This is a genomic window from Micromonospora sp. NPDC048907, assembly GCF_055586885.1.
In genome coordinates this window covers 170,187-285,529 of the sequence record NZ_JBVJHI010000005.1, presented here as the reverse complement: position 1 = coordinate 285,529, position 115,343 = coordinate 170,187, and the positions used below count along the sequence as shown (strand labels likewise).

Below are 115,343 nucleotides of genomic sequence, written 5' to 3'. Positions count from 1 at the left end.
GGCCGTTGTTTGATGCTGTCTGCGATGCGGCGCAGCAGCGCCGGCACGCTGTCCTGGCCGGGGCCCACCGGGTTGGCTTGCGAGAAGTGCTTGATGGTCCATGACTCCGGCTCAGACGGCATGGCGGCAGTCTGCCAGGGTTCAGACGGTGGCCGACTCCCGGTGGTGTAGGGCACTCGCGGGGCACAAGACCACCGTCAAACGTCGTCAACCAGCCATCAACGTTGGCAGCCCGAGACGGCGTGTGAGCAGGCGCCCGGGCGCTGTTCCCGATGGTGATGGGACAGCGGCTCTAAGTTCCGCTTCAACTCACCTGCGTCGAACCGTCGCCGGGTGTTTGTGCCGTGCCCGGTTCGTCAGGTGGGGAGCAGTTAGCTTCTAAGTTGCGAAGACGACGCGTTGGCTGCGGGCGTTGCTGGATGGGGGTACTACGAAGCGTCCTGAGGAGTCCTCTGACGTCGAACCCTTCGCACCGGAGTGCATGTCGCTGCTTGAGTTGGCCCGGCTGCTCGCTGGTCGGAGGTACAGCGAGAGAGTTGCCAGTGCGTATGTCGAGGTGGTGACCTTCGCATCGGCTGACGAGATCCTGGTGATGCTGGAGGAGGTCTGGATAGGTCTTCCGGTCTGGGCGCGAAACCCGCATTCCGGCTGGCCTGCCTCCAACGGCCGGAGGATGTCGAGCTGTTGCGTGTGGCGGCCAACGACCTACATGCCTTCGGTCCCGACTGGGACCATAGCTGCGGAACTTCACCGTCGAGCAGACCGGTTGGAGGCCGGCCAGGAAGAGCGCCGTCCCTGACACCTCTGCTCCTGAGCAGTTGTCCTGGTGCTGTCGACAGCAACGGGGACAGACGGGGATGGGTGCGGCTGGACGGCTGCGGATTGCCGCCCGAGCTCAGAGACAGACGCGGACCGGCCCGGACGGAGCGCCCAGAACTTACAAGCGAGGGGTCGCAGGTTCGAAACCTGCCCCGCCCACCGCCACTTGAACAGGACAATCCCGCCCGTGGCCGGCGATGGCCTGGGCGATGTGGGGCGGGGTGCCTGTCCCATCACCACCGATGCAACCACGAGCGCGCCAGAGCTGGCGGTCGGAGACCAACCAGATCCACGTGATGCGTGACGGACTCATGCCGGACGTTGAGTGTCAGGAGTGGGAGGGCGAGGGCACCGGCGAGGACAGCAGGCGCATGGTGCGGTCGTCGACCGCGTTCTTCATTGCCGGGTCGGGTGCGGCGTTGAACGCAGCCTCCTGCAGGGGTTTGGGAAAGATCCGCCGGATGCTGTCCGCGTACACCCCTTCTCCTTCTTCCGGCTCCTGATGGGTGACCGGCGGTCCCAGGTGCAGGGCTATCGGCATCGACACGCCGCCGAGCACGCCGAGGTCGACACCAGGTCCCTTCCCGATGTCGGCACTGGGGAGGTACTGGCAGAACGCCAGCGTGTAGATCGTGCGGACCTCGTTGAAGGTGTCAGCCGAGTCCGGCGCCACCCCGAACACCGAGGCGGCGCAGACCGGCCGTACATCGGGATCGTGCCCCCCGTCGAAGGTCGAGTCGTGCTCGATCATGTCCACCACGCGCGCTGCCAGCTGCTCCCGGAACGTCTCGGGCAGCTTCGGCGGGTCGGGCACCGACAGCCACCGCAGCACGAAGACGCCGGGCGCCACCAGGACCAGAGGGAAAAGCACCGCCAGCGCCCACCGTCGGGCCCGCCTTCCATGCACGAGCGTGACACTAAACCACGACGGGACCTTCGGGAGCCCTCTCGGTCGCCTACCGGCCACCGGCTGCCGGCGAAGTCGACGCTCCTATTTCTGTCCACTGCCCGCTCCGGCAGGCGGTCATCGACGTGGCGGTAGAGTCCGGGCGTGGCCCGGCCGGTGGTAAGGGCGAGAGAGGCGGGCGGGGAGGCTCGGTCACGCACGGCTGATCTATAGGGTCAGGGTCAGCAGCTCCAGTCGCCCCAGCGCCAGACTTTCCACATGGCCCTTGGCCGACCGTGATACTCGCAGCCGGCGCCGCCGAGGTGGCCATTCCGAATACTCAGTTCGATGTATTGAACCGTTACCCAAGATCGCTGGTTGAGTGATGAGCATGCATGGACCGCGAGAAGCCGAACTGCACCTCATCGGTGCGCTGGTTTCCCTGATCGTGACTGTGCCTGCTGGCTAGCTGGGCTGGGTGTCCCACCAGCGTGGAAGATCGATGTCTGGCGTTTCCGGGCTGGTGAAGTGGAACGGCACGCCGACGTGCCGGGCGACAGCCCGGCCCTGCTCGGTCGCCTGCCGTGCCTCTGTCCACGGCGGCGCTTGGCCGTTGAACAGGCGGATGTCACCGCCGTGCCGCAGCACCGTCAACAGCACCTCGTCGAAGCGCTCGTGATGCCGGCCCGGCCGCTGCGCGATTGCCACCAGGTCGACGCACCAGCCCTGCGTGTCGCCGTCCCACAGCGCTTCGACGGCGACGACCGGTGCGGTGATAGCGGCCACCCTCTCGATCAGGTGTGCGACCGTCGGCGGTGGTGGCTCCGGCTCGACAAGACCCCGCCGGTCCAGTTCGGCGCTGCGCTCGGTCAGCAGATCCTGCGCCTGGTACAGCCCGGGCGGCGGCTGCAGCCCGCCGTCCTGGCGTAGGAGGGCGATAGCCGCGATCAGCCGACGAGAGCACAGCAGCTCGTCGATCCGGTCCCGGACTTGCGGGCTCAGCGCGTTCCACGAGGCGTCGTACGCATGCACCCAGCCATTGTCGCCGACACCTCCGCGCAAGGTACGTCCACGTGCTGCGGCCGAGCCCACCACACCGAGCCGGCACCGATCGCCGCTTAGCATCAGGCCGGATCCCGCGATGGCCGCCTCTTAGACCACCAGCGCGGACGTGACCCTGCGCGGACTCCGGATCAAACAGACGACTCGTCCTCAGCCGTGGCCGCTGTCCCTCAGGTCCTGCCCGCCAACGCGCGAGGGGACTCACGATGGATTGTCCGGCGATGTTTTTCCGGTGCCTGACGAACTACCGATCAACCCCCCCAGAGTCCACGATGAGAACAACGAACAACCTCAGTGCATCCGCTCTCAACGCCGAGATTCACGACAGGTCGGTCGGCCCCCCGCGGACGTAGGGATGCAGCGACGGACGGGTTAATCGCAAAGTTGTCACGACGGTCCACACAGCAGTTGTGCGTCCACCGGCCATGCGGCCGCAATGCATTTGCCGGAACCCGCGTTTCCTCGCGGTGCTACCCGCTTCATGCTGCGAAGGGAGTTCCAGTAAGAAGTCGGCGCTGCGCCGAACGGCGGCCATTGCCGCTGTGCTTTCGAATATTCAGGAGTAAACGACAATTGGACGGAGCGCAATGATCACAAGCATGCCGAGACGCTTGCTGCGTAGAATGCTTCATCTGTTGGGAGTGGTTGCTTTCGTCACCTCGGCCACGCTGGTTGCCGGTGTGGCCCCAGCTCATGCCGCCACGTCCGGCTACTTCGTATTTGACAAGAACTGGACTGATCCGACCAACTCCACGCTCACGTGGTACGTCTCCTCCGACAATGGCGGCGCCGCATACACCTGGCGAGCCGGATCGGGCCTTGGGAGCACGGACGAGTGCTACAAGGACCACGGCTGGTTGCCCAATGGGTGGTACTCGGTCAAATTGCATTACCAGTACGATGGCAGCCTGATCAAGGGCGTCGCTTCCCAGCTCAGCGACAAGACTTGCTCGAACGGGAGTGCCCAACGCACCGAGCTTTTCATCCACAGCGAGATGAACAAGGACGGCACACAGGGTTCCACCGAGCCGCGCCGTTGGGACGGCGACAGTGACTTCAAGTCGGGCGGCTGCATCAAGCTGAGACCAGACGCCGTCAAGGAAGCGGCCAACCTGTTCGACAAGATCTACAGCCCCGGCACGACGTACAGCAACAAGCTTCAAGTCGTCAGCTAACGCGTCGGATCAGTTGGTGCCGCGGCGGTGGGAACTGTCCCACCGCCGCGGTGAGCTTTCATGTCGGGCTCCTTGAAGCATTGCTGCCACTCAGCTTCCTGAAGCCGGGCTGATGACTTGGAGGCCCGTCGTTTCTGCCAGCACCGGCGCAGCGGAGGACAACTCGGCTAGGGACGCGGCGATGAGGGCAGGATGGGCATCCGCCGCTCCCCATCTGCAAGTCGCCAACAAAGGGAAAGTCAGCAGCACGCGTAAGCCGCGCCGAGCAGGAGCCGGCGGCTCGGCTGTGCGGCACCAGCGTGAACGCTCCATGCCGCGGCACAAGCCGGCCACGCTGGGCGTCGCCACGTCGGCGCACATAAGACCTGCAACTATGGGTTGCGCATTTGGGCTTTGCCTGGATATCGTCATGTGCAACCGTAGGTTGCGGAATCGGTGGCTGTCGGACCTGACCGCGGGTTTGCCTGCGGGGTGCGACATCCGGTCGCGGCCGAGGTCCTTCGACCGCCAGCGTGCGGTCTCCGACCGCCCGATCACCGTCAGCATCTACAGGTGTCCACTCACTAGGAGGCAGGTATGGACAGCCAGAGCTACGCCACCTCGTTCACGGTCGATCAGACCCCCGACGAGGTCTACGCGGCCATCACCGACGTCGCCAGGTGGTGGACCGGAGACGTGACCGGCCCGGTCAGCCGGCTGGGGGACGAGTTCACCTACGTGTATCCCGACCTCCACTACTCCAAGCAGCGTGTGACGGAACTCGTGCCGGGGGAGCGCGTCGTGTGGCGGGTGGTCGACTCGAAGCTCGCCTTCGCCGGCGACCCCAGCGAGTGGACCGGCACGGACATCAGCTTCGACATCGCTGTACAGGGCGAGCGGACCGTCGTCCGGTTCGCTCACGTAGGTCTCGTGCCTCAATTCGAATGCTTCGACAACTGCTCCAACGCCTGGAGCTTCTACATCAACGGCAGCCTGCGCCGTCTCATCACCACGGGGGAGGGGCCGACCCCGCCTCCCTGGGCCTGACACCACACCACAGACGTCCAACATGACAAGCGGGATGGTGCACGTGAGCACCCGGCAGATGACTCGCCCAGCCAGGGCCAACCGAGCCCTGGCCACCCTTGGCGCGGTGGTCACCCTGGTCGGGGCCGTGGCACTGAATCCGACCGTACGCCCGCAGACGCCGAGATCGGCCCCCGGGCCACACACGCGTCCGCCCTCGGGTGCTCGCCGTGCTGTTCCTGAACTTCATGGTGTTCTCGGCGCTGACTCGCGTCAGCCGGTGGTCGACCGGTCGTCGCCACCCACCGTCCTGGCCCGAACCGCGCGCCAGGCCGCCAACCCGGTCCGCCATGGCTAGACGACGGTGGGTCCTCGCGCTATTTGGCACCGCCGCCCTGATGAACCTGGTCATGGCGATGGTCAGCCCGGTAGCCACGATCGCCGCCGCTGAGGCACTGGGTCCGGCCTGGGGCGGCGTACCGAACACGGCGGCGGTGGTGGGGACCGGCGTCGGTGCGATCGTGTTGAGTCGTACCGCGGCGGCGCGGGGTTGGCGGTTCGCGCTCGTCGCCGGGTACGGGGCGGCGACGGCCGGTGGGGTGTTCGGGGTGGCCGCGCTGGCCAGTGGTGACGTCGCCGGTCTCAGCCTGGCCATGTGGCTGCTCGGGCTGGGCAACGCTGGCGCGCTGCTGTCTCGCTACGCCGCCGCCGAGCGGTACCCGGCGCACCGGCGTGGGTTCGTCATCGGGGCTGTGGTGTGGGCCGGTGCGCTCGGCGCCGTGGGTGGGCCGCTGCTGCTCGGCCCGCTGGACGCCCTGGGTCGGCACTGGGCGGCCACCGCGCTGACCGGTCCGTTTCTCGGTGCGACGGTGGTCGCGGCGACGGCTTGGGCGGCGGCGTCCGCGCTGCCCGGTCGGCCCGGGATGGTGCCGCGGGTCGGCGTGCCGCTGGGAGTTCTGGTGCGAGCGAGGACGGCACGGTCCGCGGTGGCGGTGATGGGCACTGCCCAGGTGGTGATGGCGGCGGTGATGACCGCCGCGCCGCTGGACATGCATCTGCACCATCGGGGTCTGGTGTCGGTGGGCGCGGTCCTGGCGGGACACACACTGGGCATGTTCGGGCTCGCGCCGCTGAGCGGATGGCTGCTCGATCGGTACGGCGCTCGCCCGGTGATGCTCGTCGGGCTCCTCGTTCTGGCCGTCTCCGCGTTGTTCGCCGCGGCTACCGTTGGCGTCGGGTTGCGCGCGGTGGCGCTGTTCCTGCTCGGGTACGGCTGGAATCTGTGCTTCGTGGGGGGCAGCGGCCATCTGGCCCGGGACCTGTCGGTGGTCGACCACACGCAGGTGGAGGGGGCGGTCGACGCGGTGGTGTGGATCCTCGCCGCTGCGGCGAGCCTGGCGTCCACGGTGGTGCTCGCCGGGCTGGGCTACCCGCTGCTCGCGTTGCTGTCCGCCGGGCTCGTGCTGCCCGCCGCCGTCGGGCTGTTGCTTCCAGCCCCCGGGCGGTCTCAACGAATTCCGCACCAGCCGGCCGGGGTTCGACTAGAGGAGATTACTGAGGTTCCCCCGGGGGACCGGAAGCCCTGAACCAGGCAGCGGTGCCGTCCGACGAGCCGCAACCACGCGTTGCATTCACCGGTGCTGACGGGCTACCGTCATTGCGCAACCATGTATTGCGGAAGGTGATGGCTGTGGAGTACGGCTCGATCGAGCGGAGTATCCGGATCGGCGCGGCGCCGGAGATCGTCTTCGACGTGGTGAGCAACCCGGAGCACGTCCGGCAGTGGTGGTCCGACGAGGCGAATTACGAGTCCGTGTCGGGCCGGCCCGGCGAGCTCGTGTTCGTGTCCGACGACGGGGACCGGTTCTCGGTGGGCATCCAGGTGGTCGACGCGATCCCGTACCGACTCTTCTCGTTCCGCTGGATCCAGCCGCTGGGCGAGCCGGCCCGGAGGGACAACTCTCTGCTCGTGACGTTCGAGCTCGAGCCGGACGGCGACGGCACTCTTCTGCGCGTGACCGAGACCGGCTTCCGGGAGCAGGGCTGGGAGATCGCGGTTCTCGAGGAGACCTACCGCGACCACGAGCGGGGCTGGGACCACCACCTGTCGCGGCTGGCGTCCTACGTCGCGACGAACCGGACGGGTCGCCGATGACCACGGCCGGCCGGCCGTCGGAAGCCGGGAGCGCGCCGGGCGTCGACGACACGTTGTGGTCGGCGGTGGGAGACCCCACCCGGCGGCGGATGCTCGACCTGATGCTCGCCCAGGATGGGGGGACCGCCACCGGCCTGAGCGCCCAGCTCCCCGTGACCCGCCAGGCGGTGGCCAAACACCTCATGGTGCTCGACCGGGCCGGCCTGGTGCACGGCGTCACGGTCGGGCGGGAAAAGCGGTACCGGGTCAGTTCCGCTCAGTTGGCCCGGGCGGTGGCACAGCTTGCCCACGTCGGCGCCACCTGGGACCGGCGGCTGCGGCGTATCAAGGATCTCGCCGAGGCGATCCAGGAGAAGGCCCGTGAACAGGCCTGAGCTGCGGCAACAGAAGCCGGCATGCCGACGCTGCACGGCCGTCCGAACCGCCGGCAGATGGCCGTGTACCGCCTGACGCCCCGTCGGCCGGGCCGCCGGTACCTGTGGTAGTGCCCACGGACACCAGGCGGCCGGCCGGTCGAGCACGGTCGTCTCCGCACCGACCGGCCTGTCCGAAACGCGTCATCGCTGGGCTCCACCGCAGCAACCGAGGACCATCGCGCCGTACGACTGCGACGGCGGGGCCATCGTGCAGTCGAGAACCCCAGGACGGGTTTCATCCATGTGTGCAGCACGCCGTCGACTCTCCCCCTGCCTCGGCGCAGTGAGTGTGAACAGGGCGGCTATCTGTTCGGCGCCGCTGTAGGCGACTAACCGGCCGGCCACGGCGAAATCCGCACTCCATCGCCATCGCGACGCTGTACGTAGAGGCGCGTCACCGTCCGGGCGGACTGAGCCGGCAACGTCCAGCCCGGGCAAGCATCGCCTCGGCGGTGCTGACCGTCATGATGCAGTGCGTAATCAGGCAAGCCGCAAGTCCACGAACGCGACCGTGTGCCCCGGCAGGACGTAGCGCTCAATCTCCACGAAGCCGTGACGACGCGCGAAACGTACGCCGTCCTCGTTGGATGCCAGCACGACGGTCTCGATGACCTGCGCACCGAGCTGCCGTGCGATTGCCAGCCCGCGCTGGTAGATCTGCTCGCCCAGCCCTCGGCGTCGATATTCGGGCAGCACGCGGGCGATCACTGTCGCGGTCGCCGTGTCACCGGTCGGCGGTCGTACCGTGGAGCAGCCGACGGCCACCTCGTCGAGGTAGGCGACTTCCAGGTGGTTGCGTGCCGCCCGCGCCTGGACGGCGGCGACCGACAGCGGATCCGTGTGGATGATCCGGTTGTGGATGTGCTGCCAGTCAAGCAGGGCCGGCTCCGCGCCGACCGACTGGACCTGTTCGAAGCGGGTCATCCCGGGGCTCCGCTGCGGTAGCCGAGGACCGTCGCACCGTACAAGTGCGGCGGCGATATCACGTCACCCGTGCGTCGAGGACCCCGAGGACGAGCCCTACGCCACGATCGGGTTGTCATTCCGGTCAAGCTGGGTCCAGTGGTAACTGCCGCGGCCCGCACCGTTGACGGTACTCGCGCGGTTCCACAACCTGATCGCCTCGCCGACCTGCTTCCCATCGTCGGAGCCGCCGTCGGGAAGCAGGTGCGGTTCGAACACCGGCGTGATCCACTCCGGGTTGCGGCAGCAGGCGTTGAGGCTCTTCTGCAGGATCTTCGCGGCCGCGTCGTCACGCCCGGTGTCGGCCGGTGCAGACTGCCGGCGCCGGCGGGTTCCGGCCCCGGGACAAGCGCGGTGACCGGTAGACCTGCCTCGACCTCCACCGAACATGCTCCGGTCGCCGGCGGATTGCCCCGTGGCGCCACGGCGGCGGTCGCGCCCACCGTCGTCGCCGTTACCGAAGAGCATCGCCGTAGCTCGTTTCAAGGCGGCCAGCGTGGCGGCCGTGACTACCGGCAGGCACAGGCGACCAGTCATCGACGCATCCCCCTCTCTGCGTTGCGGTCGGCTGTGCCTACCGTGCACTGCCGCCGCCTTGACCGACAGGTCCGCGGTTCCCGGACAAACAACGCCGGACAACACGGCTGGGCAGCGCCACCTGGCACGTCAACTTCTCTGAGCTGCGATACAGGGCGTGGGACACCCCATGCCCCGCACGGACATGACACAGGGGCCTCAAAGCAGTCTGGGCTCGTCGGACGGCAAGGCGGCGGGCGGTCGAAGGCCAGCCCAGACGAGCACGATGCTGACCCAGGTGACGATCACATTCACTGTCAGTGCCAGATGAATACCGCCGAGTTCTGAGGGTCGGGTGGCGGCGATCGCGCCCAGGACGGGGATGCCGACCGTGATGGCGATCTGCTGGGTCATCGAGGTGAAGCCGGTGGCCAGTCCCTGCTCGCCGTCCGGCAGCCCCGCGGTGCCGGTAACCGTGTAGGCAACGATGGACGTCACGTGCCCGAAGAAGCTGATCAACAAAGCGGGTACCAGGACCATCAGGCTCACGCGGGTGAAGCCCGTGAAGATCAGCGGTACTGTGGCGAGACTCTGCGTGGCCATGCCGGCGACCAGCACGGTGCGGTAGTCGTAGCGGCCGATCAGGCGACTGGCCGTGGGGCCCGCGAGCACCGCTGCCAGGCCCGGCACGCCGAAGACCAGGCCGGTCACGAACGGGCTGAGGCTGAGGATCTTCTGGAGGTACAGCGTCATCAGGAAGATCATCGCCGTCTCCATGCTGAACACGACGAGCCCGGCGTAGTTGCCCCACCTGACGGTCGGGCGCTTGAGGATGCGGACCGGAACGAGCGGCGCCGCCGTACGCAGCTCGACGAGCCAGAACGCGGTCAGGAGCGCGATCCCGATCAGGCTCGCGAGGATGCTCCGCTCCACGATGGCGTAGACGACGGCCAGCAGGCCACCGGTCACGGTGACCGCACCCGGCACGTCCAGCTCGGGACGGTCGGGCACCGTGCTCTCGGCGATCACGCGCGGCGTGAGGGAGACGATGATCACGGCCACGGGTACGTTGATGAAGAAGGCCGCACGCCAGCCCGACAGACCGACCAGGGTGCCTCCGAGAAGCGCGCCGACGGTGAAGCCGCCGGACAGCAGCGCACCGTTGAGGCCCAGGACACGGTCACGGGCCGCGCCCTCCTTGAACGTCGTGGTGAGCAGGGACAGCGCCGCCGGGATGGACATGGCGGTGGACAGGCCCTGGAGTGCACGAGCGGTAAGCAGTGCCTCCGGACTGGTGGCGAGACCACCGAGTAGGGAGGCGCCGGCGAGCAGGAGCATTCCGGCGAGGAAAAGCCGGCGGCGACCGAGGAGATCGGCCATACGTCCGAACAGGAGCGTGAAGCCGGCCGCGGGCAGGGCGTAGGCGGAGGCGATCCAGGGCAGTGCCGACCGGCTCAGGCCAACCCCCTCGCCGACCTCCGGCAGTGCGACGTTCAGGATGGAGAAGTCGACGGACAGCATGAATCCGGCGCCGAGCAGGATCATCAGGATCGTGCGCTGTCGCCTGGTGAATCGGGGCGGCGAGATGGTGTCGCTGGTCACGGAAGGGTCCTTTCACAGGTTCCTGTTGGGTGCCGTCGGCACGTCGTGGGACTGACGCGCACGGGCCGACGACGCATCCCAGGTACGTCGTCGTGGATTCGTGGTGACGGTCCGCTCGCGGTCGCCTGGCCTGACGGCAGCCCGGCAACATGGCGCTGGCGGCCGCCGACGTCGGGCACCGACGGGTTGCACCGGCGGCCCGCATCGCCGACGCGAAGCCGCTCCTGCAAGGTCAGCTCTTGCGCAACCAATCGTTGCATGAGTGCCGTCGAGATGCAACCGCTGGTTGCATCTCAGGCTGAGCTGGTTCTGTGGAAGAGCAGACCCGCCACACCAGACCCGTCGTCCATCGAGGACCCCGCCGGCGATGATCGTCGGCTGTGGCGTTCTGAAAGACGGTCCGGGGACGTGGACTCACCCAGCTGACCGCGCCCGGTCACCTCTCGCAGGTGAGCCGCAGGTCGGGCGGTACGGAGCGGACAGGAGGTGAGTGACCCATTCCTGCCGGGCGAGGGACCGGCCGGCGCAGATCTGCGCCTCGGCCGCGGTGCGGTCGAGCGACCAGCTGATGATCCGGCCGTCCTCGGCGCCGGAGACGAGGGCTCCGGTCGAGGTGAAGCCCAGCCCGCGGATCCGGCCGGTGTGGCCGGTGAGCGTGGCGATGTGCTGTCGGGTCGCGGTGTCCCACAGCCTGATCGTGTGGTCGTCGCCGGCGGTGGCGAGCCGGCGGCCATCCCGGCTGAAGGCGAGGACCTGCACCGGAGCGGTGTGGCCGGGCAGGACCGCGATCTCCTGGCCGGTCGAGGCGTCCCAGAGCTTGATGGTCCGGCTGTCACCGGCCGTGGCGAGCAGGCGCCCGTCGGGGCTGACGGCGATGTCCTGGATGGCTTTCTGCCCGGTGTTGACCCGGCTGAGCAGCTTGCCGGTGGCGGTGTCCCAGGTGTTGAGGTAGCCGCCGACGCTCGCGCCGAGGAGGCGACGGCCGTCAGGGCTGAAGGCCAGCGAGGTGACGATGCGGGCATCGAACGTCCCCCTGATGCCGATGGGGTGGCCGACGCTGCGCACGTCCCAGAGAGTCGGGTTCATGGTGGCCGCGGCGAGCACCCCTCCCCGCGGGTCGAAGGCGATGTCGGTGGAGGCCCCCATTCCCTCTGCGGACAACTGGGGCGCGGCGTGTCGTCGTGTCCGGGTGTCCCAGATGGTGACCACGTTGTTCCGGGTCACCGTGGCGAGCATGCGCCCGTCGGGGCTGAACGCGACCGCCTGCACCTCGTCCGGATGACCCGCCAGGGTGGCGGTCAACCTCCCATCGGTGTCCCAGAGCCGGACCGCGCCGTCACTGCCGGCCGAGGCGACGGTGGCGCCGTCCGGGCTGACCTTGACGTCCCTTATCTGCGCGATGAAGCCGCCGAACGGGACGGCGTGGAGGTCGTGGAGCACGATGGCGCCGTTGAAGCCGGCGGAGGCCAGCAGCGTGGCGTCTCGGCTGAGTGCGACCGAGGCGGTCTCCGTGCGGCCGCGGTCCTGAAAGGTCTGCAACGGTTGGTGTCGTTTGAGGTCCCAGATAATGATCGCGCCGTTCTCGTCAGCGACGGCCAGGGTGTTACGGGCCGGTGCCGAGATCGTCCACGCGTAGCCCTCCGACGGGATCGCGCCCAGCTGAACGGGGTGGTGGCCGCCGACCTCCCACAGGTGGACACCCCGGTCGTCAGCACTGGCGGCGAGGACGTGCCCGGAGTCGCCGAACGCCACCTGGGAGACATGCTCGGCGGGCAGTTCGACGAAGGTGCGCGCGGCCACGTCCCACACCCTGGGCCGGTCGTGGCCGTCGGCGGAGGCGAGCAGCGTGCCGTCGGAGGCGAAGCTCAGTGACCTGGGGGAGCTGCGTACGGGCAGCAGCGTACGGGCTCCGGTGCGCAGGTCGTAAAGGGCGATCCCGGCGGATGACTTCGCGGTCCCTCCCACGCCTGCTGGACCGGGTGTGCTGGAGAGGCCGACGGCGAGCATGGTCCCGTCCGGGCTGAGGGACATGCCGTCGGACATGTTGTCCCCCGCCAGCCGGATGAGCGGCTGCCACGTCCTGGTGTCCCAGACGATGATGGACCCCTTCTCGCCGTTGAGACCGATGGACGCGAGGCGGGACCCGTCGGCGCTGAAGGCGAGCGCCGCGGCTCGGCCGGTGTGGCCGGTCAGGGTCGCGACCGGTGTGCCGCGCGCGGTGTCCCACAGCATGACCGATCCGTTGCCGGCCGCAGCCGCGAGCAGGGAATGATCCGGGCTGAACGCGACGGCGGAGATCGGGGGACCACCGGCGTTCAGTTCCCTGCGCCGGGGTGCCGCGGCAGCGCTGAGTACGCCTCCGACTGTCTCCGGGTCGGCGTGCAGGTGTACTGCCTCGACGGCCAGCAGCCCGGCCAGTTCGGGATCGGTGGCCACGAGTGACCGGGCCCGCAGCGACAGCTCGTTGGCCAGCGCGACGCGCCTCTGCCGGAGGGCGTCCTGGCGGTGCCGGACGGCGACGGCGGCGCCCGTCACCGCCAGCACCAGCAGGACGGACATGGCCGCCACGAGGCGTTTGAGAAGGCGTGCCCGGTTCCGGGCCGCGGCCCCCTCCGCCTCGGTCAGCGCCGTGCTCGCGCGGAGGAAGGCGCGCTCCAGGTCGTTGAGGTCGACGCGGCGCTCCTCGGCCAAGCTCCGGACGGTGGCGAGCTGCGTGCCGCGATACAGCGCTCCGGGATCGCGGTCCAGCGCTGCCCAGGTCTGCGCCGCCTCGGTCAGCCGGCGGTGGACGGACAGATCGGCGCGGCCGTCGGTGAGCCAGCGGTGCAGTCGTGGCCAGGCCCTGATCAACGCCTCGTGGGCGACCTCCACCGCGCCGTCGCTCACCACCACCAATCGGGCCTCGACCAGGTCGTGGAGGACAGTGGTCGTGACGATGTCCTCCGCCACACCGTCGAGTTCCGTCCGCGCGATGCGCCGTCGGGTGTCCTCCGTGCCGTCGCCGAGGGCGGCCAGGCGCAGGAAGATCCGCCGGGCAGCCTGCTGTTCCGCCGCGCCGAAACCTCCGTAGACGCGCTCGGCGGTCTGTGCGATCGCTCCACGGACACCACCACTGGCCTGGTAGGCGGACAAGGTGAGGCTCGCTCCAGCCCTTCGCCGCTGCCAGGTCTCGAGCAGTGCGTGTGACACCAGCGGCAGTGCACCCGGTTCGTCGGTCGCATCGGCAAGCACCGTGGTGAGCAGCTGAGGTTCCACGCTCAGCCCGGCCTTCGCCGCCGGCAGCGTGATGATTTCCCGCAGATCGGCCCCCGTCATGGGACCGACCAGCAGGTGCGCCTCGTCGCTCAACGCCTCGAGAAGCTGCGGGTGCTGCCCCAGGTGCCCGAGGAAATCGGAGCGGATACCCAGCACCACCGTGATCCGACCATCCCGGCCCTGTGCCGAGTCGAGCAGCGCGTCGAGGAACCGCCGGCGCTCAACCCGGTCCTCGCACAGGGTGAACAGCTCTTCGAACTGGTCCACCACCACCAGCGCCCGGGCATCCGGCGCGTCGGGTGCCAGCGCACCGCGCACCACGACATCCAGGGCGGACGGGTCCTCCAGCAGGTCGTCGTACATCTGTGGCGGACAGGCGCCGGACCACTTGGCCACCTCGTCGGACAATGCCTCGAGTGGACGATCGGTGGGCGTCATCAGCATCGTCCGCCATCGGTGTGCCAGCCGTTCGTCAGCGGCGATCGCCCCCAGCAACCCCGCACGCAGGAGCGAGGACTTGCCGCTGCCGGAGGCTCCGATCACACCGACGAGCGGCAGCCGCTCGACCCGGGTGAGCAGTCGGTCGACCAGCGCCGACCGGCCGAAGAACCAGTCGGCCTCCTCGGGTTGGTACGGCATCAGGCCCCGGTATGGACCGTGCCCGTCGATGCCCGACGTCTCCGACGGCTGCGGACCGGCGGCCGCGACCGCCGCGGCGACCGCCGACCATCGAATCCGCCATTCGGTGAGATCACCGCCGCAGGCCGCGACGTAGGCCAGCGTCACCTCCTCGGAGGGAAGCCGACCGCCCTTCGCGGCCTCCGCCAGAGTGCTGACCGAGTAGTGCGCACGACGGGCCATGGCCCGGTAGCTCGGGCTGCCGGCAGCCTCCCGCAACTGGCGTAGCTGCCACGCGAGTCGTTGGGTGGGACCTGCCTCGGGATCAACCGGCTTTTCCGGACGGCCCACGGCTGCACCCCCATAGAACGGCTGGCCCGACCCGGACGGCTCCATGCGGCCGCAGGTCACCTCGATCAGGCAAGTATCAGGAACCTCGCGCGTCGGCTCCATACCGAAAACGGGCCCTCGGCGGACCAGTTGTACGGCGTTGATTGTCCGGCGCCCGACGGTCTTCCAGACAACGCCTGCGCCCTCGAGCGTTGGCGGCGAACACGGGACGCATCCTCGCCCCGCGTACTGCGAAGGGACTCATGCGTGAAGAGTTGGCATCGACTCAGATGGACGGTCGCCGCTGCCTTGTCGGCGCTGGTCACGGCCGGCTGGATCACCCTGCCGGCGGGCCCTGCTGCGGCCGTGTCCGCGCCCTACGAGGGCCTGAGCTACTACATCCAGACCAACAGTCCAGCCAAGCTGTACGAGCTCGGCTGCCAGATGGGTGACCTCGACTACTCGCGGGCGGGTACGCAGCACACCCTGGTGGTGCTCCAGTTCGGCGGGCCGACCCTCGTCAACGGCGTCCAGGGCGCGACGCTGTACGCCGGGCCGAACAGCACGACCAGTCAGATCCTCGCCGCGGTCAAGGAGTACGCGCACGGCTACTACTACTGCGCCGGCAGCGACACGTCGTCGGTCGTCGAGGTCGGGATCGGCACGAACAACAACACCGGAACCAGCTACGTGACCAACGCGTCCGGCAAGGCGTGGGCGCAGATGGTCTCGTCCTTCGGCACGTGGCTCGGCACGGTGCCCTACGGCAACCAGGTGCTCGCCGCGGGTGCCAACGACATCGAGCCCGGGTTCGGCGCCCCCGCCAACGCCCGCGCCTGGGTCGACGGGTACGCATCCGCGTACACCCGCAGGCTGCTCAACAACGGCTCGGCGGACGGTTGCCCGTCCGGTCACCTACCCGGCTCGACCGAATGCGGCGGGTCGGACCACCCGGAGTGGGGTCCCGAGGACATTTACCACGTCTCGTGGGGCAGTGCGCCGAGCTATCCGCTGCCGCAGATCTACCTGACCAACGGCGTGCAGGCCCAGCAGTGGTACTGGCTGTCGCGCTACGCGGTCAGCTCGCACGGTTCCAAGATGCTGTTCGCCGGATCCGCCACACAGCGCCGCGACTGCGCCGACGAGGCCTGTCCCGGCACCAACAACGTTCCCTCCGCCGGCTACACCCAGCTCTACAACGCGCTCGCCCAGAACTCCGCGACCGCCATGACGCCACCCGGCGCAACGGACTTCTCCGGCTACTACACCCCTTGATGAACGAAGGAGCAGACGACATGGGTCGAGTACGCAACAGCATCCCTTCATCCGCTCGCCGGCGCCGGCAGGTCGGGCTCACCGCGGCGGTCATCGCGGTTGTCGGGCCGGGCGCGGCGCTGTCGATGGGGGCGGCCGGCTGGGCCGACCGAGCCCCGTCCGCGGCGGAGCGGAAGGCTCAGGTCATCCATGACCTGGACCAGGCCAACGCCGACCAGCGCGCCCGCGCACCGAAGGCGGCGAAGGGGCCGCGCCCCGCCGTGGTCGGCCGGCTGGCGGCATCTCCGATCGCATGGGACGAGGGTGTCTTCGACACCCACGAGGCGCCCATCCCGTCCGGAACCATCAAGGTCACCAGCATGTGGGGCCAGACCGACGGGGACCTCTACTACAGCGTGTACGCCGGAACCTCGGGCGTCGACCCGGAACAGGGCCTGCTCGTGGTCCGCACGTACGCCGTCACCGGCGAGTTCCGCGGCACCGCCAGCTATCCGGCACCCGCGGGGACAGGTCCGCTCCGGATCGTCGCCGCGACGGGCCATCGCCTGCGGATGACCACCGGTGCCGGAGCGGCCCTCGCCTTCGACGTCGACACCCGTCGGTTCGGCTGAACCGGACACCGTGCCGGCGCACCAACAGTGGCGGGCCTCTCGCGCCACTTCATCAACTGTCAAGGAGATCAGGTGATACAGAGTTCGACCCCGGCCCGGCTGGGAATGGCATTTCTCCTCGTGGCGACGGCCGTCGGGGCGCCGTCCAGCGCCTCCGCCAGCCCGGCGACAACCATGGCGACGATCATGGCGGCGGCGCCGAGCGACACCCGACTCGCCGGAGCCACCGACGCCGACCTGGTGCGGCTGGCCGTCCGCTGCCTGCCCATCGACGGCATGACCTACTGCCTGCACTGGGGCTGGGACCCGCAGGGCCTGGGCTCTCCGGCCTTGCAGCGCCGGGCGACCGGCGCGGCGGACGCGACCAGCCGCGCCGGCAGTACCGGTGACGCGCCGCTGACGGCGGGTCTGCGTGCCTGGGCCGCGAAATCGCGAGCTGAGCGCGACGCGGCCGAACGGGCCGAGCTCGCCGAGGCCCGCGCGGCGGTCGGGAAGGTCGTCTACGTCGACGCCATCGCGAAGGCCAAGCCGTTGCCGGCGGACTTCGCCACCCGGTACCCCCAACTGGCGTCCTGGACTGGACAGGCAGGCTCCCGCGCAGCGGCCGACGTGGGGGCCCTGGCGGAGACGTTTTACCAGACGATCCGCTATGACCGCGCGAAGAAGCAGGAGACCCCCAACTACTGCGGGCCCACTTCGATGCAGGCCTTCGCCTGGAACGATCCCAAGGCGTCGCTCTACAAGTCGCAGACCTACTGGGCCGGCGTCCTACACACCGACACCAATGGCTCGACCTGGGTCAACGACCTGAAGGACGCCATCAACAAGTACACGCACTGGGACGACAGCGACTACGCCGGGACGTACGTGGTCGGTTCCATCTCGACGTGGACGAACGCCGACTGGACCCGGGTCCTTCAGTGGCACCTCGTCACGCGGCGTGCACCGGTGCAGCTGCACCCCAAGCTGAGCCCCAGCGTCTCGTCGTACTACCCGGGCACCACCTCGGGCCACTTCGACGTCGGTGAGGGCTGGTACGTCAACGGCGGCACCGTGAGCATCTTCGAACCCGCCGGCGGGCCGGCGCAGAAGAACATCTACACCTACTTGTTCGCCACCGAGACGATCAACAACATCCGGCTGGCGAATCTGGCCAACACCGACCAGCGCAACATCGCCTACTGACACGGCGTTCGGAGAGGACGGCGATGATCCGGCGACGAGGCGCGGTGACGAGTTGCACGGCGGCCCTGCTCCTCGGACTGCTGGCATCCAGCGGATGCACGGCAGATCGGCCATCGGTCGTCGGGGGGTCACCGCGGGGCAGTGCCCCCGCGGTGACGTCCGCCGCCGGGAGCACCCGAGTCGGTGTCTGGCCCAGCCAGGACTTCAGCGGTGTCTTCGCCGTGAGCGCCCGCTACGTCGTGCGCCCCGATTCCCGGCAGCTGCGGTCGGTAGCGGTGGAACGACGGGCCACGGGGGCCGTCGTCGTCCGCCACCACCTCACCGACGAGCGCTTCCAGACCGATTTTGCGGGCATACACGGCGACAAGGCCGTGCTGGTGGACGAGGACGTCATTTCGCCCGATGCCACCAAGGGCAACGCGCGGGGCTGGATCTATGACCTGGCAACCGGACACGCCACCGCGGTCACCGACGTTCCCGGAGCGCCGCCGCTGTCCAGGTACGGGCCGCAGGCGGCGATGAGCACGGACGGGAAGTACTACTACAGCGCCAGCGTCGACGGCGGTTTCAGCAACTGTGTCGGCGAGATCGACCTGGCGACGATGCGCGGGCGGGTGGTGGACTGCGCCAACAAAGGCGGAAGCATCCTGTACGTCAACAGCGGTGACGCCGGCGCGACCTGGACCCACTTCACGAGCGGGGGCTTCGACGGCTGCCGGGTGGGTCGGGGCATCCGCATGGGCAGGCCCGTCACGATCGCACCGGATGCCTGCGACACCTTCGACACCGCCACACTCGGGACGTGGCAGTTGCGCACCACGCAGACGCCGGGCCAACCGATGCGGCCCGCCCTCCCGCTCGTGGCCACCGATGGGACCGCCCGGATCGACCTCGGCGAGGCCCGAGGGCAGAGCTTGATCGTGTGCGGCGGCTACGCCTACTGGAAACATGACGTCGGAGGGCCGACGCCCGCGCAGGATCTCCTGCGCTGGCGCCCGGGGTGGCCGCCGGAGGTGGTGTTCCGGCAGCCGGAACCACCCTCCGACAGCGCCGAAGCGATGCTGCTGACCCCCAAGGCGTGCACCGACGGCAGCGTCCTGACCGTGGCCGTCACGCGTACCACCGGAGGGCCCTTCACCGCGACGGTGTTCTCCCTGCCCTGACAGCGCAGGTGCAGCGCAGGGGGATCTCCCACCTGATTGTCCGGCGTTGTTTGTTCGGAGTCGGCAGGGCTGTCGACCAATGGGAACGCCGGCGAATGTGGTCGCCGAGAGGATTCACCACTGCTACCAACAGCAGCTCGAATTCTACCAGCAGCAGCTTGGAGGATAGTCAGATGCACAACAGATTACGCCGACGTGCGGATGTTCTGCTCGTCGGCATCCTGGTCGGCGTCGCGGCAATTGTGAACAGCGCATCACCGGCAGCAGCCGTGACCACGCGACTGACAATTGGCGCAGGCTTGGTCAACTGCCCTGCCGGCTACGTCTGCCTCTGGCCGCGTGACAACTTCCAGGGCACCGGATATGCGTTCTACAGCGACGAGACGGATTATCACGCCCTGCCGTCCCCGTTCTACATCATCGACAACTATTCGCTGTCCTTCTACAATCACGCCAACACCTACGACATCCGTTTCTACCGGTACCCGGCGAAGACCGGAGACACGTTCGTGCTCTGCAAGGGTGACTCGATCGCGTCCCTGCCGCCGGTGGCCGACACGGACACGACGCCGGGCGCCTGGTACCGGACGGGCAAGGGTTGGCGCGGCCAGGTCTCGGGTCACGACTTCGGGGCGTGGTGCTGATGAGGACGCTGTTGTCCGCGCGGGCCAAGGGCCGTGGCGCCCGGATCGCTGTGACCGCCACGCTCGTCCTGAGCGTTGCCGCCGCCCTGGCCGGGTATCCGGCACGGGCGGAGCCGGCCCCTACGTCGGCTGGCGCGGCGTCCGGCCGTTCGGCCAACGGTTCGACGGAGCCTCGGCTCTACGAGTCGCTCGAGTATCTGAAGACCACCTACAAGCTCGACGAGGCCGAGGCGCGGCGACGCCTCGAACTCCAGTCCCGCGCCGCGGGGCTGGCGGACCGGGCGCGGGCGGCCGTCGGCGAGGAACTGCTCGACGTGTGGATGGACCAGGGGGGCGGCGGGAAGCTCACGCTACTCACCAGCGAGCCGGAGAAGGCCAGGACGGCACTCGGTGCGAGCGCCGACGCCCAGGTCAGACTGGTGAAGAGCAGATTCACGGCAGCACAGCTCGAAACGGCCCGGCGCGACGTGGCCGCTCGCCTGGCGGGCGTCAAGGGTGTGACGGTGAGTCTGGACCCGCGGACGGAAAGCATCCGGGTGCGGTACCTCACGGGGCCTCGTCGCGCCGACACCGGCAACGTCCGTCGCAGGTCCGGTTCGCAGGCGGCGGGAGGGGTGCCCGTCCAGGTGGACATCCGGCCCAGCCCTCCGGCCGGTGAACAGCGGTCGTGCGACATCATGGCGTGCGACACCCCGATGCGCGGGGGCGTGCGGCTGCACATCAAGCGGGACGCCGGTGATTGGGGCTCCTGCACCTCCGGATTCAACCTCCGCGGCAGCAGCGGCAGCGGCAACGGTTGGGTCTATCTCCTCACGGCCGGACACTGCGCGCTGACGCCGGGCCCTAAACGCCAATGCTTCTACCACAACGGACTTCCCGTGGTCTGGGAAAAGGCCGCCAGCGGGAGCGAAATCGGTTGCCTGACCGGGGAGGGGAACACCAACTACGCCAAGAACCTGATCAATGGACAGCTGATCGACTACGCGATCCTTCCCTACTACACGGAAGGCGCGAACTGGAATGGCTACTGGCTCAACGGCAGGAGCCGGCACAATCTCGTGCAGTCGCAGTGCGTGTCGCCGACCGCCAAGTCGTGCACAAGCGGCACCCACGCGATCAGTGGGCTCTACACGTGGGGGCAGATCCAGACCGGCTGGATTGTCTGCTCAACCGGGACCGGCACACACGAGGTGTACTCGAAGGTTCCGACGGGGTACGTGCCGGGGACCAAGTGCGGGGAGATCAGCAGCAAGACGTGCTCCGACTACTACAACTGCAACCCGAGCGGCTACGGACAGGGTATCGCCGTGAACATCTGCACCAGGGCCGGCGACAGTGGCAGCCCACTCTTCAGTCAACTCGATTCCAAGGCGTACGGCATACTCTCCGGTGGGCCGCCCCGGGACGGGCTGCCCTGCGACTTGTCGAGCTACCTGGAATATTCTGTTTTCTCCCCACTGATGGGTGACGGCACCAGCAACCACCCGGGCATTCTCGACTACGCGTCGCGGGTCACCGGTGTCACGATGAACCTCATCACCACCGCGGGTGGATGAGGCAGGCTCATGAGACCGGTGGCCCACGTCGACGACAGGGCCGAGCGTGCCGGTTAGCGACAGGCGGTGAGGTCTCCGGTGGCTGGCTCCGCACCCCAGCGGAACGTGACGCCGGAGACCTCCGTCCTGCCGTCGGCTGTGCTTGCCACGCAAGGGAACGATCTCACCAGCGATGCGGAGCTGCACCGCTCCCAAGAGCCGAAACTCAGCCCAGCCGGAACCCTGCGCCGCCACCGCTTCCATAACTCTGATCACCCCACCCTGTGACGCCCGCTGCCCTACGGGTAAGCAGGCCATGTTGTCGGCGTTCTCGGTGCGCGCGGTCAGCGCCGCCGCGCATCGGCCGAGCGGGTCAGTGCCGGTGAGCTGCCGGTAGCCCAGCCACCCCTGAATGAAGGTCCGCAGACCCATCCCGGGGTACCTCCTCCTGCACCGAGTCGACCCTTCAGGACCTGAGGGCCAGTCACCGGAATGCCGAGCTTGAGTGGAAATCTCCCCTGCGCGGTGGAAACGGTGGCGGCTGAGCCGCTCAGCTGGTGACGGCCACGTCAAGCAGAATCTTCGCCAACTCCTCCGGCGTGTCGCGCATGAGGTTGTGTCCCCCGGGCAGGGCGTGGGTGGTCCAGCCGGGGCTCGCGCTCAACCTCTGGTAGGTCGCAGTGAATGGGGATTGGTCGGCCCAGCCGGCGGCGTACACGTACTCTCGACGCCTGATGTGCCCCAGTTCGCCGATGAGTCGGAGTGGCTGGAGCAACGAGGCGATCGGGTGGGGCGTCGCCCGGGCGTCGAAGAACGGCAGGGGCCGGGACGCGCAGCCGGTCTCGTCCACGTCCAGGTACCACCTCCGCTCCTGCTCCGACACCAGCGACCAGCAGGAGTCGCCATCGGCCGGTACCACGGCGTCCAGGTAGACCAGGGAGTCGACCCGGTCGGGTGCCCGGTCCGCGGCCCCGGTGATCACCATCCCGCCGTAGCTGTGCCCGACCAGCACGGCGTCCCGCAGATCCTCGACCTCGAGAGCCGCTACCACGTCCTGGATGTGCGTGTCGAGGTTCACCGTGCCCTGCAGCAGGTGACTGCGTTCACTCACACCGCTCAACGTCAGCGGGTGGACGCTGTGCCCGAGGCCGCGCAACCGTCGGGTGAGGTGTTCGAAGCACCATCCGCCGTGGCACATCCCGGGAACGAGTACGAAGTTGGTCATGGTCCATTTCCTTCGGTCGGTCGTGAGTGGTGGGGGTCAGGCGCGTCGGGGCACGGACGAGGGCGATCAGTGCGGCAGCGGTGCCCAGGACGGCGGTCCACGCGAGGGTGGCCGTGGTCGAGGTGCGGTCGGCGATCAGGCCGGCGAGCCATGGACCGGCCGTCTGGCCGGCGGCGAACACCGCGGTGAAGTGGGCGAGTGTGGCGGTCCAGTCGGCGGCCGGCGTGCGGGCCCTGATGAGGGCGGTGACCGCGGCCGGCACGCCCATGAAGGTCGCGCCGTACAGGAGCGCGGAGGCCAGCACGACCGGTGTCGCGGACGACACCAGCATCAGCGCCGCACCGCCGCTCAGAACGGCGAGGAGCGTGGCCAGCGCCCGGTTGCCGGGCCACCGGGCGATCGGGCGAGTCCACACCGCCGGTGCCGCCGCGACAGCTGAGCCCAGCACGGTCCAGGTGAGGACGACCTGCCCGAGGGAGGTGTCGTGGTCGGCCAGGTAGGCGGAGAGGAAGGTGATGTAGGTGATGTAGCCGGCGGCGAACAGCAGGTAGGCTAGAGCGGGCGCCAGCAGTGACCCGAGCCGTGCTCGGCCGTTCACGGGCGCTCCGGCTTCGCCGCGGGCAGCGGTCCAGCTCACCGCGGTAGCCAGTGCGGCAGCGGCGCCCAGGGCCACCCAGGCCAGCCGCCAGTGCTCGCCGAGCAGGGGTACGGCCACGCCGCTGAGCACGATGCCCAGCCCGGCGCCGGCGAAGTACACCGTGATGGGCGTGGCTGACGCGGCGCCGGCCGCGAGGCGGGACGCGAGCACACCGCCTGCGATGAACACCACCGCGCCCGTGGCCCCGGACAGGGTACGGAGGACCACGAGCGCCAGGTAGTCGCCGCTGACCGCGGTGATGGCCAGCGACGCGGCGGTCAGCGCCATGGCAAGGCGGAACGCGGTGGCCGCGCCGAGGCGGCGTACCAGCCACCGGGTCAGCAGCGCGCCGAGCAGATAACCGAAGCCGTTGGCTGCGCTCATGGCGCCTGCGGCTGTCAGCGTCCAGCTCAGGTCGTCTCGCATCGCCGGCAACAGCAGTCCGTAGGCGAAGCGTGCGAAGCCGAGAGCGGACGCGGTGCCCAGGGCGAGCCGCAGGGCCGGCCACAACCGCGCGGTCGACGTCATCAGCCCTCCCGGTGATCGAACTGATCGGTACGAACTCGGGAGATGCTAGCAGTAGAAGGAACCGCTCGGTACCATCTATCCCGTGCCAGTTCCCAAGGGATCAACGATCGACCCGGAGCGCACCCGCTCGGGCATCATCGACGCGGCGTCCCCGCTGCTGTACGAGCGGGGCCTCGACGGCATCGGCGTCGCCGAACTGTGCTCCCGCATCGGCGTGTCCAAGGAGACTCTCTACCGGCACTTCGGGACCAAGGACGGCCTGATCCGAGCGGTGCTGGAGGCGCGCAGCGACCGGGTGACGTCCTGGATCGCCGCGGCTGCGGCCACCGCCGGGGACGATCCCCGCGACCAGCTCGCCGCCGTGTTCGACGAGCTTCAGCGGTGGTACGAGGAGCCGACGTTCCGTGGCTGCGCCATGCACAACGCCGCAGCCCAACACCCGGCCCAGCCCGTCATGGACATCACCGCGCGCCACCTGGACCGCCGCCTCGACCTCCTGACCGCCATCGCCCGGCGCGCCGGCGCAGCCGACCCGGACACGCTAGGGCGACAATTGCTCCTCCTGGTCGAGGGGGCCACCCTGGTCGCCGCGCACCACGACGGGACCAGCGCCGCCAGGCACGCCAAGCGGGCCGCCCTCGCCCTGCTGGCCGCCGCAACGCCTGGCGGCGCCTGACTCCTGCCGCACGTCACCCGGTTCGGTGCGCCTCGGGCACGGCACTAGAGCGGCCGCCATGCAGGCAGGACCGCAGTCAAGCCGAGACTGCGGAATCACCGCGCTGGTGGAGGGATTCTTCGCGGCGAGCTGGTTCGGGTGGGGGCACGCGGACCCGCCGGCCTGGCTGACGCCGTGGCTGACCGTCGGTAGCGTCGCGGCGCTGCTCGTCGCAGCAGTGGGCGCGGTGGTCGGCTTCACCAGCCCGGCCTCGACCGCCGCGATCAACAGCCATGCCGCCGGCCGGCGCTACGGGATCATCGTGGGCATCGAGTTCACGCTGGCCGGCCTCGGCGCAGCGCTCCTGGGCGCGCTCGGCCTGCCGGCGTACATCCCGGTATGGATCTGCGCCGTGGTCGGGGTACATTTCCTGCCGCTGACGGCAGTGCTGCGGGATCGTAACCTCGTCGCGCTCGGCGTTCTGCTCACCGGGACAGCGGTCGCGGCCCTGATCGTCGGCGTCACCACCGCGGTCGCGCCGGGCACTGTCACCGGAGTCGGCGCCGGACTGTTCCTGTCGGTGTTCGGGGCCATCGCGCTCGTCGGGGCGCTGCATCAGCCGCGCCCCGGTCCGCAGCCGGTCTGACCCGGATACGCGGTGGTCTTAGCCGCCGCGCACAGAGCCTCGCCGCGCTTGGTCGAGGCATGGGCCTCCCGGTTCGCCGTCGTGGGGCCGACAGTGCGTCAGGTACGAGGACCAAGCCATCCGCGGGACGGGAACGCCCGATGGGTCAGGCCGGAAACACCAACTTGTTGAATTGGCAGCGGAGGTCAGGGTCTGCAGGCATGATGGCTCTTCACAACGTGGGGTGTAGTTGGGGACCGAAATGCGCCGGGGCGCCCGTCAGGGATCGGCGCCGGCTCGATGCTGGCGGCGGCGCGTGATGCCGGATGGGCCGTCGGCGACAATGCCGGCGTGGAGTATGTGTCCAGGGTGCCCGGTACGCCGCTGGACGGGCTGATCGACGACCTCTACTACCTGGAGGGCGTCCCGCCGTACTCCCGGTTGATGCTGCCGGCGGCGCCCGCGCCATTGCTCATCGTCAACCTCGGGGCGCCGTTTCTCATCCGCGCAGGCACCGACGTAGACGCCGTGGAGTACGCCGACGGCTGCGCGGTTACCACGCCCACGCGTGCGTGGGAGTTCAGCTACCCAACCCCGACCCGGTCCGTGGGCGTCCACTTCAGGCCGTGGGGCCTGGCACCGTTCCTTCCGATGCCCGCGGCCGAGTTGTGCGACCGACCTGCGACGGTGGAGCAGATCTGGGGCCAGCCCGCTACCACTGAATTGCGACACCGACTGACCGTGGCGGACGCACCGCACGAAATGCTGATGTTGCTCGAGGAGGAACTGGTGCGACGGCTGCGGGTGATCGACGGTCTTGACCTGGTCCGCCAAATGAGCAGCGCCGTCGCGGCGACAGGCGGGACAGTGCCGATCAGCGACATCGGTGTGGCGGCCCGCGCCAGCAGCACGTACTTGGCGAAGCGGTTCAAGGCCGTAGTCGGTGTCACGCCAAAACGGCTGGCTCGCAGCTACCGCTTCAGCTCCACCGTGTTGGCGCTCGACGTCGCTGCACCGATCGACTGGGGAAACGTTGCCGCTGGCGCGGGCTACTTCGACCAGGCCCACTTCGTGCGCGAGTTCCGGGAGTTCACCGGGCTCACGCCGACCCGGTACGCCGAAGTCCGGCGGCGATTCCTGCGCGATCATCCCGACCACGTCCTGGACGGCTGGCCGCTCCCAGCCGATTGATTTCGTACAAGAGCGACAGCTCACGCCGCACAAGACTTGGGACTCCAAACAGAGGAGGAACCCATGGGGAAAGTGGTCATGAACGCGTCGGTTTCGGTGGATGGGTTCATCGCGGCTGAGAACGACGATCCCGGTCCGATCTTCGAGTGGCTGGTCAGCGGCGACGTGCCGTTGGACGACAGTGGCGTTCTGAAGGTGTCGCAGGCTTCGTTCGACTACGTCCGGCCGTACTGGAACGAGGTCGGGGTGACCATTGCCGGCCGTCACGCCTTCGACATCACCGACGGCTGGGATGGGACGCCTCCGAGTGGGATCGACCATGTGGTAGTGGTGAGTCACCGTGGTGCGCCCGAAGGCTGGGACCTTCAGGCGCCGTTCCACTTTGTCGACGGCATCGAGGCGGCCGTGGCCAAGGCGCGGGAGCTGGCGGGTGACCGCACTGTCGAGTTCGCTGCTGGCGATGTCGGCGGCCAGGCGCTCGCGGCAGGCTGGGTCGACGAGGTACGCATGGACGTCGCACCCGTCGTGCTCGGGTCCGGCAAGCGTTACTTCGGCTCCGTCGACGCGCAACACCTGCTGGAAGGCCCAGACGTAGTCATTCAGGGCAACCGGGTGCTTCACCTGCGCTATCGGGTGCGCCGTTGACCGATCTGAGTGGGTTCGCGAAGAAGGCCGCTGCGACGGTGACACGAGATCGGGCGTCCGGCTGCGTTTGTGCATCGCTGTCCCGGGACGGAAGTCGTGGTCTTCAAGCTGGCGCGTTGACAGGAAACGCTGTTCGGCGGCGTCGGAACAGCGAACGAGCCGGCGCGGCGGTAGTCGGATCGATTGAGGTCGCCACGAACCGCCTACCGACGATGCGGAGCGATCTATAAGCAAGCGTGACCAACGCGATCCGCGCCGCCGTCGACATGGCCGACCGCCGCTGCCGGTGCTCCTGCTGGCCGAACCCCAGGTTGCTCGCTCAGCAGCCGACAACACAACGACGGTGCGGGCCGCCTGAGGAAGACGGCCCGCACCGTTACCGAACGCCGGGCGCGTTACGCCCGTATGCCGGAATGCTGGTGGGTGGGAGTTGCCGGCCTAGAGGTGGGCCGTCGTCACCCGGGAGGATTCGTACGTCGTGGAGGCCTGGGGCAGGCCCGGCACGGTGGACACGTCCTTGACGGGCATGCCGGTCTTGGCGTCAATGGTCAGCACCTCGCCGCCCTCGCCGCCGAACAGCTGGGGGCCAGCGGTGACCGTCAGCGTGGCCTTGCCGTTGGTGGTCGAGTTCTTGACGCTGACCGCAGAGATGGTGGACAGCAGACGCAGCACGCCGGCCCGGACCTGCGTGTTGCCGCTGCCGGCGGACAGCGCTTCGGTGCTGTACGTCCACAGGGCGTTGTCGAAGTGCTGCTGGACGGCCTCGGGGGTGTAAGGCTTCGGCGTGGCGTTGCCGCCCTTCTGCTCGATGATCGCCTGGGCGGCCGCCTGCTCCTTGTCCCACTCCGCCTTCTGTGCCGCGGGGTCGAGGCCGACCAGCGGGTCCTTGGCTGCCGTGAGCATCTGGGTGCGGCCGTCGGCCGGGCTGCTGTCCGCCGCGGCGACGGCCGCCTTGAGGAGCGGAGCGTAGCCGCCGGCCTTCATCTGGTCCTGGTGGCGGGTGATCGCACGCTTGATGTCCTTCACGCTGTTGCCCGTGTAGATCGAGCGACCGTCGGTGTACAGCGTGTAGACGACCTGCATGGTCTTGGTGCCGTGGACCTGAGTCGCTTTCACCAGCCACGCGTCGCCCGCCGACGGGGTGGCCGTCTTGATGGACCCGGCCAGAGTCATCAGCGGCGCACGGTCGGCGGACCCGTCGACGGTGGCCGACTCTGAGGCGGAGGCCGACGAATCCTTGCCGACCACTGCACCCCCGGTCGCCGACGAGTTGAGCACCAGAGCGACGACCGCCGCCGCCGCGGCAACCCCCACCCCGGCGCCGATGCCGAACCGGCCCGCAATACTGATCCCGCGGCGGCGCTGAATCCCCGGGCTGGATTCGTGTTCCCGCGTGGTGGTCGTCGTTTCCATGGTCGAAGTCGTCTCCATAGTCGTGTCCTCCGCTGATATCGCGCCCAGCAACCGCACGGTTCCGGGGTCGGCCATCGCCGCCCGCAGCACCGCCCGCGCCCGCTGATACGCCTCCGGGCGCAGTGGTTCTGCGCGGCCCAACTCACCGATCAGATCGAGTTCGTCGGTCATCGGTGTCTCTCCTTCGCGCTGTTGCGATCCTCCAGAAGCGCGGACACCCCCGGCGCGTCGCGCAATGCCGTCCTGGCCTGGCTCAGCAGCCGCCGCGTGGTGCCGGCCGGCATGCCGAGCGCCCGCGCGGCGTCGGCTGCGGTCAGGTCCTCCCAGGCGACGAGCCTCAGGACCTCCCGCTCTTCGGGTTTGAGCCGCATCAGAGCCGACCGGAGTACCGCCCGGGTGTCCACGCCGAGGTCCACCGCAGACCACGGATCCCATCCAGTAGCCAGGTCCGTCACGTCTGCGACCAAGTCCTCCGCCGGCCGGGACCGCCAGTAGCGACGCAAGCGATTCAACGCCACCCCGTACAGCCACGGCCGCGCATCGCCGTACGACTGGTCGTACGTTCGCCGCGACTCGAACGCCGCAACCCAAACCTCGCCCAGCAGGTCCTCAGCCGCATCGCGCCCTGCCCGGCGAGCGAGGTATGAACCGACGGCGGCCTCGTGACGCTCGACCACCTCCACGAAGGCGTCGACATCGCCATCCAGCGACCGGCCTATCAACTCCGCGTCCGAAGCCATAGCCCTCCTCTGCAAACTCCGCGCTTCCAACCTGACATTGCCAATCAGCCGGGGAAGTGTTCAGGCGCCAAGGCGCCGAGGTCCGAGGACAGCCGGCCGTGGCCGGTCGACCGGATGTTGGCGGACAAGATGTGCCCCGTGCTGCCGACGCGGGCGGACGTATGCACGGCGGGGACGCCTTGTGCCTGATACATGTCGGTGGCGGGCTGTCGCGCCTGCCTGCCGGGGTGCGGACGGTGCACCTGGCGGAGATTCTGGCGAGCACGGAGGACGAGGACCGGGCGGGGAAGCAGACCCACCGGGAGGTGCGGTCATGACGCGGACGTTCCTGGGCATGCCGACGGCCCTCAGGGGGGGCCACCTGCGTGAAGGCGAGCCGGTTCCGGCCGCCGCGCGCCGTGGCCTCGCCGACCCGCAACTGCGCCGCAACCTGCGGCACGCCCCGACCACGATCCGGGCCAACTCCGATGCGGTCATCGCCGAGGTGCCGGACCGGCAACAGCTGCTGTGGTAACCGCCGTGCGCCTTGATCTCCTGCTGGGAACGCCGTGGCGGCCGGGAAGGCGGTCAGGGGCGTTCGATGCGCACCGGATCGCCCCGCACCAACTCGTCGTGGACGCGCCATCGGGCGGCGACGACCGCCCGCCCGGCCGCCTCGTCACCGGCCGCGAGCCGCTGCCGCAGGAGTCGCAGCGCGATGCCCCGGTTGAGGCCGAACTGCCGCTCGGTGTCGACCACCACGACCGTGCCGGTCGGGCGGTGGGTGGCCCGCACGGCGGTGCTGGCCTTGTTGCGGTGCTGGCCGCCCGGCCCGCCGGTGCGTACGGCCACCACCTCCACGTCCGCCTCGGTGAACGGGGTCACCGGGGCGTCGACCTCGCACCGCCGGGCGGTGACGTACCAGTTCTTCCGGCCATGGCCGGCACGGTAGGGGCTGGGCGCCTGCCAGCACAACGTGCCGGTCCAGCCGGCGGCGAACGTCTCCGCACCCGCGCCGGTGAGCCGGATGAGCACCGACCGGTAGGTGCCGGGCCGGTCGCCGGTGACGCTTTCCAGCCGTACTATGCCCACATTGTGCCGTGCGGCGTCGGCGTCCAGCCGGCGCAGCAGCCGGGCCAGCGCCCACGCGCACTCCTGCGGGCCCCGGCCGGCCGACAGCAGCAGGTGTGGGCTCACGGCCGCCCCCGCCGCCGGTGCTCGGCCTGCCGGCGCTCGGGGCGCCGGTCGCCGCGGGCCGCCACCCCCACGTCCGGCGTCTTGTAGGTGACCAGTGGAACCGTGGTCGCCACCGGGGTCGCCAGCCCGTGGCTGACCAGGTCGGCGACGACCTGCTCGATCCGCTTGTACGCGGTCGGCGCCTCCTCGAACAGCAGCTGCCGGTCGCCGCAGACCACCAGCGAACCCACCGGGGTGCGGCGCAGCTCCTGGACCGTGTGCTTGGCCCGGCCCCGGCGCAACGCGTCGGCCCGGGACATCTTGCGGCCTGCCCCGTGTGCCACGGAGTGGTTGGCCTTCGCGCCCGCGTGCGCGGCTACCAGGTACGACGGGGTGCCGCGGGTGCCGGCGACGAGCACGTCCCGGTCGTCGCCCGGCGCCGCGCCCTTGCGGTGCAGGTAGTGCCCGTCTCGTACCTCGACCAGGTTGTGGCACTGGTCCACGACCGGCGCCGTCGGCTCGGCACCCAGCGCGATCGCGGTCCGGGCGGCCAGCAGCCGCCGGTTGAGCGAACCCCAGCGCACAGCGTCGTCGTGCCGCGCCAGGTACGCGGCCGGGTCGCCGGCGGGCCCGGCGCCTCGTAGCTCAGTGTGCTCACGCAGGATCCGCTCGCCGAGGCCGCGCGAACCGCTGTGCACGACGAGAACCGTGTCGCCGGCGGCGAGCTGGAGCCGCGCGGCGTGGCCCGGGTCGAGGATCTCGCCGACGCGGGCCAGCTCAACGAAGTGGTTGCCCCGCCCGACGGTACCGAGACCGTCGAGGTGGCCGGCGGGGACGTCGCCGTCCAGCACGGACCAGGCCGGGTCGTCGGCGTCCCGATCCGGGTCGAGCGGGCGGTCCAGGTCGGGGAAGCGGGCGGCGAGCCGCTCCGGCACGACCCGCTTCAGCGCGATCGGGAAGACGGCGATGCCGCAGCCGATGTCCGAGCCGACCAGGTGCGGGTAGAGCACGGTCGAGGTCATCGCGGCGCCGATCGGGGCGCCCTTGCCGGGGTGCAGGTCCGGCATGCCGGCGACATGGACCATGCCGTCGAGGGTGGCGACCTGGTGGCACTGGTCGACGGCATCGGACTCGACCCAGCTGGTCGGGGAGGCGAAGACGGTGACGGTGGCAGGGGTGGGTGCCGGCAGGTGCTCCTGCCGGAGAGGCTGAACGGACAAGGACGCTCACTTCTCGCCAGAGGTGGGATGGCCGGCCGCCGATCGCGATGGCGTGGCGGCGACGAAGGTGCTGCCCTCAGAACGTCATGCCACCCAGCGTCCCGGAGTTCACCGTCGCCGGCAACCGACTTTCGGGTCCGCCGTCCAGGGCCACCCCGCCGCCCGAGAGCGGGAGATGAGTGACCGATCACCGACTCGCACCGCGTACCGGATCGTTGTGCACCGGCTACAGCGGCCTCCACCTGGCCGACAAGCTGCTGTTCGGCGGTCGGCTCGCCTGGTACGCCGAGGCCCGACCGGCACGCCCGCACCGTCCGCGCCCACCATTGGCGCGGCATGCCCGACCTCGGCGACATTCGCACCATCGACTCGACCGACGTGAAGTCGGCGGCACCGTCGGTCTCGGCGCGTACGCCGGGCACGGCCTCGGGTGGGGCCTCCCAGTCCCATCGCCGTCGTCCGGATGGATTGCCTTCACGCGGTCATCCTCGCGGGTATGCCGAGCCGTCGCAGTCCATCGCAGAGGATGCGCGATGTCAGGATGCCCGCGGTGGCAGGAATGAGCTTGCGCGAGGCGATTTTGAACCTGCGCCGGGGCCGGGCGCATCACCTGAGGTGGAGCCCATCTGAGGGAGGCGGCTGTTGCATACAAAGCAGGAGCGAGAGTACGTCGAGTATGTCCAGTCTCGGTTGCCGGCGCTGCGGCGTACCGCGTACCTGGTGCTGGGCGACGGCGACCGGGCTGACGACGCGGTCCAGGATGCGTTGACCGTGCTGTATCGGCGGTGGGGACGGCTCGCCGAGGTGGCGAGTCTCGACGCGTACGTGCACACCATCGTGGTGAGGGCCTGTCTGACGTACCGGCGGCGCAGTTGGTCCCGGGTCCTGCTCCGCGGTGACCCGCCGGACTCGGCGGTCGAGTCTGGCAGCGGCCACGTCGACGATCGGCTGACGCTGCGGGCAGCGCTACACCGTCTACCGGTGCGGCAGAGGATCGTGGTGACCCTGCGGTACCTGTGCGACCTGCCGGTCGCCGACGTCGCCCGGGTGCTGGGCTGCTCCGAGGGGACCGTCAAGAGCCGCACGCACCACGGGCTGCGGGCCTTGCGGGCCGCCCTCGGCGAGCGTGCATTCCCACCGGCTCCGACCACCGTCATCGCGCACCGAAGGGGGCAGGCATGATCGAGGACGCTCTGCAGCGATACGCCCGCCAGGACGTACCCCCGTCCCGGCTTCAGGCAGCGGACGTGCTGGCCGAGGCTCGGCGTCGGACTCGACGCAAAACCCGGCTCGCCGTTGCTGCGGCGGGCACGGCGGTCGTGCTGGCCGCCTTCGGCGTGGCCGCGGTGGTGCGCACCGCCGCCAATGCGCCGATCGCGGCCGCCGGATCCGGCTGCGCGGTCGAACAACTGGACCTCCCGGCCGGCACCAACGGTGGTGCGGTGGCCAGCGGAATCGACCCGTCCGGTCGGTACGTGATCGGGAAGACCGGTGCCCGTGACGCGCCACGGGCGGTGCTGTGGACCGGTGGTACGGCGACCGTACTGCCGGCGGCGTTCACTCCTCTGGCGGTCAACGCGGCCGGGATGATCGTAGGTTTCACCGGCCCGGATCGACATGGCGAGGAGACGCAGCAGGATCCTGTCGCGTACGACGGCACCCGGCTCGTCCCGCTGCCGCTACCGGTCGGGGGAGTCGGCGGCGCCGCATACGCGGTGAACACCCACGGCGATGTGCTCGGCACGGTCGTCCGCGCGGACGGGTCGCCGACGGCGGTTCGCTGGCGCACCGCCGGAACCGTTGCGATCGTCACGACCGTCGTGGGGGCTTCCGGACTGGGTCTCAACGACGACGGTGTGGCGGTCGGATTCGACCAGCCGGACTCCGACCCGCACGCGGTGCGCTGGGCCGCGGACGGCGTGACCACCGCGCTGCCGGTACCCCACGGAGCGGTGTCCGCCACCGCGGTGGCCGCCGCGGGCGACTGGGCGGTTGGCGACGCGTCGCGGCCCTCGACCGGGAGCAAGGAGGACCTGACGGCACAGACGGCACGGTGGAACCTGCGGACCGGTGCCGCCGAACTGATCTCCGGCTTCAGCGGACGCAAGGCCAGTGCCTCCGGAACCGTCGGCGGCACCACGAGCACAGGTGTGCCAGCGCTGTGGCGCGACGGCCGGGTCTTCACGCTGCCCCTGCCGCCGGATGGCACCCCGCTCGGTAGCACGCTGTCCGGCATCACCGCGGACGGGCACACCCTGGTCGGCGGCGTCGAAGTAGCGGCCGGTGCCAACGCCACCTCGGGGCCGGCCGGTGACCCGGTGGTCAGCGACCGTACCGTGCCGGTCGTCTGGCGTGGCTGCTGACCGGCGGCGGCGGTGGCGCTGCTCGGGCCGCCGCTTCCGGTACCGCTGCGCCGGTCCGCACCTGATGGCGGGCCGCTCATCGCGGGCCCTCCGATCGCGTCGGGCCGACAGGTGTGCACACGCGCTGCGGAGGTGTCCTTGTAGGTCGCGTTCGAGGTAAAGAAGGTTCGGCCAAAGGGTCCCCGCAGCGTGATGTGCACCGTGCTGCGGGGATCCGCTTCGGTGGCCTGCGGCCCGGGCTGCTCCACCTACAGGAGTGCCGACACGGACAAGGCGCTGGTCGTGATGATCTCCGTCGCTATGAGCGCGTTGAGATGGGGTTGATGAGGTCCAGGTGACGCACGGCGGGCATGACGGCGTGCCGGTTTGCCGCGGCTGGTGCCGGAGAGTCTCCACGCCGCACACCCGAAAGACGCGGTACACGACCTCCGCCCGGCTATCAAGGCTGCCGGGATCCCCGATACGGATGTCCATCGATGTGGACGTCCCCACCACTGGCGTCGTCGTTGTGACCTACAGGAGGCCATCGCTTGGATACCAGGATCCGGAACGTCCGACTGGACGCCACGTCGAACAAGCAACTCATGGCTCTGGCAGACGCCGGGGCCGCAGCATTCGGCCACACCGCCACACTCCAGGTGGACCGGGCGCTGGCCCAGCTTCTGCGGTTACGCGTTGCACAGATCAACAATTGCAGCTACTGCCTTCTGGTGCACCACGCCGCCGCCCGCGACGCCGGCATCCCGCCGGCCAAGGTCGAGACCCTCACCGCGTGGTGGGAGACGCACCTGTTCACCGAGAAGGAGCGGGCCGCGCTGGCCTACGCCGAGGTGTTGACCCGAGCCGCCGACGCCACCGTCAACAACCGGTTCCAAGAGGCACACGACAGGATGGCCACGCACTTCACGGAGGACGAGATCCTGGAAATCGTGGCCGTGGTGATCAACATGAACATCTGGACGCGACTCAAGCTCGCCGAGGGTGCCATGCCCACGACGGCGCCTCCCGTGAGTTGATACCCGGCCCTGTCATCGGAGCACGCCGGCAGCCGTCCTGCTGGCGCCCCCGAACTCCTCGCTCAGGGGCTCAAGCGTTGCCCGAGCTCGCCCTCCTCAGCCCGCAGGTGTGCGGCCCAGGGATCGGCAGCCGGCAGAAGCACGTGCCAGCGTCCGAGGCGGGCAGACGATGCACCAGCTGGGATCGACGTGGGCACGGGCGGCGGGCTCAGCCGCGGGCTTGCCGCTCGTTCACCGCTCCTGTCCCGCCCGTGGGCCACCGCCTCGGTGATCGGCGCGCCGTTGCGCTGTCGGCAGCAGCGGGGGAGCGGTGAGGGCCTGAGCCATGTGGTGGCGCCGGCGTCGATGGGCACGGCGATTGCCGTGCCGTCACCGGTCGCTTGGGGTAACAGGAAGCCGGTGCCGCAGCCGTTCCTTCGCTAGGGCCCGGATGTCCGCAACCTCTGTGCTCGTCGAGAAGTCCTCGCCGATCCCCAGCCGGCGGTAGAGCGTGGGCAGGTCTGCACCGTCGTTGATTTCTGCCTCGATGAGCGCGCCGACCGCCGCGGCAGCGGCCCGATACGCCTGCCAGCACTGACCGACGACCTCCGTCGTGGTCAGGTCCGCGGCCCGCGCCATCGTCAGATGATCGAGGCACTGGTCCACCTCGAGACCCGCGGTTACGCGCCAGTCCTGCGCGGTGATCTTCATGTCGTCACCTCTCTGCCGGCCGGTGCCGGGCTGGCGAGCTGTCGATGAAGTCGGCGGGGCTCGCAGGCGGGCGGGATCGCCGTTGGCCGGCGCACCGGAGGAATAGCGGCCGGTGCGCCGGCGCTGGCAACTAGTAGACCTCGATCTTGCCGGTGGATCGCGGGCTGGCCGGATCGTTGAAGAAGTACTCACCCCTGATGCCGAAGGTGTGCTGGTAGGACTCGCCTGGGTTGAGTCGGACGTTGAACAGTCCTTCGAAGAACTGGGTGACGCCCCGCTGTGCGGCGTTGCCAGGGTGGTTGGTGAAGGTGACCGTGGTGCCGACCGGGACCCGCAGGTGGGTGGGCGCCATCCCATTGACCCCGAACGACTCCGTCGCACCGACCGTGCCCGCACTGTAGGTGCGGCCGATGATGACGGTGTTGTTGACCGCGCTGCCCTCGACCGGGCCGCCGGAGACCGGGCGGCGGATGACCGGCGGGGGCGGTGCCGGGACCGGATCGAGGTCGCCGTCGAGCTTGAAAGCCCAGAGGTAGTCGCCGCGGGGCGCGGAGTTGCCGTACGGGATGCTGGTTCCGCCGGCGTAGACGGCCAGGTACTCGTCGTCACCGACCCGGTACATGATGGGACTCGAGCTGATCGCGGCCCCGGTCTGGAAGCGCCACAGCTCACGGCCGGTGCGTGCGTCCAGTGCCAGCAGGTTGCCGTCGGGCTGGCCGATGAACAGCAGATCGGAGCCGGTGGTGAGGATGCCGTTGCCGTGGGCGAGTGAGTAGGGCATCCGCTTCTTCCACTGCACCTCATTGGTGCTGGCGTCGACGGCGACGATGCCGCCGGTCTGGTACTCGCCCGGCGGCCGCAGGCCGTTGCTGGCCTCGGTGAGGGAGTGGGCGGCGGCGACGTAGCCGAAGCCGGTGTAGACGAGGCCGGTGCGGTGGCTGAACGACATGTGGCTCCAGTCCGCGCCGCCGCCATGGCCGGGAATGGTCAGGATGGGGATGTCCCAGTGCGGGGTGTAGAGGCCGCCCTGCGTGTAGTTGGGCACCGCGCGGTTCGGGTCGCCGGGGACCGCGGTGCCCAAGGGCTGGTCGACGACGCGCTGCTCGGTCCAGCCGCCCTGTCGCGGGAACGGCTGCGTTGGCCAGGTCTTCTGCCGGGGCTCCTGCGGCACCGGCAGCTCGTCGATGCCCAGCGGCGCGGAGCCGTCGACACGGTCGAGGATGAAGAACATCCCGGACTTGCTGCCGTAGATGACGACCTTTCGCATACGGCCGTGGATCCGGACGTCGGCCAGCACCGGGGCATTGACGTTGTCCATGTCCCAGATGTCGTGGTGGATGGACTGGAAGTGCCAGCGATACGCGCCGGTGCGCATGTCGAGGGCGACGAGTGAGTTGGCGAACAGGTTTTGACCGCCACGCTGCGAACCGTCCTGCGACGACTGGTTCCCGCGGGCGTTGCCGAAGGTCCAGTAGGTGAGGCCCAGCTCGGGGTCGACCGCCGCATGCATCCAGGGGGTGGCCCCGCCCTCCATCCAGGAGTCGCCCTCCCATGTCTCGTTGCCGAATTCCCCGGGACCCGGGGTGCCCCAGAAGTGCCAGAGAAGGTCTCCGTTGCTGGCGTCGAAGGCGAGGGCGGCGCCACGGGGGCCGTCGTTGGTGCCGCAGAAGAGCATGCCGGAGTGGTAGACCACAGCAACCTTCTCGAGGTTGCCGTAGCCCTCGACCTGGCGCTCCCAGACCACCTGGCCGGTTTCCTGGTCGAGCGCGATCAGGTAGTTGTCGTTGGACTTGGTGTAGACGCGGCCGCCGCCGACCGCGACGCCGCGACGGGTCAGCGTTCCCCGGGTCTGTTCGAAGCGCCACTTCGTGCGGCCGGTCGCTCCGTCGACGGCGATGACGTTGCCGAAGGCGGACTCGATGTACAGGACGCCGTCCACGGCCACGGTGGAACTCTCGTTGTTGCCGACGTTGATGCCGCCCTCGATGCGGTTGAGCCACGCGCCCCGCAACTGCCGCACGTTGCCGCGGTTGATGCGTCGCAGTGCGGTGTAGTTCTGGTTGCCGAGGTTGCCGCCGACCTTGGGGAAGTCCTTGTCGCCGGGGGTGTCGAAGCGGGCGAGGGCGGCCGCCGGCGGCAGGTCCTTTCCGGATTGGGCACTGGCCGCCGATGGGAGGGCGGGGCCGGCCGCGGCGGCCATGGCTGTCGCAGCAGCTCCCTTGAGGAGGCTGCGCCGGTCGATCTGCGCCATGTGTGTCACCTCTTCCTGGCCGTCATCACGGCCATGGGGGTCCAGGGACGGTTGTGACGTGAATGCGGGGAGGCTCCTCGGTGCGGAGGAGAGGCAGTGGATGGTCCATCTGGCGGACCGATTGGTTCGCTAGACGGACTTACCATAGGCCGACTTCTCTGCCCGTCACAAGCCCCGATTCATGCTGGAGAAATTGCGTGATGAACCGCGGGTGGCGATCTGCGGGCACGGTTCTGCCGGCGGCCGCGGTGCGTTGCCGCGGCCGCCGGCAAGGGGTCCAGGCGGCGAGCCGGGAGGTCAGAGCCCCAGGTAGATCTTCCGAACCCGGGGATTCTTACGAAGTGCTTCCGAGGTGTCGGTCATCGCCACGACGCCGTTTTCCATGACCAGGCATTCGCTGGTGACCTCGAATGTCAATTGCGCGTTCTGTTCCACCAGCAGCATGCTCAGTCCGCGCTCATTGAGTGTTCGCAGCACACGCACGATGTCGCCGACGAGCTTCGGCGACAGCCCCATCGACGGTTCGTCCAGCAGCATGAGTTGGGGATCCGACATCAGGGCCCGGCCTATCGCGAGCATCTGTTGCTGGCCTCCGGACAGCGCGCCGGCAAGCCGGTGGCGCATGTCCCGCAGGACCGGGAAGAGTTCGTAGACCTCGTCGAGTTTGTCCAAGGTCGGCCCCCGCCAGTGCCGGGTGTAGGCGCCCAGCAGCAGGTTCTTCTCCACCGGCAGGCCGGAGAAGACGTGGCGGCCCTCCGGGACGTAGCCGATGCCGTGGCGAACCATCTTCCGGCCGGGCACGCGGGTGAGGTCCTCCGTGCCGAAGCGGATGGAGCGGACGGTTCGTGGAACCAGGCCCATGAGTGCCTTGAGGACGGATGTCTTGCCGGCGCCGTTGGCGCCGATGATGCCCACCGACTGGCCCGGCCGGATGGTCAATGAGATGTCCCGCGCCGCTGTGACGCCGCCGTAGCGGACGGTAAGGCCGTCGACGACCAACTCTCGTCCCTGCCGAACCGGGGCTTCGCCGGTGCGCTGGCCCAGCACGCTCATCAGGTCACCTCCGATACGGTCGGTTCGGGTATGGCCGAGGACTCGCCCAGGTATGCCTCGATGACCTCGCGGTTCGTGGCGACGGTGTGGGGATCGCCGTCGGCGATGATGGTGCCGTTGGCGAACACGGTGACTGTGTCACAGAGCGACATCACCATGCCCATGTTGTGCTCGATGACGATGACCGTCACACCCGAGTCCCGGATGGAGCGGATGATCTCGCAGAGTTCCCGGACCTCGTCGCCGTTGAGGCCCGCTGCCGGTTCGTCGAGCAGGAGCAGCCGTGGCTGAGCAGCCATCGCTCGGGCGATCTCCACGCGACGTTGGATGCCGTACGGCAAGGCGCCCGGCAGACTGTCGGCGAAGTTGGTCAGCCCGTACCGCTCCAGGATGCGGTCAGCGTCCTGGCGCAGCGCCCGCTCCTGCCGCCAGACCCCGAGCTGCCAGATCACGTACCGCCACGCGGCACCGGTCCGGGTGCGGTCCAACGGCACGAGCACGTTGTCGCGCACCGTCAATGCCGCAAACAGCCGCAGGTTCTGAAACGTGCGGGCGATCCCGGACCGAGCCAGTTGGTAGGGCCGTGCCGCGGTCACGTTTCGACCGGCGAGCAGCACCCGCCCCCTGGTCGGCCGGTAGAGCCCGCTCACCACGTTGAACAGCGTCGTCTTGCCCGAGCCGTTCGGTCCCACGATGCCCCTGATCTCACCCGCCGCGACCGAGAAGGAGACGTCGTTGATGGCCTTGACGCCGCGGAAGTGCATGGACAGCCGCTCGACTTCCAGCATGGTGTTCGCGGCAGTTGTGGAGGTCGGCTCGGGCGCGTAAGGCTGGAACGGCAGGAGACCGCCGGCCGGTGCGCGACGCCGTGACGGCCACCCGGCGCGGCTGGCCAGCCCCCGGAGTCGGCGCGGCAGGCCGACCAGGCCGGTGGGGGCGAAGACGACGGTCAGCACCACGACCGAGCCGTACGCCACCTGGGCGTAGGTGGGATAGTCGATGAGCAGCTCGCGAAGGAGGGCCAGGCCGACCGCTCCGATGACGCAGCCCGCCAGGCTCTGCCGCCCGCCGATGATCACCATGGCGAGCAGGAGGAACATGTTGGCGATGCTGAAGGTCTCGGGCGCGACGTACCCGATCAGGCCTGAGTACAGCACCCCGGCGACCCCACCGTAGATGCTTGACAGCAGGAACGCCGTCAATCGCAGCATCGGCACCTCGACGCCGACGGCGCCGGCCGCCAACGAGTCGTCCCGCATGGCCCGCATCCGCCGGCCGAGTGACGTGTGGACGACGAAGAGCCCGAACCCGAGCGTGACGGCGAACAGCACCAGTTCCAGGTAGTAGTAGAGGTAGGCGCTGGACAGGTCGACGCCGGGCAGGGTGGGCCTTGGGATGCCGGAAATGCCCTCGGCGCCGCCTGCCAAATCGGAGTTGGTGACCCAGTTGGTGAAGGCCAGTGCCAGGCCCAGCGTGACGATGCCCAGGTAGTGCGACTGCACCCGCAGGGCGGGCGTGCCGACGACGAGGCCGACCGCGACGGCGGCCAGCATGGCCAGGACCGCCGACACCCAGAAACCGAGTCCGAACTTGGCGGTGAGAATTGCGGTGGTGTACGCGCCGACGCCGAAGAACGCCACCTGGGCCAGATTGATCTGACCACCGATTCCCATCGCCAGGCCGAGGCCCACGGCGAGGATGGCGTACAGCAGCGTCACGTTGACGACGTGCATCGCGTAGGAGTTGAGCTGGTAGGGCAGCAGCCACGCGACGACGCCGAGCAGGGCCACGCCGCCGAGACGGTATCTCATGCCCGGTTCACCGTCCTCTCGCCGAAGATGCCGGTCGGCCGGACCATGATGATCACCGTGAAGATGAGGAACGTGACCAGTTCGGAGTAGCCCTGGAAGTGCCCCGCGGCGAAGGCGTCGATGACGCCGATCCCGAGCCCGCCCAGGATCGCGCCGGGGATGCTGCCGAATCCGCCGAGGATCGCCCCGGCGAATCCCTTGATGCCGAGGGACCCGCCCATGGCGGGGCTGACGTACAGCAGCGGGCCGACGAGGGCGCCGGCCAGCGCGGCCAGCCCGGCGCCGACCATGAAGGCGATGGCGTTGCTGCGCCCGACGTGGATGCCGACGGCGGTGGCGGCCTGGTGGTCCATGGCGACGGCCTGCATAGCGGCGCCGCGCTTGGTGCGCTGCAGGAAGAATACGAGCAGCACCGTGGCGGTTGCCGCGATGGCCAGCACCACCAGGTCATAGGTCCGGATGCGCAGGCCGAAGACGTCGAGCGGCGCGGCCGGCACGGGTGACGGCACGGCTCGGCCGGTGGCACCCCAGAAGATGATGGCGAGAGCCTCGAGCACGATGCCGAATCCGATCGTGCCGATCAGCATCAGGTCGAAGTCCTTGTTCTCCAGGGGCCGGAGCACGAACTCGATGAGGATGCCGATCAGGCCGGTTACCGCGATGGCGACCAGTGTCGCGAGGGCGAACGGCAGCTTGACCGACAGGTAGAAGGTCGATGCCAGGTAGGCGCCGATCATGACGACGTTGCCGTGCGCGAAGTTGACCAGGCCCATCGTTCGGTAGACGAGGGAGAACCCCAGGGCGACGAGGGCGTAGATCGCGCCGAGACTCATCCCGCCGATGAACGTCTGTAGAAAGACTTGCATGTTTCTCCCCTGCCCCGGGCCGATGGGCCGGTCCCGGGGCGGCCGTGACCGCCCCGGGACCTCGCCGTCAGCTGCTGGCTGCGACCAGCTTGCCGCCGTTGATGGTGCCGATGGAGGTGGCGCGGATGCCGACGCCGGTCTCGTCGTACGCGAACTCGCCGAGCAGGCCGGAGCGCTTGGTCGCCCGGATGGCGTCGGCGAGGTCCCTGCCGGTGGCGCCGTTGCTGTTCTTCAGGGCGGTGAGCAGGATCTGCGCCCCGTCGTACGCCTTCGCGCCGTGCAACTCCGCGTCCTCGCCGTACGCCGCCTTGTAGGCCGCGGCGAACTTGCCGGCGGCGTCGCTGGTCTCGTTGCTCAGGTAGGGCGAGCTCACGATCGTGCCCTCGGCGTTGGCCGCGCCGGCAGTGTCGATGAACACCGGCGTGCCCTGCGGTGCGGCACCGGCGAACGGCATCTTGAGGCCCAGGTCCCGCGCTTGCTTGACGATCAGCCCGGACTGCACCTCCTCGGCCCCGAGGAAGATCAGTTCCGGATTCTGCTGCCGGATGTTGGTCAGCGCGGCGCTGAAGTCCTTCTGATCGGTGGTGACCACCTGGTCGGCCACCGGCTTCAGCCCGCGGCCGGCGAGCGCCTTGGTGAACGCGTCGTGTTCGCCCTTGCCGTAGGAACCGTTGTTCGTGATCAGAGCGATCTTCTTGATGCCCTTGGTGTCCACGACATGCTTCGCCAGCGTCTCGTCGTAGGTGACGCTCGTCGGCCCGTTCAGGAACAGGAAGGGGCTCTTGACGGCGACGAGGCCCGGCGACTGGCCGGAGGTGATGTTGGGGATCTCCTCCTGCCGGAGGATCGGTGCCATCGCGATGGTCACCGCGCTCTCGGCCGTGCCGAGCATCGCGACGTAGCCCTCGCTGGCGATCTTGCGCGCGACGTTGGTACCGACCGTCGGGTCGCCCTGGTCGTCGAACACCGCCATCTCGATCTTGCGGCCGTTGACACCGCCTTCCTTGTTCCACTCCTCGATCGCGAGCTTCGCGCCCTTGAGCTCCCACGCGCCCAGGGAGCTGAGTTGGCCGCTCTGCGCGTTCACGACCGCGATCTTGATGGGGCCCTTGTCGTCGCTCCCCCCGGTGGACGTCTCGCCCGGCGGGGAGCAGGCGGCGAGGGCGGTGGTGACGATGCCGGCGAGGACGACGATGGCGAGGCGTCGTCGGGATGTTCGAATCATGGCGGGTTCACCTCGTTCGGTCGGGTGAGGTATCAGGGAGGGTTGCGTGCGGTGCGTAGGCGAAGACAAGCGCCCGAGCGCTTCTCGTCCGCCGGTGATGTGCTGATGCGGCACACCCCTTGGGAATGCCGCATCATCGCCGGTCAGTCGAAGACACCGTGATAGATGTCCTTGATGTTCCAGTGCCCCGGCGTGGGCACCGGCTCATTGACCATCGGTACGTCCAGCACCGCCGGCCGTCGGGCCGCGATGGCGGCTCGTAGCGCAGCGGTGAAGTCCTCGACGCTGGACACGGCGTAGCCGTCGGCGCCACACGCCCGGCCGTACGCGGCGAAGTCCGGGCTGTACGGCATGCCGTCGGGCCCGGTGAAGTCGCAGCCGTAGCTACGGCCGAAGTTCGCCGCCTGGAGGTCGGAGATGGTGCCGTGGGATCGGTTGTTCATGACGACGAAGATGACGGGGGCGTCCTGTTCGACTGCCATCGGCACGGCGGGCAGTTGGGCGCTCATCCCGCCGTCCCCTATCAGCGCGACGACCGTGCGGTCCGGCTGCGCGATCTGCACGCCCACCGCGGCGGCCGGGCCGAAGCCCATCGTGGACGCTCCGCCGGGCGTGATGAACCGGCCGTCGTCAGGCAACTCGTAGCATTGCGCCACGCCGTTCTTGTTCCATCCCACATCGGTGACGAGGACGGCGTCCGACGGCAGGGCGGCCCGCAGGTCCGTCAGGATGCGCTCCGGGCGCAGGGGAAACTGGTCGCTGCGGCCACGTTCCCGGCTGTCGGTGAAGAGCGCACGGCGGGTGGTGGTGATCTGCTCGCGCAGCCCGTCCCGCCTTCTCGGGTTCGGCCGGCGCGCATGGACGGCAGCAGCGATTGCCGACACGGCGTGGCCGACGTCGGCGACCGCTCCGATCTCGACCGGGAAGTTGCGGCCGATCTCCGCCGGGTCGATATCGATCTGGATGAGTCGGGCGGGTGGGAACTGCCAGGTGTAGCGGCGATCCCAGGAGCTGGCGTCGGTCTCGGCGAACCGGGTCGCCAGCGCCAGGACCACATCGGCCTCGCGGGTGTACCGGTTCGTCAGCTCCAGACCCCAGAAGCCCGGCATACCGAGCAGCAGCGGGTGGCTGTCCGGCAGGGTTCCCTTCGCCATCAGCGAGTGGGCCACGGGGATGTCGAGGTGCTCGACGAGCGAGCGCAGCGCGTCGAGTGCGGGACGGCCGCGCAGGCCGCCGCCGAGGTAGACCAGCGGACGTTCGGCGTGCACCAGCATGTCGGCGATCCGGTCGGCGGCATCGGCCGACAACGCCGGCGCCTCCTCCCGCACCACCAGGGGGTACGCGGTGCCGCTGGCCCGTGGCACCGGGCGGGAGAAGTGGTCCATCGGGACACTGAGCAGTACGGCCCCCGGCCGCCCGGACGTGGCGGTCCAGAACGCCCGCTCGGTGAACCGGGGCAGGTCCGCGGTCCGGTGGACCTGCCAGGCCCGCTTGACGAAGGGACGGTAGACCGCTGCCTGGTCAGCGTCGGAGTGCAGGTTGACCTCCTGATGGGGGTGCCTGCCGTAGTAGTACGACGGGATGTCACCGGTGATGGCGACCAGTGGTACGGAGTCCATCGCCGCCGTCATCACGCCGGTGACCGCGTTGGTCATGCCCGGCCCGACGTGCAGCAGCAGGACGCCCGGCTTGCCGCTGGCTCGGGCGTACCCATCGGCCGCGTGGGCCGCCGCCTGCTCGTGACGACCCATGATGAAGGAGATCGAGCTGCGACCGATGGCATCCAGCAGCGCGATGTTGGTGTGGCCGCAGGTGCCGAAGATGTACTCGACGCCGTACGACTCCAACTGAGTCACGAGGGCCTCCGCGGCGGAGACCGTGTCCTGCTCGTCGCTCACGGCGCGGCGGTCGGCAGCGTCGGGCAGATGGTCGATGCTCATCACTGTCCTTCCTGATCGCCGTGGAGCGAGATGCCCCGCAGCATCAATGTCTTGACGATGGTGTAGTCGTCGATCATCCAGCGGGGAGACTCCCGGCCGAAACCCGAGTCCTTCACCCCGCCGAAGGGCACGTGATCCAGCCGGAAGTTCGACGAGCCGTTCACGATCAGCCCGCCGACCTCCAGCTCGCGCCACGCCGTGATGATCCGGCGCATGTCATTGGTGAACAGGCCGGCCTGCAGCCCGTACCGGCTGCCGTTGCAGACGGCGAGCACCTGGTCGAAGTCGTCGTAGGGCAGGACGCTCACCGCGGCTCCGAAGACCTCGTCGGTGATCAGGCGTGCGTCGGCTGGCGGCGCGGCCACGACCGTGGGCATGACCGTGGCACCTTCGCGGCGACCCCCGGTGGTGATCGTCGCGCCCCTCGCGGCCGCCTCGGCAGCCCAGGACACCACCCGCTCGGCGGCGGCGTCGTCGACCATCGCGCCGACGTCGGTCGCCGAGTCCAGCGGGTCGCCGACCGTCAGCTTCTCCACCTCGGCGGTGAAGGTTTCCAGGAACTCCTCGTAGCGCCGGCTGTCCACGTACACCCGCTGCACCGAGATGCAGCTCTGACCGGAGTTGCTGTAGCCGGTGGCGGCGCAGATGCGGGCTGCCGCAGCGGTGTCGGCGTCCTCGCAGACGATCGTGGCGGCGTTGCCGCCGAGCTCGAGGACCATGCGTTTGCCGCCGGCGGCCCGGGCGACGGCCGTGCCGGTCGCCACGCTGCCGGTGAAGCTGATGACGCCGACCTCCCGCGCCGAGCAGAGCGCGGCACCGACCTGGCCGTCGCCGTGCAGCACCTGCACCGCCTCGGCCGGCATGCCGCACTCGAGCAGCAGGGAGACCAGTGCCGTCGACACCGCCGGCGCCTGCGGCGGCGGTTTCACGATGGTGGTGTTGCCCGCGGCGAAGGCAGCGGCCAGCTTGTGGGCCAGGAGGTTCGCGGGCGCGTTGAACGGCGTGATCGCCAATGCCACCCCGACCGGAGCCCGGTACGTCACCGCCGTGTTGCCCACCCCGCGCGGCCAGCCCGCCACCGGCAGCACCTCGCCGCCGATCCGGCGAGCCTCCGCCGCCGACACCAGGAAAGTGTCGGCGACCCGATCCATCTCGCCCCGCCCGTCCTTGACCGGCTTACCAAGTTCGAGGGCGAGGAGGCGGGCGAACTCCTCCCGCCGGGCGGTGACCGCGTGGGCGGCCCGCTCCAGGATCTCGGCGCGGACGGCGGGCGCGAGTCGGGCGACCGTCCGTGCCGCCGAACGCGCGTAGTCCACCGCGGCGCGCACATCGGACTCGTTCGCCTGTCGGGCGCTGCTGACCGCACGTCGCGTCCATGGGCCGGTCCGATCCACCCTGCGTCCCGCGTCGAGCCACTCGCCGGCGATCAGACATCCGACTTCCACCGTGGCGGGCGGTCCGCTGGTCACTTCGTCGTTCATCGCCCCTCCCGATCCGTTAAGTGGTCCTTCTGGACCGCTCTGCGGACTAGGTGTAACGTACGGGCGGCGGGACGCTCTGGCAATAGCGGTTCCGAAACAGTTACGGCGATGTGAAGCGATCCGCGGAAGGCACGAGAGCATGGACGCCATGGCCAAAGAACACACCACTGTGCAGCGCACGTCGGTCGACGGGTCGGAGACAGGAGGCGTGCGCAGTGTCCAGCGCGCCATGGAGATCCTGTCTCTGCTCACGGAGGCTCGGCCGGCGGTGACCATCCGTGAAATCGTGGAGGAGACCGGGCTGGCTAAGACGACCGTCATCCGCCTGGTGCAGACGCTGGAACAGAACGGGCTGCTGTGGGCGACGAGCCGCGGTTACACCGCGGGGCCGGGCCTGTGGCGCTGGGCGCACCTCGCCCGTCAAGCGTGGGAGCTGCCGCCCGAGACGCAACAGCTGATGCGCGACCTCGCGGCCCGGCAACGGGAAACCGTCAACCTGTACGTGGCGCGGGACGTCTACCGGGTTTGTGTGGCCCAGCAGGAGAGTCCGCAGCCGTTGCGCCACGTGGTCCGCGTCGGCGACGAACTGCCGCTGTGGGCCGGGGCCTCCTCCAAGGTGCTCCTGCGTGAGGCAACCCCGTCCCTGCTCACCCGGGTCGCGCTGAGTTCGCCCTATGGGGAGTCGCATCGGGCGACTCTCCAGGGCTGGATCCAGGAGGTTGCCCGTACCGGCTACGCGACCAGCGCAGGAGAACGCGAGGAAGGCCTCTCGGCCGTCGCTGTTCCGGTCACCGGCCGGTCGGTCTCGGTCGTGGCCGCACTGTCGCTCAGCGGCCCCACCGTGCGGTTCACCCCGGACCGGATCGCCGAATTCGTCGAGGACCTGAAGCGGGTGGCGGCCCGGATGTCGGAGCGCGGCTTCGATCACCCGCTCGCCGGTCCTGCCTGACCATCGCCTCGACGCTCCAGCCGCCCCCTCGACCAAGGAGCATGCGTATGCACGACCGACCGCTGCAGGGTGTGCGAGTTCTTGACCTGACCAACGTGTTGGCCGGCCCCTACTGCAGTTATCACCTGATGCTCCTGGGCGCCGAGGTCGTCAAGGTCGAGAAGCCGCAGCACGGCGACCTGGCCCGCGCGCTCGGGCCGGAGCCGGCCCTCAACCGTGCCGGGATCGGCGCGTCCTTCCTCGCCCAGAATGCCGGAAAGAAGTCCGTCGAGCTGGACCTCAAAGACCCGCACGACCGCGACGCGTTCGAGGAACTGCTTGCCGACAGCGACGTTCTGCTGGAGAACTTCCGCGCCGGCGTCCTGGAGCGAATGGGCTACGGCTGGGACGTCCTGCACCGGACGAACCCTCGCCTGGTGTACTGCGCGATCTCGGGCTTCGGGCAGACCGGACCGATGAGCCAGGCACCGGCCTACGACCAGATCATCCAGGGTCTGTCCGGCATGATGAGCGTCACCGGAACACCCGACACCGCGCCGCTGCGAGTCGGCTTTCCCGTTTGCGACACCATCGGCGGCCTCGTGGCAGCGATGGCCATCTCCGCCGCGCTGGTGGGCAGGGCCCGCACCGGAGAAGGCGTCTTCCTGGACGTGTCGATGTTGGAGGCGTCCCTGTCCGCGATGGGCTGGGCCGCGTCCAACTACCTTGTCAGCGGTGTGCCTCCGGAACCGATGGGGGACCAGAACGCCACCGCGGCCCCGTCCGGCACGTTCGACACCGCCGACGGCCCGCTCAACATCGCGGCCAACCGGCAGGAGCAGTTTGAGGTGCTGTGTCGCCTCATCGGCAGAGAGGACCTGGTGGTCGACGGCAGGTTCGCCGACCGCGAGGCACGCAAGGCAAACCGAGAGGCCCTGAACCAGGAGATCAATTCGGCCCTGCGGTCCCGACCGGCGACGGAGTGGGAGAGCCTGCTGTCGACGGCGGGCGTGCCCGCTGCCCGGATCCTCACGGTTCCTCAGGCGGTGAAGTTGGAACAACTTCGGCACCGCGGCTTCTTCACCGAGCTTCCCTTTCCGGGCGACAGCGGGCGCACGCTACGGGTGAGCGGCAATGGAGTACTGGTCGACGGGCGGCCGTTGCGGCCGGGTTCGACGCCGCCACTGCTCGGTCAGCACAACGATGAGTTTGTCGGGACGCCTGGTCATGACGGCGCCCAGGTCGACCTGACCGTCGCGCAGGCCCGAGGGTCACGAGCCGGGGAGGTGACCGCGCCGTGAAACCGGACGCGGCCGCTGCCGGCCCCAGGCCTGGAGGCAACGGCAGGGCGGGAAGCGATGAACCGTCCGTGCAGGACGTCGCCGACTGGTGGGCCACCGGAGTATCGCGGATCGAGCCTGGCGTGATCGAGCTGCGTGGCAGACCGATCCAGGAACTCATCGGTGGCACCACGTTCGTCGGCATGATCTGGCTGATGCTGCGCGGGCAGCCGCCGACTCCCGGGCAGGCCGAGCTGCTGGAGGCGGCTCTCGTGGCCTCGGTGGACCATGGACCGCACGCCCCTTCGATCGCCGTGGCCCGCATGGCGGCAACCTGCGGTGTCGGGCTCAACAACGCGGTGGCGACCGGGGTGAACCTGCTGGGCGACGTGCACGGCGGCGCGGGGGAGCAGTGCCTCGAGATGCTCAACGAGGTGATCGACCGGCACCGCGGCGGTGGGTCCCTCGACCGCTCGGCGGCGGCCGTCGTCGCGGACCGGCGCGCCCGCTCCCGGTACCTGCCCGGGTTCGGTCACCGCTTCCATCCGCGAGATCCCCGCCGGGACCCCCTTCTGTCCCTGACCGAGGCGGCTGTCGCCGACGGTGTCGTAGACGGCGCTCACCTGCGTGCCGCCATCGCGATCGAGGGGGCCCTCAATGCGGGCCGGTCACGGCCGATCCCGATCAATATCGACGGATGCACCGCCGTCATCTACGGCGAACTCGGCTTCGCGCCGGCACTGGCCCGTGGCCTGTTCGTGCTGAGTCGCAGCGTCGGCATCCTGGCGCATGCGTGGGAGGAGAGCGGGCAGGGCCGGCGCAACAAGGGCCCCATGCCGCCGTCGATCCTGCCTGGTTATCTCGCCCCCCTCTGACGGTCCACTTTCTGCCCCCTGGTGGCTGTTCCACGCGGAGCGGGCCAGGGGTCATTGCGCCCCAATCCCTCAGCAGGCCGAGGTGTCGACAAATTGGTGAGGCCCTTGCTGTACCGCATCGGCCGTCGGTATATTCGCCTAAACCTCTAGACGGTACGTTTGGTCCACCTAGCGGACCACGTTCCTCGGCTCTCCGGTGAGGGCCCGTTCCTCGGGTCCGGTCCCGCCTACGGCGCACACCGCCTCCTACCAGGACGCACCACCATTCCGTCTACACAAGGGAGCTGACCATGCACCTACGGCGTTCCACGTTCGTCAGCGCAGGACTCGGTGCCGTGTTGACCGCGGCGGTGATGCTCCTCGGCACATCGATCCCCAGCTCCGCCGAGAATCCGGCCGCGAAACCGGACGACGGCGCTGCGAAGAATCTCGGTGACGTCGACTACGGCGTCTGTCGCGGTATCAGCCCCACCTGCTATCACGACTGGGGCAACTTCGACCCCGCCGACGGCTACCGGGTGCTGGTCTACAGCCGCACAGCCGGCCCCCGACACGCCCACCTCGGGCCGGCCCTCCCGCCCGGCCTCAACCCGCCGTTGTCCGACGCCAACGCCGCCCAGAAGGGCATCGTCAAACTCGGCGCCGAGCACAACTTCGGCGTCGACTGGACCGAGGACGTCACCCAGCTCTCGTCGCCCGCCCGACTGTTCCGCTACAACGCCGTGATCTTCCTGAGCACCACCCGCGACACGCTCGACGACCCCGCACAGACCGCGCTGCGCCAGTACATCCGCGGCGGCGGCGGATTCGTCGGCATCCACAACGCCTTCGGCACCGAGTACAACTGGGAGTGGTACGAGGGCCTGCTCGGCGGCGCCAACTACTACGACCACGGACGCAACCAGGCCGGGACCGTCGTCGTCGCGGATCACCATGACGTCTCGACGGCCGACCTTCCGCCGCGCTGGGACTTCACCGACGAGTGGTACAACCTCGTCCCATTCCCCTCGAAGGTGCGAATCCTGGCAAAGGTCGATGAGTCCACCCTGCCCAACGGCGCCCGCGGCGGCAGCGGACACCCCGGACACGGGAACAATCACCCCGTGTCGTGGTGCCAGTACTACGACGGTGGACGCTCCTGGGTGACCACCCTCGGCCACGGTGTTGACGACTGGACCGACACACCGACCGTGGGCGACGAGTACTTCCTGACGCACATCCTCGGCGGCATCGAGTCGGCCATGGGCCGCAGCCCCTTCTGCCAGTAAGAGCCGAAGAACGGGTCAAGGCGTGGTGCGGGAGACTCGACGATGTGGTCCCGCACCACGCCCCCGGGGACGCGAGAGGAAGCCCATGGCGACAGCGCACCCCCGTCGCATCGCGAGGAAGGCGCTTCCTGCGGCGACGAGCCGGGCAAGCGGGAGTGACTCCGGAAGGAGCAATGTTGGCTCGGTCTGAGGCCGCCCCTGTCCTGGTCGGACTCGTCGGCGAGGGTATCCAGCAATCACACGCGCCGCTGCTTCACCAGCGAGAAGCCGAGCGGCAGGGCATACGACTGATGTACAAGCTCATCGACGCCGCCGAGCACCGCCTCACCGCCGGCGATCTCCCGGACGTCCTGCGTTGGGCGCGGACTCTCGGATACCGCGGGCTCAACATCACGCACCCGTTCAAGCAGAAGGTTGTCCGGTACCTCGACGACCTTTCCGACGAGGCTCGCCTGCTCGGCGCCGTCAACACCCTGGTATTCGACGATGGCAAGGCGTGCGGGTACAACACGGACGCGTCCGGGTTCGCGCGCAGCTTCGCCCGGGAGTTCGCGGAGGCCCCGAGGGAGCGGGTCGTCCAGCTCGGCGCCGGGGGAGCGGGGGCCGCTGTCGCGCATGCGCTACTGAGCCACGGCGTGGGACAGCTGACGCTCGCCGACCTCGACATCGCAAAGGTCGCGCGGCTGTCGGAGACGCTCGCCGCCCGGTTCGGCGCCGATCGCGTCGCGATCTGCGCGATGGAGGAACTGACCGCCACGCTCGGGAAGGCCGACGGCCTGGTCAACACGACACCGGTCGGCATGGCTCACCATCCCGGTTCACCGGTGCCCAGCTCCGATCTTCGGCAGGACATGTGGGTCGCCGACATCGTCTATCGGCCGGTCGACACGGCGCTCCTCCAGGCTGCCCGATCGGTAGGCGCGCCCACCTTGCACGGTGGCGGCATGAGTGCCTACCAGGCCGCCGCGGCGTACGAGCACTTCACCGGCCGGCCGGCCGACGCGGAGGCGATGCTCGCCGACTCCGCCGACCTGCTGAGAGCGGGCCTGTGACACCGGTGCAGGCACGTTCGGACATCGCTCGCCGGCGCCGTCGCCGTCAACGAGCGGTCAGGTAGTCCAGGACCACGTCGCCCAGCATCCGCCGGTAGTGGTCACGGCGCTCGGGGTCGAGCATGTCCCGCTCGAAGATCGCTTTGACGGTGAACCGGTTGGCGATCCGGAAGACGCAGAAGGCGCTGATCAACATGTGGATGTCGAGCGGGTCGACACCCGTGCGGAACCGGCCGTCGGCTTGGCCTCTCTCCAGGATGCGCGCCAGCACGTCCAGTGTCGGGCTCGCCAGGCGACCCAGCTTCGCCGAACCCGCGATGTGCTCAGCCCGGTGGATGTTCTCCATGCTGACGAGCCGGATGAAATCGGGGTGGGCCTCGTGGTGGTCGAAGGTCAGCGCCGTCAACTGGAGGATCGCCTCGTCCGGGTCGAGGTGATCGACGTCGAGTTGCTGCTCGATCGCTCGGATGCGCAGGTAGGCGCTCTCGAGGGCGGCGACGTAGAGCTGCTCCTTCCCGCCGTAGTAGTAGTAGATCATTCGCTTCGTCGTACGGGTCTTCGCCGCGATCTCGTCGACGCGGGCACCCGTGTATCCCTTGTCGGCGAACTCCTGCGTGGCGACCTTGAGGATCTCGGCGCGGGTGGTGGCGGCATCTCGCGTCGCTGTCTTCAGCACGACGGCCTGGGACGGCTGCCCGCCCACCGCACCTCCTTCTCGCATCGCAACACTGTAGGTCATCGTCCGGGCCTTCCCCGCGAACGTCCATGCGGAGTATAAGTAACTATCTAGTACGTCCATATGTTGCCCTCGATCGCTGCGCGTCCTCGGGGGCTCGACTTCTCAAACCCTGACCAGCTCGACGCCAACAGGGGGAACGTCGCATGGGTACCGCTGAGACCGCCACCGCAACGGTGTTGAGCGACCACGCGCCGGCAAGTCCTCGCCACTGCATCGCCACCGTCTGTCTCTCGGGCACCCTCGAAGACAAGCTGGCGGCCGCTGCCGCGGCCCGGTTCCACGCCGTCGAGGTCTTCGAGAACGACCTCCTCGCGTCGTCGTGGTCGCCGGGGCGGGTCCGGCAGGAGTGCGCCCGGCGTGGGTTGACGATCGACGCCTACCAACCGTTTCGAGACTTCGAGTCGGTACCGCCGGACGTCTTCGCGGCCAACCTGCGCCGGGCCGAGCGGACCTTCGACGTGCTGGAGCAACTCGGTGCCACGACGATCCTGCTCTCGTCATCGGTCTCACCGGATGCGGTCGACGACGACGACCTGGCCGCCGAGCAACTGAACGTGCTCGCGGCGCGCGCGGCGCAGCGCGGCATCCGCGTCGCCTACGAGGCGGTGAGCTGGGGTCGGTTCGTCAAGACCTACACGCACGCCTGGCGGATCGTCCGGCGCGCCGACCACCCCGCCCTCGGCCTGTGCGTGGACAGCTTCCACATCCTGTCCCGCGGTGCGGACCCGGCGGCGATCAGGGTGGTGCCCGGCTCGAAGATATTTCACCTGCAACTGGCGGACGCCCCGCGGCTCACCATGGACGTCGTCGAGTGGAGCCGCCACCATCGGCTGTTTCCCGGTATGGGGTCGTTCGATCTGGCCGGTCTCGTCGGGCACGTCCTGGCCACCGGTTACGACGGGCCCCTCTCACTCGAGGTGTTCAACGACGTCTACCGTCAGTCAGATCCACGACATGCCGCCATCGACGGCATGCGCTCACTTCTGGCGCTCCAGGAAACAGTGGCGACCGCCGCTCCCCCCAACGTCCGGGAGCGACTCCGGCTCTCCAGCCTTCCCCGCGCGCCTCAACTCGACGGGCACGCCTTCACCGAACTCGCCGTGGACGACGTCTCCGGGCCGGTCGTCGCGCGGGCGCTGACCGCACTCGGCTTCGCCCAGGCTGGCCAACACCGATCCAAACCGGTCCAGCTCTGGCAACAAAGCACGGCCCGGATCCTCCTGAACTTCGGCGCGCAGCAAACCGTCGCTGCCGGGACCGCGTCGATCTGTGCCCTCGGGATCGAGAGCACGGACCCCACCGACGCGGCCCGGCGCGCCCAAGCCCTGCTCGCCCCGGTGCTGCCGCGCCTCCATGAGCCGGGAGAGGCGGAGCTGACGTCGGTGGCCGCGCCCGACGGAACCGCCGTCTTCCTCGTGCAGACGGCCCCGGAGGGCGGATGCTGGCTCGACGACTTCGCGGCCACCGGCCAGGCGGGCCGCGACCACGGGCTGGTGACCGGGACCGACCATGTCTCCCTCACCGAGACGCTCGACGACTTCGACGAAGCCGCCGTCTTCTACCGCACCGTGCTCGGACTGCAGACGGAGGAGACCACGGAGATCGCCGCACCGTTCGGCCTCATCCGCAGCCGCGTTGCCACCGACCCCACCGGTCAGGTGCGCATCGCGCTCAACACGGCGCCGTTGCGCCGCGGCGACTGGGCGCCGGCCATCCCCAGCCCGCAGCACATAGCGTTCCGCACCGACGACATCATTGCCAGCGCCAGAGCGATGCGCGCGCTCGGCGCTCCGGTGCTGAAGATGCCCGACAACTACTACGCCGACCTCGACGCTCGCCTCGCACTCCCACCAGACCGGCTGGCGGCAATGCGGGAACACTCGATCCTCTACGACCGAAATGAGCACGGTGAGTATCTGCACTTCTACACCGAGATACTCGGGTCCCGCGTCTTCTTCGCCGTAGTCCAGCGCATCGGCGGGTACGTCGGCTACGGCGACCTCAACAGCGTTCCGGTCCGAATGGCGGCGCATCGCGAGCGCCGTCTGGCCACCATTCGCGACGTGCCGGCGCAGAGGGCGGACCAGCGGCACGACTATTCGCTGGCGCACCTGACCGCGCTGAGCCTTTCCCCGCCCGAACTGGTGGAAGCTGCCGCCTACGCCGGCTACCGCTTCGTGGGCCTGCGACTGACGCGGGTCACCCCGCAGGAGCCGCACTATCCACTGGCCACCGACCCGGCCCTGATGCGGAGCACCAAAGCCCGTCTGGCGGCCACCGGAATCGATGTTCTCGACATCGAACTCGCACGACTCAGTCCGGACAAGGCACCCCGGGACTACCTGCGGTTCCTCGAGGCAGGTGCCGAGCTTGGGGCACGACACGTCATCACGCAACTGCCGGACCCAGATCGAGCCCGCAAGACCGATCGTTTCGCTGAGTTGTGTGAACTGGCGCATCCCCTCGGGCTCACCATCGACCTTGAGTTCCCGTCGTGGACAGAAACGCCCGACTTACGTGAGGCGACCCGAGTCCTGCACGCCGCGGACCAGCCAAACTCAGGCATCCTCGTGGACCTGCTGCACTTCGCCCGCTCCGGTTCGAGTATCGCCGATCTTCGGCAGCTTCCGGCGCACTGGTTCCATTTCGTCCACGTGTGCGACGCACCGGCGGGCGTACCCCCCACCAACGAGGGACTGATCCACACCGCACGGTTCGAACGGCTCTTCCCCGGCGAGGGCGGCATCGACGTCCGCGGCATCCTCGACGCGCTGCCACCAGGTCTGCCTTACGCGCTGGAGATTCCGCGCGCCACGCTCGTCGCACAGGTCGGCGGTAAGGAGCACGCCCGCCAGGCCCTCAGCGCCGCGCGAGACTACCTCGATCCGGCCGCCCGCCAGCAGCTCATCGCCCGCGTCTGACTGAACGCCGCCGATGGCCACGTGCGGGCGGGCGGCGTAGGGCTGTCCCCACCCGGCCGCGCCGCCGGCATCTCCCACCCAACCAAGATCAGTTGCACTGAAGCCTGGAGGCCGCCGTTTCGCTGCGGGCCTGGCTGACATGATCGCTCGCGCTGTGGGCTCGCCCGCCTGATCCGGTAGCGCCGGAAAGGTCTCCCGCATCCGTTGCCGCGGCATGCCCGACACCACTTGAGCTGGTGCCCGCCGGCCTGCGGCGGCGGCGAATTTTCTGCCTCGGGCTCTTGCGCGCAGGGATGCCTATAACGATACTGCCGGTTACGAATCTAGCGTGTCGGAGGTCACGTGGATGCCACCGTCCCTGGCGTCCCGCCCTGCTGAACGGCCCGCACACCGCCCCCGCCCCTCGCAGCCACCAGTGGAGCAACCGTGGCCGACACCGAAGTCGCACCCCCAACGCCCGTCAGACCCTCCGGGAAGGCACCGGACGACCGCCGCCGTGCGTGGATCGTCACCGCGTTGCTGGTCGCCTTCATGATGATCAACTTTGCGGACAAGTCGATCGTGGGTCTGGCCGCCGACCCGATCCGGGAGGATCTGGGGCTGTCCGCGACCCAGTTCGGCACGGCGAACAGCGCCTTCTTCCTGCTGTTCTCCATCTTCGGCGCGGTCGGCGGGCTGCTGGCCGACCGGGTGCGTCCGCGATGGCTGCTGCTGGGCATGGTCCTGTTCTGGTCGGTGTCCCAGGCGCCGCTGGCGCTGGGCGCGGGCGTGGCCATCCTGTTCACCTCCCGCATCATGCTGGGCGCGGCGGAAGGCCCCGCTTTCCCGATCGCCCAGCAGACCGCTCTGTCGTGGTTCCCGAACAGCAGGCGCAATCTGCCCAGCGCGCTGATCACCGCCGGCACCACGTTCGGCGTCGTGGTCGCCGCGCCCGGGCTGACCTGGGTGATCACGGAGCACGGCTGGCGGTCCGCGTTCGCGGTGGTGGCCGTCGCCGGCGTGCTGTGGGCGCTGGTGTGGGCCTTGCTCGGCAAGGAGGGCCAGTACGCCGTCGCGACCGGCCCGGACACCACCGCCGACACGGCGGCCGAGGCCGCCTCGGAGCCGGCCCCGAGTAACGTCGGCTATCGGCGCATCCTGGGTACCCGCACCTGGATCGGCGTCACCGTCGCCTTCTTCGCCACCTACTGGATGGTCGCGCTGACCGTCGCCTGGCTGCCCTCGTACCTGCACGACGGGCTGGGCTACTCCAGGACCGCCTCGGCCAACCTGGTGGCGCTGCTCTGGGCCGCCAACGCCGTGGCCCTGCTCGGCCAGGCCGGGCTGACCGGATGGCTGCTGCGACGCGGAGCCAGCAGCCGCTGGGCGCGAGCCCGGGTCGGCGGCATCACCCTGCTCCTCAGCGCGGCCGGCTGCCTTGCCCTGACCGCCGGCCAGGGCGGCCCGCTCACCGTGCTGCTGCTGATCGCAGGGTTCGGGATCTGCGGAGTGATGGCGACCATCGCGGTCACCACCGTCGCGGAGATCGCCCCGGCCGGGCGACGCGGCGGCGCCCTCGGCATCATGCAAGGTGTCGTGACCACTGCGGGCCTGATCGCTCCCATCCTGGTCGGCCGCCTGGTCGACACCCAAGGTACGGCCGGATACCAGCACGCGGTCCTGATCTCCGCAGCCGTGCTCCTGCTGGGCGGAACCGCCGCGGTCACGCTCGTCGACCCCGCCCGGGATCGGCGGCGCCTGGCGCAGTGACCCGCCGCGCCACCCGGCCGCACCCCTTGTGACGTAAGCGGCGGCCGGGTCCACGCGGGCACGAGGGCCCGTTGCGGCGATGCCCCCAGAGACCGGCGCGGCCGGCCTCCCGCGGCTGAGGCCGGAAGCCGAAGAACCGATCCACGTGAACCGCATCCCGATGGAGAAACCGATCATGACCAACCTTGCCCAGAACCTGGCCGACTCGGCCGCCCGCGACGGCGCCGCACCCGCCATCCGGCTCGGCGACACGGTGCTGTCGTTCGCGCAGCTCGACGCGGCCAGCGCCCGGGTTGCTGGGCTGCTGCGCGACCGCGGCGTGCGGCCCGGCGACCGGGTTGGTGTCATGCTGCCCAACGTGCCGCAGTTCGCCGTCGCCTACTACGGCATCCTGCGCGCCGGTGCGGTGGTCGTCCCGATGAACGTGCTGCTCAAGTCCCGCGAGGTCGCGTTCTACCTGAGCGACTCGCAGGCCAGGGTCGTCCTGGCCTGGCACGGGTTCGGTGAGGACGCCGCGGCCGGCGCCGCCGCCGCCGGCACCGAATGCCTGCTGGTGGTGCCGGGCGAGTTCGAAGCCCTGCTGGGCGCCACCACGCCGCAGGGTGGCATCGTCGCGCGCGAGGCGGGCGACACCGCGGTCATCCTCTACACCTCGGGCACGACCGGCACACCCAAGGGCGCGGCGCTGAGCCACGCCAACCTGACCCGCAACGCCGAGGTGGGCGTCGATCTGCTGGCGCTTTCCTCCGCCGATGTCGTGCTCGGCGCGCTGCCGCTGTTCCACTCGTTCGGGCAGACGTGCGGGCTCAATGCGGCGGTCGCCGCCGGGGCGTGCCTTGCGCTCGTGCCGCGCTTCGACCCCCAGGCCGCGCTCGACACGATCCACCGCCACCGCGTCACGGTCTTCGAAGGCGTGCCGACGATGTACGTCGCGCTGATGGCCCACCCGCAGCGGGCCGAGTTCGACGTGGACAGCCTGCGCCTGTGCGTGTCCGGTGGCGCGGCGCTGCCCGTGGAGGTCATGCGCGCCTTCGAGGCCGCGTTCGGCTGCATCATCCTCGAGGGCTACGGCCTGTCGGAGACCTCGCCCATCGCGTCGTTCAACCACCCCGACCGGCAGCGCAAGGCCGGGTCGATCGGCACCCCCGTCGCCGGGGTCGAGATGGCGCTGCGCGACGTCGAGGACGGCGTCGGTGAGATCGTGATCCGCGGTCACAACATCATGAAGGGGTACTGGGGCCGCCCGGACGCGACCGCGGAGGCGATCGACGCCGACGGCTGGTTCCGCTCCGGCGACCTCGGCCGCGTCGATGAGGACGGCTTCTTCTTCATCGTCGACCGCAAGAAGGACATGATCATCCGCGGCGGGTACAACGTGTATCCGCGCGAGATCGAGGAGCTGCTGTACGAGCACCCCGCCGTGCGCGAGGCCGCCGTCATCGGCGTCCCGCACGCCGAGCTGGGCGAGGAGATCTGCGCCGTGGTCGCGCTCAAGGCCGGCGCCGAGGCCACCGCGGAGGACCTGCGCGAGCACGTCAAGACGCAGGCCGCGGCGTACAAGTACCCGCGGCACGTGTGGATCGTCGCCGAGCTGCCGAAGTCGCCGACCGGCAAGGTCCTCAAGCGTGAGGTCACGGTGCCCGCAGGCCTGGTCGCCTGACCCCGCGCCGGCACCGCCCGGCGGCCGGCGCCCGGACACCATCGCCCGCCGTGGGGAGCAGCGGCCGGCGGCGGCCGGATCCCTGGGCCCCTCCGGGGCGTACTCGCGACCACGTTCGCTTTCACGATCTTCGGCGACCTTCCGCCGACCCAGCGCCGACAAGGACACCGATGACAATCAGCACCGCCACGACCGCGCAGCTGGACCAGATGCTCGCCGAGCTTCGCGACGGCGAGCACACCTGGGCCCGCGAGCCCCTCAGTTCCCGCCGCGCCCTGCTGCGCCAGTTGCAGGCGGCCGTGGCCGCCCACGCCGAGCACTGGGTGCGGGTGGCCGGGGGAATCAAGCAGCTGCCCGCCGGCTCGCCGCTGCTCGGTGAGGAGTGGACCAGCGGCCCGTGGGCCGTGCTCGGCTACGTTGACGCGCTGGCCGACACCCTGGCGCGCCTGGAGCAGGGACGTGACCTGCTCGCGGGATGCAGGGTCGGCACCGCGCCGGGCGGCCGGGTGAGCATCGGCGTGCTGCCGCACAACACCTTCGACCGGTTGCTGCTCAGCGGCTTCCGGGCCGAGGTCTGGATGGAGCCCGGCGTCACCGAGCAGGAGACCCGGGAGCGCGCCGGGCTGGGCCTGCTCGCTCCTGAACGCACCGCGGGCGTCGCCGTGGTCATGGGGGCGGGCAACATCTTCTCGATCGCGCCGCTGGATGTGCTGTACCAGCTGTACGCGTACAACCGGGTGGTCCTGCTCAAGCTCAACCCGGTCGCCGACGCGCTGCTGCCGGTGCTGGCGGCGGTGTTCGCGCCGTTCATCGACCGGGGCTATCTGCGCATCGTCGCCGGGGACGCGTCCGTCGGCGACCACCTGGTGACCCACGCGGGTGTCGACGCGGTACACCTCACCGGCAGCGAGGCCACCCACGACGCGATCGTGTGGGGGACCGGCGAGGCGGCGCGGGCGGCGAAGGCCACCGGTACGCCGCGGCTGGACAAGCCCGTCACCAGCGAACTCGGCGGGGTGTCTCCGACAATCGTGGTGCCCGGTCGCTGGTCGAAGGCTGACATCCGGTTCCAGGCCGAGCACGTCGCCACCCAGCGCCTGCACAACGGCGGCTTCAACTGCGTCGCGGCGCAGATCGTCATCGTGAGCCGGGACTGGCCGCAGAAGCGGGAGTTCCTCGCTGCGCTGCGCGACGCGTTCGCGAAGGCGCCCGTCCGCCCGGCCTGGTATCCGGGCTGCGACGTGCGGGTGTCCGGCGCCCGGCGGTCGCACCCTCGCTTCGAGGCCGTCGGCGGCACCGCCGAACGCACCGTGCTGTGGGACCTCGACCTGGGCGATGACGCCGAGCCCGCGTTCGGCACCGAGTACTTCGGTCCGGTCCTCGGCGTGGCCGAACTGCCCGGAACGGGCATGGAGTTCCTCGACGCCGCGGTCGACGCCGCCAACGAGCGTCTGCACGGCACGCTCGGCGCCAACCTGGTGATCGACCCCCGTACGCGCCGGCAGCTCGGCACGCGCCTGCGTGCGGCCATCGCCCGGCTGCGCTACGGCACCATCGGCGTCAACGCCTGGACCGGCGTGGGCTACCTGACCGCCCGCGCCACCTGGGGAGCGTTCCCCGGGCACCCGCTCGACGACATCGCCAGCGGCCGCGGCGTGGTGCACAACTCGCTGCTGCTGCACCGACCCGAACGGACCGTGGTGTACGGGCCGTTCCGGCCACTGCCGCGCTCGGTCATGACCGGCGAGTTCAGCCTGACCCCGAAACCGCCGTGGTTCCTGAGCAACCGCACCGCCGCGACGACCGGCCGACGGCTCACCGCGTTCGCCGCTCGGCCCCGCTGGTCGGCGCTGCCCGGGATCTTCGCCTCCGCACTGCGGGGGTGACCGGCCCAACCCGGCGCCGTGCGGATCGGCGCCGGGACGGGCGGCGAGCCCTCAGCCACCGCGCCGCGGCGTCGCCGGTCCGCGCTGATGGGTCCGCTTTCCGGCCGGCCGGCTCTTGCCCTGCCGACCCCCAATAACGATACTGGCGTTAACGCAATTGGTGCGGGGCGCTGACCACCGATCTGACGCTGCTGCGGAAGGTGTGCATGTCATGAGTACCCACGACTACGACGTCCTCGTCATCGGCTCCGGCTTCGGCGGATCCGTCTCTGCCCTGCGCCTGACCGAGAAGGGCTACCGCGTCGGCGTGCTCGAGGCGGGCCGGCGCTACACCAGCGAGGAACTGCCCAAGACGTCCTGGGACGCGCGCAAGTTCGTGTGGGCCCCGGCCCTGGGACTTTACGGCATCCAGCGCATCCACCTGCTGCGCGACGTCGTGATCCTCGGCGGCGCCGGCGTCGGCGGCGGATCGCTGAACTACGCCAACACGCTCTACAAGCCTTTGGCGCCGTTCTTCGACGATCCCCAGTGGGCCCACATCACCGACTGGCGCGACGAACTCGAGGCGCACTACGACCAGGCCCGGCGCATGCTCGGCGTCACCATGAACCGCACTGTCACCGAGGCCGACAAGGTCCTCAAGTCGGTGGCCGACGACATGGGAGTCGGCGCCACGTTCACCCTGACGCCCGTGGGAGTGCTCTTCGGCGAGGACGGCCAGAAGCGCGGCACCGAGGTCGACGACCCGTTCTTCGGCGGCGCCGGACCCCGGCGCAACACCTGCATCGAGTGCGGCTCCTGTATGACGGGCTGCCGGTACAACGCCAAGAACACCCTGGACAAGAACTACCTGTACCTGGCGGAGCAAAACGGCTGCGAGATCCACCCGATGACCACGGTCGTCGACGTCAAGCCGCTGCCGGCCGGGGGATACGCCGTGCACACGGTGGCGACGGGCAGATCGGCGCGCCGCAGGCGCCACCGGCGCACCTTCACCGCCGAGCAGGTGGTGTTCTCGGCCGGCACGTACAACACCCAGAAGCTGCTGCACCGCCTGCGCGACACCGGGTCGCTGCCGCGCATCTCCGACAGGCTCGGGCAGATGTCCCGGACCAACTCCGAGTCTGTGCTGGGGGTCAAGGCGCGGGCCAAGAACATCGCCTACACCCAGGGTGTCGCGATCACCTCGTCGATCCACGTCGACGAGCACACCCACATCGAACCGGTGCGCTACGGCAAGGGCAGCAACCTGATGGCGCTGCTGCAGACCGCGCTCACCGACGGCGACCAGGGCCGCCCCCGCTGGGTCACCTGGGCCAGGACGATGCTCACCCAGCCGCGGCACTGGACCTGGTTCTCGCCGAAGAACTGGTCCGAGCGCACGATCATCCTGCTGGTGATGCAGGCGCTGGACAACTCGATCACCGTCCGCGGGCGCCGGACCATGTCGGGCCGGTACAAGCTCACCTCCGGCCCCGGTCACGGCGAGCCGAACCCGTCCTGGATCCCCGCCGCCAACGAAGCCGCCCGCCGGGTCGCGGAGAAGATCGACGGCATCGCCGGTGGCACCATCGGCGAGATCGCCAACATCCCCCTGACGGCCCACTTCATCGGCGGCTGCCCGATCGGCGACTCTCCCGAGACCGGTGTCGTCGACCCCTACCACCGGCTCTACGGCCACCCGGGCGTCCACGTCGCCGACGGCTCGACCGTGTCGGCCAACCTCGGCGTCAACCCGTCGCTGACCATCACCGCCCAGGCCGAACGCGCCATGGCGTTCTGGCCCAACCGCGGCGAGCCCGACCCCAGACCCGCGCTGGGCGCCGCCTACCAGCGGCTCGCCCCGGTCGCCCCGCACCGGCCCGCTGTTCCCGCCGGCGCCCCGGCCGCCCTCGGCGCGGCCGCCGCCTCGCCGTCATCGCCCGACAGCTCGGCCCTGTGATCCGCCCACAGCCGACAGCCCAGGTCTCGAGCACTTCTCACAGGTACACGTACGGAGGTTCCGCAATGGACAACGCACTCGACTTCGGCGATCGGACCGACTTCGTCAACGCCGACCGGGGCTTCGTCGCCGCGCTGACGCCAGGTGTCGTCACCGCTGCCGACGGACGGGTCGTGTGGGACGCCGACGCGTGGGCCTTCCTCGACGGTGAATGCCCGGACACCGCGAACCCGAGCCTGTGGCGGCAGAGCCAGCTGTGCGCCCGCCAGGGCCTCTACCGGGTCACCGAGGGCATCTACCAGGTACGCGGCCTGGACCTCTCCAACATGACCATCGTCGAGGGCGACACCGGAATCATCGTCGTCGACCCGCTGCTCAGCGTCGAGACCGCCGCGGCGGCGCTCGGCCTGTACCGCGCCCACCGCGGTGACCGCCCCGTCACCGGCCTGGTCTACTCCCACTCCCACGCCGATCACTTCGGCGGCGCCGCCGGTGTCACCGACGGCGACGTCCCGATCCTCGCGCCCGTCGGGTTCATGGAGCACGCCGTCGCGGAGAACGTGTACGCGGGCACGGCGATGACCCGCAGGGCGGGCTTCATGTACGGTGCGACGCTGCCGGCCGGCCCGGCGGGACAGATCGGGTTCGGGCTGGGCAACGCCGCGTCCTCCGGGACCGTGTCGCTGTTCCCGCCCACGATCGACATCACGCACACCGGGCAGGAAGAGACCATCGACGGCGTGCGGATCGTGTTCCAGCTGACGCCGGGCACCGAAGCGCCGTCGGAGATGAACTTCCTGTTCCCCGACCACCGCGCCCTGTGCCTGGCCGAGAACGCCACGCACACCATGCACAACGTGCTCACCCCCCGCGGTGCGCTGGTCCGCGACGCGCGAATCTGGTCGCGTTACCTCACCGAGGCGATCACCATGTTCGACGGTGCGGCCGACGTCGTGTTCGCCTCGCACCATTGGCCGACCTGGGGCCAGGACAACATGACGCGATACCTGACCGAGCAGCGTGACCTGTACGCCTACCTGCACGACCAGACGCTGCGGCTGGCCAACCAGGGCCACAACGCCGCCGAGATCGCCGAGATGATCCAGCTACCGCCGGCGCTGGACGCGGCGTGGCACGGACGCGGCTACTACGGGACGGTGTCGCACAACGTCAAGGCCGTCTACCAGCGCTACCTCGGCTGGTTCGACGGCAACCCGGCCAACCTGTGGCAGCACCCGCCGGTCGAGACCGCCAAGCGCTACGTCGACTGCCTCGGCGGGGTCGACGCCGTCCTGACCAAGGCGCGCGACTACGCCGACGCCGGGGACCTGCGGTTCGCCGCGCAACTGCTGCAGCACGCGGTCTTCGCCGACCCCGCTCGTGGCGACGCGAAGGAACTGCTCGCGCAGGTGTACGAGAAGCTCGGTCACGGCGCGGAGAGCGGCATCTGGCGCAACTTCTACCTCACCGGCGCGCAGGAGCTTCGCCACGGGCCCGAGGTCACCCCGGTCGACCTCGGCGGCGGCATGGCCGCGGTGCTGTCGATCGAGCAGATCTTCGACACCCTGGCGATCCGGGTCGACGCGCCCAAGGCATGGCACGACACGATCACCATCGACTGGACGTTCACCGACCTGGGCCAGTCGTACCGCACCACACTGCGCAACGGGGTGCTCGTCCAGCAGCAGAACCCACCCGCCGGCAACCCCGACCTCAGCCTCACCCTGACCAAGGCGCAACTGCTGGGCATGCTGACCGGCAAGGGCCTCGGCGGCATCACACACGACGGCGATCTCGACGGTCTCAAGCGCATGCAGGGCTACCTTGACGCGCCCGATCCGCGGTTCGCGATCGTGACGCCCTGACGGCGATGTGGCCGGCCGGTTGCCGCCCCTCGCCGCAAGCAGGCGAACGGTCCATCCCACCACCCGCACACCGACCTGAGACCGAGCACCATCAGGGGACGAGCGTGAGCAACACCGACGGCAGCCCGCCGACCGCGGGGCCCACCCCGGGGCGGCAGGCGAAGGGCATGGCGTGGATCCCCGGCGGCCGGTTCACGATGGGATCGGACCGCCACTACCCGGAGGAGGCCCCGGCCCACCCGGTCGGCGTCGACGGGTTCTGGATCGACCCTGCCCCGGTCACCAACGCCCAGTTCGAAGCCTTCGTCGAGGCCACCGGATACGTGACGACGGCGGAACGGCCCGCCGACCCTGCCAGGTACCCCGGTGCCGACCCGGCGCTGCTCGCACCGGCCTCCGCGGTGTTCACGCCGCCGCCGTATCCGGTGGACCTGGGTGACCCCTACCAGTGGTGGTCGTACGTGCCCGGCGCGAACTGGCGCCATCCGGGTGGTCCCGGCACGTCGCTTGGCGAGCGCCGCGACCACCCGGTAACCCACGTGGCCTACGCCGACGCCCTCGCATACGCGCAATGGGCCGGCAAGCAGCTTCCCACCGAGGCCGAGTGGGAGTACGCCGCACGCGGCGGCCTGCCCGGCAGCGAGTACGCGTGGGGCGACGAGTTCAACCCCGGCGGCAACCACATGGCCAACACGTGGCAGGGCCGGTTTCCGCACGAGAACCTGCGGCTGGACGGCTACGACGGGACCTCACCGGTCGGCGCCTTCCCCGCCAACGCCTACGGCCTCCACGACATGATCGGCAACGTGTGGGAGTGGACGTCCGACTGGTACGCCGAGCACGACCGTCTCGCCCCGACCAGGCCCACCTGCTGCGGCACCCCCGCTCCCCGGGTCAACCCGGCCGGCGGCACCGAGTCCGACAGCTTCGAACCCGGCCAGGCGCACCTGCGCATCCCCCGCAAGACGATCAAGGGCGGCTCGCACCTGTGTGCGCCGAACTACTGCCGCCGCTATCGCCCCGCCGCACGGCTGGCCCAGCCGGTTGACACCTCCACCTGCCACCTGGGCTTCCGCTGCGTCGTGCGGCTGGCGTGGTGACCTGCCCGCCGACACGACGGCGTCCGCATCACCCCTCCACATCGAAACGGAGAACCCCGTGCCTGCGCATGACGACCTGCCCCGCACCACGCTGCCCATGCCCGACCGGCCCAAGCCGGGGCTGACCACCTACGACGCGCGGGACGCGGACACCTCGTTCGCGCCGATCACGCCGCTGCGGCCGCCGACGGGCGCGCCGAACGTTCTGGTGATCCTGCTCGACGACGTCGGTTTCGGCGCCTCCAGCGTGTTCGGCGGCCCGGTCGACACCCCGGTGGCGCAGCGGCTGGCCGACGGCGGGCTGCGCTACAACCGGTTCCACACCACGGCGCTGTGCTCGCCCACGCGGCAGGCGCTGCTGACCGGCCGCAACCACCACTCGGTCGGCATGGGCGCGATCACCGAGCTGGCCACCTCCGCGCCCGGCTACAGCACCATCCGGCCCAACAGCAAGGCGCCGCTGGCCGAGACGCTGCGGCTCAACGGCTATGCCACCGCTCAGCTGGGCAAGTGCCACGAGGTCCCGGTGTGGGAGACGAGCCCGGCCGGCCCGTTCGATCGCTGGCCCACCGGCAGCGGTTTCGAGTACTTCTACGGTTTCATCGGAGCCGAGGCCAACCAGTACTACCCGACCCTCTACCACGGCACCACCCCGGTCGAGCCGACCCGCACGCCGGAGGAGGGCTACCACCTCACCGAGGACCTGGCCGACCGGGGCGTGGACTGGATCCGCCGCCAGCACGCGCTGCAGCCGGGCCGCCCGTTCTTCCTGTACTTCGCGCCCGGCGCCACGCACTCCCCGCACCACGCGCCCAAGCAGTGGTGCGACCGGTACGCCGGGCGCTTCGACGCCGGCTGGGACGCGCTACGCGAGGAGATCTTCGAACGGCAGAAGGAGCTCGGCGTGATCCCGCCCGACGCGGTGCTGACCGCGTTCAACCCGGAGATCCCGCACTGGGACGACATGCCTGACGACCTCAAGCCGGTGCTCGCCCGGCAGATGGAGGTCTACGCCGGATTCCTGGCGCACACCGACCACCAGATCGGCCGGCTCGTACAGGCACTGGACGACCTGGAACTGCTCGACAACACGCTGATCTACTACATCATCGGCGACAACGGCGCCTCCGCCGAAGGAGCCATGCATGGCACCTTCAACGGATCGATCAACTACAACGGCATGGGCGCGCTGGAGACCCCGGAGTTCCTGCGCGCGCGGATGGACGAGCTCGGCACCCCCAGCTCGTACAACCACTTCGCGGTCGGCTGGGCGCACGCGCTGTCCACGCCGTACCAGTGGACCAAGCAGGTGGCCTCGCACTGGGGCGGCACCCGCAACGGCACCGTCGTGCACTGGCCCGCCCGCATTACCGCCGCCGGCGAGCTGCGCGAGCAGTTCGCGCACGTCATCGACGTCGCCCCGACCATCCTCGAAGCGGCCGGGCTGCCCGAACCGACCACCGTGCACGGCGTCACGCAGGCCCCGATCGAGGGCGTCAGCATGGGCTACACGTTCAGCGACGGGGACGCACCGGAGCGCCACCAGACGCAGTACTTCGAGATCGGCGGCAACCGCGGCATCTACCACCGGGGCTGGACCGCGGTCACCCGGCACCGCACGCCGTGGTTGCTGCTCGGCGCGCAACTGGCCGCCTTCGACGACGACGTGTGGGAACTGTACGGCCCCGACGACTGGACCCAGTCCCGCGACCTGGCTGCCGAGCAGCCCGACATGCTGCACCGACTGCAGCGGCTGTGGCTGATCGAGGCGACCAAACACGGGGTGCTGCCGCTGGACGACCGGGGTGCCGAGCGGTTCAACCCCGACCTGGCCGGGCGGCCGCGACTGATCCGAGGCAACACGCAGGTGCTGTTCCCCGGGATGGGCCACCTCAACGAGAACTCCGTCATCAACATCAAGAACAAGAGCCACGCCGTCACGGCCCAGATGGTGGTGCCCGACGCCGGCGCGGAGGGCGTCATCATCGCCCAGGGCGGCATGGCCGGCGGCTGGAGCATGTACGCCCGCGAGGGGCGGCTGCGCTACTGCTACAACCTCGTCGGCCTGCGCCACTTCTACATCGACTCAGACGCCGAGATCCCGGCCGGGGAGCACCAGGTCCGGGTGGAGTTCGCCTACGCCGGCCCCGGCCTGGCCAAGGGCGGCACCGTCACCCTCCACCTCGACGGCGTCGAAGTGGGTCGCGGCACCGTGTCGGCCACCCAGCCGGTGATGTTCTCCGCAGACGAGGCCACCCACGTCGGCCGGGAGTCCGGCTCCACGGTCACCCCGGAGTACCCGGCCCGCGGCAACGACTTCACCGGCACCATCCGGTGGGTCCAGATCGACGTCGACGCCGAAGCGGCCAACGCCGAGCACCTCATCCCGATCGAGGAACGCTGGCGCGTCGCCATGGCCCGGCAGTGACGGCCCGCCACACGGCGACAAACGGGCGGTGACGAAGGACGGGTGGGGTGCATCCGAACGCCGGCGTGCACCTCGCGGCTGGGTTCGGGCCAGGTCGTCAGATCAGCGCTGGTGAACCGGGTTCCCCTGCAGTTGTGGGCCGCCGCGCCGCCCGGGTCCTAGCGGGCCTCTCAGGGCATCAAAGATGTAATGCAGCAGCTTGGGGATATCGAGCATCCGATCGCTGCTGGCGTACGACGATGTCGTTGGGGAGCCGACGGATACGCGGGGGTTGAGAGGTGCTCGGCCGGCTTCGGGGTGCGTTGAGCGGGGGTGCGCGGCGGCGCCGAGATGTGTACGACCGGCTTCGCACGTATCTCATCGTCGCGGCGCAGGCAGGTGTGGCGGCTGAGCTGTCCTGGTTCATCACGCGCGATCTACTGGACAATGCGCAGCCGTTGTTCGCGCCCGCCGTCGCGGTCGGCGTGATCGCGGGAGCCATCGGTCATCGAATCAGGCGAGCGCTGGAGTTCATTGCCGGGGTGATCGTGGGGGCGGCGATCGCCCATCTGATCGCACGCACGATAGGGGTAGCGCCGGTACAGACCGGTGTGGCCGTGGCGTTGGCCATTTCGGTGGCAGTCGCGTTTCGGGGCGCCGGCGCGGTCACGGCGCAGGCAGGAGGCACGGCCTTGCTGCTGGGGGCGGTGGCGGAAGGACCGGATCTGGCTGTGCCGCGAACGGAGAGTGCGGTGGTCGGTGGTGTGGTTGCCGTCGCCGTCGCGTTCCTGATCCTGCCACTCAACCCACTGCGGGTCGTCCATCGGAGCGTCGGTCCGACGCTGGATGCCTTCGCCCGTGAGCTGACGGCTCTCGCCGACGCGCTGGTCCATCGTGACCTCCAACAGGCCGAGTGCGCCCTGGAGCGCTTCTCTGCGGCATGGGAGCAGAGACAGAAGATCGCTGAGTTGGTGATCGCAGCGCGGCAGGTCGCGGTCCTCTCACCATGGCGGAGGCGACGGCTCAGCGTCATGCGCCGGTTGGAGCACGCCGCCGAGCACTTCGATACGGCCTACACCTGCACCCGTGAACTGGTGCACTGGGCGGTGATGGCCCTTCGCGCCGGTGAGTCGGTGCCGGCCGGTCTTCCAGCGTCGATCGAGAACGTCGGCCAAGCGCTGAGGCTGCTGTATCGTGACGTCGTCGTCGCCGGCCGGGAGGCAGGTCCTGTGCGCGCGCGGGCGGCGCAGGCGATCACAGAAGTCAACGGAGCCTGCGCCGAGGGCGTCGAGTCCTCCGGAAACGTCGTCGTCGCACAACTGCGCGCCACCGTCAGCGAGCTGCTACAGGCCTCCGGACTGCCAGATGCAGAGGCGACCAAGCAGGCGGGCCTGACAACCGACTAGCCACGGCGGTGGCAACTGGTGGCACCGTAGCGGCTCTGAGGCCCGCTTCATCGTCTGAACGTCGGCCAGCAAGCTCCGGCCGGAGAGCGGCACGCCGGTGGACGCCTACGTGAACAGGTCGGACACGACGATAGCCACGAAGATCAGGACCACCGCCTCGCTGACCCACCACGAGTGGTCGTTGGCCCAGTTGCGGATCTTCGGCAGCGCTGCTGCCGCCCGCTGACCGAACGCGAGCAGGGCGAGCAGTGGCAAGGCCAGTAGCAGCAGCGTCAGACACAGGAACGGCAGCAGATGCCACCACGGCTTGTCGTGGCCCGCAAGGCTCGCGGCGACTGCCAGCATGGTGGCCTCGTCACTGGGCATGGCGAGGAAGAGAAGGACGCCCAGCCCGAAGGCGAAGCGCGGCCTGGCCTCCTGCAACTTGCTCATCCACTTGGGCGGCTGGGTTCGCTTGCGGCGGGAGAAGATCATCACCATCAACGCCAGCAGCACCAGCAGCACCACCCAGTCGATCAGGCGCCGCGTGCCGTCATTCTTGTGCTGCCCGTTTCCCGCGCCACGCACCGTGTGGAAGACGACGTACCACACAGTCAGGGCGGCGAGTACGGCGAGCCCAGCTCCGACCAGGAAGGAAAGCGAGCTGCGCTTCGCGTCCCGGCTGGAAGCAAGGAAGATGGCACTGATGATCTGTGGACCGGCGATCATCACCACCGTAAGTGGTAGGACGCTCAGCAGGTTCATGACCCCTCCTTCCTGTCCCTCATTCTTGGCCGGGCCGAACCCGCGCGGACGCCCTTTGCGCGAACGGTTCGCCGCAGGCGCCGGCAAGGACGGTGGTTGGGCGGGGGCGTGCCTCGCTCAGGGGGAGCGGTTGACCGGGTGACGATCGGCTCGGAGACCAACGGACGAGCATGGACCATGCCGGCAGCCCGGAACCGGGCCGTGGTGGCTGACGGCCATGTGGGCCTTCGCCGCTGGTGCGAGGCGGGTTTGCCCGCGCCAGCGGGGGAGAGGGGCGGGCGATTGCCCTTCGGGGCGGAGGGCAACCTGGCACGCTGCGGCGCCGCGCTGAGCCTGGCGGCGCTTCACCCGATCAGGTCTGCCGGTGCTGTCGCCTCGCGTTTGAGGATCTTGCCGGTGGCGTCGGCGAGCAACTCGGCGGCGCGGACCCGGGCGGCGGGTTGACGCCGGGCGGAGGCCGAGGCCGGTGACCTGCCAGGCGTACCAGTAGCCGAGGCCGTAGCAGCCAAGGATCTCGCTGAGGCAGCGTTGCGCGCGATGCCCCAGCGCCTCGCCGTGAGGCATGACCGAGGTGCCCTCTAACTGGAGCCGCACGTACGCTTCGGGACATGGTGAGTCGGGTAGAGCGTGGGCCGGGCCGTCCGCGGGAGGAGTGGGTGACCGGGGCGGTTCTGTCGGCGGTTCTGGAGTTGGTGACCGAGCAGGGTATGGCCGCGGTGACGATGGATGCGGTGGCCGCTCGCGCGGGCGTCAGCAAGCCGGCTATCTATCGGCGGTGGCCTTCCAAGCACGACCTGGTCATCGCGGCGGCGGAGAACCGCATCGGCGTACTGACCGTGCCCGACATGGGCGACTTCCGTGCCGAACTGCGTGCGGTGCTCGACGCCCGTGTGGAGGCCTACCGGATGCCGGGCACGTCCCGGCTGATGGCGGGCATGATCACCGCGGTGGAGGAGGGCGGCGACGTCAACGGTGCGTATCGCGGATACGTCTCGCGGATCATGGGGGAGACGAGGAAGATCCTCGATCGCGGGATCGCGCGCGGTGACATCCGCGCCGATGTCGATGTGCAGGCCGCAGCGACGCTGGTCGCCGCGCCACTGGTGTACCGCCTGGTGATCGAGCGGCAGCTGCCGGACGAGCGGTTCGCCGCCGACCTGGCCGACATGATCGCACACGCGGTAGGTGCCGCAGCCTGATCCGGCAGCGGCACCTGGGACTTCATCCACCGGTGGGCTCAGGTGGCGGCGGAACGCTCGGAGAACCTGTGGGACTTCGGGTGCTCGACGCCGCCGATGCTGCGGTGCACCGGAGGGCGGCCGCGTGCACGTTCGCCTGACCGCGCCGCACAACCTGGGCGCGGCGGCCGACCTTCCTCCTGCCAGGCCGGCGGTGCGGTGCCGTCGGCGGGATTGGGGGCGGGATTGCGCCCGCGGTGGTCAGCGCGGGGTGAGGGCGAGCGCGGCGAGCGCGGCGACCCCAGCGGTCAGCGCCGACTCGTCGAGGCGCATCTGCGGTGAGTGCACCGGCGCGACCGGTCCGGCCCCGGGCCGGGTGCCCAGGATCAGCATCGCGCCGGGCATGCGGTGCAGCAGGTACGCGAAGTCCTCGCTGGCCGGGAACGGGGTGGGCAGCTCGCTCACCCGGTCGGGGCCGAGCGCCCCGGCGACCGCGGCCAGCGCCCACCGCGCCTCGCCCGCGTCGTTGACGGTCGGCGGGTAGCCGGGGTGCACGCTCACCTCGGCGGTGCAGCCGTGTGCGGCGGCAACCCCGGCGGCGACCTGGGCGAGCGCCTCGGCCACCCGGGACCGGGCCGCGTCGCTGAACGTCCGCACGGTGCCCTCGGCCGTCGCGGTGTCGGGGATGACGCCCGCGCCGGAGACGCCGGCGTCCAGCCGGTTGATCGTGACCACCACCGGGTCGAAGACGTCGAACCGGCGGGTCACCATCTGCTGCACGGCCAGCACGACCTCGCAGAGCACCGGCACCGGATCGGCGCCGAGGTGCGGCAGGGCCACGTGGCCGCCCGCGCCGTGCACGGTGACGGCCAGCGCGTCCGCACCGGCCAGCAGCGCGCCGGGCCGGGTGCTCACCGTCCCCGCGGGCAGCCCCGGGAACTGGTGCAGGGCGTACGCGCGGGCCGGTGCGAAGTCGCCGTCGAGCAGCCCGTCGGCGAGCACAGTGCGGCAACCGTCGTGGCCCTCCTCGCCGGGCTGGAACATGAGGATCACGTCACCGGGCGGGCCAGGATCGGCCGCCGCGATCAGGTGGGCGGCCTGCACCAGCATGGCGACGTGCGCGTCGTGCCCGCAGGCGTGCATGGCGCCGGCCACCGTCGAGGCGTACGGCAGGCCGGTCCGCTCGGTCAGCGGCAGCGCGTCCATGTCCGCGCGCAGCAGCACCGGCGGGGCGTCGCCCCGGCCGGCCAGCCGGGCGACCACGGCACTGGAGGTGGTGCCGGCGCGCACCTGCAGCGGCAGGGGGCGCAGGGCGTCGAGCACGGCCGCCTGGGTACGCGGCAGCCACAACCCCAGCTCCGGATGGCCGTGCAGCCGCCGGTACAGCTCGGTCAGCGACGCGCGCCGCCGTTCCGCGTGCGCCAACAGCTCCGGCCGGTCGGTGGTGGGCGACGCCATGGGTCGAGAATTCCGGCGCCGGACCGGCCGGTCAAGGACCCGCGCCGGCGAGGTCGGGCTTACGACAGCGGGCGCGACCTGCCGGGTTCAGACGCCGACGACGCCGTCGACGGCCTCGCGGAGCAAGCCGGCGTGGCCGTTGTGCCGGCCGTACTCGTGCAGCATGCCCAGACGCAGCGAGACGTCCTCCGCCCCAGCGCGCGTGGTTGGCGCTGACGTCGAGGACTCGGCCCCCGCTCGATGCGGCGGGCGTGCTCGACCTCCCGCTGCCACGCCTCGAACGCCTCGGGCTCACCGTCGGGGACCGGACGCCGCCCCGACGGCGAGGTCTCCGCCCCTCAGAAGTAGCCGTACCACCGGTTCGACTCCGCCGTCTCGGTGTTCGCGCCGCTGGCGTTGTAGATGCGCACGCCGGCGTAGATGTCGTCGAGGCCGACGTCCTCGTTCAGGGTCGAGCTGTTCATGCACACGCCGACGGAGTAGGAGTTCTGCCCGAGAGCCTCGTAGTACGTCCGGTACGGGCCGCCGAGCAGATCGTCGCTCCACTCGTCGTCGCCCCAGACCCGAAATTCCACCATGTACCGGTCGTAGTACGTGCGTGCGGTGGTGCCGCTCACCCGGACCGTGTAGTCCCAGTAGCGGCCGTCGCTGGTCTGGCACCCCAGCAGGAGTTCCAGCTTCGCGGTCACGGCGAGCGCGGGCGCCGCACTCGCGGCGACGGTTCCGGCGGCGACCACCGTCGCCGCGGTGAGGAGGGTCAACGTCCTGCGGATGGCATGCCTGAGCATCTTGGTCCCTCACTTCCTCTGGTCGGGCTTGTCCTGCGCGCGGAGGAGACCGGGCCGCGGCGGCCGGCCGGTGCGCCATCGCACGATGCCATCCGGCGCTGACGTGAACCTGACGCGCGCTGACCCGGGCCGCCCGGCGATCGTTAGCATTCGATTGCCTGACCACTGAAGAGCGGAGGTGGCGAACATTCAGGTCCGTCTTCTCGGGCCGGTCGACGTCACCGAGGGGGATCGGGCTCGGCCGGTGCCCGGCCTACGACGCAAGGCCCTGCTCGCGGCACTCGCCCTGCACGCCGGTGACGCCGTGCACCCCGACCTGCTCATCGAGATCGTCTGGGACGGCATGCCGCCGGCCACCGCGAAGAACTCGCTGCAACGGCACATCTCGTACCTGCGTGGGGTGCTCGGCGGGCGGGCAGCCATCGCGGTACGTCCACACGGCTACGTCCTCGACCTGCCGCAGGAGGCCACCGACCTGCACCTCGCGCAGCGGTTGATCGGCGAGAGCAGGCATCCGGCGGAGCCCGGCGAACGCGCGGCTCCGCTGCGTGCCGCGTTGGCCCTCTGGCGGGGACGGCCGCTGGCGGACCTGGCCGGGCTCCGCTGGCTGGACGAGCAGGCCGAGCGGTTGGCCGCGCTCGAGCTGTCGGCCCGGGAGGCGTTGCTCGACGCCCGGCTGGCGCTGGGTGAACACGCGTCGCTCGTACCGGAACTGGCGCGCCTGGCCGACGAGCATCCCTACCACGAGCAGATCCACCACCGCCTGATGCTCGCGCTGTACCGCGACGGCCGGCAGGTCGACGCGCTGGCGGCCTACCAGCGGTTGCGCACCGCCCTGGCTACGGACCTCGGCGTCGACCCCAGCCCGGCACTGTGCCGGCTGCACGCCGCCATCCTCCGGCAGGACGCCGACCTGGCACCGCCGGCCATGGGCGAGCCGGCCCGGGTGACCGGCGCGCCGGCCGGCCAGCCGGCACCGTCCGGTCCCGTGCCCGCCCAACTGCCCGTGGCCGTGCGCGGATTCGCCGGCCGCCGTCCGGAGCTGGCGCGACTCGACGCCCTGCTGCGTGCCGCGCGGACGTCCCGCGCCGACCAGCCCGGCACCCTGCCCATCGCGGTGGTGTCCGGCACCGCCGGTGTGGGCAAGACCGCCTTCGCCGTGCACTGGGCACACCGGGTGGCCGGCGAGTTCCCCGACGGGCAGCTGTACGTCGACCTTCGTGGGTTCGCCGACCACGGCTGCCCGGTGGATCCGGCCGCGGCGATCCGTGGCTTCCTCGACGCGTTCGGGGTGCCGGCGCAGCGCATTCCCGTCGAGCCGACCGCACAGGCCGCGCTGTACCGCAGCATGCTGGCCGGCCGGCGGGTGCTCGTCGTCCTCGACAACGCCCGCGACGCCGCGCAGGTCCGGCCGCTGCTGCCCGCCGTGCCGGGCTGCCTGGTCCTGGTCACCAGCCGCACCGAGCTGACCCCGTTGGTGGTGAGCGAGGGCGGGCATCCCTTGACCCTGGACCTGCTGTCGACGCAGGAGTCCCGGGAGCTGCTGGCCGGGCGTCTCGGCGCGGACCGGCTGGCCACCGATCCGGGCGCGGTCGACGACCTCATCGCCCGGTGCGCCCGGTTGCCGCTCGCGCTGGCCGTCGTCGCCGCGCGCGCCGTCACCCGGCCCGACTTTCCGCTCGCCACGCTGACCGCCGAGCTGCGGCGCGCCGCGGAGGAACCGGACGCGGCGCTGGACCCGTTCGACGGCGGGGACCTCGCCACCGACATCCGGGCCGTCTTCTCCTGGTCGTACCGCACCCTGACCACCGAGGCCGCCCGCTTGCTCCGGCTGCTGAGCCTGCACGGCGGCCCGGACATCGCCGCGCCGGCGGTGGCGAGCCTCGCCGGCCGGTCGGCCGCAGTCGTCAAGCCACTCCTGGCGGAGCTGGCCCGCGCGCACCTGCTGGTCGAGCTGGCCCCCGGGCGCTACGCCTGCCACGACCTGCTCGACCGGTACGCCGCGGAGCTGGCCCACACTCACGACGGCGCCGGCGACCGGCGGCGCGCCCGGCACCGGATGCTCGACCACTACCTGCACACCGCCGACCGCGCCGCCCGCCTCCTGGACCCCCATCGGGATCCGATCACCGACTCGGCACACGAGCCCGGCACGGTCCCGACCGTCCTCGCCGGCTACGCGGAGGCACTCGCCTGGTTCCGCGCGGAGAGGCCGGTGCTCCTGGCCGCCGTCGCCCAGGCGACCCGCACCGGCTCGGACCGCCGGGCCTGGCAGTTGGCCTGGACCCTGCTCGACTTCCTCGACGCACACGCGTACTGGCACGACCTGGCCGCGGTGCAGGATCTTGCGATGACGGCCGCCCGGCGCCTCGGCGACCGCCGCGGTGAGGCCCACGCGCACTGGGGGCTGGCGCGGGCCAGGGCGAAGCTGGGCGACCACGAGGACGCCCGCCGGCACTTCCAGCGCGCGCTGGAGCTGTTCGAACAGACCGGCGACCGCACCGGACAGGCGCACACCCGGCTCAACCTGGCCTGGGTGCTCGACCGGCAGGGCCGTTACGCCGAGGCGCTGCCGCAGGCGCGGGACGCGCTCGCGCTCTACCAGGCTCTCGGCCACGTGGCCGGGCAAGCCGACGGGCTCAACGCGATCGGCTGGTATCTCACCCACCTCGGGGAGCACCGGCAGGCCCTCGGCCACTGCCGGCGGGCTCTCGACCTGCACCAGCGGACCGGCGACCGGCGCCGTGCCGCCCAGGCCTGGGACAGCCTCGGTCACGTCCACGGCAACCTGGGCGACCACGACCGGGCGACGGAGTGCTACCGCAACGCGCTCGCCCTGACCCGGCAACTGGGCATCAGGTACGACGAGACCATCGTCCTGACCCATCTCGGCAGCGCCCGCCGCGCCGCCGGTGACCGGGAGGAGGCGCGCGCGGCGTGGCGCCACGCGCTGGCGATCCTGGAACAGCTGAGTCATCCGGACGCCGAGGCGGTACGCGTCCAGCTCGCGCGACTGAGCTGACACGCCCGGCGGTCAGCGGCGGCGCGGCGCGACCAGCCCCGACTCGTACGTCCACACGACCAGCTGGGCCCGATCGCGGCAGTGCAGCTTCGAGACCGGATGGCTACGGCGGACGGACCGCAGGAGATGCTGACGCTGCTCGAGGAGGAGCTGATGCAACGGCTGGGCGAGACCGCCGGCCTGAGGCTGGTCCGCCATACGAGCCAGCCCAATCGGAACGTGGAGCGCGGTGCCGCTACCCGCGAGCGCGTGCTGACGGTCGCGACCCGACTCCTGGTCGAGCGGGGCTACGAGGGCACCTCCATCGAAGCCGTCCTTGCCGAGGCCGGGATGAGCCGAGGATCGCTCTACCACCATTCTAAGGGGAAGGAGGCGTTGTTCTCGGCAGTCGTGGACAGTGTCGAGAGCGATGTGGGTCGCCGGATCGCAGCAGCCGGCGCGAGCGCGCCGGACCCAGTCGCGGCGCTGCACGCGGGATGTCAGGAGTGGGTACGGCTGGCAGGCGACCCGGTCGTGCGGCGAATTCTGCTCATCGACGCGCCGGCAGTGCTGGGCTGGCGGCGCTGGCGTGAACTGGACGAACGCAACACCCTCGGCATGATCAAAAGGGGAGTGGCTGCCATCGCCGCGGCCGGGCACCTCGCCGAAGAGTTCGTCGACGTCTTCGCGCACGTCGTACTGGCGTCGATGAACGAAATCGCGCAGGTGGTGGCGCTTGCCGAGGACCAACCGACCGCCACCAGGGCGGCCGGCAACGCGGTCGACGAGGTCCTGCGACGACTTCTGACCCCGACGATGCAGTGATGCCGTCCAGAAGCGAACCGACGCCGGCTCGACGGGGTTCTCGATGCCCCCAGCTCATCTCCAGCCCCTTGGACGCGGCCTCAAGCCGCAGGCATGCCGTCATCGACCGGCCGCGCGGGGCCGTGCGGCCCGGGTTCCGCTGGCACGCGGCGCGTTGAGGCTGCTGGGTTCAAAGGCGTAGCCCGAGTTGCCGAGCCTGCGCGACCAGACGGCCGGTGCTGTCCCACAGTTGGGCGTCTTCTTCCACGAGGCCGCCGGCGAGTTGGGTGGCTTGCATGCGGGCCTGGATCCAGCCGGGCGCGGGTTGCCGTCGAAGGTGGATGGTGAGCTCGATGGTGGGGACGGCGACCGGTCCGACGAGTTCGCCCAGGGCGGAGGGGAAGGCGTCGGCGAACAGCGGCAGCGCGGCCAGGTCGGGTTCACGGCCGTCGGTGAAGCGTATCCAGGCGTCCAGCCGGGCGGCGCCGGGTCCGTGGCCGCCCACCCATCGCGAGACCGGCGGAACGCGGTAGTCGAAGCGCTCGGTGACGGTGGCGTCGAGGCTTGCGGCGAGATCGGGTGGCGGGATGAGGCATTTAGTAGGGTTGCCGATGGAGGGTGGTCCGGCCGACGGCTCGGCGGGTTCGTTGAGGAAGCGGGGATGGCCGTAGGTGGCCAGGACGCGTACTCGTTCTTTCCCGTTCTGCCGCAGGGCGGCGGTCGCGGTGCTGGTCAGCCGGCCTTGTTTGACGGTCTCGACGTCGATGTCGGCCGGTCCGAGCTGGGCGGGGCGAGGGAAGTGGGCGGTGGCGGTGAGCAGCGGCTGCCCGTCGGCGGCCTGGGCGGCTGCTGCCAGGGTGAGGGCGAACAGGTAGCCGCCGTGGGGCAGGCCGCCGATGGTGGTCCAGGCGGGGGCGACAGTCGCCGACCATCGGTTGTCGTGGTCCGCTCCCACGGCGGTGTCGGTGTCGAACCGGTGCTTGCCCGTCATGCCGTACGGCCGAGACACGTGAGCAGAAGCCGATGAGAGCTCGCCCCGGCGCTGTGGGCGAGGACCGCCGTCAGGTGCATGTGTCTCTCCGAGGGTGAGGGCGGGCCTGCGAGACGCCGCCGTGGCCGGCAACGCGGTCCGCCACAAGGTCTTGCACCGGCTGCCGGGATGCTCATGATTGAGCAGCGACCGCATCCACCACGCCTTAATGCAGTCGATTTTTGCGTTTAGGACCCTACGTGAGGTGCTACAGCAAACGCAAGTGGGGGCCGCTTTAAGGGGTGCGCGGCAGGGGCCGGCGCGCCGGGCTTACCCGCCAAGGGTGGGCCGCCGTCATTGGGTCGCCCCCGGATCAGGGCAGGCCGAACTCGGCGCGGTCGGCGTCGATCACCCCGCTGATGAGCGCGACCGTGGCGGCGGCGATCTCCCGCACCGCACGGACGCCGCCGTCGCCGGCGTGCAACACCTCGGTTTCCGCTCGACGTCCTCTGGCAGCACGCCCTCGCCGTGGCGAAGGTCTTCACCTGGGCGAGCGAGACCTACTACGACACCGACCTCGCGCCTCTGCGCGAGGCGCACGCCGGCCTGGCGGACTTCACCACCTGGCTGGGCCGCTCGGGCAAGGCGCGCCTGACGGCCCAGCTGCGGTGACCCGGCCGGCTGGTCGGCTGGAGCGGGTTCCGGGTTGGAGCGGGCAGCGCCCGGAGTTCAGGACGAGCCGGGCCCGGCTTGAAGGTGAGCCATACTTTGAACGCGTGACACAATTCGGCGGGATCGACGACCTCATCGGCCGGGACGAACTCGGCGTCAGCGACTGGCATCTGGTCGACCAGGCACGCATCAACGGGTTTGCCGAGGTGACGGGCGACCGGCAGTGGATTCACGTCGATCCGGAGAGGGCGCGGCGGGACGGGCCCTTTGGGTCGACGATCGCGCACGGGGCGCTCACATTGGCGATGTGCATGACCTTCCTGACGGAGGTCTTGCAGGTTGGTGGTGTCACCTTCGTGGTCAACGGCGGGTTCGATCGGGTGCGGTTCCAGACGCCCGTCCGGGCCGGGTCCCGGCTGCGCGGCGCGGTGCGGTTGTTGGGCTCGCGCCGGATGGGAGCGGGCGCGCGGATTGTCGTGCGTACGACGGCGGAAATCGAGGGTGAGCGCCGGCCGGCGTGCGTGGCTGATCAGGTCCTTGCTCTGTACGCGGACTCCTGAGCGTCGACAGCCCGGAGCACTTCACTCCGGCGCCCTGGACACGGAAGGGTTCCGGTTGAGTACGTTACCCAGCGCCGATGCAGCCGTCGCAGTGCGCTCTGGCCCGCCTGGTGCGCGAGTTCCATGACCTGACCGCCGGTATGGACATCGCCGGTGATCAGGAGGCGGTGTGCCACAACGACCTGTCGCCGGGAACACGGTCTAGTGGCGGTCAAGGCGAGCGGACAGCCCGCGGTGAGTTCACCGAACACACCTGCGGGGTCAATCTGCCCACGCCGCACGTGGCCGGCTGGTTCGCAGTGTCTGGCGAGGTCATTCCTGCCTGGTGGCGAACCATGTCGGCCCGGAGTCCGAGTACGAATCACGCCGAGGACTTGACCACCGTCGAGAGCCGAGAAGCGCGGCCGGTGGTCTCGCGACTGGTGCGGTAGCGGCCCGGCGTCGTTCCGATGATGTTGGTGAACGCTGCGATGAAGCTGCTGGAGTTGGCCCATCCGCAGGCGTTGGCGGTGTGGGTGGTGTCGTGGCCGTCGGCGAGGAGCACGAGCGCGTGGTAGACGCGTAGCTGGGTGCGCCACTCGTAGAAGGTCATGCCGAGGTCGTTGCGGAACAGTCGGCTGAGGGTGCGGGGGCTGGCACCGATCGCTTTCCCGAGTTCGGCCAGCGTGGCGTTGTCTGCCGGCCTCTCGTACAGCATCCGGGTGACGGCTTGCAGACGGTCGTCCCGTGGCTCCGGCAGGTGCAGCGGTTGTTCGTGTGTTTCGCGGAGTTCATCGACGAGCACTCGAAGGAGGCGGGAGCGCGCGGAGCGGCTGTAGCTAGGCGTGGCGTCGTCGTAGCTGCGGGGGCCGGTCAGGGCGAGCAGGACCTCGCGGGCGAGGTCCGAGGCCAGGAACACGGCGGGATGCTCTGGTATCAGCCGGGCGAGGGATGGCGTGAGAAAGACGATCCGCATGTCGGTGTCGCCGTGGGCACGGTGGTAGTGCGTGAACCGGGCCGGCGTCCAGGCGACCCGGTTGGCGGGAACGATCGACGTGCCGCGCTCGGTGTGCACCGCCAGGACGCCGCTGGCTGCGTAAACCAGGTGCCCCCGTGCGTGTGACTGCGCCGCGCTTGTTCCACCGGAAGGCCAGAGGTGGCGACCGCCGGACGGCCACACCTTTGACGTGACAGCGGCGATCCGGCGAGGTTGGCGGCGAACGGGCATCACTTGGCATCTTATCGGTAGTGAGCCACGCCTTGACGTGGTGAGACTGTCTCCCATGCGGTGGTCTTCAGTCGCGCACAGCGCTCGACTGAAACACATGTCATCGAGGCACCGTGCCTCGACACCGCGGCTGAGAGGATAGGAAACACATGGCGACGTTCGTCCTCGTGCCTGGCGGTTGGCACGGCTCCTGGTCGTTCGAGGCGGTGGTTCCGCTACTGGAGCGTGCCGGTCATGCCGTTCACGCCCTGACCCTGACGGGTCTGCGACCGGACGACGACAACGCGACGGTCGCGACCGCCAACCTCGACACGCACGCCGACGACGTGCTGCGGCTCCTTGATCGCGCCGGCATCACCAGCGCGACGCTGGTCGGCCACAGCTACGGCGGGATGGTGATTTCTGCCGCCGCCGACCGCGCTGGCGGCCGCGTCTCACGGCTGGTGCATCTTGACGCCTACGTCCCGCGGGATGGCGAGTCGTGCTGGTCGTCGACGACCGAGCGCTACCGACAGGTGTTTGCCGCCGGCGCTGCGAGCACTGGCTACGCCGTCCGCCCACCGGACGGCGGCGATCCCCGCCGTCGTCCCCATCCACTCGCCTCGTTCATGCAGACGATCCGGCTCACCGGCGCGCTCGCCCAGGTCCGTGAGCGCCAGTTCATCTACTGCTCAGGATGGGCAGACCGGACACCGTTCGCTGAAATCCGTACCCGACTCGAAGCCGATCCGGATTGGCAGGTCCACGATCTCCCAACCGGTCACAACGCAATGCACGAAGCCCCGGAGGCCGTCGCTGCACTACTGCTTGACGAGCGCTTCGCGGATGCGTCGAGGCACAGACGACATGCGTGACGGGGGCTCAACTGTTCTCGCACCGTGGCCTGGTGACGAAACCTTCGTGACAGATGGCTCCTGTGAGATCATCTTCGGCATCGTGGTTCCAGCGGATCGGACCTGACGTGGACCACGTTGAGGACGGATTAGCGCCGCAACATACGACGGTGGCAACGTCGTCGCCTCCGGCGGCAGGACGTGGGCGCCCGTCTAGGCCCTGTCCTGTCGATCATGGAAGCGCCCGCGGGCGTTGCCCTCGGCGGCTCGGCGCGCGACTTGGTCGCTGCGTTCCGGGATGGCGTGTCGGGCTGGCGAGAAACCCGATCGCGGCCCGGGACAGCCCGGCCGTGAGCCGCAGTCGGGCGTGGGTGGCCCGGGGCGGACCGTCTACGAGGCGGGGTCTGCACATGGGCGGGCACCACGATTGGGGCGTGCGACCAGGCTCTGATCCGACGCTGATCGGACACCATCGGCAAACGGCCGGCGGAGCTCGCACCAGCGATGCCCTGCGCGGTGGCGCCCGCGCCGCCTACGACCGCTCACCGCCGTGCAGGGCGGCGACCAGCGTGTCGGCCAGGGCGGCCCCGATCGTGCCGGTGGGGTCGAGGTCGGGGTCGTAGATGGTCAGCTGTAGGCCCACGCACGCCGGATTGGTGACAAGTGGGCGCAGCAGCGCGGTGAGTTCGGCGAAGTCGAGGCCGCCGGGGTCGGGCGCGTCCGCCGCAGGCATCACGGTGGGGTCGAGGACGTCCGCGTCCAGATGTACGAAGTAGCCGTCGAGGCCGTCCAGTTGCCGGGCCACCGCTTCACCGGTGAGTGCCGCACCGGACGCGCGGATTTCGGGCGTGGTGTGGACGGTGAGGCCTGCGGCGCGCGCCTCGTCTAGTTCCGGGTCGTAGTCGCGGACCCCCAGAACGACGATGTCCTGCTCGCGGAAGTACGGGGCCAGGCCGTCGATGTCGGCGATCGACGGCTGCCCTCGGCCGGTGACGATGGCTGTGCCTTCGCCGCCCGGGGCGCCCACGTTCGTACTGTTGCCGGTGTGCCGGAAGTCGATGGAACCGTCCAGATAGACCAGGCCGTACCGGCCACGCCGGCGCAACGCGAGCGCGGGGCCAAACAGGATCGAGCAGTCCCCGCCGAGCAGCAACAGAAACTCGCCGCGGTCGAACACCGCGCCAGTCCGCTCGGCGAGACGCGTCGTGTAGCCGGCCAGCGCCGCCCCGTTGATGACCCCGTCGCCGGGTCTCCAGTCGCGGACGTCGTAGCGCGGCGGCACGACGACGCCGGCGTCGATGGCGCCCAGGCGGTCGAGCAGACGCTGGTCGCGCAGCGCGCCGGCCAGCTTGTAGCAGCCGGGCACGAGCCCGGGCCCGGGCGGACGCAGGCCGAGGTTGGAGGGAGCGTCGAGCACGGCCAGCGGGCGCACCGCACCGGCACTATGGCGTCCGTTCATCAGGTTGCGAACCTTCCTTACGCTGTGTCGATCAGTACGTCTGAGGGCCGACGAGCTCCGGCGATTCAGCCGGTGCAGGAGGCGAGAAGCCGGAGCGCGGCGTCGGAGGGTGACCCCTCCTCGGCGGTGTGCACGGCCAGCGCCAGCCCGGGATCGTCGGGCAGGCGCAGGGTTTCGTAGTCCAGCTCCAGCTCGCCGACCACGGGATGCCGGTACCGGTACCGGCCGTGACCTTTGTCCTTCACCCGATGCTCGGCCCACAGCTCGCGAAACTCGGTGCTAGCGGCGGACAGCTCATCGACCAGACTCGCGGTTGCTGGGTCGGCGGGCTGACGACCGGCGTCCAGCCGGAGGAACCCCACGAGGTCGCCGGCCCGTGCCCGCCGGTCGGCGTAGAGATTCCGCACGCCCTCGTTCAGGAAGAACAACCGGGCCATGTTGCGCTGCCCGGGCGGCAGCGCACCGAAGTCGGTGATCAGCGCCGCGGCCAGCGGGTTCCAGGCCAGCACGGTGGTGGTGCGGTCCACCAGATACGCCGGCACGTCGCGGAGCGAGGCGAGCATCCGTGCGACGCCGGAGCGCAGCGGCCTGCGGTCGTCGGGCTCCAGCTCGGGCGCGGCCGCCGGGACCGGTCGGGCCAGCCGGTGCAGATGCGCGCGTTCGGCGGCGTCCAGACGCAGCGCCCTGGCCACCGCGTCCAGGACCCCGGCGGAAAAGTGCAGGCTGCGTCCCTGCTCAAGTCGGATGTAGTGGTCGACACTGACCCCGGCCAGCCGCGCCAGCTCATCGCGCCGAAGCCCCGGCACGCGGCGCCGTTGCCCGTACGCGGACAGGCCGCATTCCTCCGGGCGCAGCCGGGCCCGCCTCGATCGCAGGAACTCCCCCAACTCGGCGCGTCGGTCCAACTCCGTGCCCTTTCACTATGTCCGGCGCGAGCCGGCTGATCCTGGTCATGCCGTGCCCAGGCACGGGCCGGCTCTGGTTACGGCAGGCGCCAAACGCCCACAGTTGGCTCACCGGAACGGTTCCGGCCCCCCTCAAGGGGGCTCCCACACAGGAGCGGTAAGTGACCTCTTCTCATCTGCCCATCCAGCGTCTCGGCCGTACCGACATGGAGATCACCCGGTTGGGCTTCGGCTCGTGGGCCGTGTCCGGCTCGGGCTGGACCTTCAGCTGGGGCGCCACCGACGACACCGAGTCGATCGCCGCGATCCGCCATGCGCTCGACGCCGGGATCAACTGGATCGACACCGCCGCGGTGTACGGCCTGGGCCACTCCGAGGAACTGGTCGGCAAGGCGGTCGCCGCCCTGCCCCCGGCCGATCGCCCGTACCTGTTCACCAAGGTCGGCCTGGTCTGGGACCCGGACAACCCGTCGGCCGCACCTCGCCGAATCATGAGGCCCGCCAGCGTCCGCCGCGAGCTCGAGGACTCGCTGCGGCGGCTGGGCGTCGAGCACATCGACCTGTACCAGGTGCACTATCCCGACACCGGGGAGTCGCTGGAATACGCCGGCGGCGGGTTCGGGGCGGTGTCGCCCAACGCCACGCCGCTGGAAGAGTACTGGCAGGTCATGGCCGATTTGAAGGCCGAAGGCAAGGTACGGGCCATCGGACTGTCCAACCACACGCCCGACCTGCTCGAAGCCGCCGAGCTGATCGCCCACGTCGACGTCATCCAGCCCCCGTTCTCGGCGATCAACCGATCGTCCGCCGCCGAGATCGCGTGGGCCCGTGCCCACGAGACCGGCGTCATCGTGTACTCGCCGCTTCAGTCCGGTCTGCTCACCGGAACCTTCTCCGCCGAGCGCGTGGCCGGCCTGCCCACCGAGGACTGGCGTACCGCCCACCACGACTTCACCACCGGCCTGACCGCCAACCTCCGGCTCGCCGAGGCTCTGCGTCCGATCGCCGCACGTCACGGCCGCACCGTGGCCGAGGTCGCCATCGCCTGGGCGCTCGCCTGGCCCGGCGTCACCGGCGCGATCGTGGGAGCCCGCAAGGCCGCCCAGGTGGACGGCTGGATCGGTGCGGCGTCGCTGGAGCTGACCCCGGCCGATCTCGAGGACGTCGCCACCGCCATCACCGTGTCCGGGGCGGGCAGTGGCCCCGCCCGCCATTCCTGAAGGAGAACTGGCAAAGCCTTCGAGGAGCACTTCACCACCCCGTACCTGCGTCACACTCAACGGGTCCTGGACCGGGTACTCGCCCGGACCCTGACCTTGCACACCCTCGCCGGGAGTCCGTGGCGACCGAGCCGGCCGTTCCCCTCACCGGGAACGGCCGGCGTCACCGGGCGTCGACATGCCGGCGACGGCCACCCCGCAGCCGAGCGGCCACCCACCGTCGCGTTCGCCACGATGAATTACATGCCCGGCCCGGGCGCCCGGCTGAGCACCAGCACCGTGACCAGAGAAGCGCAGCCGTAGCGGGCTTCACGGCCCGGATGGTCGCTGCACGGCGTGCGTCCCGCCAGCCGATGACGACCACCTCCCGTCGACGCCCGCGAACGATCCGGCGCCGGTGGGCGTCTCGGCGCGGTCCCGGTCCTGATGGCTCTCACCAGGTCTGGAGGTCGCGGCCGAGGAAGGCCAGCAGCTGCCGGTGGGCCGGGGCGTCGTCGGGCGAGGGAACGGCCGGGCCGAACATGTCGGGGCGGCGGAAGGCGGTGAAGTCCATGCCGTGCATGACGGCGAGCAGTTCGGCGCACAGCGCGTCGTCGATGAGGTGGTGCTGGCCGGTGGCCAACGCCAGGTCGCTGCCGTGCGCGAGGAGCTCGGTGAGGTGGATGAGGGCGGCCATGGGCCCCGGTACCTCGCCGAACCCCAGCCGGACGGTCGTGGTGTTCAGGTCTGCCGGATGGCGCCAGGCGGCGTGGTCGAGGTCGGCGGCGAGGGTGTACGCGGCCTGCGGATCGGCGCCCAGCCAGTCGTCTTCGTGGGCGCCGCCGGCCTCGGTTCCGGTGAGTTCCGCGGCGAAGATACGCATGCCGCCGACCAAGTGGTTGAGTTCGGTACGCAAATCCCAGCCGGGGCAGGGGCTCGCCGCGTTGAGCTGGTCGCCGTTGATGCCCTTGACGATGATTGCGGTGATGTCGATGGCCCGGTCGATCCGGTCGATCACGGTGGTCATGGGGTTTCTCCGTTCGTGGTGGTGGCCGTCACGCGGCCGTGGCGAGGACGCCGTCGAGCCAGTCGTAGATGCGGCCGAGCGCCAGGCGCTGCGCCCCGGATTGGCAGTGGGCGTCGGCGCCCTCGTCCGCGGTGAACTCGACGAGCGTTTTGGGGCAGTTCAGGTGCTCGTAGAGCAGTTCGGGCTGGCCTTTGAAGAAGCCGTCGTCGGCGCCGGCGCAGACGAGCGTGGGGCAGGTGATCTGTTCGGCGATGCCGTCGCGCAGGTGGTAGTCGAGGTAGGCGGCGCCGAACGCGCGCGGGGTGTCGACGCCTATGGCGAACATGCCGTGCTCGATGGCCCAGCGCATCATCGGGCTGGCGTCCATGACCTTCTCCATCATCGCGTCGAGATCGGGGTCGCTGTCGGCGCGTAGCCGCCGCTCGGCCTCGGCGCGGGGGAGGGGGATGCCGGAGGTGGCGATCTCGCCGAGGTCGTAGACGCCGTCGAGGCAGATGAGCGCGGCTATGCGGTGGTCGAAGGCGGCGGCGCGGGGCGCGAGCTGCCCGCCCATGCTGACGCCGAACAGGGCGATACGGGACCCGTCGACCTCGGGGCGGGTCAGCGCGTAGTCGAGGACCGGGCCGACGACGTGCTCCCAGTCGGGGCGGAACATCAGGCCCTGGTGGTGGCGGGTCCCGGGCTGACCCGGCCCGTCGAAGGCCAGCACGGTGTAGCCGCGTTCGAGGGCCGCGGCGGCGCCGAAGAAGTGCAGCTCCTCCACGGTGCCGTCGAAGCCGTTGCCGATCACCACGGTCGGGCGCGGGGTGCCGGAGTCGTCGACCCGGTACAGGTAGCCGGGCAGGGTGGTGTCCTCGTACGGGATCTCGACCGGCTCGATGACGGGGTCGAACAGCGCCGCGGCCTGGCGGAAACAGACCACCGAGGCGTCGTACGCGTGCCGGATGCGCGGATCGGCGGCATCGCCGTGCAGGAAGAACTCAGCGGCCCGGTAGTAGTTCGACGCCCGCAGGAAGCCGTCCCGGGCGCTGACGCGACGCTCGGCCTCCAGGGAGGCCCGAGCCTCCCCGGCCACCCGGTCGGCGGTGGCCAGCCACTGGTCGTGCCAGCTGTCGTAGTCACCGGCGGTGATCCGCTGACTGGTGACGGCGATCTCGCCGAAGTCGCCTCCGCCGTACGGGATGTGCCCGAGGATGCGCAGCGTCTCGTACCAGAAGCTGGGGTTGTCGGGGAAGAACACGGGCTTCATACCCACTCCTAAAGCAGCTAGCGTCTGCGTTACGGAGGACAGTAGGGACCGCTGGCCGCATAACGCAAGCGATAACTGCATTAAGGTGGATCACATGGGGAGCTGGCGCGGCCGGTCGATCCGGGCCGTCGCGCGTCCGACGGCGGCCACCAACTGGCTCTCGACGCCACCGAACACGCTCCCATCACGTCAGCCCTGCACGTGTCGCTGTCGTGAGGCGAGCTGCGCGGCGATCCCGGCGAAGGTGCGGGCCATGGCGGTTTACCCGCCGGTGCGCCAGACGAGGGCCCACCGGGCGAGCGAGGCGTCAGCGATCGGGAGATAGCAGGTCCGGGCGGGCGTAGTAGCGGATTGCGTGCTCGTGCACGGGACTGACGGCGTTGCCCGCGGCGACGACGGTTGCCAGTTCCTGGAAATTCGCGACGAACGGCCCGCGCGGGATCGGTCGCCCGCTGGGCGTGTGCCAGGGTGTGGTCGCTGCCACCCAGTAGTCGGGCGCGGTTGTGGCCGGGACGCAGTGGTCGGCGAGGTCCTCGTAGTGAACGTGATCCCGGCGGCGAGCATCGTTAACGCGGTACATTGCTGCGCGGCCGACGGCGTCAACGCCCGCCCTCCCAGATGCCCGCCGACTCCGGCAGACGGACATCGAGCCCGGCACCGGCCCGGCTAACCGGGGCTCCGATGCCGCGGCCGTGCTGGCGGCCCGTTACGAGAAGCGTCGAACAGCGCGCCGTAGCTGCAGATGAGGCGTCGGGCGGCACCATGGCTGTCATCGATCTGACGCGGCGCCAGGCCAGTCGCCGGAATGAGCAGCACGACATTCCACACACGATCCATGGTGCCGCTGAAGGCGGCGGCCCACACGGAGTTCACACCCGTGAGTGCCACCAGATCTCCGGATCGCAGACGCCAGGGATCTGCTCAGCCCAGGAGCTCGCCAACCAGCCGGGCGAAGGCGCGTGGGTGGGTGAGGTTGCCGTTGTGGCCGCCGGGGAGCCGCCTTGCCGGCACGCCGAGGTGGTCAGCGAGGGCAAGGGCGGCCAGGTAGTCGAAGCCGTCGTGCGGGCTGGTCTGTCCGACCGCCGGGAGGATCCGGGCGTCGCGGGGCACGTCGGCGAGGGTGAGGCTGTCGCCCAGGGCCGCGTCGAGGTCGTTGGTCAGGAAGAACCCGAAGTTGGCGGCTCGTTGGTCGGTGAACGGGAAAGGGGTGATGCCAGGCTCGGTTTCCTGGTCGTGCGGGTTGATGCCGAGCACCCTGGCGACCTCTGCGGCGGCGGCGCGCCAGCCGTTGTCCTGGTGCACGCGACGCACGCCGGCCAGTTTCTCGCGGGCGGAGGCCTGCTCGGCCTCGGAAAGGAAGCGCAGCGCGATCGGCTCGTGTGCGATCAGTGTGCCGATCACGCCGGGGTGCTCGGCCATCAGGTGCAAGCCGATCGCGGCGCCGAGGCTCAGGCCGAGCATGGCAGCCGGGCGGTCGGTGACTGCGCGCAGAACCGCGGCGGCGTCGGCCGCGTGCTGCCGCATCGAGACCGGCCGGGCGGGGTCGGCGGCGATGCTGCGGGACAGGCCCCGCCGGTCGTAGGTGACGACCGTGAATCGATCGGCGAGGTGACCGGCCAGGTCGACCGTGCGGTCCGCGTCGCCCTCTCCGCTCTGCGAGACGAACAGGACCGGTCCCGTGCCGATGGCCTGGTAGTGGATGCGGGCGCCGTCGCTTTCGACGATGTTGTGTTTGCTCATGAAGGTGAACCGTCGTTTCTGGATGCGTTGAGAGGGGGCGCGGTCACAGCGGCTGCATCGGCCGATCGTTAACGCAGTTGACCCTTGCGTTTGGCACACTACGTCGAGCGGACCGGTAAACGCAAGCTGCTGCTGCCTTAAGGTGGTGTGGTGGCAGACAAAGAAGCCGTGCGCCGGCCGGGCGGGCGTAGCGCCCGCGTACGGGCAGCCGTCCATCGGGCGGTCGCCGACCTCGTGACCGAGCGTGGATACGGCAACATCACGATGGGCGACATCGCCGCCCGGGCGGGTGTGGCCGACTCCAGCCTCTATCGCCGGTGGGGCAATCTGGAGAACCTGACCACCGATGTGGTGATCACCTGGTTGACCACGAATTCGCCGATTCCCGACACCGGCAGCCTCGCCGGCGATCTGCGGGCGTACGCCGCCGGAGTGGCGCGCGACGTCAACGGGCCGACCGGCCTGGCCGCGCTTCGCCTCGTGCTGGCCCTCGCCGGCGCCGGTGAGGCAGGCGCCGCCGCCCGCGACCAGTTCATCACCGAGCGACGCCGGCAGCTGCAGGAGATGCTCGATCGGGCTCAGGCTCGGGGCGAACCGGTGGTCGAGGCGCTGGACATCCTCGACCACATCCTCGCCCCCTTGTACATTCGCACGCTCTTCGGCATGGGCCCGGTGACGATCGAGCAGGCACACGCGCTCGTCGACGGCATTCTGGTCCGAGCCGAAGACGCCGGCCGGCGGTGACCGCCGACGGTCGCGCCGACCACGACGAACAGCACCTGCGGACCTCGGGGGCACTCTCAGGCGCCGACGACCCATAAGGCCGCGACCAGTCGGGCGAGACAGGCGCAGATCGCCGGTGCCGGCTGCCGACCCGATCGCCGTTACTTGGCGCCTGCGTCCTCGGTAACGGTGGCGTCATAGGCCGCCTGAGCTTGGACGACCTCCTCGATGTAGGTTTCGGCCCACGTCTTGATCGATGCCATGATCGGCAGCAGGGTGGTGCCGAGCGCGGTGAGCGCGTAGTCGACGCGCACCGGAACGGACGGAGTCACGGTGCGGGATACCAGGCCGTCGCGCTCCAACGTACGCAACGTCTGCGTGAGCATCTTCTGACTCACGCCGGCGAGCCTGCGCTCCAGGTCGCTGTATCGCTGCGGACCGGCGGCCAAGGCGTTGAGGATCAGGCTGACCCACTTGTCGCTGATTCGGTCGAGCAACTTCCGGGCCGGGCAGGCAGCGATGTAGGCGTCGTACGCAGCTCGCTGTTCGGCGCGGCGCTGCGCCGCGGTCCGCGTCGCCATCCCTCACCTCCGCGTAGGGTACGCACCTTGGGGTGCGTACTTCCGGTTGGAGGGTAGCGCTCCTTACGGTCGAGTCATGAAGGCAGTGATCATTCGTTCGTTCGGTGGCCCCGAGGTCCTGGAGATCGGCGAGGTGCCGGTGCCGGTGCCCGGACCGGGGCAACTGCGTATCAAGGTGGCCGCCGCGGCCGTCAATCCCGTCGACGTACAGACCCGATCGGGCGCGCTGACCGCGGCCGGTCTTCTTCCGCCCCGGGACGTCATCGGGATCGGCTGGGACGTGTCGGGCGTGGTCGATGCCGTCGGTTCCGGCACGGCCGGGTTCCGCCCCGGCGATCGCGTCGTCGGTCTGTCGGACCGGTTGGCGTTGCCGTTGAAAACTCAGGCGGAGTACTGCGTCCTGGACGCCGGGGACGTCGGCCACGTGCCGGCCGGCCTCGACCTCAAAGCAGCGGCGACACTGCCGCTCAACGCCCTGACGGCCGCGCAGTCCCTCGACCTCGCCGCGCTTCGCCCGGGCCAGACTCTGCTGGTCACCGGCGCGGCCGGCGCGGTGGGCGGCTACGCCGTCGAACTGGCCGCGCGCGCCGGTGTCCGTGTCGTCGCGTCGGCCAGCGAGCGCGACGAGCCGCTGGTCCGCGATCTGGGCGCCGAACATTTCGTTCCACGCGGCGGCGATCTGGCCGCGGCGGTCCGCGATGTGGTGCCCGGCGGTGTCGACGCGGCCGTCGACGCAGCCTCCCTCGGCATGCCGGCCTTGGACGCGGTCACCGGCGGTGGCGCCTTTGTCCCGGTGCTCGGGCCCGCGCCGATCCCACTGCGCGGTATCCGGGTCGCCAACGTGTGGATCCGTGCCGACGGGCCGCGGCTCAGCGCTCTTGCCAACGCCGGCCTGCGGCTCCGGGTCGCCGACGTGCTGCCCCTCGACCAGGTCGCGGAGGCACACCGCCGCCTCGAGAAGGGTGGGCTGCGGGGCCGGTTGGTTCTGGCGCCATGAAGGCAGCACCTGTTCAAGGGGGGTGCCCCGCTGTGCGGCGCGGTGGTCGACGGCATAACGCACTCGCATCTGCCGAGCGGGTGCGGCGTACCGCTCGCCGCTGTCTCCGCCGATCTGCCGGGCCTGCTGCGGCCCCTGCGGTGTCCTTCTCTCCACGGCGGCCTGGTGGCACGCGAAGGGTGACTGGCGGAACGGGCGGGTCATGGCTGCGAGGAGGGAATGTTCGCTGTCGTCACCGGCGAGCTGCCAAGTGAACGCGCCGCCCGGCGCCGTCTGCGGTGGCTACTTGTCCACCTGCTTTTCGAGGTGGACCAGGGCCATGTCTGACGTCAACTCCACCCGACGAATCGGGGTGTAGCCGCGCCGCTCGTAGCGGGCGCTGGCATCGAGGTCGACAGCCCTTCTGTACGCCGTTGCCTGTCGTTGTCGTCTGCTGGGTGCTTCATGGTTCCGATCAGGCGGAGCCACGGATGATGAGCCCGACGGGCGTGATGACCCCGGAGGGATCGTCGCTGTACATGCCTTGCCGCAGGCGCCGGGTGAGCTGGGTCGTGGCCGTCGTCTGATGCACCCGCTCAGTCGCCGACGGCCTGTACCGCGGCGGCGATCGGCTGGAGCCCGGCGATCAGCTCGTCGAGCTCGTCGGCGCTGAGTACGTCGTACGCCGGCGCCGCCAGCTCGTCGGTGCGGGCCTCGATGCGCGCCTTGGTCTCCCGGCCGGCGTCGGTGAACCCGCCGTCGGCGTCCACGAGGCCGCGGCCGCGCAGCCTGTCGACGACAGCGGCCAGCTGCGCTTTGGGCAGGTGGTGGATCCGGCCGAACTCCTCCGCCCGCATTCCGAGGGACAGAGCGAGCAGGACGTGGGCCTCGGTGCCGCCGATGCCGTGGGCGAGGAGGGCGGCGTTGTGGCCGTCCCCGCGGTGCTCTCGCAGCAGCGTCGCCGCGTGCCAGAGCCTGGCCACCGGCTCCGCGGGCACGTCGAGCGCCCGGAGCCCGGCGTACAGTGCTCGGCCTTCGGTCGGCGCGCTGACCGCTGCGCGGGTGGCGAGGTCGGCGATCCGCACCAGATCGGGGGAGTCGGCGAGCTGCCCGATCATCTGCCGCAGCGCGGCGGCGCTGCCCCGCTCGCGCACCGCGACCGCCTCCTGCGGAGTGATCTTCCCCCAGACCCACGGGATGTGGCGCGCCACCTCGCCGTCGGCGAAGTTGTAGAACACCGCGTGCACCACCGCGGCCGGCGCCAACCCCAGCGGCGCGGCCCGACCCGCGAAGTACCCGTCCCAGTAGTTGCGCATACCCAAGGCCAGGAACGCCTCGTTCGGCACCTCGGAGAAGGTGACGGTGGCGATCGGCTCGACGAGCTCGAACATGCGGTGGACCTTGGCCAGTGGGTGCGTCATCGGTGACAGCTCCTGTGGTCGTGACAGCCCCTTCGTGGACCGCCTCTCACCGTAGCTACGAACAACGCGGCCCGGATACGACAAACTCCCGTCGACATCAACCCAGTCAAGATCAGGCTTACTCTCCTGCCGCGACGTGTGCGGCAGGAGTAACGAGGATGACGTTCTCAGCCGGATCGGGGATCGTGATTCGGAAGGTCGCGGACGACATGAGCGACGACGAGAACTGGACGGGTGGCTTCTACGAGCTCTGCCTGGTTCTCGGCGCAGATCATCGTCTCGACGGCCAGGTCAGCATCCGTGACCTCGGCACCGTCCGCCGTGATCGCCAGCGCGAAATCAGCCGCGAAGAACCCCTCGGCCGCGAGCGGGCATCAGCCTGGGCCCAGACGCCGTAGCACGGAACCGTGGCGCGCAGCGGTCATGAGCGGGCACGAGCGGCAGTTGGCTCTGCCGCCGGCTGCAGGAGTTGAAGTGAGTCAATCGCCTAGCCCCGGTATGGTCCCGAAGGGCTGGGCCCTGGGTCAAGCAGGGGATCTCTGCGCTGTACAGCCATTCGTACAGGCGGGAACCGGTGCCGCCGTCGTGCGGGCGCGGCGGCTCTCTTGACCGCCAACTTGCTGCTTTACTATGTCACTAGGAAAGCAGCAAGGAGCAACCGTGTTCGTCTTCCGGCTCGACACCCACTCCGGCGTGCCGCCGTACCTGCAACTCGTCCAGCAGGTCCGCCAGGCGGTGCTGCTGGGATTTCTCCAACCCGGTGACCGCCTCCCGCTCATCCGCGAGGTGGTCGAGGACCTGGCGATCAATCCGAACACCGTCGCCAAGGCGTACCGGCAGATGGAGCAGGAGAACCTGGTCACCGGCCGGCCCGGCCAGGGCACGTTCGTCAATGAACAGCAGTCCGCCGCGATGTCGGCATCGACGTACACGTCGCTGCGCCGCGGCCTGGCGACCTGGCTGCGCCGCGCCTACGCGGCCGGCCTCGACGAGCAGGCGGTCAACGCGCTTTTCACTTCCGTCCACCAGCAGACGAGGAATGAGGACGTGGCGTGACAGCGACCGAGTTCGCGCTGCGCACCGACGGTGTGGGAAAGCGGTACCGGAAGGGCTGGGCGCTGCGCGACTGCACCCTGGCCCTGCCGGCGGGCGGCGTGATCGCCCTGGTCGGGCCGAACGGCGCGGGCAAGACCACGCTGCTGCGCATGGTCGTCGGGTTGCTGGCGCCGAGCACCGGCACGGTGGAGGTCCTCGGCCACGACGTCACCGCCAGCACCCCGCAAACTCTGTCCCGGGTCGGGTTCCTGGCCCAGGACCACCCGCTGTACAAGCGCTTCACCGTCGCCGAGATGCTCCGCTTCGGCCGGGCCTGCAACCTGCGGTTCGACCAGGGGCTGGCCGAGCGCCGGCTGGCGAAGCTGGGCATCCCGCTCGACCGCAGGGCCGGAACGCTCTCCGGCGGGCAGCAGGCCCAGGTCGCGTTGGCTCTGGCCCTGGCGAAGCGGCCGGACCTGCTCGTCCTCGACGAGCCGGTGGCCAGCCTCGACCCGCTGGCCCGGCACGAGTTCCTGCAGGTCCTCATGGGCGCGGTGGCCGAAGGCGGGGTGACCGTCCTGTTCTCCTCCCACGTCGTGCACGAGCTGGAGCGCGTCTGCGACCACCTGGTCGTGCTCAACCACGGCCGGGTCACGCTCACCGGTGACATCGACACCCTCCTCACCGAGCACCGGCTGCTCGTCGGCCCGCGCACTGCCACCGACCTCGACCGGGCCGGCACCGTCGTGCAGGCCGTCCACAGCGACCGGCACACGACCCTGCTGGTACGCGACGGTGCGCTCCCGGCCGCGCCTGGGTGGCAGGCCCAGCCGGTCGCGCTGGAGGACCTGGTGCTGGCGTACCTGCGCCGGCCGTCCGAGCCGAGCGCCGCGGTCGGGTCGGAGGTGGCGGCATGACGTGGTTGATCTGGCGCCAGCACCGCACCGAGGTCTGCGTCCTGGGTCTGCTTGTAGGCATGTTCGGCATTGCCCTGCTCGTGCTCGGGACGCAGGCCCACGACCTGTTCCCCGGCGGTCCCGCCCGGTGTGCGGGAGAGGCCGGTATCAACGAGGCCTGCGCGGCCTCCTTCCGTCGGCTCGACGAGGAGTACGGGTACGTCGAGAACCTCCTGGCGGGCTTCTATCTGGTCCCCGTGGTCATCGGTGCGTTCCTCGGTGCGCCGCTGCTCGCGCGCGAACTGGAGGACGGCACCTGGCAGCTCGCCTGGACGCAGGCCGTGCCGCGGATGCGCTGGCTGGCGGCCAAGCTCGCGGCACTGGCCGGCGTCACCGTCACGCTCACCGCCATGTTCACCGCGGTGCTCACCTGGTTCCGTCAGCCGTTCGACGCGTGGGAAGGGCGGTTCCAGTACGACGCCTTCGACCTGGAGGGACTTGTTCCGGTGGCGTACGCGCTGTTCGCGTTCGGCGTCGCCACCGCCGCGGGGGCGATCCTGCGGCGCAGCCTGCCCGCGTTCGGCGTCGCGTTCGGGGCGTTCCTCGCCGCCCGGATGTCGGTGGCGCTGTTGGCCCGTCCCGCGTACGCCACGCCGCTCACCACCATGGAGCCGGTCCCCGTCGGCGGCTCGACGGACCAGGCGGGGCACCTGCCCAGCTTCGCTGACTGGGTGATCGAAAACGGCTACGCAGACGCCACCGGGCGCAGGCTGAGCTGGACCGAGTACTACGAGCTGGAGGGTGCCGCCAACCGGGCCGGCACCAACGTCAACCAGTTCCTGCACGCACGGGGCATCCAGCAGTTCGGGGTCTACCACCCGGCCGACCGGTTCTGGACGTTCCAGCTCATCGAGGCGGCCCTGTTCATCGCCGTCGCGGCGATCCTGATCGGTGTGGTGGTGTGGCGGGTACGGCGCCGTATCATCTAGTGCCCTGACCACAAACGTTCACGGTGGTGCCGCCCGGCGCGGCGTGCACCGCCGTGATCTGCGCGGCCAGGACATCCTCGGCGCGCGACCGCCGCCGGGTCGTGGTCGCCCCGGTACCCGAACGCGTGGCCCGCGTGACCGCCGACTGGGACGATCTCGGCCAGACCTGGCAAGAGCTCCTCGACGACCACACCGAGGAAGAAACTCGAGATCGTCGCTCAACACCTACGCCGGGCCCATGACCTCAGCCACGCATGACCGATTGCAAACCGTACGTACGTATTATTAAGCTGGCCGGGTGCTCCCGCCCCCTGGCAACGCCCGGATCCTGATCTTCGCGCACTTCGTGAACACCTTCGGCAACGGCGCCTATCTCACGACCAGCGCCCTGTTCCTCACGAGGTCGGTCGGGCTCAGCCCCGCGCAGGTGGCGCTGGGACTGGCAGTCGCCGCCGCGGTCGGCATGGCCCTCAGCGCCCCGATGGGGTATGCCGCCGACCGCTACGGCGCCAAGCGGGTGCTGATCGGCACGCTGCTGCTGCTCGCGATGGCCTACGGCGGGCTGATCGCCGTTCGCGGTGTCTGGTCGTTCACCCTGCTGGCCAGTGTCATCGCGGTGGGCGAGGCGTGCGCGAAGAGCGCCAACGGCGCGATGGTGGCCTCCGCTGTCGCGTCCGCACAACGGTTGCGGTTGCGCGCGTACCTGCGCTCGGCCAACAACGCGGGTATCGGGCTGGGCGCGCTGGCCGGCAGCCTGCCCTTGCTGCTGGACACCCGCGCCGCGTACGTGGCGATGTTGCTGGCAAACACCGCCACCTTCCTGGCAGCCGCAATGGTGATCACCCGTGTCCGCCCGGCGGCGCCGGTCCCGGCACGCCCGGACGACCAGCCGCGCCTGATCGCCCTGCGCGACCGGTCGTTCGTCAGCTTCGCCCTGATGGACGGCCTGGTGGCGAGCCTCTACAACGAGATGCTCAGCTTCGCCCTGCCGCTCTGGCTCGCGCTGCGCGCCCACACGCTGCTGTGGCTCGGTTCGGCGGCCCTGGTGATCAACACAATGGGTTGCGTGCTCTTCCAGGTGCGCGCGACCAGAGGCGCCGACGGGCCGGCAGACGGGGCCCGAGTCGGCCGCCGCGGTGCACTCGTCGTCGCCGGCTCCTGTGTCCTGCTCGGGCTCACCGCCGACCTGCCGATCTGGCTCAACTGCGTGGTGGTGCTGACTGCGGCGGCGGTGCACGTCCTCGGCGAACTCTTCCTGTCGACCGGCACCTGGGCGGTCATCTTCGGTCTCGCCCCGGACTGGGCGCAGGGGCAGTACCAGGGCGTCTATCTCACCGGCCGTCAGATCGGCAACATGGTGACCCCACCGCTGCTGACCGCGCTCGTCATCAGCCGAGGCGGGCCGGGGTGGCTGGCCGTCGGCGCGATCTTCGTGGTCGCCGGGCTCACCTACCCGAGGCTTGTCGGCTGGGGCATCCGCACGCGCGCCGTCGCCGTACCCGCCGGGGGCTGATCCTCTGTCACAAGCGACGCGACGCGACAGTGACCGGCCCGGTCCTACCCGGGCACGCTCGAATGGAGGCAGACCATGAACAACATCGCCGGATTCAAGGACATCTCCCCGACCACCCTCGCCGACATCCTCGGACGCGAGCAGGTCATGGACATCGGCATTCGCCCCCTCTGGTCCCCGATCCAGCGAGTTGCCGGCGCGGCGTTCACCGTGCGGTGCCCGCCGGGCGACAACCTCATGCTCCACGCGGCGATCCATCGCGCGGAACCCGGCTCGATCATCGTCGTCGAAGCGGGTGACGTGGACTACGCGGTCAGCGGAGGAAACGTGTGTGCCGTCGCCCAGCGCCGCGGGATCTCCGCCTTCGTGGTGGACGGGGTGATTCGTGACCTCGCCGAGGTGCGCGAGATGGGCTTTCCCGTCTTCGCCAGGGGAGTCATCCCCGTCCCAGGGGCCAAAGCAGTTGTTGAGCCGCTCAATGGCCCGGTGCGGTGCGGCGGTGTGCAGGTGAATGCCGGCGACATCGTGGTGGGCGACGAAGAGGGCATTGTGGTCGTTCCCTGCGCCCGCCAGGAGCAGGTGCTCCTCGACGCCCGGACGAAGGTGGCCAAGGAGGCCGACGAATCGCTCGATGCATGGGAGACGGACCACCGCGCCCGGATCAACAAGATCCTGAGCGAGAGGGGTTTCGAAGCCTGACCGACGGGGTCGCGCCCGCTGCGACCCGTGTGCCGCGGCGTCGGCAGTGAGCACCGAAGGCCAGAAGCAGATCCATCAGATTGCCGCCGTGCGGAGCGGGTGGGAGGCGACCCTGTGGGAGATGCGGACCGCACGAAGGGGCCCCTGGTCAGCGGTGACGCCGCCGGGGGCCCCTCGGTGCGGATCAGGCCACGTCAGCCGTCGGACTCCGCCGGCGGGATGAAGGCGCCGGGCACGTTCTCCGGCGCGAAGATCTGGTTCTCACCGGGGTACGGCTTCGTCCAGTCGTGCGCCTGGTACCAGGTGAAGTGGTTCATCTGGGCGGGGTTGGCGTAGTCGGGCTTGGCGTCCGGCCCGGTCAGCCGCTGGTGCGACTTCCACTCGTCCCACCGCGCCGCCAGCTGCTGCTTGTCGGCCGGCACCGTCGCCGCCGGCGCGGCCGCGGCGAGGGGGTTCTGCGGCGCGGGGGTGTCCAGACCGCAGGGCGGCGGAGTGGCCAGACCGGCGGTGAGCGAGGTCCGGTTGGGCACCGCGGTGAACGGCCTGAGGTCCGGCTTCTTGGTGAAGGCCTGGCGCATCGGGCTGGCCGCGCTGTCCTTCTGGTTCATCGGGTGGATCCCGAGGATCTGCTCGATGGTCCGGATCATCGTGATCTGTGTGTAGTAATGGTTGTCCACGGCGCCGTGCTGGGCCCAGGGGCTGATGATCTGGATCGGGGCGCGGTGGCCGTCGACGTGGTCGAGGCCGGCCTGGGAGTCGTCCTCGACCACGAAGATCGCCGAGTCCTTCCAGTAGGGGCTGTGCGAGATCGTGTCGACGATCTTGCCGACCGCGAGGTCGTTGTCCGCGACCTGAGCGGCCGCGTTCGGCGGGCCACCGGTGTGGTCGCTGGAGAGCCAGAACATGTTCAGGTTGGCCGGACCGTTCTTCTGGAAGTCACGGTTCCAGATCTCGTACCGGTAGATGTCCGGCACGCCGAGGTCGTACTTCGGGAAGCCGGGCACGGACACGCTGTTGAGCGACGGAATCGGGGAGGAGGAGGTCAGGCGGTAGGCGGTGTCCTGCCCCGTCGCCGCCATGTTCCTGGTGTCGCAGTACAGGTTCTGCCAGGTGGCGCCGGCCGGCTTGGTCAGGAACTGGTGGAACTCGCCGAAGTTCCGGACGGTCTTGCCCGCCGCCTGCGCACCGGTCCAGATGAAGCCGGTCCGCTGGTGCCCCAGGGCGTCGTCCTCGGTGTCGTAGCTGCGGATGTACTCACCGGCCGTGGACTCGGTGTACTCCGGGTTGTCGGCCTGCATCAACCAGTTGTGACCCTCGGCCGAGTTGGTGCCGATGTCGTAGGTGTTGTCGTAGAGCCCGAACTGCCGAGCCAGCGCGTGCTGGTTCGGCGTCACGTTCTCGCCGAACTGCGCCAGCGACGGGTCGCCGTCGCCCCGCGGGTCGTCACCGAAGAGCTGGTCGTAGGTCCGGTTCTCCTTGACGATCAGGAAGACGTGCTTGATCGTCGAGGGGTCCCCGAGCCGCTGCGGCACCGGCACCGGCTTCGCCTTGTTGCCCTTGGCCAGCTTGACCGAGCCTGCGGTCCAGCCGTTCTGGCTGAAGACCTTGCCGGTCCCGGACTTGATGACCTTGTCACTGGGCAGCGCGAACCGCTGCAGGCTCGACGTGGTGTCGTGGGTGCCGTGCCCGGCGCTGTTCGTCGGGCGGCGGGCGTCGACACCACGGGTGTTGGCGATCAGCACGTCCTTGCCGACAGTGGTGATCTCCGCGGGGAAGTAGTCCGTCGGCAGCAGGCCGACATAGCTGACCGGTTCCAGCGGGGTGGTGTACCGGTAGACGGCGACGGCGTTGGCGCGACCGAGCGTCACCAGCAGATGACCGTCGTCGGTGAGCGTGACGGCGTTGGGCTGGTAGCCCACCGTCGCCTCCGGCCACGGCTGGGTGGCGATGGTCTGGACGACCTTGTCGCGCGCGGTGTCGATGACCGACACGTCGTCGCTGTTGGTGTTGGTGACGAACAGCGCCCCGTTCCTGGCGTACAGGGCGGTCGGGTGCAGGCCGACGTCGATGCTCGCGACGTCGGCGGCCGGGTTCGCCAGGTCGATGACGCTGACCGTGCCGGTGGTGGTGGAGGCGGTCACCTGATCGGCCGGCACCTGGGTGTTGTACGAGTTGATCGTGGGCTCGCCGGGCTTCGCGGGACGCCCGCCCTCGTTGCTGACGTAGAGCTTGCCGCCGACCATGACCATGTCCCGCGGGGCGTTGCCCACGGACCAGCTCTGCTGGATGGCACCGGTCGCCGTGTCGATGGCGACCACCCGGTTCTGGCCGTTGACGGCGGAGTACACGGTGGAGCCGTCGGGCGAGAACACCGCCTCACTCGCCAGCGCACGCTTGGGCCCGTCCTGCGGAATCCGGATGAACGCCGGGTTGGCGAGGGTGCCGTCCGGGTTCACCGTGAACGTGCGGTAGCCGTCGGCCTGGCCCAGCCACAGCCGAGAGCCGTCGGGCGAGTAGGTGGGGCCTTCCTGGCCCACGTCGTTGCCGCTGATGCGCAGGTCCGCCGCCGCGTTGTTGCCGACGAGCTGCTGCACCCGGTAGTTCTTCAGGTCCACGATGGCGAGAGCCATGCCGCCGTCGGTCACCGAGGCCGCCAGGTGTGTGCCGTCCGGGCTGACCGAGGACGACATGATCTTGCCGTTGTTGAGGACGAGGCGGTCGCCGATCGGGTCGATGTACTGGTCGTCGGAGACGACCAGGCCCCTGTCGGTCAGCTGGCCGACCTGGTCGGTGCCGAACTGGTGCGTCTGAGCGAAACTGATGCCGGTGCCGGCGGCGACGACGACGGCGGTGGTGCCTGCCGTCACGAGGGGGAGCCGGCGGCCGATGCGTCGACGGAGAAGGCCGGGTACGCCCTTCTCAACACGCCGACGGCGGCGTGTGACCTGCATGAAGTCATCCCTTCGTGGAGTGGAGCAGCTCGACGATGCCGTCGAACTGCCAGAGCGGGTTCGGTGCGTCCCCGGTCGGGGTCCGCACCAGGAAGTAGCCGTTCACTTCCTTCGGTCCGTCGCCATCGGCCACGAACCGCCCGTCGGGGGTGACGTCGAGCTGGTAGATGGCCGTCCCTGCGGCCTCGACGTCGGGCAGGTGCCAGGACACGACGCAACGCCAGTCGTTGCCCGGCCCCGCGGCGGCGAACTTGCCGCCGCCCTTGTTGCACGCCGCAGTCGTCTTCAGTTGCGCTTCGGTGACGTCAGGGCGGTTGAGCTGCTCGGTCTGCAAGCGGTAAAGGTGGGCGAACGCCGTGGCGACCGAGCGCTCCACCTTCTCCTGCGCGATACCGGAGCCCGTGGCGGGCGTCGCCGCGGCGACGACCCCGACCGTCACGGCGAGCAACCCGACCAGCGGCAGCACTCCGACGGTGACCCCACGTCGTACCGAGCCGTCATCGGTCGGGTTGGTGAAGTCGCGTCGCACGAACAGCAGGTAGGCCAGCGCCGTTGCAGTCACGGCCCACAACAGGCTGACCGCGATGCCGATCAGAAGCGGACCGAGCTGAGCCCGGCTGGTGAACAGGCCGTTCCAGGCGATGAAGGCGTAACCGGGTAGCGCAAGGCGTACGGCGACGGGCAGCGGCAGCATCTGGGCGAGCTGCATGGCGAGCGCGACGAGCGCGGGCAACAGCAGTCCCACCGGGGAGCGCCCCAGCGCCACGGACCCGAGGAGCCCGACAGCGGCCAGCGCCAGGGTCGGGGCGAGTACGCAGAGCCAGGCGAGCAGGACCTTCCCGGCGGCATCGCCCGGCGTGAGCAGGTGGCCGTCGAGGCCGACCAGCGGCTGGTTGCCGACCGCCGCGACCCCGCCGGCCGCGCTGGAGCAGGCCAGCCCGACCACGAGCAGCAGGATGACGGTGAGGCTGGACAGTGCCTTCGCGGCGAAGATCCGGCGCGGCGACCGGACCGCCACGAGCAGGTGACGCCAGGTGCCGAGCCGGTCCTCGGAAGCGAACACGTCACCGGCGACCACCGAGGTCACCAGCGGAAGCGCCCAGGTCCCCGCGAAGCCCAGCGTCACGAGCGGGCCGGCCCACCCCGTGGCGTGCATCCAGCGGCCGAAGAGGGTGTCGACCGGTAGCGAGCTCTGCTGGCTCACCGCAGCGACGAACAGCGCCGGCGCTATCCAGCAGGCGAGGACCAGCAGCCGGATCCGCCACTGCGAGACCAGCTTGACCAGCTCGAAGCGGTAGCTGCGCGCCACCGAGGCGCGGCGGGCATCGCGGGTCTCGGCGACGGTCGCGGTCATCGGCCGGCCTCCTGCTGGTCGGTGAGGGTGAGGAAGGCGGCCTCGAGCGGCGACACCACGGGCGCGAGTTCACGCACCGCGATGCCCGCGTGCACGAGCCGCACCACCAGGTCGTCCAGGGCGGGCACCAGCGCGTGCACGACGAGCACCCCGTCGTCGGGCCGTGGCCCGGCGCCGTCAACGATGCGGATCCCGGCCGTGTCGGCAGCCAGTCGGCGGGCCGCCGGCGGGTCGGAGGTGAGCAGCCGGTAGTCGAGTTCCCGGTTCTCGGCAGCCAGTTTGCTCAGCGGCCCGGAGAAGACGACCCGTCCGGTGGCGAGGATGGTGACCTCTGAGCAGAGCGCCTCGAGGTCGTCCATGCGGTGGCTCGACAGCACCACGCTGGTGCCGTCGGCCGCGAGCCGGGCGAGGACGCCGTGCACGTGCCTCTTGCCGGCCGGGTCGAGGCCGTTGGCGGGTTCGTCGAGCACGAGCAGCCGTGGCTTGGTGAGCAGGGCTGCGGCGAGCCCGAGCCGCTGACGCATGCCGAGGGAAAAGCCGCGGGCCCGATCGTCGGCGACGGCGGTGAGCCCCACCTGGTCGAGCAGGTCGTCGATCCCCGTCGCCCGGACGTCATGGCCACCGAGTGCGGCCAGCGCGGCGAGGTTCTGCCGGGCGGTGAGCGACGGATAGAGGCCCGGCCCGTCCACGAAGCCCGCGACACCCTCGGGAGCGGCGAGCGCCCGCCCGACCGGCGTACCCAGGATCTCGAGGCGCCCGGTGTCCGCGACGGCAAGTCCCAGCAGGAGGCCGAGCAACGTCGTCTTGCCGGCACCGTTCGGCCCGACCAGGCCGTGGATCTGCCCCTGCGCCACATCCAGGTCGATGCCGTCCAGTGCGACGACGTCGCCGAAACACTTGGTGATGCCACGAGCGCGGATACCGAGGAGTCCGTCCATGAGCCCTCTCTTTCGTAGCCTCAAGCAACTTAGGGAGGGGACCCGACCCGGGCAGGGACAGTCTTTGAACGTTCGGAGAACGGAAGACGACCGGCTACCGCGGCGCTGCCGAGCCTCCGTCCTAAAGGGTCACCGGCCTTGTGGCGTCAGGAGCGACGTCCACCGTGCGCGTGCGTCCCAGGCGTCGCCGCCGGACCCGGCAGGCCTCGGATGCGGCCCTCGTGGGCGGGCCCGAACCCCGGCTTTCGGCGCCCAGGAGCCCGGCTTTCAGCCGGTGGATGATCGGCAGCGGAAGGTTCGGTGAATTGGGCCGTCGCGTGTTGCCCGGTGTGGAGCGAGCACTGCAGGGTCTGGGGCACGACCCCCCACGACGGAAGTGCTCACCCGTGCGTCTACTGGCATTCCTCGCCACCGTTGTCTCCGTGTTCCTCGGCGCCGCTCCGGCGCAGGCGCACGTCCGCGCGACCTCCGTCGCGGTCGACCTGCGTAGCCAGGGCGAGGACGTCGCGGCTGTCGTCGACATGGAGTACGACGTCCTCGCCCGGCTGCTGCGACTCGACGGTGTCCTGAGCCCGGACGCGGTCCGTGTCGACGGCGCGGCCGCCGAGGTGCCGACCGAGGTGCGGCGCCGCTCGCTGGACACGCACGCGAGCGACGTGGCGGCGTACGCCGGCGGGCGGCTGCGGCTGAGCCGTGGCGCCATCGGCTGCACCGCCCAGGACGACGCCCGCGTCGAACTCGCCGGCTCCGGCGCGGCGCGGGTCGCACTCGCCTACGACTGCCCGGCGTCCGGCGCGCTCACCGTCCGCACCGACATCTTCCGCGTCTCCGACGGCGTCATCGACGACACCACCACGATGGTGGCCTACGACATCGACGGCCACCGCGGATCGGCACTGCTCGACACCGCCCACACCAGCGTCACGGTGGGCCACACCGACCTGCTCAGCGAGATCCCGCGGTTCGTCCGGCTCGGGGCGGAGCACCTGATCTTCGGGCTCGACCACGTGCTGTTCCTGCTGGCGCTGCTGCTGGGCGCGAAGCGGCTGCGCGACGTCGTCGAGGTCGCCACGGCCTTCACGGTCGCACACTCGGTGACCCTGGTGCTGGCCGCGATCGGCTGGGTCACCGTTCCCGGGTGGATCGTCGAGCCGCTCATCGCGCTGTCGATCGCGTTCGTCGCGCTCGACAACCTGCTCTCGCCGAGGACGAGCCACCGGCTGCCCGTGGTCTTCGGCTTCGGGCTGCTGCACGGGCTCGGCTTCGCGGGCGCACTCAGCGTCGACGGGCCGCTGTCGGCCTCGACCCTGGCCGACCTGGTCTCCTTCAACGTCGGCATCGAACTCGTCCAGCTGGCGATCATCGCGCTCGCCTTCCCGGCGCTGCTGTTCCTGCGCAGGGTCGCGACCAGGCCGGTCGCCGCCCGCGCTCTCACGCTCGGCACCGTCGCGGCGACCGTCGCCGTCGCCGGTGCCGGTCTGGTCTGGTTCGTCGAACGCTCGCCGCTCCTGACCTGACACGCATCCCACCCCCCATCCGAAGGATCCCCATGTCCACGTTCACCTGGACACGCGCGCGCCTGCGCGTCGTCCTGTACACCGCCACGCTGGGGCTCGCCGCCAGCATCGTGGCGGGCCCGCTCGCGTCGTACGCGGCGTACGCCATCGACCCGCCGGAGGCCACCGTCAGCGGCGTCGTGTACGTCGACGCCAACGGCGACGGCCAGCGCAACCCCGGCGAGGCCGGCCTCGCCGGCGTCCGCGTCTCGGACGGCAAGGCCGCGACCACCACGGCCGCCAACGGCAACTACTCGCTCACGATCTCCACCGACCGTCGTACCACCGACATCGTCTGGGCCAGCCAGCCGCGCGGCTACCGCTTCGGCCTGGACCAGTTCAAGGAGCCGAAGTTCTGGGCCAACCTCGGCCAGCTGACGGATGACGCCACCCCGAAGGCCGACTTCGGCCTGGTACGCGACGCGATCTCCGACGGCGACACCTTCTCGTGGGCGAACATCGCCGACCCGCACGTCAACGCACAGCTGCCCGACCAGATCCGCGAGATCAACTCCACGGGCACCGACCTGCGCTTCATCGCGGTCAGCGGCGACCTCACCAACGACGCCAGCCAGGGGCAGTTCGACACGTTTCGTCGCGGCACCCAGCAGTCGGCCGTCGGCGTGTGGCCGGCCGTCGGCAACCACGAGTACGCGAGCGGGTCGGCGTACGCGGACAAGATCGACAACTATCGCCGGAACGTCGGCCCGGAGTGGTACTCGTTCAACTACGGCAACCGGCACTTCGTGGTGCTCGAGAACAACGGCTCGGCGCCGTTCGACGAGGAACTGGACTGGCTCGAGGACGACCTCGCCGCGAGCGTTCCGCTCGACGACGACCCGACCAACGACATCGAGGTCGTCGTCCTCACCCACCAGCCGATGAACGTCCCGTTCGGCTCACCGTCGACGTACGACGCCTTCGGTGACGTGCTCGAGAAGTACAAGGCGCAGCTGATCCTGGTCGGCCACGAGCACTCCAACCACGTCGAGAACCACTCGGCGTTCGCCTCGACCGCCAAGCACATCCAGACCGTGTCGAGCTCGTACACCATCGACAACGCGCCGCGCGGCTTCCGCTACATCCACATGGCGGGCCCGGGCTTCGACAACCCGTTCCGGATGTACGGCGAGAGCGAGCACCTCACCATCGTCAGCCCCGCGCCGGGCTCGAAGGTGCCGGCCGCGAAGTTCCCGGGCATCCAGATCAACGCCTACGACACCGGCGACGAGGTCGTCTCGGCGCGCTACCGGATCGCTGGCGACAAGAACTGGATGCCGCTGCACCACAGCGGCGAGTTCACCTGGCAGAGCAACCTGCCCAACAGCCTGCAGACGGTCGGTGCGCACAGCATCGAGGTGAAGGTGGTCGACGCCGCGGGCAAGACCTGGACCAGGTCGGCGGACTTCACCCTCACCAACGAGCCGGCGCTGCAGCCGGTCGCCGGCGGTGACTGGGACCAGCACCACGGCAACGCGGCCCACTCCGGTGTCGCACCGGCGCAGGCGGCCGGCCGTCGCCTGGCCTGGAGCTTCCGCACCGACGGCACCTTCCTCACCGGGTCGCCGGTCATCCACGACGGCGTCGTCTACGCGGGTACCCGGGATGAGAACGGCGACGGCAACAGCCGGATCCACGCCGTGCAGCTCAAGAACGGCAAGGAGCTGTGGAACGTCGAGGTGCCGCAGTCGATCCACGGCAGCCTCGCCTACGGCGACGGCCTGATCTTCGCGCCGACCCTCGGCTCGGAGCTCTACGCCGTGGACGCGGCAACCGGCAAGCTGCGCTGGAAGGCCGTGCCCGAGCAGGCACCGGCCCCGAACAACCAGCGCACCTACGGCTACTACTCGCCGGCCGTCTCCGGCCACACCGTGCTCTGGCCCTACCAGACCCGCTTCGGCATCGGCAGCCAGGGCGTCCTCAAGGCGCTCGACACCAGGACCGGTGAGCAGATCTGGGCCTCGCCGATGTCCGGCAACCAGATGAGCGACGGCACCCCGGCCGTCATGGACGGCACCGTGTACGTCGGCAACGAGACTGCCGACCGCGTGCTCGCCTACGACCTGGCCACCGGCGCCCGCAAGTGGACCGGTACCGAGTCGCTCGGCAGCTGGCAGGACGGCGTACCGACCGCGGCCGAGGGCAAGGTCCTCATCGGCGCCAACAACGGCATCGCCGCCCGTGACGCCAGGACCGGCGCGACGCTGTGGACCTACCGGAGCTCGCGCTCCTCTCTCGTCTCGAGCGGCTCGACCCCGAGCGCCGCGGCCGTCAAGGACGGCGTCGTCTACATGGGCTTCCCGAGCGGCGCCGTCGTCGCCCTCGACGCCCAGACCGGCAACGTCTTCTGGGAGCGGGTGCTACCCGGCGACATCTACCACGGCGGCGTCATGTCCAGCCCGGTCGTGGCCGGCGACACGCTCTTCGTCGGCGCCAACAACGGCAGGTTCTACGCCCTGGCCACCGACACCGGCCAGATCCTGTGGAGCCACGAGACCGGCACGTGGGTGGGCGCCGGCCCGGCCGTCAGCGGCAACACCGTCGTGACGGGCGCCTGGGACGGCAACCTCTACGCCTACGTGCCCGGCGGCGAGTCCGCACAGCGCTGGGCGACCGTGAGCGGCACGGTCAGCGACCCGAAGACGGGCGCTCCGATCGCCGGCGCGAAGGTCACCGCCGTCGCCGTCGACCAGGACACCGCGGTGACCAGCACCGACGCCCAGGGCCGCTACCGGATCGGCCTGCCGCGGTCGACCTGGACCGTCACGGCGGCCAAGCGCGGCCTGATCGCCGACGACCGCTCGGCGGCCAGCGTCACGGTCGGCACCACCGGCACCGCGACGGCCGACCTCAAGCTGATCAAGGTGGCCCACCCGGTCGCCGGCAAGTCGACGTACGCGCCGGACTACGGCAACGGCAGCACGCGTACGGACGTCGTCACGGGCAAGGAGTACTACTACCTGGCCAACGACAAGATCCGGGCGTCCGTGACGCCGTACACCGCCGGCAACAACGGCCTCGGCGGTCTGGGCCAGGGCGCGCTGTCGGACCTCATGCTCAACGACGCCGACGGCGCCGAGACCCTCGACTGGGGCGAGATGCTCCTGCGGCCGAGCCTCACCCCGCCCGACTCGTGGGACCGGCCGAACGACCAGGTCGACCTGCCCGACCTCACAGTCGACGGCGCTGCCGTGGTCGGCAACGGTCAGTACCGGGCGAACCCCGCCATCAAGGCGCAGGTCCGCTACGAGACCCTGCCCGACGCGCCGGTCGTGAAGATGACGGTCAAGCTGACCAACACCGGCACGACGGGCTACCAGGGCTACTTCAACTACATGATCGACCCCGACAGCTCGGTCGACAACGGCCGGATCCCCGGGTTCACCGGCATCAACCCGGGTCTGAAGACCTCGGGCTGGAGCGGGAACTACCTCTACGTCGGTGCGGACGCGGCCACCACGAACGGCCAGGCCGCCCACGGTCTCGCGTGGGCAACGGACACGCCGACCGCGGTCGGTGCGTACGGCTACGTCGACGGCCTCTACTACGACGCCACGATGGCGGCCGGTGCGACCAGGCAGTTCAGCTTCTACCACCTGACCGACTACGCGACCGCCGGTGGCGACCCCACCCGCAACATCGCAAACTGGGCCGGCGAGATCGACCTGCACGACCCGGCCGTCCCGGACGCCGCTCGCGCGGCCGGCACGATCACCGCGGCCGGCGCCGCCGTCTCCGGTGCCCGGGTCGCCCTCGAGCAGGCCGGTACGGTGGTCGCGACCACGAGCACCGACGCGCAGGGCAGGTACCTCGTCAAGGCCCCGGCCGGTCGGTACGACGTCCGGGTGTCCATGCTGGGCTACCGGACGGCCAGCGGCACGGTCACCGTACCGGCGGTAGGCAGCGGCATCGCCGACGTCGCGCTGAGCCCGGTCACGGTCGAGGCGAGCTACGGCAAGCAGATCGGTTCGGGTCTGGTCGAGGCGGGCCACGGCGACGTCATGCTCGAGAACGACAAGCTCTCGATGGCGATCGCCGACGCCTACAACGACTCGCAGCTCTCCGGTGGCACCCGCGGCAAGCCGGTCGACATCGCCGTCCGCGGCATGGCCGACCAGTTCGACTGGATCAACCTGCCCTACGTCTCGGCAACCCAGCCGACCGGCAGTAGCGCGTGGGACAACCGGTCGGTCGCGGCGACCGACGTCCAGATCGTGCAGGCAACCGGCGACAAGGCCGTCGTCCGGGTGTCCGGGCCGGTCAAGGGCTTCACAGGCCTGACGGCGACCACGACCTACACGCTGAAACCGGGCGACAACTTCGCCACGGTCGCGACGGAACTGAGCAACGCCGGCTCGGCTCCACTCAGTGTGTGGACCGGTGACGCGATGGACCACGACGCGGCCGGCCAGGCCAGTGTCATTCCGGGCACCGGCATCGTGCCGCCGGGCGCGACCGCGGCGTACACGCCGGCCAAGCCATACATCGGCATGACCGGTACCGATCCGCAGGTCTTCGGTCTCGTCTACGGCACGCCCGCCAGCGCCTTCGATGTCTACGCCGCGGGCAACTGGGTGATGAGCCGCTTCCAGGTCGAGGTTCCGGCCAACGGCTCCTACACGCTCACCCGAAAGCTCGTCGTCACCCCCGGCACCGACGCGGTGGGCATCCTCGACGCCGTCCCGGCGCCGTAACACGCGGCAGCAGGCAGCAGGGCCGGCCCGGACCCGTCCGGGCCGGCCCTGTCGCATGTCCGATGAGGTGCTGTCGATGACCTTCCGGGGCCCTCGTGGATCAGCGCGCGGAAGCTGCGGCCGTACCCGTGGTGCGTGGTGACGTCGATCAGGGTTCCGCCCCAACCCGGCTGACCCGCACGCCGTCGTCCTGTGCGATCGCGAGTCGCAGTGTGTGCCAGCCCTGGGAGGAGCCGTGGGACGTGGACCGGTCATGGCCGGTTGCCGTTGACGGGACTCAGCGGTTCCGGTGACGGGAGGATGGGCTGCCGCAGGTGGGGGGTCTGTACGCATGCTGTGACGCGTCGGCCGCTGGCGGCGATCGAGGGCAGCAGGGCGTCGGCGTCAGGTGATGGTCAGCAGCACGGCTTGGCCGTTCGCGGCTGCGGTGTCGTAGAACCGGCGCAGTTCGATGTAGTGCGACATGAGGTAGCCGAGTCCTTTCGTGACGCGGACCGTGCCGCAACCGGCTCTCCGCCGGGGTTCGGCTGTCCTGCTGGACGGCGTTCTCGGGGTTGCGGAATGCGGAGCGGGCCGGCCGGGACTGGCGGGTGTCCGTCCCGGCCGGCCATCGACTCAGCTCACCTGCTCAGGAGTGGTTGCCAGCCGTCGCGGTAGCGCAGGCCGCGAGGTTGCAGTCGGATCTGGTCGTGCACTGTTCCAGAGACCGGCTCGGTTCGTATCGCCTCGGGCCGGTCCACCACGACGCAGACGTCCTCGCCGGGCCACCACCAGCCGCAGGAGCGGGCCAGGCCGGCCCAGGCGTTGAGGTGATCGGCCTCGTCCGGTCCGTAGCGGGCAAGGCCGAGTCGATGCAGCACGTCGTAGTAGGCGATCCAGGATGCGTCCTGCTGCCCGTACCAGCACACGGGCACCGGGCCGTCACCCGCGAGCGCCGCACGCACGGGTAGGCAGTACCCGTGTACGAGGCTGCGGTGCAATGCCGTGCGTACGCCCTGGTGCAGCACGACAGCGAGCGGAACGCCGCTGTCGAGCGCCTGCAGAGGCGCCAGTTCGGGCCATGGTTCCTTGGTCTTGCTCGTGCGCACGGGTGATAGTTCGGGATCGGTGTGCGTGACGCCCCCGCTCAGCGCGCCGCGCAACCGGGAGGCGATCATGGCGATGTCGCTTGCCAGCGGTGGTGTCCCGTGCGGTCGGGGGTCCCGGATGCGCTCGTAGAGTTGATCGAGGGTGGGCCAGCCGGTGATCAGGGGGCGCGCCTTGTCTGGCGAGTCGACCCATTCGAACCGAGGTCGCGGCCGCGATGCTCTGGCGTAGAGGGCGGTCAGGCAGCGCTCGGCGGTCGACTTGTCAGCCGGCTGCGTGGACAGGGCGTGGTCGAGCCATTCCTGGCGGATCGGGATGGCCTGCTGCCACAGGTCGTGAGGCTTGCCGCTACGAACGGCCTGTGGCGGTTTCGCGGCGTCGTTGCGCCGCGCGGGGGCGCTCATCGCGCCAGGGCGTCGCCGCCCTTCCGGTACGAGATCATGGAACGAGCATTGCCCACAACGCGGCACCGGCGCAAGGCGATTCGTCAACTGCGGCCTGTAGCTCGCCTGTCGCCTGGCCGATGCCGCTGAGGAAGAGCACGGCCAGGAGGAGGGGACAGTGTTGCGCGAACAGGCCGACCGCCTCACGCTGATCGATCGTTGGCGCCACCTCATGCTGGACCGACCGGTCCTCGTGCATCCTGGCGAAACGATCTGGCAGGAAGACGACCACCTCCTGGTACAGCGGCTCGATGGGCGAGTGGACGCCTACCCCGGCGTCATCAACCGCTGCAGGTGCCGGGATCGGGAGCGACAGCTCACCGCAACCGCTGGCAGCCGACCGGCAACGCGGGCGATAGCCACGTCCCGTTGACCGACCCCGGACATCACCGACAGCACAGATGCGGCCCGGCTCCGGCGGGATCGTGAAGCGGGCTCGTACGGCCCGGTTTGGCGCGCGCCCCGGTAGGGAAGGTTCGCGGGCACTTCAATGAAGGAGGCTGTATGGAGACGTCCGCTAGGGTCGGGCGCAATTACCGACAGTCGACAGGCTCACGCGCGGCGGCGCATGTTGCAACGCCGACCGCGAGGGGGCGAGCCTAATGGCTCGCGTCGGTCGCTACGGGATCCCAGGGTTCGTGTGGTTCCTGATCTGGCTCGTCGTCTGCATCCTGATCGTCATCCTGTTGGCGATGCTCATTCACCACTTCGGAGGCGCGTCGCTGTCGCTCAAGCTCGGCCACTTCTACCTGAACATCGGGGTCACCTGACCCGCCAGATCGTCGACACTCCGGTAGGGCACAGGCCGTGTCAGCCGTCACCCGAAGGTGACGGCTGACACGGCTTGGATACGGGCAAGCGTTCGGCCCTGTTCCGCGGACCGATCCGCGCGGTCCCGCCGAGGCTCGGGGGCAGATGGGCGACCGGTGGCACACCGTCTGGCGCGTTGATGCGCGAATCAACGACAGAGGCTTGGCACGAGGCGACTCAGAGCCGGTCGTATTGCTCGCGGATCAGAGACTCGACGGCTGCGACGGTGTCCGGCGGTCCGCCGTCTGCGCTAATGAGCACGACGATGTCATCCCGGTGCGCGACGGCGTCGACCTCGGCTTGGCCCTGGCCTTCTCCGGTGAAGGCGGTCGCCCCGGGCACGTCGGGGACATTCACCTCGCTGCCGGGGCCACGCGCGCGCCGTTCGAACTCAGCGTAGGACTGCTGGAACTGGGCGGCCCGTTCGGGCGAGTCGAATTGGAGCAGGGTGACCGTCACCGAGGCGGTGTCCGGTCGGGTCCACGCCGCGCCGGCGGCGTGTCGCACGTCGAGCAGCTGCGCGCCGAGTATCAGGGCAGACGGGCCCCCGGGCGGCAGGATCTGGGGGACGTTGACCCGGTCGTCGACGGCGGCCGGTTGAGCGGGAGTCGAATCGGCCGGGCGCGCCACCACCAGCGTGGTGAGTTCGCCGCGCCGGGTGGCGGGCGGATGAGCAGCCACCTGCCAGACCACCGTCCCGACCAGGACCGCCGCGGCGACGCAGGCTGCCACGACGCCGGTCACCGGCCAGGGTCGACGCCACCAGGGGATTGCTGCGGGGCGGGGACGGGCCGCCCAGCCAGGGGGTGGCACGAAGATCGGGGTCGGGTCGGCGGGGGCCGACGAGTCGGCAGCCACGGTCTCGGCGACGGGTGTCGGTCGCACCGGAGTGGGCTCGGGCGGTGTCGAGGGTTTCGGTGACGCCGCCAGGGTCGAGACGGCACTGGCCACCAGCAGCATGCCGATCAGTGCGAGCCACGTGCCGGCGAGGAAGTCGGTACGGGGTCCGTCGGCCTCCCGGAAGCCGCTGGCGCGGACGGCGGCGCCGCCGGGTACGAAGGTCAGCAACGTCAGCGCCAGGCCCAGCACCCCGGCGCCCACCCGTACGCCACGGCGCCATTGCGGCCTTACCCAGGCGACGACGAGCAAGGAAAGAAGCAGGGCCCATCCGACATACAGTGCTGTCCGGGCACCCGGCAGGTCGACCAGTGCGAACGTCCGCACCTCGGCGGACGGAGCCAGGCCCAAGAGGCGGTCGCTGACGCTCTGCCCGGGTCGTACCGCCACCCACGGCATGGAGTGCACGTCGGCCAGCATGATCAGCCCGACGGTCGCCGTCGCCGCGGCCTGTGCGCGGCGCCGGCCAAGCCCGGTCGGGGCGGATCGGCCCGACGTCAACTGCTTCGGGCCAGAGGTGATCTTCACGGCGCAGATCATGGCAGCGCCGCGAGGTGCCGTCCATCCCCGCCGTACCTCCGCAGGCCCCGGCGGCCTCGCCTGCGGCGCAAGGACGCCAGGAACGATCGCGAGCCCCGCCATCGACTTCCGCGAAGTGCGTGCGTGCCGGTGTGGCCTGCCGCTGGCGTCCGCTCTGGCGGCGTCGCAGCGGATGTCGTCGGGTTCAGCCGCTGCGACGCGCGTACGCCTCCTGCGGCAGGCGGTAGGCCAGGTGGGCTGCCGTCTCGGTCGCCTCGTCCTCGGTCAGCCGGTGTTCCACCACCAAGCGGGCCAGGTAGCCGGCGTCGATGCGCCGGGCGAGGTCGTGCCGGGCCGGGATGGACAGGAAGGCCCGGGTGTCGTCGACGAAGCCGCTGGTGTTGTAGAAACCGGCCGTCTCGGTCACCTGTTCGCGGAAGCGGCGCATCCCGTCGGGGCTGTCCAGGAACCACCACGGCGCGCCGAGGCGTACCGCAGGGTAGACCCCGGCGAGTGGGGCAAGCTCCCGTGAGTAGACGGTCTCGTCGACGGTGAAGAGGATGACCCGGAAGTTCGGATCGCGGCCGAAGGCGGTGAGCAGGGGCCGGAGGGCGCGGGTGAACTCGGCCGCGATCGGGATGTCGAAGCCGCGGTCGGAGCCGAAGGCGGCGTGGATGGCGGGGTCGTGGTCGCGGAGCACGCCCGGGTGGATCTGCATGACGAGCCCGTCGTCGCACGACATTCGGGCCATCTCGTAGAGCATGTGCCCGGCGAACGCCTCGGACGCCTCGGGGGTCACCGCGCCGGTGCGCGCATCGGCGTAGATCCGCCGGGCCTCGGCCGGGCTCAGCGGCTCGGCGGCGGCGGTGACGTGCCCGTGGTCGGTGGCGCGGGCGCCCGCCGCCACGAACGCCGCGCGCCGCGCGAGCAGGGCGGCCAGATAGCCGTCGTAGGTGCCGGTGTCCACCCCGCTCAACTCCTGGAGCCGCTCGAGCTGGCCCGTCCAGCCGGGGTGGCCGACATGGGTCAGCGCGTCCGGCCGGAAGGTGGGCACGACGCGTTCACCCAGCCCCGCTTCGCGGAGGCGGGAGTGGTCGTGCAGGGGCGAGGTGGCGGAGTCCGTGGTGGCCATCAACTCGATGTTGAAGGCGTCGAGCAGGGTACGTGGCCGGAAGCCCGGCTCGGACAGTCGCGCGTCGATGAGGTCGTAGAGTTCGTCCGCGGTGTCGGGCCCGGGGGCCAGGTCGAGCTTGAGCACCTCGGTGATCTCGTGTTCCAGCCAGTAGCGGCTGGGCGTGCCCTGAAACAGGTGCCAGTGGGCACAGAAGAGCCGCCAGATGGCGCGGGGGTCGGTCTCGACCGTGGTCCCGTCGAGGCGGGGGACACCGAGTTGGTCGAGTGTGACGCCCTGCGAGACGAGCATTCGGGTCACGTAGTGGTCCGGCACGACCAGCAGGTGAGCCGGGTCGGAGAACCGCTCGTCGTCGGCGAGCACGGCGGCGTCCACGTGCCCGTGCATGCAGAGCAGCGGCAGTTCCCGCGTGGACTGGTAGATGCGACGGGCGACGGGCCGGATGCCGTCGCCGGCCGGTAGGGCACGGTCGGGGTGCAGACGCAGCTGTGCCACGAACGTCTCCTCTGCGGCGTCGATTGGGACTGGCCCTGCAAAGGATTGCATCGACCGCCGTGCGCCACAAGGGCCGGTGTCACGAGCCGGGAGACATTCGTGCGGAAGAGTATTGACAGAGTTCTGCAATCGGTTTCAGACTTCGGACGTGACGGTTCCACGACCGAGGAGGTGAACCGTTGCGCGCGACGATCCGTGAGGTGGCCCGCGAGGCCGGCGTCTCGCCGTCCACCGTGTCCCGGGCCCTGTCGATGCCCGGGCTGGTCAGCCCGGTTACCCGGGAACGGGTGCTGCGCACGGCCCAGCGGTTGGGCTACGAACCCAACCGGGCCGCGCGAGGCCTCATCACCGGGCGCACCGGCAACCTGGGGCTGATCGTGCCGGACCTGGCCAATCCGTTCTTCCCCACCGTGGTGAAGGGCGTGCAGGCCAGGGCCCGGGAGGCGGACTACGCCGTCCTCCTGGCCGACGCCGACGAGGACCCGACCGTCGAGAGCGACCTCGTCCGCGTCCTCGCCAAGCAGGTCGACGGGCTCATCCTCTGCTCGCCCCGCGCGCGTGAGGAGGACATCCGCACGCTCGCCGCGACCACCACCCTGGTCATGGTCAACCGGCGCTTCGGGCGGGTGCCGTCCGTCGTCTTCGACAACGCGGACGGCATGCGGCAGGCCGTCGCGCACCTGCAGGCGCTCGGTCACCGCCGGGTGGCCTGGGTCGGTGGGCCGCGTACCTCCTGGTCCAACCGCGACCGGATGCGGGGCCTGCGCGGCGCGACGGACGCGGCGGGCATGGAACTGCTCGTGGTCGGCCACTTCCCG

93 protein-coding genes (2 of these 93 cut by a window edge) are annotated in these 115,343 nt (G+C 70.1%); 52 read left to right on the top strand and 41 right to left on the bottom strand.

The genetic code is table 11. The annotated features are described in order from the left end of the window. From ACZ6PY_RS19380 to ACZ6PY_RS19370, 3 genes are all read right to left on the bottom strand, one after another. On the bottom strand, positions 1-122 hold the 5' portion of the coding sequence (locus ACZ6PY_RS19380) for a hypothetical protein (RefSeq protein WP_466074005.1). It extends 97 nt beyond the left edge of the window; only the first 122 of its 219 coding nucleotides appear in the window; it begins with the start codon at positions 120-122; its stop codon lies beyond the left edge, outside the window. 1,025 nt (positions 123-1,147) lie between these two features. Continuing rightward, a complete protein-coding gene (locus tag ACZ6PY_RS19375) occupies positions 1,148-1,669 on the bottom strand; it encodes a hypothetical protein (protein ID WP_466074003.1) in 522 nt (173 codons plus the stop codon). A gap of 501 nt (positions 1,670-2,170) precedes the next feature. Further along, positions 2,171-2,737: a hypothetical protein gene (locus ACZ6PY_RS19370; RefSeq protein ID WP_466074001.1), complete on the bottom strand. Its 567-nt coding sequence runs from the start codon at positions 2,735-2,737 to the stop codon at positions 2,171-2,173. Between the two features lie 617 nt (positions 2,738-3,354). Between ACZ6PY_RS19370 and ACZ6PY_RS19365 the strand changes: the two genes are divergently transcribed. The 5 genes from ACZ6PY_RS19365 to ACZ6PY_RS19345 all read left to right on the top strand — a co-directional run bounded on the left by ACZ6PY_RS19365 (position 3,355) and on the right by ACZ6PY_RS19345 (position 7,476). Beyond that, positions 3,355-3,942, top strand: coding sequence for a hypothetical protein (locus tag ACZ6PY_RS19365; protein ID WP_466073999.1), 588 nt, complete (start codon positions 3,355-3,357; stop codon positions 3,940-3,942). A gap of 576 nt (positions 3,943-4,518) precedes the next feature. Further along, positions 4,519-4,968 (top strand): SRPBCC family protein, encoded by a 450-nt coding sequence (locus ACZ6PY_RS19360; RefSeq protein ID WP_466073998.1) that lies wholly within the window; start codon positions 4,519-4,521, stop codon positions 4,966-4,968. A 209-nt stretch (positions 4,969-5,177) separates the two neighbouring features. Next, positions 5,178-6,533 (top strand): MFS transporter, encoded by a 1,356-nt coding sequence (locus tag ACZ6PY_RS19355; RefSeq protein WP_466073996.1) that lies wholly within the window; start codon positions 5,178-5,180, stop codon positions 6,531-6,533. 104 nt (positions 6,534-6,637) lie between these two features. Further along, positions 6,638-7,102 carry an SRPBCC domain-containing protein gene (locus ACZ6PY_RS19350; protein ID WP_466074682.1) on the top strand — a complete coding sequence of 155 codons (465 nt, stop codon included), beginning with the start codon at positions 6,638-6,640 and terminating at the stop codon, positions 7,100-7,102. After that, positions 7,099-7,476 carry an ArsR/SmtB family transcription factor gene (locus tag ACZ6PY_RS19345; RefSeq protein ID WP_466073995.1) on the top strand — a complete coding sequence of 126 codons (378 nt, stop codon included), beginning with the start codon at positions 7,099-7,101 and terminating at the stop codon, positions 7,474-7,476. The genes ACZ6PY_RS19350 and ACZ6PY_RS19345 overlap by 4 nt, the downstream gene beginning before the upstream one ends. A 522-nt stretch (positions 7,477-7,998) precedes the next feature. On the opposite strand, the gene ACZ6PY_RS19340 is transcribed toward ACZ6PY_RS19345, so the two are convergent. The 4 genes from ACZ6PY_RS19340 to ACZ6PY_RS19325 all read right to left on the bottom strand — a co-directional run bounded on the left by ACZ6PY_RS19340 (position 7,999) and on the right by ACZ6PY_RS19325 (position 14,925). Then, complete coding sequence (locus ACZ6PY_RS19340; RefSeq protein WP_466073993.1) at positions 7,999-8,442, bottom strand: GNAT family N-acetyltransferase; 444 nt, start codon at positions 8,440-8,442, stop codon at positions 7,999-8,001. A gap of 96 nt (positions 8,443-8,538) precedes the next feature. After that, complete coding sequence (locus ACZ6PY_RS19335; protein WP_466073992.1) at positions 8,539-9,018, bottom strand: hypothetical protein; 480 nt, start codon at positions 9,016-9,018, stop codon at positions 8,539-8,541. Positions 9,019-9,216: 198 nt separating this feature from the next. Further along, positions 9,217-10,599, bottom strand: a complete 1,383-nt coding sequence (locus tag ACZ6PY_RS19330) for an MFS transporter (protein ID WP_466073990.1) — start codon at positions 10,597-10,599, stop codon at positions 9,217-9,219. A 414-nt stretch (positions 10,600-11,013) separates the two neighbouring features. Continuing rightward, positions 11,014-14,925 (bottom strand): nSTAND1 domain-containing NTPase, encoded by a 3,912-nt coding sequence (locus ACZ6PY_RS19325; RefSeq protein ID WP_466073989.1) that lies wholly within the window; start codon positions 14,923-14,925, stop codon positions 11,014-11,016. Positions 14,926-15,168: 243 nt separating this feature from the next. Here ACZ6PY_RS19325 and ACZ6PY_RS19320 point away from each other — a divergent pair, with 243 nt between their 5' ends. From ACZ6PY_RS19320 to ACZ6PY_RS19295, 6 genes are all read left to right on the top strand, one after another. After that, positions 15,169-16,077 carry a hypothetical protein gene (locus ACZ6PY_RS19320; RefSeq protein ID WP_466073988.1) on the top strand — a complete coding sequence of 303 codons (909 nt, stop codon included), beginning with the start codon at positions 15,169-15,171 and terminating at the stop codon, positions 16,075-16,077. A gap of 20 nt (positions 16,078-16,097) precedes the next feature. After that, positions 16,098-16,688, top strand: coding sequence for a hypothetical protein (locus ACZ6PY_RS19315; RefSeq protein WP_466073987.1), 591 nt, complete (start codon positions 16,098-16,100; stop codon positions 16,686-16,688). Between the two features lie 174 nt (positions 16,689-16,862). Then, positions 16,863-17,873, top strand: a complete 1,011-nt coding sequence (locus ACZ6PY_RS19310) for a cysteine peptidase family C39 domain-containing protein (protein ID WP_466073985.1) — start codon at positions 16,863-16,865, stop codon at positions 17,871-17,873. 221 nt (positions 17,874-18,094) lie between these two features. After that, positions 18,095-19,036, top strand: coding sequence for a hypothetical protein (locus tag ACZ6PY_RS19305; protein WP_466073984.1), 942 nt, complete (start codon positions 18,095-18,097; stop codon positions 19,034-19,036). Between the two features lie 173 nt (positions 19,037-19,209). Beyond that, on the top strand, positions 19,210-19,680 hold the full coding sequence (locus ACZ6PY_RS19300; RefSeq protein ID WP_466073982.1) for a peptidase inhibitor family I36 protein: 471 nt from the start codon (positions 19,210-19,212) through the stop codon (positions 19,678-19,680). After that, positions 19,680-21,236: a chymotrypsin family serine protease gene (locus ACZ6PY_RS19295; RefSeq protein WP_466073981.1), complete on the top strand. Its 1,557-nt coding sequence runs from the start codon at positions 19,680-19,682 to the stop codon at positions 21,234-21,236. The genes ACZ6PY_RS19300 and ACZ6PY_RS19295 overlap by 1 nt, the downstream gene beginning before the upstream one ends. A gap of 529 nt (positions 21,237-21,765) precedes the next feature. Here the strand turns inward: ACZ6PY_RS19295 and ACZ6PY_RS19290 are convergent. Together ACZ6PY_RS19290 and ACZ6PY_RS19285 are read right to left on the bottom strand one after the other, a co-directional pair. Further along, positions 21,766-22,413 (bottom strand): alpha/beta fold hydrolase, encoded by a 648-nt coding sequence (locus ACZ6PY_RS19290; RefSeq protein WP_466074681.1) that lies wholly within the window; start codon positions 22,411-22,413, stop codon positions 21,766-21,768. Continuing rightward, complete coding sequence (locus ACZ6PY_RS19285) at positions 22,319-23,605, bottom strand: YbfB/YjiJ family MFS transporter (protein WP_466073979.1); 1,287 nt, start codon at positions 23,603-23,605, stop codon at positions 22,319-22,321. Before ACZ6PY_RS19285 ends, ACZ6PY_RS19290 begins: the two co-directional genes overlap by 95 nt. An 82-nt stretch (positions 23,606-23,687) precedes the next feature. Here ACZ6PY_RS19285 and ACZ6PY_RS19280 point away from each other — a divergent pair, with 82 nt between their 5' ends. The 4 genes from ACZ6PY_RS19280 to ACZ6PY_RS19265 all read left to right on the top strand — a co-directional run bounded on the left by ACZ6PY_RS19280 (position 23,688) and on the right by ACZ6PY_RS19265 (position 26,721). Further along, complete coding sequence (locus tag ACZ6PY_RS19280; protein ID WP_466073977.1) at positions 23,688-24,281, top strand: TetR/AcrR family transcriptional regulator; 594 nt, start codon at positions 23,688-23,690, stop codon at positions 24,279-24,281. A 106-nt stretch (positions 24,282-24,387) separates the two neighbouring features. Beyond that, a complete protein-coding gene (locus ACZ6PY_RS19275; RefSeq protein WP_466073975.1) occupies positions 24,388-24,906 on the top strand; it encodes a hypothetical protein in 519 nt (172 codons plus the stop codon). Between the two features lie 279 nt (positions 24,907-25,185). Continuing rightward, complete coding sequence (locus ACZ6PY_RS19270) at positions 25,186-26,076, top strand: AraC family transcriptional regulator (RefSeq protein WP_466073973.1); 891 nt, start codon at positions 25,186-25,188, stop codon at positions 26,074-26,076. Between the two features lie 63 nt (positions 26,077-26,139). Next, the gene (locus ACZ6PY_RS19265; protein WP_466073971.1) at positions 26,140-26,721 is read left to right on the top strand and encodes a dihydrofolate reductase family protein; all 582 of its coding nucleotides are present in this window, start codon (positions 26,140-26,142) and stop codon (positions 26,719-26,721) included. Between the two features lie 438 nt (positions 26,722-27,159). On the opposite strand, the gene ACZ6PY_RS19260 is transcribed toward ACZ6PY_RS19265, so the two are convergent. Both ACZ6PY_RS19260 and ACZ6PY_RS19255 read right to left on the bottom strand, forming a co-directional pair. After that, positions 27,160-28,305, bottom strand: coding sequence for a hypothetical protein (locus ACZ6PY_RS19260; RefSeq protein ID WP_466073970.1), 1,146 nt, complete (start codon positions 28,303-28,305; stop codon positions 27,160-27,162). Then, a complete protein-coding gene (locus ACZ6PY_RS19255; protein WP_466073969.1) occupies positions 28,302-28,874 on the bottom strand; it encodes an RNA polymerase sigma factor in 573 nt (190 codons plus the stop codon). The genes ACZ6PY_RS19260 and ACZ6PY_RS19255 overlap by 4 nt, the downstream gene beginning before the upstream one ends. Positions 28,875-29,187: 313 nt before the next feature. On the opposite strand from ACZ6PY_RS19255, the gene ACZ6PY_RS19250 reads away from it, so the two are divergent. Beyond that, complete coding sequence (locus ACZ6PY_RS19250; protein WP_466073968.1) at positions 29,188-29,388, top strand: hypothetical protein; 201 nt, start codon at positions 29,188-29,190, stop codon at positions 29,386-29,388. Positions 29,389-29,441: 53 nt separating this feature from the next. Here the strand turns inward: ACZ6PY_RS19250 and prfH are convergent, their stop codons facing one another. Together prfH and ACZ6PY_RS19240 are read right to left on the bottom strand one after the other, a co-directional pair. After that, complete coding sequence (gene prfH, locus ACZ6PY_RS19245) at positions 29,442-30,050, bottom strand: peptide chain release factor H (RefSeq protein ID WP_466073967.1); 609 nt, start codon at positions 30,048-30,050, stop codon at positions 29,442-29,444. Beyond that, positions 30,047-31,249, bottom strand: coding sequence for an RNA ligase RtcB family protein (locus tag ACZ6PY_RS19240; RefSeq protein WP_466073966.1), 1,203 nt, complete (start codon positions 31,247-31,249; stop codon positions 30,047-30,049). The genes prfH and ACZ6PY_RS19240 overlap by 4 nt, the downstream gene beginning before the upstream one ends. A 642-nt stretch (positions 31,250-31,891) precedes the next feature. Between ACZ6PY_RS19240 and ACZ6PY_RS19235 the strand changes: the two genes are divergently transcribed. From ACZ6PY_RS19235 to ACZ6PY_RS19225, 3 genes are all read left to right on the top strand, one after another. Beyond that, positions 31,892-32,431, top strand: a complete 540-nt coding sequence (locus ACZ6PY_RS19235; protein WP_466073965.1) for a SigE family RNA polymerase sigma factor — start codon at positions 31,892-31,894, stop codon at positions 32,429-32,431. Then, the gene (locus ACZ6PY_RS19230) at positions 32,428-33,612 is read left to right on the top strand and encodes a hypothetical protein (RefSeq protein WP_466073963.1); all 1,185 of its coding nucleotides are present in this window, start codon (positions 32,428-32,430) and stop codon (positions 33,610-33,612) included. The genes ACZ6PY_RS19235 and ACZ6PY_RS19230 overlap by 4 nt, the downstream gene beginning before the upstream one ends. A gap of 584 nt (positions 33,613-34,196) precedes the next feature. After that, positions 34,197-34,628: a carboxymuconolactone decarboxylase family protein gene (locus ACZ6PY_RS19225; protein ID WP_466073962.1), complete on the top strand. Its 432-nt coding sequence runs from the start codon at positions 34,197-34,199 to the stop codon at positions 34,626-34,628. Positions 34,629-34,997: 369 nt separating this feature from the next. On the opposite strand, the gene ACZ6PY_RS19220 is transcribed toward ACZ6PY_RS19225, so the two are convergent. From ACZ6PY_RS19220 to ACZ6PY_RS19185, 8 genes are all read right to left on the bottom strand, one after another. Beyond that, a complete protein-coding gene (locus ACZ6PY_RS19220; protein ID WP_466073960.1) occupies positions 34,998-35,318 on the bottom strand; it encodes a hypothetical protein in 321 nt (106 codons plus the stop codon). Between the two features lie 130 nt (positions 35,319-35,448). Then, a complete protein-coding gene (locus tag ACZ6PY_RS19215; protein WP_466073958.1) occupies positions 35,449-37,569 on the bottom strand; it encodes an outer membrane protein assembly factor BamB family protein in 2,121 nt (706 codons plus the stop codon). A gap of 297 nt (positions 37,570-37,866) precedes the next feature. Next, positions 37,867-38,622, bottom strand: coding sequence for an ABC transporter ATP-binding protein (locus tag ACZ6PY_RS19210; protein ID WP_466073956.1), 756 nt, complete (start codon positions 38,620-38,622; stop codon positions 37,867-37,869). Further along, positions 38,622-40,412: a branched-chain amino acid ABC transporter ATP-binding protein/permease gene (locus tag ACZ6PY_RS19205; protein WP_466073954.1), complete on the bottom strand. Its 1,791-nt coding sequence runs from the start codon at positions 40,410-40,412 to the stop codon at positions 38,622-38,624. Before ACZ6PY_RS19205 ends, ACZ6PY_RS19210 begins: the two co-directional genes overlap by 1 nt. Positions 40,413-40,429: 17 nt before the next feature. After that, complete coding sequence (locus ACZ6PY_RS19200) at positions 40,430-41,299, bottom strand: branched-chain amino acid ABC transporter permease (protein ID WP_466073952.1); 870 nt, start codon at positions 41,297-41,299, stop codon at positions 40,430-40,432. A 67-nt stretch (positions 41,300-41,366) separates the two neighbouring features. Then, positions 41,367-42,524: an ABC transporter substrate-binding protein gene (locus ACZ6PY_RS19195; RefSeq protein WP_466073950.1), complete on the bottom strand. Its 1,158-nt coding sequence runs from the start codon at positions 42,522-42,524 to the stop codon at positions 41,367-41,369. Between the two features lie 143 nt (positions 42,525-42,667). Continuing rightward, complete coding sequence (locus ACZ6PY_RS19190) at positions 42,668-44,464, bottom strand: thiamine pyrophosphate-binding protein (RefSeq protein WP_466073948.1); 1,797 nt, start codon at positions 44,462-44,464, stop codon at positions 42,668-42,670. Next, the gene (locus ACZ6PY_RS19185; RefSeq protein ID WP_466074680.1) at positions 44,464-45,945 is read right to left on the bottom strand and encodes an aldehyde dehydrogenase family protein; all 1,482 of its coding nucleotides are present in this window, start codon (positions 45,943-45,945) and stop codon (positions 44,464-44,466) included. Before ACZ6PY_RS19185 ends, ACZ6PY_RS19190 begins: the two co-directional genes overlap by 1 nt. A 139-nt stretch (positions 45,946-46,084) precedes the next feature. On the opposite strand from ACZ6PY_RS19185, the gene ACZ6PY_RS19180 reads away from it, so the two are divergent. The 5 genes from ACZ6PY_RS19180 (at position 46,085) to ACZ6PY_RS19160 (ending at position 51,348) form a co-directional block, all read left to right on the top strand. Further along, a complete protein-coding gene (locus tag ACZ6PY_RS19180) occupies positions 46,085-46,894 on the top strand; it encodes an IclR family transcriptional regulator (RefSeq protein WP_466073946.1) in 810 nt (269 codons plus the stop codon). A 47-nt stretch (positions 46,895-46,941) separates the two neighbouring features. Then, a complete protein-coding gene (locus ACZ6PY_RS19175) occupies positions 46,942-48,174 on the top strand; it encodes a CaiB/BaiF CoA transferase family protein (protein WP_466073944.1) in 1,233 nt (410 codons plus the stop codon). A 68-nt stretch (positions 48,175-48,242) separates the two neighbouring features. Next, positions 48,243-49,028 carry a citryl-CoA lyase gene (locus ACZ6PY_RS19170; RefSeq protein WP_466073942.1) on the top strand — a complete coding sequence of 262 codons (786 nt, stop codon included), beginning with the start codon at positions 48,243-48,245 and terminating at the stop codon, positions 49,026-49,028. Between the two features lie 335 nt (positions 49,029-49,363). Then, on the top strand, positions 49,364-50,296 hold the full coding sequence (locus ACZ6PY_RS19165) for a ThuA domain-containing protein (RefSeq protein WP_466074679.1): 933 nt from the start codon (positions 49,364-49,366) through the stop codon (positions 50,294-50,296). 173 nt (positions 50,297-50,469) lie between these two features. Further along, on the top strand, positions 50,470-51,348 hold the full coding sequence (locus tag ACZ6PY_RS19160) for a shikimate dehydrogenase (protein WP_466073940.1): 879 nt from the start codon (positions 50,470-50,472) through the stop codon (positions 51,346-51,348). 46 nt (positions 51,349-51,394) lie between these two features. On the opposite strand, the gene ACZ6PY_RS19155 is transcribed toward ACZ6PY_RS19160, so the two are convergent. Beyond that, entirely contained in the window at positions 51,395-52,069 is a 675-nt protein-coding gene (locus tag ACZ6PY_RS19155; protein WP_466073938.1) for a TetR/AcrR family transcriptional regulator, read from the bottom strand. A gap of 161 nt (positions 52,070-52,230) precedes the next feature. Here ACZ6PY_RS19155 and ACZ6PY_RS19150 point away from each other — a divergent pair, with 161 nt between their 5' ends. The 9 genes from ACZ6PY_RS19150 (at position 52,231) to ACZ6PY_RS19110 (ending at position 69,023) form a co-directional block, all read left to right on the top strand. Further along, on the top strand, positions 52,231-55,008 hold the full coding sequence (locus tag ACZ6PY_RS19150) for a TIM barrel protein (protein ID WP_466073936.1): 2,778 nt from the start codon (positions 52,231-52,233) through the stop codon (positions 55,006-55,008). Between the two features lie 516 nt (positions 55,009-55,524). Continuing rightward, the gene (locus ACZ6PY_RS19145) at positions 55,525-56,757 is read left to right on the top strand and encodes an MFS transporter (RefSeq protein ID WP_466073934.1); all 1,233 of its coding nucleotides are present in this window, start codon (positions 55,525-55,527) and stop codon (positions 56,755-56,757) included. A gap of 175 nt (positions 56,758-56,932) precedes the next feature. Further along, a complete protein-coding gene (locus ACZ6PY_RS19140) occupies positions 56,933-58,417 on the top strand; it encodes a long-chain-fatty-acid--CoA ligase (RefSeq protein ID WP_466073932.1) in 1,485 nt (494 codons plus the stop codon). 170 nt (positions 58,418-58,587) lie between these two features. Continuing rightward, positions 58,588-60,303 (top strand): aldehyde dehydrogenase family protein, encoded by a 1,716-nt coding sequence (locus ACZ6PY_RS19135; RefSeq protein WP_466073930.1) that lies wholly within the window; start codon positions 58,588-58,590, stop codon positions 60,301-60,303. Between the two features lie 211 nt (positions 60,304-60,514). Next, the gene (locus tag ACZ6PY_RS19130; RefSeq protein ID WP_466073928.1) at positions 60,515-62,245 is read left to right on the top strand and encodes a GMC oxidoreductase; all 1,731 of its coding nucleotides are present in this window, start codon (positions 60,515-60,517) and stop codon (positions 62,243-62,245) included. Between the two features lie 65 nt (positions 62,246-62,310). After that, entirely contained in the window at positions 62,311-64,110 is a 1,800-nt protein-coding gene (locus ACZ6PY_RS19125) for an alkyl/aryl-sulfatase (protein WP_466073926.1), read from the top strand. Between the two features lie 167 nt (positions 64,111-64,277). Beyond that, positions 64,278-65,210, top strand: a complete 933-nt coding sequence (locus tag ACZ6PY_RS19120) for a formylglycine-generating enzyme family protein (RefSeq protein WP_466074678.1) — start codon at positions 64,278-64,280, stop codon at positions 65,208-65,210. 58 nt (positions 65,211-65,268) lie between these two features. After that, on the top strand, positions 65,269-67,638 hold the full coding sequence (locus ACZ6PY_RS19115) for a sulfatase-like hydrolase/transferase (protein WP_466073924.1): 2,370 nt from the start codon (positions 65,269-65,271) through the stop codon (positions 67,636-67,638). Positions 67,639-67,970: 332 nt separating this feature from the next. After that, entirely contained in the window at positions 67,971-69,023 is a 1,053-nt protein-coding gene (locus ACZ6PY_RS19110) for an FUSC family protein (protein WP_466073922.1), read from the top strand. A 105-nt stretch (positions 69,024-69,128) separates the two neighbouring features. Here ACZ6PY_RS19110 and ACZ6PY_RS19105 read toward each other — a convergent pair whose 3' ends face one another. Next, entirely contained in the window at positions 69,129-69,767 is a 639-nt protein-coding gene (locus ACZ6PY_RS19105) for a GAP family protein (RefSeq protein WP_466073920.1), read from the bottom strand. Positions 69,768-70,423: 656 nt separating this feature from the next. Here ACZ6PY_RS19105 and ACZ6PY_RS19100 point away from each other — a divergent pair. After that, on the top strand, positions 70,424-70,966 hold the full coding sequence (locus ACZ6PY_RS19100; protein ID WP_466073918.1) for a TetR/AcrR family transcriptional regulator: 543 nt from the start codon (positions 70,424-70,426) through the stop codon (positions 70,964-70,966). A 240-nt stretch (positions 70,967-71,206) separates the two neighbouring features. Here the strand turns inward: ACZ6PY_RS19100 and ACZ6PY_RS19095 are convergent, their stop codons facing one another. Then, positions 71,207-72,403, bottom strand: a complete 1,197-nt coding sequence (locus ACZ6PY_RS19095) for a M20 metallopeptidase family protein (protein WP_466073916.1) — start codon at positions 72,401-72,403, stop codon at positions 71,207-71,209. 338 nt (positions 72,404-72,741) lie between these two features. Then, complete coding sequence (locus ACZ6PY_RS19090) at positions 72,742-73,191, bottom strand: hypothetical protein (protein WP_466073914.1); 450 nt, start codon at positions 73,189-73,191, stop codon at positions 72,742-72,744. 178 nt (positions 73,192-73,369) lie between these two features. Here ACZ6PY_RS19090 and ACZ6PY_RS19085 point away from each other — a divergent pair, with 178 nt between their 5' ends. Both ACZ6PY_RS19085 and ACZ6PY_RS19080 read left to right on the top strand, forming a co-directional pair. Beyond that, complete coding sequence (locus tag ACZ6PY_RS19085; RefSeq protein ID WP_466073912.1) at positions 73,370-76,213, top strand: AfsR/SARP family transcriptional regulator; 2,844 nt, start codon at positions 73,370-73,372, stop codon at positions 76,211-76,213. Between the two features lie 126 nt (positions 76,214-76,339). Next, on the top strand, positions 76,340-77,017 hold the full coding sequence (locus ACZ6PY_RS19080) for a TetR/AcrR family transcriptional regulator (protein ID WP_466073910.1): 678 nt from the start codon (positions 76,340-76,342) through the stop codon (positions 77,015-77,017). 169 nt (positions 77,018-77,186) lie between these two features. On the opposite strand, the gene ACZ6PY_RS19075 is transcribed toward ACZ6PY_RS19080, so the two are convergent. Further along, entirely contained in the window at positions 77,187-77,987 is an 801-nt protein-coding gene (locus tag ACZ6PY_RS19075; RefSeq protein ID WP_466073908.1) for a thioesterase family protein, read from the bottom strand. A gap of 507 nt (positions 77,988-78,494) precedes the next feature. On the opposite strand from ACZ6PY_RS19075, the gene ACZ6PY_RS19070 reads away from it, so the two are divergent. Both ACZ6PY_RS19070 and ACZ6PY_RS19065 read left to right on the top strand, forming a co-directional pair. Next, positions 78,495-78,638 carry a hypothetical protein gene (locus ACZ6PY_RS19070; protein ID WP_466073906.1) on the top strand — a complete coding sequence of 48 codons (144 nt, stop codon included), beginning with the start codon at positions 78,495-78,497 and terminating at the stop codon, positions 78,636-78,638. Positions 78,639-78,742: 104 nt separating this feature from the next. Then, a complete protein-coding gene (locus ACZ6PY_RS19065; RefSeq protein WP_466073905.1) occupies positions 78,743-79,198 on the top strand; it encodes a MaoC family dehydratase in 456 nt (151 codons plus the stop codon). 361 nt (positions 79,199-79,559) lie between these two features. Here the strand turns inward: ACZ6PY_RS19065 and ACZ6PY_RS19060 are convergent, their stop codons facing one another. After that, positions 79,560-80,252, bottom strand: a complete 693-nt coding sequence (locus ACZ6PY_RS19060) for a helix-turn-helix transcriptional regulator (RefSeq protein ID WP_466073903.1) — start codon at positions 80,250-80,252, stop codon at positions 79,560-79,562. 302 nt (positions 80,253-80,554) lie between these two features. Between ACZ6PY_RS19060 and ACZ6PY_RS19055 the strand changes: the two genes are divergently transcribed. Continuing rightward, positions 80,555-81,259 (top strand): alpha/beta fold hydrolase, encoded by a 705-nt coding sequence (locus tag ACZ6PY_RS19055; RefSeq protein ID WP_466073901.1) that lies wholly within the window; start codon positions 80,555-80,557, stop codon positions 81,257-81,259. Between the two features lie 511 nt (positions 81,260-81,770). Here ACZ6PY_RS19055 and ACZ6PY_RS19050 read toward each other — a convergent pair. Continuing rightward, on the bottom strand, positions 81,771-82,697 hold the full coding sequence (locus ACZ6PY_RS19050) for an arginase family protein (protein ID WP_466073899.1): 927 nt from the start codon (positions 82,695-82,697) through the stop codon (positions 81,771-81,773). Between the two features lie 65 nt (positions 82,698-82,762). After that, positions 82,763-83,584 carry a helix-turn-helix transcriptional regulator gene (locus ACZ6PY_RS19045; RefSeq protein WP_466074677.1) on the bottom strand — a complete coding sequence of 274 codons (822 nt, stop codon included), beginning with the start codon at positions 83,582-83,584 and terminating at the stop codon, positions 82,763-82,765. Between the two features lie 179 nt (positions 83,585-83,763). On the opposite strand from ACZ6PY_RS19045, the gene ACZ6PY_RS19040 reads away from it, so the two are divergent. Continuing rightward, entirely contained in the window at positions 83,764-84,822 is a 1,059-nt protein-coding gene (locus ACZ6PY_RS19040; RefSeq protein WP_466073897.1) for an aldo/keto reductase, read from the top strand. Between the two features lie 433 nt (positions 84,823-85,255). Here the strand turns inward: ACZ6PY_RS19040 and ACZ6PY_RS19035 are convergent, their stop codons facing one another. The 3 genes from ACZ6PY_RS19035 to ACZ6PY_RS19025 all read right to left on the bottom strand — a co-directional run bounded on the left by ACZ6PY_RS19035 (position 85,256) and on the right by ACZ6PY_RS19025 (position 89,033). Then, positions 85,256-85,828 (bottom strand): TIGR03086 family metal-binding protein, encoded by a 573-nt coding sequence (locus ACZ6PY_RS19035; protein ID WP_466073895.1) that lies wholly within the window; start codon positions 85,826-85,828, stop codon positions 85,256-85,258. Positions 85,829-85,856: 28 nt separating this feature from the next. Beyond that, positions 85,857-87,077 carry an alpha/beta hydrolase family protein gene (locus tag ACZ6PY_RS19030; protein ID WP_466073893.1) on the bottom strand — a complete coding sequence of 407 codons (1,221 nt, stop codon included), beginning with the start codon at positions 87,075-87,077 and terminating at the stop codon, positions 85,857-85,859. A gap of 921 nt (positions 87,078-87,998) precedes the next feature. After that, positions 87,999-89,033, bottom strand: a complete 1,035-nt coding sequence (locus tag ACZ6PY_RS19025) for an alpha/beta fold hydrolase (RefSeq protein WP_466073891.1) — start codon at positions 89,031-89,033, stop codon at positions 87,999-88,001. A gap of 18 nt (positions 89,034-89,051) precedes the next feature. On the opposite strand from ACZ6PY_RS19025, the gene ACZ6PY_RS19020 reads away from it, so the two are divergent. Next, positions 89,052-89,561: a TetR/AcrR family transcriptional regulator gene (locus ACZ6PY_RS19020; protein WP_466073889.1), complete on the top strand. Its 510-nt coding sequence runs from the start codon at positions 89,052-89,054 to the stop codon at positions 89,559-89,561. 140 nt (positions 89,562-89,701) lie between these two features. Here ACZ6PY_RS19020 and ACZ6PY_RS19015 read toward each other — a convergent pair whose 3' ends face one another. After that, positions 89,702-90,121 carry a winged helix-turn-helix transcriptional regulator gene (locus tag ACZ6PY_RS19015; RefSeq protein ID WP_466073887.1) on the bottom strand — a complete coding sequence of 140 codons (420 nt, stop codon included), beginning with the start codon at positions 90,119-90,121 and terminating at the stop codon, positions 89,702-89,704. Between the two features lie 76 nt (positions 90,122-90,197). Here ACZ6PY_RS19015 and ACZ6PY_RS19010 point away from each other — a divergent pair, with 76 nt between their 5' ends. After that, the gene (locus tag ACZ6PY_RS19010) at positions 90,198-91,118 is read left to right on the top strand and encodes an NADP-dependent oxidoreductase (protein ID WP_466073885.1); all 921 of its coding nucleotides are present in this window, start codon (positions 90,198-90,200) and stop codon (positions 91,116-91,118) included. 575 nt (positions 91,119-91,693) lie between these two features. On the opposite strand, the gene ACZ6PY_RS19005 is transcribed toward ACZ6PY_RS19010, so the two are convergent. Next, on the bottom strand, positions 91,694-92,518 hold the full coding sequence (locus ACZ6PY_RS19005) for a MarR family winged helix-turn-helix transcriptional regulator (RefSeq protein WP_466073883.1): 825 nt from the start codon (positions 92,516-92,518) through the stop codon (positions 91,694-91,696). Positions 92,519-92,676: 158 nt separating this feature from the next. On the opposite strand from ACZ6PY_RS19005, the gene ACZ6PY_RS19000 reads away from it, so the two are divergent. From ACZ6PY_RS19000 to ACZ6PY_RS18975, 6 genes are all read left to right on the top strand, one after another. Further along, positions 92,677-92,916 (top strand): hypothetical protein, encoded by a 240-nt coding sequence (locus ACZ6PY_RS19000; RefSeq protein ID WP_466073881.1) that lies wholly within the window; start codon positions 92,677-92,679, stop codon positions 92,914-92,916. Between the two features lie 262 nt (positions 92,917-93,178). Further along, complete coding sequence (locus ACZ6PY_RS18995) at positions 93,179-93,574, top strand: GntR family transcriptional regulator (protein WP_053656509.1); 396 nt, start codon at positions 93,179-93,181, stop codon at positions 93,572-93,574. Further along, a complete protein-coding gene (locus tag ACZ6PY_RS18990; protein ID WP_466073880.1) occupies positions 93,571-94,470 on the top strand; it encodes an ABC transporter ATP-binding protein in 900 nt (299 codons plus the stop codon). Before ACZ6PY_RS18995 ends, ACZ6PY_RS18990 begins: the two co-directional genes overlap by 4 nt. Beyond that, on the top strand, positions 94,467-95,438 hold the full coding sequence (locus ACZ6PY_RS18985) for an ABC transporter permease subunit (protein WP_466073878.1): 972 nt from the start codon (positions 94,467-94,469) through the stop codon (positions 95,436-95,438). The genes ACZ6PY_RS18990 and ACZ6PY_RS18985 overlap by 4 nt, the downstream gene beginning before the upstream one ends. A gap of 298 nt (positions 95,439-95,736) precedes the next feature. After that, entirely contained in the window at positions 95,737-96,951 is a 1,215-nt protein-coding gene (locus ACZ6PY_RS18980; RefSeq protein ID WP_466073876.1) for an MFS transporter, read from the top strand. 75 nt (positions 96,952-97,026) lie between these two features. Beyond that, a complete protein-coding gene (locus tag ACZ6PY_RS18975) occupies positions 97,027-97,650 on the top strand; it encodes an RraA family protein (RefSeq protein ID WP_466073874.1) in 624 nt (207 codons plus the stop codon). Between the two features lie 194 nt (positions 97,651-97,844). Here the strand turns inward: ACZ6PY_RS18975 and ACZ6PY_RS18970 are convergent, their stop codons facing one another. From ACZ6PY_RS18970 to ACZ6PY_RS18960, 3 genes are all read right to left on the bottom strand, one after another. After that, entirely contained in the window at positions 97,845-100,517 is a 2,673-nt protein-coding gene (locus ACZ6PY_RS18970; protein WP_466073872.1) for a bifunctional YncE family protein/alkaline phosphatase family protein, read from the bottom strand. A gap of 88 nt (positions 100,518-100,605) precedes the next feature. Then, on the bottom strand, positions 100,606-101,955 hold the full coding sequence (locus ACZ6PY_RS18965; protein ID WP_466073871.1) for an ABC transporter permease: 1,350 nt from the start codon (positions 101,953-101,955) through the stop codon (positions 100,606-100,608). After that, on the bottom strand, positions 101,952-102,893 hold the full coding sequence (locus ACZ6PY_RS18960; RefSeq protein ID WP_466073870.1) for an ABC transporter ATP-binding protein: 942 nt from the start codon (positions 102,891-102,893) through the stop codon (positions 101,952-101,954). Before ACZ6PY_RS18960 ends, ACZ6PY_RS18965 begins: the two co-directional genes overlap by 4 nt. 386 nt (positions 102,894-103,279) lie before the next feature. Here ACZ6PY_RS18960 and ACZ6PY_RS18955 point away from each other — a divergent pair, with 386 nt between their 5' ends. After that, positions 103,280-104,410 (top strand): HupE/UreJ family protein, encoded by a 1,131-nt coding sequence (locus ACZ6PY_RS18955; RefSeq protein ID WP_466073868.1) that lies wholly within the window; start codon positions 103,280-103,282, stop codon positions 104,408-104,410. A 32-nt stretch (positions 104,411-104,442) separates the two neighbouring features. After that, entirely contained in the window at positions 104,443-109,143 is a 4,701-nt protein-coding gene (locus ACZ6PY_RS18950) for an outer membrane protein assembly factor BamB family protein (protein WP_466073866.1), read from the top strand. 620 nt (positions 109,144-109,763) lie between these two features. Here ACZ6PY_RS18950 and ACZ6PY_RS18945 read toward each other — a convergent pair. Together ACZ6PY_RS18945 and ACZ6PY_RS18940 are read right to left on the bottom strand one after the other, a co-directional pair. After that, positions 109,764-110,633, bottom strand: a complete 870-nt coding sequence (locus tag ACZ6PY_RS18945) for a DUF6745 domain-containing protein (protein WP_466073865.1) — start codon at positions 110,631-110,633, stop codon at positions 109,764-109,766. Between the two features lie 34 nt (positions 110,634-110,667). Then, on the bottom strand, positions 110,668-110,904 hold the full coding sequence (locus ACZ6PY_RS18940; RefSeq protein WP_466073863.1) for a hypothetical protein: 237 nt from the start codon (positions 110,902-110,904) through the stop codon (positions 110,668-110,670). A 406-nt stretch (positions 110,905-111,310) separates the two neighbouring features. Between ACZ6PY_RS18940 and ACZ6PY_RS18935 the strand changes: the two genes are divergently transcribed. Continuing rightward, positions 111,311-111,442, top strand: a complete 132-nt coding sequence (locus ACZ6PY_RS18935) for a hypothetical protein (RefSeq protein ID WP_255509887.1) — start codon at positions 111,311-111,313, stop codon at positions 111,440-111,442. Positions 111,443-111,659: 217 nt separating this feature from the next. Here ACZ6PY_RS18935 and ACZ6PY_RS18930 read toward each other — a convergent pair whose 3' ends face one another. After that, positions 111,660-112,907: a DUF7373 family lipoprotein gene (locus ACZ6PY_RS18930; protein WP_466073861.1), complete on the bottom strand. Its 1,248-nt coding sequence runs from the start codon at positions 112,905-112,907 to the stop codon at positions 111,660-111,662. A gap of 196 nt (positions 112,908-113,103) precedes the next feature. Further along, on the bottom strand, positions 113,104-114,525 hold the full coding sequence (gene uxaC, locus ACZ6PY_RS18925; protein ID WP_466073859.1) for a glucuronate isomerase: 1,422 nt from the start codon (positions 114,523-114,525) through the stop codon (positions 113,104-113,106). Between the two features lie 179 nt (positions 114,526-114,704). On the opposite strand from uxaC, the gene ACZ6PY_RS18920 reads away from it, so the two are divergent. After that, on the top strand, positions 114,705-115,343 hold the 5' portion of the coding sequence (locus ACZ6PY_RS18920) for a LacI family DNA-binding transcriptional regulator (protein WP_466073857.1). The gene runs 351 nt beyond the window's last position; 639 of the gene's 990 nt are visible here — the first part of the coding sequence; the start codon lies at positions 114,705-114,707; its stop codon lies beyond the right edge, outside the window.

Coding starts and splice junctions, on each gene's coding strand:
- ACZ6PY_RS19310 (WP_466073985.1), top strand. CDS start 16,863: ATGGCGACGATCATGGCGGCGGCGCCGAGCGACACCCGACTCGCCGGA.
- ACZ6PY_RS19175 (WP_466073944.1), top strand. CDS start 46,942: ATGCACGACCGACCGCTGCAGGGTGTGCGAGTTCTTGACCTGACCAAC.
- ACZ6PY_RS19105 (WP_466073920.1), bottom strand. CDS start 69,767: ATGAACCTGCTGAGCGTCCTACCACTTACGGTGGTGATGATCGCCGGT.
- ACZ6PY_RS18965 (WP_466073871.1), bottom strand. CDS start 101,955: ATGACCGCGACCGTCGCCGAGACCCGCGATGCCCGCCGCGCCTCGGTG.
- ACZ6PY_RS18950 (WP_466073866.1), top strand. CDS start 104,443: ATGTCCACGTTCACCTGGACACGCGCGCGCCTGCGCGTCGTCCTGTAC.
- ACZ6PY_RS19285 (WP_466073979.1), bottom strand. CDS start 23,605: ATGACGTCGACCGCGCGGTTGTGGCCGGCCCTGCGGCTCGCCCTGGGC.
- ACZ6PY_RS19190 (WP_466073948.1), bottom strand. CDS start 44,464: ATGAGCATCGACCATCTGCCCGACGCTGCCGACCGCCGCGCCGTGAGC.
- ACZ6PY_RS19315 (WP_466073987.1), top strand. CDS start 16,098: ATGGGTCGAGTACGCAACAGCATCCCTTCATCCGCTCGCCGGCGCCGG.
- ACZ6PY_RS19005 (WP_466073883.1), bottom strand. CDS start 92,518: ATGACGCACCCACTGGCCAAGGTCCACCGCATGTTCGAGCTCGTCGAG.
- ACZ6PY_RS19335 (WP_466073992.1), bottom strand. CDS start 9,018: ATGACTGGTCGCCTGTGCCTGCCGGTAGTCACGGCCGCCACGCTGGCC.
- ACZ6PY_RS19195 (WP_466073950.1), bottom strand. CDS start 42,524: ATGATTCGAACATCCCGACGACGCCTCGCCATCGTCGTCCTCGCCGGC.
- ACZ6PY_RS19250 (WP_466073968.1), top strand. CDS start 29,188: ATGACGCGGACGTTCCTGGGCATGCCGACGGCCCTCAGGGGGGGCCAC.
- ACZ6PY_RS19160 (WP_466073940.1), top strand. CDS start 50,470: ATGTTGGCTCGGTCTGAGGCCGCCCCTGTCCTGGTCGGACTCGTCGGC.
- ACZ6PY_RS18945 (WP_466073865.1), bottom strand. CDS start 110,633: ATGAGCGCCCCCGCGCGGCGCAACGACGCCGCGAAACCGCCACAGGCC.
- ACZ6PY_RS19025 (WP_466073891.1), bottom strand. CDS start 89,033: ATGGACGGCTGCCCGTACGCGGGCGCTACGCCCGCCCGGCCGGCGCAC.
- ACZ6PY_RS19010 (WP_466073885.1), top strand. CDS start 90,198: ATGAAGGCAGTGATCATTCGTTCGTTCGGTGGCCCCGAGGTCCTGGAG.
- ACZ6PY_RS19130 (WP_466073928.1), top strand. CDS start 60,515: ATGAGTACCCACGACTACGACGTCCTCGTCATCGGCTCCGGCTTCGGC.
- ACZ6PY_RS19300 (WP_466073982.1), top strand. CDS start 19,210: ATGCACAACAGATTACGCCGACGTGCGGATGTTCTGCTCGTCGGCATC.
- ACZ6PY_RS19095 (WP_466073916.1), bottom strand. CDS start 72,403: ATGGCGTCGCCCACCACCGACCGGCCGGAGCTGTTGGCGCACGCGGAA.
- ACZ6PY_RS19225 (WP_466073962.1), top strand. CDS start 34,197: ATGGCTCTGGCAGACGCCGGGGCCGCAGCATTCGGCCACACCGCCACA.
- ACZ6PY_RS18985 (WP_466073878.1), top strand. CDS start 94,467: ATGACGTGGTTGATCTGGCGCCAGCACCGCACCGAGGTCTGCGTCCTG.
- ACZ6PY_RS19030 (WP_466073893.1), bottom strand. CDS start 87,077: ATGAAGCCCGTGTTCTTCCCCGACAACCCCAGCTTCTGGTACGAGACG.
- ACZ6PY_RS19365 (WP_466073999.1), top strand. CDS start 3,355: ATGATCACAAGCATGCCGAGACGCTTGCTGCGTAGAATGCTTCATCTG.
- ACZ6PY_RS19325 (WP_466073989.1), bottom strand. CDS start 14,925: ATGGAGCCGACGCGCGAGGTTCCTGATACTTGCCTGATCGAGGTGACC.
- ACZ6PY_RS19340 (WP_466073993.1), bottom strand. CDS start 8,442: ATGACCCGCTTCGAACAGGTCCAGTCGGTCGGCGCGGAGCCGGCCCTG.
- ACZ6PY_RS18960 (WP_466073870.1), bottom strand. CDS start 102,893: ATGGACGGACTCCTCGGTATCCGCGCTCGTGGCATCACCAAGTGTTTC.
- ACZ6PY_RS19200 (WP_466073952.1), bottom strand. CDS start 41,299: ATGCAAGTCTTTCTACAGACGTTCATCGGCGGGATGAGTCTCGGCGCG.
- ACZ6PY_RS19150 (WP_466073936.1), top strand. CDS start 52,231: ATGGGTACCGCTGAGACCGCCACCGCAACGGTGTTGAGCGACCACGCG.
- ACZ6PY_RS19080 (WP_466073910.1), top strand. CDS start 76,340: ATGCTGACGCTGCTCGAGGAGGAGCTGATGCAACGGCTGGGCGAGACC.
- ACZ6PY_RS19360 (WP_466073998.1), top strand. CDS start 4,519: ATGGACAGCCAGAGCTACGCCACCTCGTTCACGGTCGATCAGACCCCC.
- ACZ6PY_RS19000 (WP_466073881.1), top strand. CDS start 92,677: ATGACGTTCTCAGCCGGATCGGGGATCGTGATTCGGAAGGTCGCGGAC.
- ACZ6PY_RS19125 (WP_466073926.1), top strand. CDS start 62,311: ATGGACAACGCACTCGACTTCGGCGATCGGACCGACTTCGTCAACGCC.
- ACZ6PY_RS18975 (WP_466073874.1), top strand. CDS start 97,027: ATGAACAACATCGCCGGATTCAAGGACATCTCCCCGACCACCCTCGCC.
- ACZ6PY_RS19295 (WP_466073981.1), top strand. CDS start 19,680: ATGAGGACGCTGTTGTCCGCGCGGGCCAAGGGCCGTGGCGCCCGGATC.
- ACZ6PY_RS19155 (WP_466073938.1), bottom strand. CDS start 52,069: ATGCGAGAAGGAGGTGCGGTGGGCGGGCAGCCGTCCCAGGCCGTCGTG.
- ACZ6PY_RS19265 (WP_466073971.1), top strand. CDS start 26,140: ATGGGGAAAGTGGTCATGAACGCGTCGGTTTCGGTGGATGGGTTCATC.
- ACZ6PY_RS19135 (WP_466073930.1), top strand. CDS start 58,588: ATGACAATCAGCACCGCCACGACCGCGCAGCTGGACCAGATGCTCGCC.
- ACZ6PY_RS19255 (WP_466073969.1), bottom strand. CDS start 28,874: ATGGCTTCGGACGCGGAGTTGATAGGCCGGTCGCTGGATGGCGATGTC.
- ACZ6PY_RS19140 (WP_466073932.1), top strand. CDS start 56,933: ATGACCAACCTTGCCCAGAACCTGGCCGACTCGGCCGCCCGCGACGGC.
- ACZ6PY_RS19215 (WP_466073958.1), bottom strand. CDS start 37,569: ATGGCGCAGATCGACCGGCGCAGCCTCCTCAAGGGAGCTGCTGCGACA.
- ACZ6PY_RS19180 (WP_466073946.1), top strand. CDS start 46,085: ATGGACGCCATGGCCAAAGAACACACCACTGTGCAGCGCACGTCGGTC.
- ACZ6PY_RS19035 (WP_466073895.1), bottom strand. CDS start 85,828: ATGACCACCGTGATCGACCGGATCGACCGGGCCATCGACATCACCGCA.
- ACZ6PY_RS19015 (WP_466073887.1), bottom strand. CDS start 90,121: ATGGCGACGCGGACCGCGGCGCAGCGCCGCGCCGAACAGCGAGCTGCG.
- ACZ6PY_RS19050 (WP_466073899.1), bottom strand. CDS start 82,697: ATGAACGGACGCCATAGTGCCGGTGCGGTGCGCCCGCTGGCCGTGCTC.
- ACZ6PY_RS19055 (WP_466073901.1), top strand. CDS start 80,555: ATGGCGACGTTCGTCCTCGTGCCTGGCGGTTGGCACGGCTCCTGGTCG.
- ACZ6PY_RS19230 (WP_466073963.1), top strand. CDS start 32,428: ATGATCGAGGACGCTCTGCAGCGATACGCCCGCCAGGACGTACCCCCG.
- ACZ6PY_RS19185 (WP_466074680.1), bottom strand. CDS start 45,945: ATGAACGACGAAGTGACCAGCGGACCGCCCGCCACGGTGGAAGTCGGA.
- ACZ6PY_RS19345 (WP_466073995.1), top strand. CDS start 7,099: ATGACCACGGCCGGCCGGCCGTCGGAAGCCGGGAGCGCGCCGGGCGTC.
- ACZ6PY_RS19290 (WP_466074681.1), bottom strand. CDS start 22,413: ATGTGCCACGGCGGATGGTGCTTCGAACACCTCACCCGACGGTTGCGC.
- ACZ6PY_RS19270 (WP_466073973.1), top strand. CDS start 25,186: ATGCTGGCGGCGGCGCGTGATGCCGGATGGGCCGTCGGCGACAATGCC.
- ACZ6PY_RS19260 (WP_466073970.1), bottom strand. CDS start 28,305: ATGACCGACGAACTCGATCTGATCGGTGAGTTGGGCCGCGCAGAACCA.
- ACZ6PY_RS19210 (WP_466073956.1), bottom strand. CDS start 38,622: ATGAGCGTGCTGGGCCAGCGCACCGGCGAAGCCCCGGTTCGGCAGGGA.
- ACZ6PY_RS19075 (WP_466073908.1), bottom strand. CDS start 77,987: ATGACGGGCAAGCACCGGTTCGACACCGACACCGCCGTGGGAGCGGAC.
- ACZ6PY_RS19090 (WP_466073914.1), bottom strand. CDS start 73,191: ATGCTCAGGCATGCCATCCGCAGGACGTTGACCCTCCTCACCGCGGCG.
- ACZ6PY_RS19220 (WP_466073960.1), bottom strand. CDS start 35,318: ATGAAGATCACCGCGCAGGACTGGCGCGTAACCGCGGGTCTCGAGGTG.
- ACZ6PY_RS19120 (WP_466074678.1), top strand. CDS start 64,278: ATGGCGTGGATCCCCGGCGGCCGGTTCACGATGGGATCGGACCGCCAC.